The following is a 115343-nucleotide window of genomic DNA, read 5'->3' as shown; positions in this document are numbered from 1 at the left end:
AATTTCGGCTTTTGGTGTAAGAGCCGCCACAGAGTCCACAATAATGACATCAACCGCACCGGAACGCACTAGGGCATCACAAATTTCTAATGCTTGTTCACCGTTATCCGGCTGAGAAATTAATAAATCATCTGTATTTACTCCCAATTTGCGTGCGTAAATTGGGTCTAGTGCGTGTTCCGCATCAATAAAAGCACAAGTTTTACCTGTTTTTTGTGCTTGAGCCACAACAGATAAAGTCAAAGTAGTTTTACCTGAAGATTCAGGACCATAAATCTCAACAATACGCCCCATTGGTAAGCCACCAATACCTAATGCAGAATCTAACCCTAAAGAACCTGTTGAAACCGCCTCAATATCTAGCGTTTGTGTAGTACCCAATTTCATAATTGAGCCTTTACCGAACTGTTTCTCAATTTGAGCGAGAGCAGCTTCTAGTGCTTTCTCTTTTTGTGCGGGATCAACCTGCTTTACAGGTGTGCTTTTTTGACTTTTCTTCTCAGCCATATTTTATCCTTTATCAATTTGATACACGCTTACTGCGTAAAAATAACTGTATATTATTATAGTATATGCTTATCCAGTTGCAAGTGTTTTTTTAAACTTTTCGATCCAGCTCACAAAAATAAATTTGTGAGCAAGATAATGCCCTTGCTTCATCAAAGGGATTAAGAGCATTAATCAACATTATTTTTTCATATTGCCCTAAATCAGCTTGAGTGATTTTAGTTAAATGGACTTTTCCTTGATCTAATAATTGAGTTAATTGTGTGCCTTTTAGTAGATAATCTTGCGGACTGTACCAAACACCCCCTTTTAGAAAAAGCAAATTACCAATAGAGCAATCACTAAAATTTCCATTATTGATAATTATCACTTCTTCATTTTGCAAAATATTGAGTAAATCGAACCGCTTGCGGTCGCTAAATTTTAAGTGATAATCCCAATTTTCCACTTCCACACAACGAAAACGCTCGACTTGTTTTGGCGAATAAGGGAAAAATTTTATCTCACATTCAGTCGCATTATAATCCACTCGGCAGCGTACTTTGCCTTGTTGATAAGGCTCTGGTACAACTAAAATTTGTGCTAATGTGAAAGTTGGCTCACAACCAAAATATTCTCGCACCGCCTGTTCAAAACGTTGTTGATGATAAGGCAAATTCTTCACCTTGCCACCAATCACTGAAATGGTTTCAAAGAGTGGAAATTGGTACATAGACTTTCTCTAAAATTTCGTTATATTCATCTTCTAACACGCTTTGTGAGGTAATTCCTCCGCCGCTGTGGAACACAAGTCCGCTCAGGGTTTGGGCTATGTAGCGAATTGCCACCGCACTTTCTACACTTTCGCCATCAAAATAGCCAAAAATCCCTGTGTAATAACCACGCTTTCCTTGTTCTGCCTGCTGAATAATAGAAACCGTTTTCTCTTTAGGAGCACCGCTAATAGAACCAGCAGGTAATAAAGTGGCTAAAATAGATCCGATATTTTCCTGCCAATTTTCAGCCAGTTCGCCGCAGATCTCAGAACTTGTTTGCAAAATTGCTCCACGATGGGTTTGGACTTTTTCCACATAGCGATATTTTGTTACTTCGATATTTTTAGCCACTAAGGCGAGATCGTTTCGGATCAAATCTACAATAGTATTATGTTCGGTAAACTCTTTTTCAGAAGCTATTAATTTCTGCTCAGCATTTTCTTCGCTCGCATTAATCGTTCCTTTCATCGGGTAAGAAAAAATGCGGTTCTGCTCAATTCGCACAAAGCATTCGGGCGAAAAGCAGACAAATTGATCTTGCAGATAACATTTATATTTTGCCTTACTACTTGCAAAAATCTCCGCTAATGAATAATTGGTTTCAATGGCTGTTGGATAGCTTAAATTCAGCAAATAGCTATTACCGGCTTGAATTTCTTTCTTCACTAATTCAAAACCAGCTTGATATTCAGCAAAAGTAATTGGATTTGCTGAAAATTCAAAAGATTTAGCCACTTTTTCAAAGGTTCTTTTTGCATTCGATTTGCAAAAAAACTCAAAAAAAAGACCGCTTGTATGAGCCTCTTCGAGCGGAAAAATAAGCGGCTTTTCCTGCTCAAAATCAATTAAAAAGAAAAAAGGACGTTTGGCTCGCCCATATTGATTGGCTTTGTCTATAAAATCTTGCATAAAACTGAAATGCTTAATATTGGAAAGCTCTGTTATAATGCAAAGTAATAGTTTTGAAAAGCATTTTTTGAAAAAGGTTTTACCGATGAACGCCTCACTTAATATTGATGAAATTTGGCTCTATATTGCCCTTGCCGTTTGTGTGCTGATTGGCATTTATTTGTTTTTTCTGCAATCACGTTATCAGCGAGATGCTTATGAGTTAAGCCAAGATCTCAACAAAATCACGGCAGATTTTCACCAAATCAGCGAAAAATATGAGAATCTTAGCCAAGAGAAAAATCAACTTGAGCAATGGGCGGTGCAACAACAAACGAAATATGAAGCCGTAAGCGAACGCTTGAGTGAACGAGATGCTCAGCTACAACGTTTTCAACAAAAAATTGAGCTTGCCGAACAGCAGGAAAACGAACTAGAACGCTATATCAGTGAGCTGAAAGAAAGGGTGGGTTCTTCGCACGCTAAAGCCGAGAGTTTGGAAGAACAGCTGCAATTTAGCCAGAGTTCGCTTTCGCAAAAAGAGCGAGAAAATCAATCGCTTTTTAGTCGCTTAAATGAAGTGCAAAATGAGCTGACCGAGCTACGCACCACGCTTTCGGAAAAACAGGCGAATTTTGAGCAGCAGCAACGTAATTTTGTGGAAGTAAAACAACAGCTTAATGTGGAATTTCAACACCTCGCTCAACAGATTTTAGATGAAAAAAGCAAGCGATTTAGTGAAACCAATCAAAGCTCGCTTGAAGCTCTGCTTAAGCCTTTTAAAGAGCAAATTGAGGGCTTTCAAAAACGAGTGAATGAGGTACATAGCGAATCCCTTAAAGGTTCTGCGAATTTAGAAGCCGAAATTAAGCGTGTGCTACAAATTGGTGTTTCAATGTCGGAAGAGGCTCAAAACCTCACGAATGCGTTGAAAGGCAATAACAAAGTGGCGGGTAACTGGGGCGAGGTTCAGCTTGAAACCACATTGCAGTCAGCGGGTTTGTTAGCAGGCGAGCATTATCAAGCCCAAGAAAGTTTCCGTGATGAAGAAGGTAGACGTTTTGCCCCTGATTTTGTGGTGCATTTGCCCGATCAAAAACACCTGATTATTGACAGCAAAGTGTCGTTAGTAGCCTACGATCAAGCGGTCAGATCTGAGGAAAATTTTGCAATTTCACAGGCGTTGGACGAACATTGCCGTTCGCTCCGTTCCCATATCGAGGGTTTATCGAAGAAAAATTACAGTGCTTTGCTTGGTATCAAAAGCCCTGATTTTGTGCTGATGTTTGTACCGATTGAGCCTGCTTATATTGAAGCGATGAAGCACGATCCGCAGTTGTTTAACTTTGGCTATGAACGCAATGTGATTTTGGTTTCGCACACCACGCTAATGCCAATTTTACGCACCGTAGCGAATTTGTGGCGAATTGAACGAGGCAATTCTGAGGCTCGTGAAATCAGCGAGAAAGCAGGCGAAATTTATAACCAAGTTTGTGCTGTGGCGGATCGCTTGGCAAAATTAGGTAATACGCTCAATACGGCAAATAATCAATATAATCAAGCCGTTACTTCTCTTGTTGGACGACAAGGCTTGCTCGGAAAAGTGGAACGATTTCAACATCTTTCTAGCAAGGCAAGCCAACTTGTGCCACAAGTAGAGCTGATTGAAAACGAAGTGGATACGATTAAATTGGAAATGGTATCGAAGGAATTGTTAGAAGAGTAGGTCAAATCTCGTTATTTACCTAAAATTGTAGGGGCGGGTCCTGTGCCCACCCAAGAATATCATCTGAAATATCGGGCGGGTACAGGACCCGCCCCTACACAAAAATGCAAAAAAAGCTATTAATCATTGACAACCACGACTCTTTCACTTTCAACTTGGTGGATTTACTCCGTAAGCTCAATGTGCCTGCAAAGGTCGTATTAGTGGAAGAATTAAACCTAGACGAAGTGGAAAACTTCACGCATATTCTCATCTCGCCCGGCCCTGATGTGCCGAGCGCGTATCCACAAACTTTTGCGATGTTAGAGCGTTATTATCAAAGCAAATCTATTTTAGGGGTTTGTTTAGGGCATCAAACGATTTGCGAGTTTTTTGGTGGCACGTTATACAATTTAGAGAATGTTCGGCACGGTCAGCAACGCACGCTAACGCAAATTAAGCCAAATCCAATGTTTGACGGTTTACCGGAACAGTTGAAAGTGGGGCTGTATCACTCGTGGGGAATTTTGCAAAATTCGTTGGAAAATACACCGCTTGTAGCCACGGCTGTGTGTGAGCAAAATGTGCTGATGGCGTTCAAACACCAAAGTTTGCCGATTTTTGGGGTGCAGTTCCACCCTGAATCTTTTATCACCGAATACGGAAAAGAGATGCTGAAAAATTGGCTTACGATTGAGCAAGATTTTTAACGGAAAATCGGCTATAATCCGCTAGTTTATTTCCTTTTAAAATCTAATCAGTAAGGGTGAAAAATGTTTCGCCCCTACACAAATATTAAGAGATATTTTCAATGAAAGATTCTATTATCAATAAATTAGAAAGCTTGAGCGAACGCCACGAAGAACTCCAAGCATTACTTGGCGATGCGTCTGTGATTTCCGACCAAGAAAAATTCCGTGCCTATTCAAAAGAATATTCCCAATTAGAAGAAGTGGTTGGCACCTTTAACCGTTGGAAAAAATTAAACAACGATATTGAGGAAGCTCAATTACTGTTAGATGATCCTGATATGAAGGATATGGCAGCAGAAGAAATTGCGGAAAACAAAGCAGAAATTGAAAATTTAGAACAACATTTACAAATTCTATTATTGCCAAAAGATCCGAACGATGAATACAACGCATTCCTTGAAATTCGTGCAGGAACGGGCGGTGATGAAGCTGGTATTTTCGTAGGCGATTTATACCGTATGTACAGCCGTTATTGCGAAAGCAAACGCTGGCGAATTGAGGAAATGTCGGCGAATGAAAGTGAGCAAGGCGGATATAAAGAGATTATCGTGAAAATCAGCGGCGAAGGCGTTTACGGGCAACTGAAATTTGAATCAGGCGGACACCGCGTGCAACGTGTGCCGAAAACCGAATCACAAGGGCGTATTCACACCTCTGCCTGTACCGTTGCGGTAATGCCAGAGTTACCAGAAAGCGAAATGCCAGAAATCAATCCATCTGATTTGCGAATTGATACTTACCGTTCATCAGGTGCAGGCGGTCAGCACGTTAATACTACAGACTCTGCGGTGCGTATTACCCATATTCCAACAGGGATTGTGGTAGAGTGCCAAGACGAGCGTTCACAACACAAAAACAAAGCGAAAGCCTTAGCAGTACTTGCTTCTCGTATCGTGCAAGTTGAGCAAGAACGCCAAGCCGCAGAGCAGGCAGACACTCGCCGTAACTTATTAGGCTCGGGCGATCGTTCGGATAAAATCCGTACCTACAACTACCCACAAGGGCGTGTAACTGACCACCGTATCAACTTAACGGTTTACCGCTTAGATGAAGTAATGAACGGTAAAATTGATGAATTAATCCAGCCGATTATTACTGAATATCAAGCGGATCAGTTAGCGGCGTTATCTGAACAAGGCTAATTTATTGTAGAGACACACTGCGTGTGTCCGCAAAATATAAATTTGCAAAATTTTATAAAAAATACACCGCTTGTGGACGCATGCAGTGCGCCCCTACTAAATATATCAAGAGGAACTTCAGTATGAAAAAAGTATTATTAATCACAGCGACTACTTTTCTTGCTGCTTGTAACATTAAGTTTATCAACTCAAGCACAACGTTAAAAAACGAAGTTATTACGCCAACCACCGAACATTTTGTCGGCGAATGGGAATGTGCAATGAATGGCGTTGCGGCAACCACAAACAAAGTGAAGTTAGGCAAAGATGGTAAAGCGAACTATCTGGGTAATGTTACGCTCCCTGCTGAAAAGCCAATTTTTAATTATGCCCTAGAGCGTTCAGGCAGTTGGAAATTTGCAGATAACACCTTAACTTATAGCTTTACTCAGAGCAAAGTTTCTCGAGCTCACGCTGATGAAGTACAGGCTAATCTGCAAGCAAACCAAGAATTACAAAGTTTAGAACAACAATATTTCGATGCCCTAAACCAACAAACCAAAAAATCAGGTAAAACTAATGTAAACCTTGCCGTAAGTAACTTTACCACCAAAGCATTCAGTGTTGAGCAGAAAGTTGCCGAAACAGTGCGTTCAGGGAATTGTGTAAGGGTTTTATAATTTTTTCGGCTTATTAGAATAAACTTGAAGGATAATTTATGAATTCCATTGATATTCAGAGAATGATTAGCCAAGAATTGGTTAAAAAGATTTTTGGTAACCAGAAAAATGCAATGGCTTTTTTAGCTTTATTAGGTATCCAGATAAAGGTTAAAAATGCTAAAGAGGCATATAATCTAATTGTTGAGCATTGGGATTATCAAAAGGCATATCAAATTATCCGTCAATTATTTAAGCAGACAGATAAATATAAGAAAGGTTTAGCAGGAGAAAATAATGTAACTGTTCTTTTGCAAGAATGGAAACAACTTGGTTTTGGAAAAATAGAGTGGCCTTTCTCACAAGGTCAATTTGATAGTTTTGTTCAGCAAATTAATTCTTCTTATGAGCCTAGAGATGAAAAAGATCGAAAAGTTAGAGATGCAGCTGTCCGTTATAGAAGAATTAAAGAAATTAATACAGAAAGAAATGACTACTTAGAAACATTAATTTTTTTGAATAATGAAAATGTAATTCCAACTCTCTATCATTCAAAAGGACTAGATTTTTTCATTAATGGTGTAAGTTTTGATCAGAAAGTTGCTCGTAGTCCAACTAATGAATTTAAAAAAGAATTTGGAGAAAGTTGGAAAGAAATAGCGATTAAAAATCCTGAAAAAGTAGCTGAATATCTCTATACTTATCAAGATGAAGGAAGATTTGGAGCAGATCCTCGTCTTTTTATTGTTTATTTAGACGAGAATATTGAGCCTATAAAAATTAAAAAAACAATTGAAGAAAATAAATTAGATAAACCTTATAAGATAAATTTTAAATATCGCCATAAATCTACGGGTGAAACGGCATATCAAACTGAGGCATTTGTAATTTTATTAACAAATGATGATAGCTAATGAATTATATAGGGTCAAAAAATAAATTATCTAGTTTTGTTATCTCTACAATAAAAGAAACAGTAGGCTGTTTAGATGATAAAGTTTTTGCTGAACTTTTTGCAGGAACGGGAATTATTTCTCGTGCATTAAAAGACCAAGTAAAGAAAATCATTGTTAATGATTTAGAGTATTATAGTTATGTTTTATCTAAAAACTATATTAGTAATAATAGTTTTTTTGATTATTTTTCCCTATTTAATTTTTTAGAAGAAAATATCTCTTATTCAGAAAGAGATTTTATTTTTCAAGAATATAGTGAAAATGGAAAAGCAGAAAGACTTTATTTTTCGGAATATAATGGTAAATTAATTGATCGCATAAGGAAAAATATACAACTTCTTTATGAAAGCAGAGAAATAACAGAAGAACAATTTTTCTTTTGTCTAGCTTCATTATTAGAAAGTGCTGATAAACATGCTAATACAGCCTCTGTTTATGGGGCTTATTTAAAAACATTAAAAAAGACGGCTCAAAAAAATATGAAATTAGAAGCTGCCTTATTTGATATAGGAAAAGCAGAAACAGAAGTTTACCACCAAGATAGTAACTCTCTCATTACAAAAATTTATGGAGATATTCTTTATCTAGATCCTCCTTACAACGCTAGACAATATGGTGCAAACTATCATCTTTTAAATACAATTGCTTTATATGACGATTTTGTTCCTAAAGGTAAAACAGGATTAAGAGAATATAAAAAATCAAGCTACTGTCAAAAAGGAATTGTAAAAAATGTTTTTGAAGACTTAATTAAAAATGCAGAATTTAAATATATATTTATTAGCTATAATAATGAAGGGTTAATGTCTTTCACCGATATTAAAGAAATTTGTTCTAAGTATGGACATTATGATTTTGTAGGAAAAGAATATTCTCGCTTTAAAGCCGATAGTAATAGAAAATATAGTGATGATAAAACATTAGAATATCTCCATATTTTAGAAAAATATTAATTAAAATAAAGATGAACTACCAACAATGGCTCTCTTTCGCCGAACAGCAACTCAGCAAGAATGCTGAGAACGATCCGTACCTAAACGCAAAACTTGACGCAAACCTGTTACTACAAGCAGTTACAAAACGCTCAAAATCCTCTATTTTTGCGTTTTCGGAAACCGAGCTTTCAGAAAGTGAATTAGTGGAACTTGCGGAAAAATTGGCTCGCCGAGTAAAAGGCGAACCAATGGCATATATTTTAGGGCAACGGGAGTTTTGGTCGTTGCCGTTAAAGGTTTCAGCCGCAACGTTAATTCCTCGCCCTGATACAGAGCGATTAGTTGAATTAGCGTTAGATTTTGCTTACAAGCGGTTAGAAAATCAGAAAAATTTGCAAATTTTGGATTTAGGCACAGGCACAGGGGCGATTGCGTTAGCTCTTGCTAGTGAATTAGGAGAGAAAGCCCAAATTATCGGGGTGGATTTTCAACATAATGCGGTGCAACTCGCAAAAGAAAATCGCCAAAATCTTGGGTTTAGTAATGTTAGATTTCTACAAAGTGATTGGTTCGGCTCGCTTGAAAATAAACAATTTGACTTGATTGTCTCTAACCCACCCTATATTGACGAAAACGATGAAAATTTAATAGTTGGCGATGTGCGTTTTGAACCTTTAACCGCATTAGTTGCCGATAACAATGGGTTGAGCGATTTGCAAAAAATTATTGAAAATGCACCGCTTTACTTAAAGCCACAAGGGGCGTTAATGCTAGAACACGGCTGGCAGCAGGGCGAGCAGGTAAGAGATTTATTTGATTTAAATTTGTGGGAAGCTATCGAAACCGCTCAAGATTATGGTGGCAATGATAGAGTAACCCAAGCAATCCTAAAATAAAGGCAGGAAATGGACGATATTATTGAAGAATTATTGAAAGAGTTGGCAGAGCCGAAAGTTAAGATAAGCGATGCGGAGTTGAAAAAATTTCTCTATCGTGAAATCTTACGGCTCACTACGCTAATTGACGGTAGTGTAAACGAGCAACAAGTGTTTGGGCAGATGTCTGCACTAACCAAAAAGGCTCGCTATAACGTGAATGGCGAGGGCGATGAAGAACGTATTAATCAACTGCTCCACTTAGTTTATAAAGAGTGGGGCTTTCATTGTTATTATGAAGACTATTTCCACACGGAAAATTTATTGCTCAATCAAGTCATTAAAAAACGTCGTGGAATGCCTGTTTCATTAGGAGCGGTGGTGCTTTATTTGGCTGCAGTGCTAGATTTACCGCTTTACCCTGTAAACTTCCCAACCCAATTAGTGTTAAGAGCGGAAATGAAACAGCCAAACGGAGCAACTAAAGTTCGTTTTATTAACCCGTGGAATGGCGAGTTTATTGGAATCGAAATGCTTAACAAATGGCTTGAGGGCGAAATCGGTTTCGGCGTGGAAGTAACCCCTGATCTTCTAAGACGAGCTGAACCACAAGAATTGCTTGAGCGAATTGAAACCGTATTCAAGATGACCCTCACCCGTGAAGGGAAATATGAAGAAATTTTGCGTTTGATTGAATACCGTTTGGCAATGAGCCCAGAAGATCCGTATGAAATTCGTGATCGTGGAATGGTGTTAGCAAGTATGGATTGCTACCAAGCAGCGTTGGAAGATATTAATTATTTTATCGACCAATGCCCAGAAGATCCTTCCGCTGAAATTTTAAAAATGGAAGTCAAAGGCTTAGAACGAAAAAGCCAAGAGAGTTTGGTGCATTAAAATGAAATTAACTGAACAAGAACGTGAATTCCGTATAAGAGCGGTGCAAGCAGCTGTTGATAATAATCGCTTGGAAGGATTAAGCATTGATAAGGAAACAATGGCGTTATTTAATGCGTGGATCGATAATCAGATCAGTTTTGACGAAGTAAAGCGGAGCATATATGAAATATGCGGAGTTCGACCGTTACACTGATAAAAATGGTGTATTGCGTAATAAACTTGGGGCTAAATCTGACGAGGAATTAGATTTGTTAGAAAGCCGATTAGTTGCAATGAATACGCTTAGCCTAAGGTTAGAGCCTATAAAAGGGAATTTTGATTTAGCTCATTTGCAGAAAATACACCATCGGCTATTTTCTGAAATTTATGAATGGGCGGGAGAATTACGTGAAATTGGGATCACAAAAGGTAAAACTGTATTTGCTGCTCCAAATCGAATTCAGCCTGAATTTCATAAGTTACATCAGAAATTGATAAGTGAAGAGTTTGAAAAATATGATAAAGCTACTTTTGCAAAGAAATTAGCTTATTATCTCGGTGAAATAAACATTCTACATCCTTTTAGAGAGGGGAATGGACGTAGCCAGCGGGAATTCATTATTCAATTAGCGTTAAAATTTAATTATCGCTTACATTTTCAAAATGTAACTCCAGAAGAAATGATCGATGCTTCAGAACGCTCTTCACTTTATGTGGATAATAGATTATTTGAACAAATTATTTTTGAAAGATTAGAACTGATAAACAAGGAATCCCTATGACAGATAAAATCGTAAAAGTTGGTAACATTGAGGTGGCGAACAATAAGCCATTTACGCTATTTGGCGGTATGAATGTGCTAGAAAGCCGTGATATGGCACTTCGTGTATGTGAGCAATATGTTGAAGTAACGAAAAAGCTCAATGTACCTTATGTATTTAAAGCCTCATTCGATAAAGCAAACCGCTCGTCAATCCACTCTTATCGTGGGCCGGGTATGGAAGAGGGGTTAAAAATTTTCCAAGAGCTAAAACAGACTTTTGGTGTAAATATCATTACTGATGTACACGAAATTTACCAATGTAAGCCTGTGGCGGAAGTGGTTGATGTGATTCAACTTCCCGCATTCTTAGCTCGCCAAACAGATTTGGTTGAAGCGATGGCTCGCACCGGTGCGGTCATCAATGTGAAAAAGCCACAATTCTTAAGCCCGGGACAAATGGGAAATATTGTGGAAAAAATTGCTGAATGCGGTAATGAAAACGTGATTTTGTGTGATCGTGGTACAAACTTTGGTTATGACAACTTAGTTGTAGATATGCTCGGCTTCGGTATTATGAAAAAGGTGTCGAAAGGTTGTCCTGTGATTTTTGATGTAACCCACTCTTTACAATGTCGTGATCCCTTTGGTGCTGCTTCAGGTGGTCGCCGTTCACAAGTAACTGAACTTGCCCGTTCTGGTATGGCGATTGGGTTAGCAGGGCTTTTCTTAGAAGCTCACCCAGATCCAAACTCAGCAAAATGTGATGGCCCATCAGCATTACCGCTTTCAAAATTAGAAGCCTTTGTTTCACAAATGAAAGCGATTGATGAGTTGGTTAAGAGCTTTGAAGAAATTGATACTTCCAAATAAACTTTCTCCGCATTAAATCCTTTCCTACTTTCTTTGCTTCGCCAAAGAAAGTAGGCAAAGAAAGGCGACCCTACTTCGCTACTTTTCTTCGCTTAGTGTGAATAGACTTAACGAAAAATTTACATTCGCTTCGCTCAGAGTAAATTTTCCTACCCATTCAAACACGCTCAGGTAGCTCAGAAGGGAGTAGAAAGGTAAAAGACAGAATAGGAGAAAAAAATGCTAAATATTGTTTTTCTTGATCGTACAGGCATTCCTGCTACTCACGAAATTCCTCGCCCGAATTTTCCTCATACTTGGACGGAATATGACTCCACCATCGCCGAGCAAACGTTCGAGCGTGTGAAAGATGCCGATATTATTGTTACCAGCAAAGTATTACTACAGCATGATCTGCTGGCTAAATTACCAAAACTGAAATTAATTGCGATCACGGCAACAGGCACGAATAATGTGGATTTAGAGGCGGCAAAAGAACTTGGTATTGCGGTTAAAAACGTAACGGGCTATTCCACGGTTACTGTGGCAGAACACGTTATCGCTATAATCTATTCGCTTAAACATCGTTTAGCGGATTATCACCGTGATTTAATCACCTCAGACCGTTGGGCAACGTACGGGCAGTTCTGCTATGTCGATTATCCAATTCAAGATATTCAAGGCTCTACGTTAGGTATTATCGGCAAAGGAAATATTGGGGCTGAAGTGGCTCGCCTAGCACAAGCGGTCGGAATGGAGGTTATTTTTGCAGAACATCAAGGAGCAACGGAAATCCGTGAAGGCTATACCGCTTTTGAAGAGGTATTAAAACAAGCGGATATTATTTCTCTACACTGCCCTTTAACCGATAAAACGAAAAATCTAATTAACGCTGAAACCTTGGACTTAATGAAGCCAACGGCTTATATTATCAACACAGGGCGTGGTCCGTTAATTGATGAGCAAGCTCTTTTGAATGCTATTGAGCAGGGTAAAATTGCAGGTGCCGCACTTGATGTTTTAGTTAAAGAGCCACCAGAGAAAGATAATCCGTTAATCCTTGCAGCAAGACGCTTACCGAATCTACTGATTACCCCACACGTTGCGTGGGCGAGTGATTCTGCGGTTACTACATTAGTAAATAAAGTAACGCAAAATATGGAAGAGTTTGTCGCAACAGGCAAGTAAATACACAAGCGGTCGTTTTTTCAAGAAAATTTGCAAATTTTTATGCGGAATCGACCGCTTGTATTGATCTATTTTTAGAAGAACCAAATGAATTTAACCCCTTTTTTTATTGCTTTTCGTTATTTTAGGTCGAAAAGTGCAGACCGTTTCGGACGGCTTGTAACCAACCTTGCCAGTCTTGGCATTGTGCTGGGCGTGATGGCGTTGGTGATTGTGCTATCTATTATGAACGGCTTGGAAAATATGCAGAAAAATAACCTGCTTTCTACCTTACCGCACGCCATTATTACACCGCAGGAAGGGCATTTTTCCAAACAAGAAAAACTAAACTTACCCGCCTTTGCTACTCAAAGTGTAGTAATTAACCGTGCGAACGTCGTCATTCAAAGCTCGGAAGGGATTAATGCTGGGCAGCTAATTGGTGTTGAAAATGCCACAGATGATCCGCTATTAATGGATCAAAATGTGCCTCAATTATTACCAACAGGTGAATTTAAGGTGCTGGTTGGCTCTCGCTTAGCAGATAAACTAAACCTAAACGTGGGCGATAAACTCCGTTTAATGATTACCGAAAACAGCCAATACACTCCAATGGGGCGTGTGCCTGTGCAGCGGTTATTTGAAATCTCAGGCATTTATCATTCCAACCGTGAGGCAAGCGAATTTACTCTCTTTGCTAATTTAGCCGATGTAGGGCGGTTGTTGAGAATTACCGAAGATCAGGTACAAGGTGTGCGTTTGTATCTGCAAGATCCGTTCCAAGTTACCGAACTTAGCAACCATTTCGATGCAGAACGTTACCAAATCAGCGATTGGCGTGAGCAAAAAGGCGAATTTTTCCAAGCGGTAAAAATGGAAAAAAATATGATGGGCTTGCTAATTAGCTTGATTATTGTGGTCGCTATTTCAAACATTGTAACTTCCTTGAGCTTAATGGTGGTGGATAAACAGGGCGAAATTGCGATTTTGCAAACCCAAGGCTTAACCAAAAAACAAGTGATGCAGATTTTTGTGTTCCAAGGGGCGATTGTGGGCGTGATTGGCTCGATGATTGGTGGCTTGCTTGGAGTGCTAGTGGTGTCTAATTTGGATCAAATTATCCTCTTGCTCAACCCGAGCATTCATTTACCCACCTTGATTTCAGGCTCACAAATTACGGTGATTGTAGGTGTTTCAATTTTACTTTCACTACTTTGCACCCTTTACCCAGCATATCGAGCCTCAAAAATTGAGCCGGCTCAGGCATTGCGATATGAATAGTAATAATATTGAAAATTGTTCGACTAGATTAGCAATTCATTAAGGTAATAAAATGGCAAAAAAATCATCATTCAGTAAATCTATTCGACAAATCTCTCGAGCTATTGTTCAAATCAATAGAATAAATGAAAGAGAGAGAAAAGAAAGGGAACGTAGAATTAGATTAAATCAAAAAGCTCAAGAGCGTTCTATTAGAGAAGCTGAAAGAGAACAGAGAAGTTTAGAACGCCAATTAGCTATAGCAGAAAAAAATCGAGAGCGTTTAGAAAAACAAAAATTAAGAGAACAAAAAGAGTTTATAAAAACATTTATTTATGAAGCTAAATGCGATTATAACTTTCGTTGTTTAGAGAGAAAAGACTTAGTAAATAGCTTTATTAATGAAATAATCAAATAATTTGGGGGGTATTAATGGAACTGATTTTTTTAGCTATATCTTTCGTAATATGTATCTTTTTTTATTTCTATTTTAAGAAAAAGTTAGAGACATATACTAATTTCAAATCTGCAATTAATGAGAATAAAAAGATACTTGAGCAAACTTTATCTGAACTTAAGGAAGCACAAGAAAAATTAGATGAGAGTCTAATGTCATTCAATAAAATAAATGAAGAAACTCAAGAACTACAGGACTTAAAGAAAAATGCAAATATATTGAGTGAACAGGTAGTGGAAGATAATAAGTTAAAATTAAAAATTCAAGAAAAAATTGCTGAATTATCTTCACAAGAGCAAGATTATATAGATAGAGTTTATGCTATTCAAAGTAAGATTGATCTATATTCAACTTTAGAAGAGTTTTCAGATGTTGGTCATTTTGAAATTCCAGACTATTTATATCAAACATCTGAACGTTTTGCTGAAGAAATTAGAAGAGTTAGAGAAGCACAAAAAGACTTAATCAAAAGTAAAGAAGCTATTTTTTATAATGAAACTGCTTTAAATACTGTTTTAGGTACAACTTCAGATGCAAAAAGGGTATTAGATGGTCAGATAAAGCTGATGCTTTTAGCTTTCAATGAGGATTGCGACCTGCTCATCAGCAAAGTTAGACCAGGATATTACCCAAAAACATTAGAGCGAATAGAAAAATTAGCAAACGAATTAGAAAAATTATCTATTCATTTTCAGTGCCAATTTAATATTAGATATATAGAACTAAAGCTTACCGAATGTACTCTTCAATACCAATATAGATTGAAAAAGCAGGAAGAGGACGAGGAGCAACGTTTTATAAGAGAGCAAATCAAAGAAGAGCAGAAAGCAAGACGAGAGTACGAAAAAGCCATTGCAGATGCAGAAAGAGAAGAGAAAATGTATCAAGAGTTGCTCAATAAAGCTAGAGCAGAATTAGAATATAGTAACTCTGAAAAAATGATTGCTATTCAAGCTCAAATTGCATTACTAGAGCAGCAATTAGCAGAAGCACAAAGTAGAGAAGAACGAGCAAGAAGTTTAGCTGAACAAACTAGACGAGGCTATATTTATATCATTAGTAATATAGGTTCTTTCGGAGAGAATGTATATAAAATAGGTCTCACACGTCGTCTAGATCCTATGGAGAGGATAAAAGAATTAGGTGATGCAAGCGTACCATTTTTCTTTGATGTTCATGCATTTATCTATTCAGAAGATGCACCTACATTAGAATCTATGTTACATAAGCGTTTTGATTCTCAACGTGTAAATGCCGTAAATATAAGAAGAGAATTCTTTGAAGTAGATTTAGAAGAAATTAAACACGCTGTTGAAGAATTAACAGGAAATGAAGCTGAATTTCATATGACAGCTCTTGCAGAAGAATATTACGAAACTCGACGAATACGAGGAATATAAAATTTAGATGAATAAAATGACAGAATTACTTCGCTGTGAAAATATCAGCAAATTTTACGATGAAGGCGAACAGAAAGTTCCAGTGCTAAAAGAGGTTTCGTTTTCAATGAATGAAGGCGAGTTAGTGGCGATTGTTGGTAGCTCTGGTTCGGGTAAAAGTACCTTATTACATACACTTGGCGGTTTAGACCAGCCAAGTAGTGGCAAAGTGTGGGTACGTGGGCAATCATTACAACATTTAAGTTCTGATAAGTTAGCCTTACTTCGTAATCAAAACTTAGGCTTTGTTTATCAGTTTCATCACTTAATGGCAGATTTTTCCGCTCTTGAAAACGTGATGATGCCGATGTTAATTGGCAAACAGAACAAAACCGAAGCGGCAAATAGAGCCGAAAAAATGTTACAAGCGGTCGGATTAGCTCATCGAATTACACATCGCCCGTCTGCATTATCAGGTGGGGAACGCCAGCGTGTAGCGATTGCTCGGGCGTTGGTAAATAACCCTGCCTTAGTGCTTGCCGATGAGCCAACAGGGAATTTAGACCAAAAAACGACCGAAAGCATTTTTGAGTTAATTCAACAATTAAATCAAGAGCAAAATATTACGTTTTTATTAGTTACGCACGATTTAAACCTAGCGAATAAACTTTCACGTAGCCTTGTAATGCGAGATGGTGTGTTAAGCGAGGGGAGCTTATGAGTACGCCCTTTTTCATTAGCTGGCGTTACCAACGGGGCAAGCAGAAAAATCGGTTAGTTTCGCTGATTTCGCTATTTTCCAGCATTGGGATCGCACTTGGTGTCGCGGTGTTGATTATCGGCTTAAGTGCGATGAACGGCTTTGAGCGTGAGCTAAATAGCCGTGTGCTTTCGGTTGTGCCGCACACAGAGCTGGTGTCATTTCGTGGAAATCAGGCTCAACCGATTGCCGATAGCCAAAAACTAGAGGAATTGGTGAAAAAATCGGAAAATATCACCGCTAGTTCGCCCTTTGTAAGCTTTACTGCTTTAATTGAAAACGGTTCACAGCTTAAAATTGCACAGGTGCGAGGCGTTGATCCGCACAAACAAGATCAGGTAAGCAAACTCAGCCAATTTATTCCAGTGGAACAATGGCAGGCTTTTACCGCTCAATTCAACGCTGATGAAGATGGCTTAATTCTCGGGGCAGGCATTGCAAAAGCCCTAGAAGTTGAAGCTGGCGATGAAGTAACCTTACTGATTCCTCAACCAACAGAAGATGGCAAATTAGCCCAGCCATTGCGTTTTAATATGCCTGTTACAGGCGTGTTACGTTTAGATGGGCAGTTAGATCATAGCTATGCGTTAATTCCGCTCAATAAAGCCCAAGAGCTGATGGAATATCAGCCAAATCAAGTTTCAGGGATTGAAATGAGTTTAAGCAATCCATTTGCGGTGCAAAGTCTTGCGATGCCGCAGCTTAATGGTTATCCACAGCCACTTTACTTGAATACTTGGATCGAAAAATTTGGCTATATGTATAACGATATTCAGCTTGTTCGCACCGTAATGTATATCGCAATGGTTCTCGTCATTGGGGTGGCTTGTTTTAATATTATCTCTACGCTAATTATGGCGGTAAAAGATAAGCAAGGGGATATTGCGATTATGCGAACACTTGGCGCAAATAATGGTTTTATCCGCCGTATTTTCTTATGGTATGGCTTGCTTTCAGGTATGAAAGGGGCATTGTTTGGGATTATTTTAGGTGTAATTTTATCGCTAAATTTAACCGCTATCATTAAAGCGATTGAGGGTTTCTTCGATATAAAATTACTGTCAGACGGCGTTTATTTTGTTGATTTCTTACCAAGTGAATTACATTGGCAAGATATTGGCTATGTGCTGGTTGCAACTATTGTATTAAGCCTGTTTGCCAGCCTTTACCCGGCTAATCGAGCAACGAAATTAGAGCCGGCGAAAGTGTTAAGCGGACATTAAACAGAACAAAAAAAGTGGCTAACTAGTTAGCCACTTTTTTCATTTATTATGGATTAAACGGGAAGAATACAGGAATAAAAATAACCCCTAAAATCCAGAAGATAATATTGAGCGGTAAGCCAATCTTGATGAAATCTGTAAATTTATAACCGCCTGCACCATAAACCATCGTATTGGTTTGATAGCCTACTGGTGTCATAAAGCTGGTTGCGGCTGCAAGCATTACCGCAATAATAAACGGCGAGGCATCAACACCTAACACTTGAGCAGTTGAAATCGCAATTGGTGTTAATAATACTGCTGTTCCCGCGTTACTCATAAATTCGGTTAATACAGAAGTCAGTAAATAAAGTACCGCAAGCACCACTAAAGGCCCAAAATGTCCTACTTTACCAAGCGTATTATCTACAATAAACTGAGCAGCTCCACTGTTCGCCATTGCTTCACCAAGTGGGAGTAAACCTGCAATCACTAAAATAATTTTCCAGTCGATAGATTGATAGGCTTCATCTGCGGTTAAACAGCCTGCTAAACACATTGCAACCGCACCTACTAAGGCACTGATTGCAATCGGCATAATACCGATTGCGGCAGTAGCCACCACCCCAACCATTACCCAAAGTGCAAACTTAGCACGCCAAGACTCTTCGGTTTTTACTAAATCAGAAGAGAGCACGATAAAATCTTTATCTTTGCGTAAATCATCCATATCTTCTTTTGGAAGCGTTAATAATAGAATATCGCCCATTTTAAAGCTAATACCACGCAAGCGTTCTCTAATGATACGGCTACGACGTTGTAAACCTAATACAGTTGCATCTTTATTCCAACGTTGTTGCAAAATTGGGATAGTACCACCAACCCAACGAGAGGTTGGCGAAATCATCACTTCTACCACCATTAAGTCGTCAAAATCATCTTCATCAAGATCACGACGACCATAAACAACGTGATGTAAGCCATATTTTTCTCGAGCCCCAGCTAAATCTGCCGATTCACCACGTAATAATAAAATATCGTGTTTCTGTAATACTTGGTGGCTTGGGGTGGATAAACGCTCTCCATTGCGTAATAACCCCACAGCAAATAGGTTAAATTCTTCGGTTAACCCTGATTCTGCTAAACTCTTGCCAATTAAGACAGAATTTTTATTTACCTTTAATTCAGAGACATATTTACCAAATCCAATCCCTTCTTCAAGCTGTAAGCGCGATTCGGGTAATAAGAAGCGACTAGTAAGTAGCAAATATACAGTACCAACCAGGAAGAAAATTATCCCTAAAGGAGCAAATTCAAACATTCCGAAGCCTGAATGCCCTTGATTTTGTGCAATTGAGTTTACCAATAAGTTAGTTGATGTTCCAATAAGTGTACAGACCCCTGCCATTTGAGAAGCAAAGGATAACGGAATTAAGGATTTAGACGGTGCAAGATTAATATTTTGTGATGCTGCAATCACGATTGGGATTAATACCGCAACTACTGCGGTGTTATTCACAAAAGGGGAAATTGCAGCATTTATACCACATAAAACTAAAATAAATACCCAAGGCGTTTTAACCTTTGCCAGCAAGCTACCTATACTATCTAATGCACCACTATTTTGTAAGCCTGCCGCTAATACAAACATTGCGGTTACAGCAACTGTTGCTGAATTTGAAAATCCACTTAATGCCGACTTAGTATCAATTTGCCCTAATAAAACCAAAGACGATAATACTAAGATGGCAACTGCATCCATACGAATTTTTTCGGTTGCAAATAAAAACACTGCAAAAGCCGTTACTGCCAGTGTCGCCACAATATCCCAAGACATCCTTTTACTCCAATCTTAACTATAAATGGGGGCTGCAATAATAAATCAAGCTATTGTTTTTGTCTCTAAATTTTATTCACTTAAACATAACAAAAAGAGCTGATTACACGAATATAATCAGCTCTCTGTTTCTTATTGATTAACCACGATATTTCTGGTGTTGTTTAACCGCCTTACGAATTTGGCGAATATTGGTGCGGCGGCGATTTGCAGCCACCTCCACTTTCGTTTCCGTTTCAGCAGGTAAGCCCACTAGCTCACGCAAGTAGTTCACTTGCTCAAGCCCCATCTCTTCCCAACCACCACGTGGTAAACCTTTGTCTAATTTAATGTTACCGTAACGAATGCGAATTAAGCGGCTCACTTCCACCCCTTGCGATTCCCACAAACGGCGAACTTCACGATTACGCCCTTCAGTTAAGGTTACATCAAACCATTGGTTTAAACCTGTTCCGCCAACCACTTTGATTTGCTTGAAGTTAGCCGGGCCATCTTCTAACTGAACGCCTTTGCGTAAGCGTTGTAACATAGCATCATCAATATTACCAAACACACGCACCGAATACTCACGCTCCACCTCACGGCTTGGGTGCATTAAACGGTTCGCTAACTCGCCGTCTGTAGTAAAGAGTAATAAACCTGAAGTGTTAATATCTAAACGCCCAACCGCAATCCAACGAGCGCCTGTTAAGCGAGGTAAACGGTCAAATACCGTTGCTCGTCCTTCAGGATCTGAACGTGTACACAACTCCCCTTCTGGTTTGTAGTACATCAATACTCGGCAGATCTCTTTTTGTGCTGGCATTAAGTTTACTAAATGCCCATCAATACGGATTTTAGTTGAGGAGCTCACTTGCACACGGTCGCCTAAAGAGGCAATTTTGCCGTCCACACTCACACGCCCGCTGGCGATAATCTCTTCTAGCTCACGGCGAGAACCTTTCCCTGCTCGTGCTAAGATTTTTTGTAGCTTTTCACCCACTACTTTGGCTTTTTTCTCTTGTGAAACAGGCTCACTAGCGGTCGCTTTTTCCACTTTTTTTGCAGCTCGTGGGGTTAATGGTTTAGATGTTGGGCGTTGAGGTTTCTCTGAAGTCTTGCCAAATTTTCGTTCAGATTTCGCATTCGATTTCTGCTCGCCTTTTTTGAAAGATGGACGATTATCCGCATTTCTCTCTGAGCGGAAGTTGTGGCTTGGTTTCTTTTGAAAAGTTGTCATAAAGTTCCTTTTGTCGCTTTCACAAGCGTCTGAAGCATTGTAGAGACGGATACTGGACCCGTCCTAATAACAATATTAATACGGGCGGGCACAGGACCCGCCCCTACGTAAAATTTTGTGCATTTATCACACAATATCAATTTAATTAAACGGCGTCGGGTCGCCCGAACCTTCTCGAATAATGACGGGTGCATCTTCCGTCAAATCAATCACGGTCGTAGGCTGTTGTCCTAAATAACCGCCGTGAATGATGAGATCAACCCGATGTTCTAACTGTTCACGAATTTCATCGGGATCAGATTCGGTAATTTCCGTATCAGGCAGCATCAACGAGCAAGAAAGAATTGGCTCACCAAGTGCTGCAATGAGTGCCAATGCAATGGCATTATTCGGCACACGAATGCCCACCGTTTTACGCTTTGTCATTAATCTGCGAGGCAGCTCTTTGGTGGCTGGCAGAATAAAAGTGTAAGAATTCGGCGTATTATTTTTAATTAAGCGATAGGCTTGATTATTCACTAACGCATAAGTGGAAAGCTCTGATAAATCACTGCACACCAACGTGAAATTATGATTTTCCGGCAATTTACGAATTGCCACAATTCTATCCATTGCGTGCTTATCGCCCATCGCACAGCCTAAGGCATAGCCTGAATCGGTTGGGTAAACAATCACACCGCCGTTTTTAATAATTTCAACCGCTTGATTAATTAAGCGTTGCTGTGGATTATCGGGGTGAATATAAAAAAATTGTGTCATCGTTTCACGCCTTTCGCTCGATAAAAATTGGGCTAATTATACACCAATATGCCCGAAGCTCTATAAATATCTACAATAATTGCTTGACTTATTCCTTTTGTACTAGTTTAATAGTGCAAAATAATTTTTTATAGGAATTAGCAATGTCTTACTTAACCATTACTCAAACAGAGCTTCCTTACTTTTCAGACACTACAAGCATTTACTATGCGTTATGTGGCGAACGTCCGCATACCTTATTATTAGATTCTGCCGAAATTCAGAGCAAAAACAGCCTAAAAAGTTTGTTATTTGCAAAATCGGCTGTACATATTTTTTGTGAAGATCAAAGCGTAACCTTTCACGCCTTAACCAAAAATGGCGAGGCGGTATTGCCTTTAATTGAAAAAGCGTTAAACCAACTTTCCCCTGCTCCTATTTGCAAAATGTTGGAAAAAAATGACCGCTTGCAAGCCACTTTTCCAACCATCAGCAATCATTTAGATGAAGATAAAAAACTCCAAACCACTACCGTTTTTGATGGTTTACGCACCGTGAGCCAACTGTTTGCGAGTTCCACATCGCCAATCTATTTAGGTGGTTTATTTAGCTACGATTTAGTGGCGAACTTTATTCCGATGGAAAATATCAGCTTGCAAGATGATGGCTTAAGCTGCCCTGATTACAGTTTCTATTTGGCAGAACAGTTGGTTACTATCGATCATCAAACCGAAAAAGCGGTGTTAAATACGTTCTGTTTTGAGCCTAACGAGCAAGCTAATCTTCAACAACAAGCGGTCGAATTTGCCCAAAAACTTGCAAATGTTTCAGAAGCTGATCTTTCATTATCCATTAAAGCAGCGAGTGATGAAGCTATTGCCAATCTTGAAGATGAGGAGTTTAAAGAGATTATCCGCAAGCTCAAGCACCATATTAACATTGGCGATGTCTTCCAAATTGTGCCATCTCGCCGTTTTAGCCTGCCTTGCCCGAATACGCTTGCTAGTTATAAACAATTAAAAATTAGCAACCCAAGCCCTTATATGTTCTATATGCAAGGGGAAAATTTCACGCTATTTGGGGCTTCGCCTGAAAGTGCGTTGAAGTATTCGCAAGGCAACCGCCAGTTAGAGATCTACCCGATTGCAGGCTCTCGCCCTCGTGGTTTTGATGAACAAGGCAATATCGATCCTGAACTAGATAGCCGTTTAGAGCTGGAATTACGCCTCGATCAAAAAGAGCTTGCCGAGCATTTAATGTTGGTGGATTTAGCTCGAAACGATGTCGCCCGTGTAAGCGAATCAGGCACCCGCCGTGTGGTCGATTTAATGCAAATTGACCGCTATTCGCAAATTATGCACCTTGTTTCCCGTGTGATCGGCATACTTCGTGCTGACTTAGACGCTCTTCACGCCTACCAAGCTTGTATGAATATGGGCACATTAACTGGGGCTCCAAAAATCAAAGCAATGCAGCTTATTTACCAAGTGGAACAGCAAAAACGCCATAGCTACGGCGGTGCGGTGGGTTATTTAACCTCAGACGGTAATTTAGATACTTGTATCGTGATTCGCTCTGCTTTTGTGCAAAACGGTATCGCTTATGTGCAAGCAGGCTGCGGCGAGGTGTTAGATTCTGATCCTCAATTAGAAGCAGACGAAACCCGCCATAAAGCACGAGCGGTGTTAAAAGCGATTGGGCAAGTGAATAGACAGTAACTAAGTTCCCCTCTTTAGAAAAGATGGGATTACCAGGTTCTAAATAATGATTGTTTGTAGGGGCGGGTCCTGTGCCTGCCCGTAAATTAATATCGTTAGCGGACTGGCACAGAGACCCGTCCCTACGGATATAAGATAGAACCTGATAGCTCAGTTTTTCTAAAGAAGGGGAGAGAAAATAGGATAAAAAAACAATGGCAAATATTCTTTTTATTGATAACTTCGACTCTTTTACTTATAACTTGGTGGATCAATTCCGTGAGTTAGGGCATCAAGTTACGATTTTCCGTAATGACTACCCACTCGAGGATTTTTTAGCTAAAGCACAAAACACACCAAACTGTTTGGTAGCACTTTCTCCGGGGCCGGGAAATCCTGCTGAAGCTGGAAATATGCTGGAAATTATCCGACAGCTCAAAGATAAAGTGCCGATGATTGGCATCTGTTTAGGTCATCAAGCCCTGATTGAAGCCTTTGGTGGCAAAGTGGTGCATACTGGCACGGTATTACACGGCAAGGTCTCTCGCATTGAACACGACAACCAAGCGATGTTTGCCGATATTAACAACCCAATGCCTGTGGCACGTTATCACTCGTTAATGGGCGATGAATTGCCTGATGAATTTATCGTGAATGCAAAATTTGAACATATTGTGATGGCAATTCGCCATAAAACTCTGCCGATTTGTGGCTTCCAGTTCCACCCAGAATCGATTTTAACCGTCCAAGGCACAAAATTATTAAAACAATCGGTTGAATGGTTATTAGGAGAGAGAAAATGATTAGTATCTATGGTTTAAGACACGCCTTAGCTGACCGCCGAGCAAAAATCGCAGAAGCCATTTTTTACTGTATGGAAATGAGCTTAGGTGTACCAAAACAACGCCACGCTTTGCGTTTTGAGTTATTAGATCGAGAGGATTTCTATCCGCCAATTAACCGCAGCGAAAATTTCATCGTGATTGAAATTAACCTAATGCAAGGGCGGAGCGAGCAAATCAAAAAACGCCTGATCAAAGGGTTGTTTAGCACCCTACAATCGAAAGTCGGCATTATGCCAATGGACGTTGAAATTACTATTAAAGAGCAACCTGAGCATTGCTGGGGCTTTCGTGGAATGACCGGTAATGAAGCAACCGATTTGGAATATCAAGTACATCGCTAGAAATAACAAACTAAAAAGGAATCTCTATGCAAGCACTTTTAGATAAATTATTCGCAAACCAAGCCTTAAGCGAGGCGGAATCTAATGCGTTTTTCAGTGAAGTGATTAAAGGCAATGTCTCGAACGAACAACTTGCCGCAGCTTTAATCGCCCTAAAATTGCGTGGCGAAACCGTTGATGAAATTGCAGGGGCTGCAAAAGCCGCTCTGGAAAATGCCAATCCGTTCCCAACACCAGATTACTCTTTTGCCGATATTGTCGGCACAGGGGGTGATGGGCATAATACTATCAATATTTCTACCACCAGTGCGATTGTTGCCGCTACAATGGGCTATAAAATTGCTAAGCACGGCAACCGCAGCGTATCAAGCAAAACAGGCTCAAGCGATGTATTAAGCCATTTAGGCATTAATGTTGGCGTTACGCCTGAAACGGCTCGCCTTGCTTTAGATGAAACCAACATCTGCTTTTTATTCGCCCCAACTTACCACAGCGGTTTTAAATACGCAGCTCCCGTTCGCCAAGCCTTAAAAACTCGCACGTTATTTAATATTTTAGGGCCTTTAGTAAACCCTGCTCACGCTAAACGCCAGCTACTCGGTGTGTATTCGCCAGAGTTAGTGAAAGTGTATGCTGAAACAGTAAAAGCCTTAGGCTGTGAGCATACCATTGTGGTACACGGTGCAGGCTTAGATGAAGTGGCGGTTCACGGCGAAACTCAGGTGGCTGAAATCAAAAACGGGCAGATTGAATACTACACATTAACCTCTGAAGATTTTGGCATTAAACGCCACTTGTTAGAAGATCTCAAAGGCGGTGAACCTGCAGAAAATGCCGAAAAAGTTACCGCTATCTTACAAGGCAAAGGCGAACCTGCTCATATTGATGCAGTGGCGGCAAATGTCGCCTTATTAATGAAAACCTTTGGGGAAGATGATTTAAAAGCCAACGTGCAAAAAGTAAAAGAAACGCTTGAGAGTGGAAAAGCGTTTGAAACTTTGCGAAAATTATCGACTTATTAATCATATCGTAGCGGCGGGTTTTACTCCGCCTTATTTTATATTTGTTTAAAGGCTATTACGTGAAAAAAAGCATTTACGACACCCCTATTTTCTTCGAGCGTTACCAACAACTTCGCCAAAATCCAATCAGTATGAATGAAGTAGTGGAAAAGCCGACAATGTTTTCACTTCTGCCCGATTTGAAAGGAAAAAAAGTGCTAGATCTTGGCTGTGGCACAGGGGTTCATTTAGCTCATTATTTAACGCTTGGGGCGGAAAAAGTGGTAGGGCTGGACTTATCTGAATTAATGCTACAACAGGCGGAAACCGAGCTTTCTGCTCATTGGCAAAAAGGCAACGATTTTTCTCTCTACTGCTTGCCGATGGAAAGGCTAAATGAAATTGAGGAAAGCGATTTTGATGTGGTAACCAGCTCCTTTGCCTTTCACTACATTGCCGATTTTGCCGACTTACTTGCAAAAATTTCAGCAAAAATGACCGCTTGCGGTAGGTTAATTTTCTCTCAAGAACACCCGATTGTAACCTGTTATAAAGAGGGCTACCGTTGGGAGAAAAACGAAGCAAAACAGCAAGTTGCTTATAGGTTAAATTATTATCGAGATGAAGGCGAACGAGATAGAAGTTGGTTTCAGCAACCGTTTAAAACCTATCACCGCACAACGGCAACCATATTAAATAACTTAATCCAAGCAGGCTTTGAGATTATGCAAGTAGAAGAACCAATGCTTGCCGATCAACCCGAATGGCATAATGAATTTAAAGACTTACAACATCGCCCACCATTGCTGTTTGTAAAAGTACAAAAGCGAAAATAGTAAATGGTTCATTTTCGATGTGGTTATTTTACCATCAATCAAACGCTATTTTTTTAAAATTTGATTGCTCAATTTCTATGAACGCACTATTATTCAAATACCAGTACGGAGCGGTAGTTCAGCTGGTTAGAATACCTGCCTGTCACGCAGGGGGTCGCGGGTTCGAGTCCCGTCCGTTCCGCCAACAAATTTAAGCCTCTGAGAAATCAGAGGCTTTTTTGCTTTTAAAAATACTATTCTAGCTCCCCTCTTTAGAAAAGAGGGGCTGGGGGAGATTTGATACGATGTCCAAATTTCGTATGAGCGTAAAATAATTTCTGCCAAATCTCCCCTAACCCCTCTTTGCTAAAGAGGGGAAATTAAGAGTATTTATTAACATTACTTCCAAATTAACTGCTGAATTTGCCCCAACCCATTTAACCTTGTGCTGGTTAAATTCTGTGAAATTTTTAGCTCATCAAACATCGTTTTTAAGTCAAAGGCTTTCAGTCCTTCTGCCGTCTTTTCAGTTAAAGCTACACTCACAATAAATAAAAGCCCCTGCATTAAACGGGCATCGCTATATGCTACTACTTTTCGTGGCTCAGCTTGAAATTCAAACCATAAACGGCTTTCACAGCCCTCAATTTCCGCTATTTGTGCCAACTCTTGCTCACTTGGTTTTGGTAACAAACGACTTAGCTGAATTAACAAGCGGTATCTTTCTTCCCACGATTTGCAATGTTCAAATTTTTGGTAAATTTCTGTTAATGTCATAATTTCCTCATCATTTGCAAAAGATTTTAACAATCTGACCGCTTGTTGTTAATGATTTTCTGAAAATTTGCTAGAATAGCGAGATTTTGTATTACGACAGAGGAAAACAAAATGGCATTAGTCCCAATGGTGGTAGAACAGACCTCAAAAGGCGAACGTTCTTACGACATTTATTCACGTTTATTAAAAGAGCGTATTATTTTTTTAAACGGTCAGGTGGAAGACAATATGGCAAACCTGATTGTGGCACAACTTCTGTTTTTAGAAGCCGAAGATCCGGAAAAAGACATCTATTTATACATTAACTCACCGGGTGGTGTAGTAACGGCAGGCTTGGCAATTTATGATACAATGAATTTCATCAAGCCGGATGTAGCAACCCTTTGTACCGGGCAAGCTGCTTCAATGGGGGCATTTTTGCTTTCAGCCGGGGCAAAAGGCAAGCGTTTTGCACTCCCTCACGCACGCATTATGATTCATCAACCTTTAGGTGGTGCGAGAGGTCAAGCAACGGATATTCAAATTCAAGCGGAAGAAATTTTACGCTTAAAGGCAACCCTTACCCGCCGTATGGCAGAACATAGCGGGCAAGATTATGAAAAAGTGTTAGCCGATACTGAGCGTGATAATTTTATGTCTGCCGAAGAAGCGGCTGAATATGGCTTAATTGACAAAGTTTTAACCTCTCGTAGCGAGGTGGCATAATGGCGTTTGAAAAAGAACCACACTGCAGTTTTTGCGGTAAAAAACGCACTGAAGTCGATCAATTAGTAGAAGGTACTGAAGGCTATATTTGTAACGAATGTATTGAGGAATCTTACGCTCTATTAAATGGAGAAGAAGAACCATTAATTGATGAAAACCAAAACGATGAAGCGAGTTTCTTCACAAATGTGCCAACACCGCACGAGTTACACGCACATTTAGATGATTATGTTATCGGGCAAGAACACGCTAAAAAAGTGCTTTCTGTGGCAGTTTATAATCACTACAAACGTTTAAGAAGTGCATTATCGAACCACGAGGTAACCAATGGTGTTGAACTTGGTAAAAGTAATATTTTATTAATCGGCCCTACTGGTAGCGGTAAAACGTTACTTGCCGAAACCCTTGCTCGCCGTTTAAATGTGCCGTTTGCAGTAGCTGATGCAACCACCCTTACCCAAGCAGGTTATGTGGGCGAAGACGTTGAAAATGTGATTCAAAAATTATTGATGAAATGCGATTTTGAAGCCGAACAAGCCGAGCGAGGTATTGTGTTTATTGATGAAATTGACAAAATCACCCGTAAATCGGAAAGTGCCTCAATTACCCGTGATGTTTCAGGCGAAGGTGTGCAACAAGCGTTATTAAAACTGCTTGAAGGCACGGTGGCAAACATCAACCCACAAGGCGGACGCAAACACCCCAAAGGCGAAACTATTCCAGTTGATACGTCAAAAATCTTATTTATTTGTGGCGGTGCCTTTGCAGGCTTAGATAAAATTGTGGAATCTCGCACCAATACCCAAGGCGGAATTGGCTTCGGTGCAGCATTGAAGAAAGATAAAGCACGCCAAGATTTAACGGAATTATTTAAACAAGTGGAACCAGAAGATTTGGTGAAATTCGGCTTAATTCCTGAATTGATCGGTCGTTTACCTGTAGTGACGCCACTACAAGAGTTAGACGAAGAAGCCTTAATTCAAATTTTAACCGAACCGAAAAATGCGATCATCAAGCAATATCAAGCCTTATTCGAAATGGAAGGGGTTGAGTTGCACTTTACCAAAGAGGCATTAATCGCCATTGCAGGCAAAGCCATTGCTCGCAAAACAGGGGCTCGAGGCTTACGTTCAATCGTAGAAAACTTGCTGCTTGATACAATGTACGACCTACCAACCTTAAATGCGAAAAAGGTTACTATCGGCAAAGGCTGTGTTGAAAACGGTGATAAGCCGAAGGTGGAATAATCATTGATAAAAGGGTGCATTATGCACCTTTTTGTTAATAACTGATTAAGGAAGTTGAATGGAACCGAAATTTACCATTACGCATAAAATGTTAAATGATATTGTGGAAATTTCTTCCATTGTTGGACGTCTATCACTCGAAAAATGTGATTTGCAATTACGCAAAAAGCAACGTATTCGCTCCATTCAATCTTCTCTCGCTATTGAGAGTAATCCCCTAACACTTGAACAAGTTACAGGAATCATAAATGGTAAGCGTATATTAGCTCACCCTAAAGATATTAGAGAAGTTGAAAACGCTTACCAAGCCTATGATATTGCTTTTGGCTTAAATCCTTATCAGATCAAAGATTTGTTACTTGCACATAAATTACTTACCCAAGATCTCATCAAAGAATTAGGTAAATTTAGAACAAAAGAAGTGGGTATTTATAGTGGCTCAGATATTATCCATCTTGGTGCTAAAGCAGAATTTGTACCTAAATTAGTAAAAGATCTATTTAAATGGGCAGAAAAAAGTGAAATCCACGCTTTAATTAAAAGTTGCATTATTCACTTTGAATTAGAAATTATTCACCCTTTTGCAGATGGAAACGGGCGAATTGGCAGACTTTGGCAAAGTTTAATTTTAAGCAAATGGAACGCTCTTTTTGAATGGTTGCCTATTGAAACTATTGTTCACCAACATCAGCAACGTTACTATCAAGCACTTAACTCAAGCAATCGGAAAAATGATTCTACTGACTTTATCGAATTTATGCTTGAAGCGATTTTAGCCACAGTAAAATCCTATTCAACAATAGAAATGAGCGATAAATCAAGCGATAAACTGAGCGATAAAGAACAATTAATATACAAAAAAATTAAACAATATTTATCTGAGTATGCTTTCCTAACTAATCAAAAAGCAACAAAATTACTAGAACTCAGCCCATCAGCAACAAGAAGATACTTAGTGAAATTCGTTCAGCTTGGCTTACTTACTGCCGAAGGCGAGAAAAAAAGTAGAGTTTATTATATTGAGTAACAATAAATGAAAATCTGGCAACAAAAATCCCTTATTACTTGGCTGCTTTCGCCATTTTCGCTGATCTTTTGGTTGATTAGCCATGTTCGCAAGCGGTTATATTCTCTAAATATTTTGCAATCGTATCGTTCGCCTGTGCCTGTGTTGGTGGTGGGTAATATCTCGGTTGGGGGTAACGGTAAAACGCCTGTGGTAGTTTGGCTAGTAGAACAACTGCAACAACGTGGTGTGAAAGTAGGCGTGATTTCTCGAGGCTATGGCGGTAAAGTGAAAACTTTTCCACAATTAGTTACCAAAGAAAGCTCGGCTGAAATGGTGGGCGATGAACCTGTGTTGATTGTTCAGCGAACCAATGTGCCGCTGGCAATTTCGCCGAATCGCCAGCAAAGCATTGAATTACTGTTAAGCCAATTTGAGTTAGACGTCATTATTACCGATGATGGCTTGCAGCATTATGCCCTGCAGCGTGCTATGGAATGGGTGGTGGTTGATGGTGTAAGGCGTTTTGGTAACGGTTTTGTATTACCTGCAGGCGGTTTGCGTGAGCTGCCAAGTCGTTTGAAATCCGTTAATGCCATTATTTGCAATGGTGGAGAGCCAAAACCAAATGAACATTTGATGACGCTTGAACCTTCTGATGCCATTAATCTGCTTACTAATGAACGCAAGCCGTTAAGTGAATTTACACAACCTTGTATGGCGATCGCAGGAATCGGACATCCGCCTCGCTTTTTTACGATGTTAGAAAAATTAGGCATTAATCTTCGAAAAACAGAAGGGTTTGCTGATCATCAAGATTTCGATAAAACCCAACTTACCGCATTAGCCGATAACCAAACGCCACTATTAATGACGGAGAAAGATGCGGTAAAATGCAAAGTATTCGCCCAAGCAAATTGGTGGTATGTGCCTGTTTCTGCAAAATTTTCAGAAAATTCGACCGCTTGTTTGTTAGCCCCAATTCTACAAAAACTAGGAAAATAGTATGAACGAAAAACTACTCAACAACCTTGTCTGCCCTGTTTCAAATGAAAAATTAGAATGGGATAAAGAGAACAATCAATTAATCAATCGTAAGCTCAATATTGCTTACCCAATTAAAAATGGTATTCCTGAGTTACTGCCTGAAGCCGGGAAATCTTTATAAAAATAGGGCTGATTTATCTCAGCCCTATTTTTCAACATTTGCAAAAAATTGTACAATTTAAACCGCTTGTTAGCTTAACGAGCTAAAATCGCTCGCACTCTTTCCAAATCTTCCGGCGTATCTACCCCAACTTGTGGGGCTTCTTTTGCCAGTTCGATATGAATTTTTTCGCCGTACCATAAGGCTCTTAACTGCTCAAGGGATTCAAGCTGCTCTAATGCTGTTGGTTCCCAAGCCACATACTGTTTTATAAATCCTGCACGGTAAGCATAAATGCCGATGTGGCGTAAATAACCTTGAGCGGCAACAAAATTGTCATCACAATCCGGGAAGCTGTCTCTGGCAAACGGAATAGAAGCACGGGAGAAATATAATGCCATACCGTTTTTATCCGCCACCGCTTTCACCGCATTTGGGTTAAATAACTCTTCACGGTTTTCTAACTTCACGCCAAGCGTTGCCATATTCACTTGATAAGCATCTAAATTACGAGCCACTTGCTCCACAATCACAGGTGGAACTAATGGCTCATCACCTTGAATGTTTACGATGATTTCCTCATCTGCAATCTGCATCTTCTCGATCACTTCAGCTAAACGCTCTGTGCCTGAATTGTGTTTGTCTGAAGTCATACACACTTCTGCCCCAAAGGCTTTTGCTATTGCTTCAATTTCGGGGTGATCGGTGGCGATAATCACACGGCTTGCCCCTGCTTGTTGTGCTTTTTCCCAAACGTGTTGAATCATCGGTTTGCCTGCAATATCCAACAACGGCTTGCGAGGCAAACGGCTGGAGGCATAACGAGCCGGAATAATCACGGTGAAGTTCATCATTTATCCTTATGCTTCTTGAGCATCTAAGAAACGTTCTGCATCAAGTGCTGCCATACAGCCTGTACCTGCTGATGTGATTGCTTGGCGGTAGTTGTGATCCATTACATCACCTGCCGCAAATACACCTTCAACAGAAGTTGCCGTTGCATTACCGTCTAAGCCTGATTTCACTTTAATGTAACCATTTTCAAGCGCTAATTGACCATCAAACATCGCCGTATTCGGTGCGTGCCCGATTGCCACAAAGAAGCCATCAACTTTAATTTCTTCGGTTAGCTCTTCTTTGGTCGATTTTAAACGTAAACCTGTTACGCCCATATTATCGCCTAACACTTCTTCCACCGTGCGGTCTGTATGCAGAATGATTTTGCCTTCTTCGATACGTTTTTGTAAGCGACCAAGCAAAATTTTCTCAGCACGGAAGCTATCACGGCGGTGAATTAAATGCACTTCGCTTGCTAAATTCGCTAAATAAAGGGCTTCTTCAACTGCAGTATTACCACCCCCTACCACCGCAACAAGTTTATTACGATAGAAGAAACCATCACAGGTTGCACAAGCGGAAACGCCTCTGCCTTTAAATTGCTCTTCAGAGGGTAAACCTAAATATTTTGCTGAAGCCCCTGTAGCGATAATTAACGCATCACAAGTGAAGGTGTTTAAATCGCCTTTTAATGTGAATGGGCGTTTAGAAAGATCGACGCTGTGGATATGGTCAAACACAATTTCGGTACCAAATTTTTCAGCGTGTTTGAGCATTTTATTCATTAATTCTGTGCCGGTGATTTGTTCAAATTCGCCTGGCCAGTTTTCAATTTCATCGGTTGTAGTTAATTGTCCGCCTTGTTGCATACCTGTTACTAACACAGGGTTTAAGTTTGCACGAGCGGCATACACCGCTGCGGTATAACCGGCAGGACCTGAACCTAAAATTAAGAGTTTTGCGTGTTTAGTTGTCATCATAAATCCTTATTTTCTTCCGCTTTTATTATTACAAGCGGTCGTTTTTTGCAAAAATTTTGCAAATTAATATAAAAGTGAATAAAGTTGTCTTCTGAATTTTGGCACGATGGGATCAGTTCCCAATGCAGATAATATCGCTAAAAATTGTATTTTTACCTCGCCATTTGCAACATTTAAATCCGATTTTAACCAATCGAATAACAGCGTGAGTGCCTCTTCATTTTTGTGCGATTGATGTAATTGGTTGGCTAATTTTATCGCAATTTCAGGGGTTTTGTTTTGAGCATAATCGGCTTGAAGCTGTTGTAATTCAGGTGATTCACTTGCTTGCTCTAATAATTCAATTTGAGCTTGTAAACCGTGCCAGCGACTATCTCTGTCTTGAATTGGAATCGCTTTTAAGATTTCACGAGCTGGCTCAACATTTTTCATTGCAATGTAAGTTTCCGCATAGAGCAAGGCAAAATCGCTGTTTTTCTTATCCGTCATTTCCCAAGCAGATTTCAACAGCACTAATGCCTCTTCATAGCGTTCATCTTGCAAAAGCTCTAAGGCTTGGTTGAATTTCAGCTCTTCCTCTTTCGGTAAAATATTGGCAAGGCGAATTCGCAATTCTTGCTCACTTACTGCACCTTGAATCGCATCAATCGGCTGACCATCTGCAAAAAGGTAAAGCGTTGGCACTTGCTGAATACGAAATTGAGCAGCTAATGCTTGCTGTTCATCGCAATTTACCGTTGCAAGCAAAAATTGCCCCGGTTTTTCGTCTGAAATGCGGCGGAGTAATGCTTCCATTTCTAGCGAGGCAATTTCACGAGGTGAAATAAAATGGAACACTGTTGGCATTTGTCCAGCCGCACTCCATACTTCGCTAAAGTTTTGTTCGTTTACGTTTACAAAGTAGTCCATAAAACCTTCTTTAAGCTAAAAATTACATTCTATATTATAGCATTAATAAGAAGTTTCAATAGGTAGTCCGTTTCTCTCCCACGCTTCAAAACCACCTTTTACGCTGTACACGTTTTCAAAGCCTTGTTCAATCAAAAATTGAGCGGTACTCTGACTGCTTACCCCGTGATAACAAATCACTAAAACAGACTCATCATAATCGACTTCATCTAAAAATTTGCCGTAGCTTTGGTTGGTTAGATGAAACGCATCTTGTGGGTGGCTGTAAACATAACGGCGAGTATCACGAATATCAGCAAGCACCGCACCTTCGTTTTCCATTAGTTCCCACGCTTGCTGGGGGGTAATTTCTTTAAATGTGATTTCTGACATAATGAATTTTATCCTTCATAAAAATGGCGAAACTATATCATAAAATAGCGAAGAGAATGACTATTATTTCAAGTTGAAAATTCAATGCTTATTAGATATAATTGCGAACACTTTTCAAGTGCACAAATTTTATAAAACAGATACTTTTTGAGGACTTTATGGATCAACTTTTTCATTTTTTAGAGCGTTATACTGACTTCGTTATTTTAGGCTTATTAGGTTTATTAAGCGTTATTTGTGTGTGGAAAGCGATTGAACGTATTATGTTCTATTCAAAAGTCGATATTTCCAAATACAGCACCTTAGAAGACTTAGAAATCGACTTAACCCACAACCTAACTACTATTTCTACCATTGGTTCAAATGCACCTTATATCGGCTTATTAGGTACAGTTATCGGTATTCTTCTTACTTTCTACAATTTAGGGCAATCGGGCGGCGATATTAATGCTGCGGCAATTATGGTAAACCTTTCTTTAGCATTAAAAGCTACTGCCGCAGGTATTTTAGTGGCAATTATTGCAATGGTTTTCTATAACGGTTTTGGTCGTAAAGTAGAAGAAAACAAGTTGAAATGGTTAGCTCTACGAGCTAAAAATCATCAAGCGGTCTAATTTACTCCATTTTTGCACATTAAGAAGATATAAAGATGAAAAAATTTGATGAAATCAACATCATTCCATTTATTGATATAATGTTGGTATTGCTCGCTATTGTGTTAGTTACTGCCTCTTTTATCTCACAAGGTAAAATTCAAGTGAATGTACCAAAAGCGACAACAACACAGCCAATGCAAGCAGATGAACTTGCTAAACTTTTGACCATTACTGAAAACAATGAGTTTTTCTTTAATGATAAACCTATCACAAAAGAGCAGCTTGTGGCGGAAGTTTCCACTTGGGATAAAAGCCAGAAAGTATCGCTTAAAGTTGATGGTGCAGTTGCTTTTGAAAAATTTGTGGAATTAACCGATGTGTTATCAGCAAATGAGATCAAAAATGTGGCAATTATTACGAAAAAAGAAACCGCAGCCACACCTGTTCCCAATACACCGGATACACCAACTCAAGCACCGGTAACCCCTTAATAGGATAAGTGAGATGAAAAAACACCATTCTCGAATTGGATTAATTGCCTCATTAGCCATTCACGGTGCATTGATTGGTGGTAGCTTCGCTTTGCTTAATGAACAAAAAATCGAAAATGCAGCGGAGCAAAATTCGCTATCAATGGAAATGGTTGCGGCTTTATTAGAACAGCCGCAAGTGGCAGCTTCGCCTGATCCTATTGAGGAAGAAGTAAAGGAAATTGAGCCACAGCCTGAACCAGAGCCAGAGCCTCAACCTGAGCCAACACCTGAGCCTGAAGCTATTCCTGAGCCCGTTCTAAAGCCGAAGAAAGAAGAGCCGAAAAAGGAAAAACCAAAGCAAGAAAAGCCTAAAGAACGTCCAAAACAGAAAAAAGAGAAACCAAAAGAAAAGAAACGCAAAGAGAAGCCTCAGCAAAAACCAATCAAAGCCTTAGAGCGTGGACCTGAAGTCAAACAAGGTATTGTCGCAAAAGCTATTCCTAATGCGGTACAAGGCGAAAAAATGGTTGCTGGCGTTGTGGGCGGACAAAAAGGTGGCTCATTAAATTCAACCTCTACTACGGGAAGTAATGTAGCAGGAGGCAATGCGAGCGAGCTTTCAGCCTATAAAACCGCATTACAACGTGCATTACAACGCAAGGCGAATAACTCATATCCTCAGCGTGAAAAGATGATGCGTAAAACAGGTACAGTAACCATTAAATTTACTCTTACCTCATCTGGTGCAATCTCAAATGTTTCGGTGGTTAATTCATCAGGAAACAGCAATTTGGACAATGCCGCAGTAAGAAGTGCACAGGCAGTCAGTATGCCACCGCCGCCAGCGGGTTTCCCGTCTTCGGTAACTGTGCCAATTAGATTTTCTCTAGAGTAAAAAAACACCCTCAAAAGTCATACTTTTGAGGGTGTTTCATCTTTAACAATATTTACTCTTGGGCTTCGCCTAATAAAGCTAACTCACGAGCTTTGATTTGGTTTTTCAGAATTTCAACTAATTCTTCTACCTTATAAGTGCCTAAATCAGCCCCTTTACGAGTACGCACAGACACTTTGCCTTCTGCAATCTCTTTGTCGCCACAAACTAGCATATAAGGCACACGGCGTAGGGTGTGTTCACGCACCTTAAAGCCCACTTTCTCGTTACGAAGATCCGCTTTTACACGAATACCTGCATCTGAAAGCTGTTTGACCACTTGTTTCACATAGTCTGCTTGGCTATCGGTAATGTTCATCACTACCGCTTGGGTTGGTGCAAGCCAGGTTGGGAAGAAACCTGCGTATTCTTCAGTAATGATACCGATGAAACGCTCAATCGAACCTAAAATCGCACGGTGAATCATTACAGGTGTACGGCGATCATTGTCTTCCGCCACATAAGAGGCTTCTAAACGACCTGGTAATGCGAAGTCTAATTGAACTGTACCACATTGCCACTCACGACCTAAGCAGTCACGAAGAGCAAACTCAATTTTCGGGCCATAGAATGCTCCTTCGCCTTCTTGAATTTGGTACTCTAAGCCGTTATTGCGAAGTGCATTTGCTAAGCCTTCTTCCGCTCTATCCCACATTGCATCATCACCGATACGGTTTTCCGGGCGGGTTGAAAGTTTAACTGCAATGTTGGTAAAGCCGAACGTGCTGTAGATGTCATACACCATTTTGATACAGCTTGTTACTTCAGATTCAATTTGTTCTTCAGTACAGAAAATATGTGCATCGTCTTGGGTAAAGCCACGCACACGCATTAAACCGTGTAAAGAACCTGATGGTTCATTACGGTGGCAAGAACCAAATTCCGCCATACGAATTGGTAAATCACGGTAAGATTTCAAACCTTGATTGAAGATTTGAACGTGTCCCGGGCAGTTCATTGGCTTGATCGCATATTCACGGTTTTCAGATTGGGTGGTGAACATTAAATCTGCATAGTTTTGCCAATGCCCTGTTTTCTCCCAAAGCACACGATCCATCATAAATGGGCCTTTTACTTCTTGGTAATCGTACTCTTTTAATTTTGTACGAACGAAGGTTTCAAGCTCACGGAAAATTGTCCAGCCGTCATTGTGCCAAAACACCATACCCGGTGCTTCTTCTTGCATATGGTATAAATCTAATGCTTTGCCGATACGGCGATGGTCACGTTTTGCCGCTTCTTCTAAACGGGTTAAGTATTCGCTTAACTGTTTTTTATCCGCCCAAGCTGTACCATAAATACGTTGTAGCATTTTATTTTTGCTATCGCCACGCCAGTAAGCACCTGCTACTTTTTGCAGTTTGAAATGTTGGCAGAAACGCATATTTGGCACGTGTGGACCACGACACATATCAATATATTCTTCGTGGTGATATAACGCTGGCGTATCTGTGCGAGCGATGTTTTCATCTAAAATTGCCATTTTGTATGGCTCGCCACGTTGCTCGAAAGTATCACGAGCTTCTTGCCAGCTTACAGGGCATTTTACTACGTCATAGTTAGTTTTCGCCAGCTCTAACATACGTTTTTCAAGGGCATCAATATCTTCTTGCGTTAAAGAACGATCTAAATCCACATCGTAGTAGAAGCCGTTTTCGATGGTCGGACCGATCGCCATTTTGACATCTGGGAACAATTGTTTAATGGCGTGCCCTAATAAGTGTGCCGTTGAGTGGCGAATGATCTCTAAACCATCTTCATCTTTAGCAGTGATGATTTCAAGCGTACTGTCTTCACTGATAATATCGCACGCATCACGGCGTTCGCCATTTACACGGCCTGCAATGGTTGCTTTTGCTAAACCGGCACCGATAGATTGGGCAACTTCCATTACGGAAACCGGGTTGTCAAATGAACGTTGTGAACCGTCTGGTAAAGTAATAATTGGCATAATAAATCCTTACAGTGGTAATCCATACGAGAGATTACTTGTTGAGTTTGAGAATGAAAAAACCGCTTACAAGCGGTCTTTTTTGATTAAAATTTTGCAATTTGCTTATTATTTCCCTTACAAGTGGGGAATAAAAGCGCGGAAATTTTAGCATAAAACAACGGAAAATTAAACCTTACTGTTTTCCGTATCAGTTAAGCTATCTGCAGATTTTTCTTCATCAAGTTCACTATTTTCATTTTCGCTTTGTAGCTCTTCTTCAAGTGTTTCAAGTTGAGCTTGGTATTCTTGCACCGCTTCTTCATCAAATGGGATAAGCTCGTCTTCAATTATTTCGATTTCTTCAAGTGGGCTTGCTGTTGCAATAGGGGTAGCATATTGCATTTCTGCGCGTTCTGCTTTCGGAATTGGTTTAGTCAAGATAGCACAAACAAGTAGAATTAACGAACACAGCCCAAATAGAGAATAAAATCCATATTCAGCAGAAATCCCCATCGCAAAACCAATCAGTGGTGGAGCAATCAATGCCCCTAAACCATAACAGAATAGTAAGCCTCTACTTACCTCAACGGTATTCATATTATTCGGCAATTCATCATTGGCTCGGGCAATACTGAACGCATATAAACTAAACAGACTACAGCCCAATAAAAAGGCGATGATATATTGTATCCAAGCGGTTAAATTTTCTTGAAAAATTGCAAATAGCCCAACAAGTGCAGTAAGGGTCGCAACCACTGCACAAGCTAAAATGGCATTACGTCTACCAATGCGGTTAGATAATATCGCCATTGGCATTTGGCTGATAAAACCACCAATCATCGAGATCATCAAATAAAGCGAAATTTCGCTTAGTGAAAAACTAAATTTCAGCAGAAATACCGACACCATTGTGAAAAAACCATTGACCAACATTCCGCTAATAAAACTGGTAACTAAGGCTAATGGCGAAATCGCAAATAATTTAGGAATGCTAATGCGTTCACGAGCTGGAATATCGGGTTGCACCATTTTAGTTAAAGCAATGGGGATCATCGACATCACAACTAAAATGGTAGACAAGGTAAAAATGTTTTGGCTACTGAGTTCTAGGCTTAACAAACTCACCCCTAAAATAAAGGCAAGGTAGAAGATAATATTATAGGTAGCAAGCACTTTACCTCTGGTATCGACATTCGTTTTTTCACTTAACCAACTTTCTACTAAAAGCAGCAAACTGTAATGGCAGAAGCCTAAAATAATGCGTAATACGCCCCAAACCCATAAATTATCCACCATCATATGGCTGAGTGCTGCAATCGCGAAAACAGCACAGAATACACTAAAAGAGCGGATATGCCCGACACTGGAGACAATTCGGTGGGCAAAAATGGTGCTTAATGCAGCTCCAATAAAGAAAGCGGCATTAAGTAAACCGATGATAATATCCGTTATCCCCATTTCGGCAAGTTTAATCCCGGCTGAGTTTAGAAATAAACCATAGCCGAAAAACAGAAAAAAGATACCTGCATAAAGGGAGTAAAATTTAGTGCTATTCAATGATTTTTCCTTAATATGAGTTTTACAGAATGAATAGCATTGTAACGGCTAAATCTCTTTTAGGCAAAAAAGTTAGTATAAGTTAGGAGAAAATAACCTTTTGCTATTTTTCCAAATGGTTGCCGCAATCAGATCGGGCTGTTCGGTTCTTAATGAACATAGGCTATTGAATGTGGCAATAAGTCGTTCTGGACGATTAGGCTGCCCTTGAAAACCGAAAACAGGCATATCGGGCGAGTCAGTTTCCAACAATAAACTTTCGAGCGGTAATTTTCGGATTGCTTCACGGGTTTTGTTGGCTCGTTGGTAAGTAATTGTGCCACCCACACCAATTTTATAGCCGAGATCGACAAAGCGTTTTGCCTGCTCATAACTGCCTGCGAAGCCGTGAACAACACCGTTTTTCGGGAGCTGGGCTTTTTTCAAAAAGACGAAAAGCTGATCGTGGCTTTTGCGTGAATGGAGATTAACGGGTAAATCGAATTTTTTCGCAATAGCAAGCTGTGCCTCTAAAAACTCGCACTGTTTTTTCCATAATTCGGGAGAAGACACTTCGCTCACGGCTTTTTCCAACCCTATTTCACCAATTGCAGTACAAAGTGGATCTTTTTGACTTAATCTATTTTCTAATAAATCTAAATCAGAAAGTTGATGTTGTTGAATATAAAGTGGGTGTAAGCCTAAACCATAAACAATATTTTCTGGCTTCTCATTAGCACAAGCGGTTACTTTTTCAAAATTTTTTGCAAAAATAGAAACCACTAATATTTTTTTCACCCGATGTTTTCGAGCATTTTCTACCAGCGTAGAAATACTTAATTCAAGGCTTTCTGAAAGGTAATCAAGATGAGTGTGAGTATCAAAAAATCTCATAGTTAAAGCTACCTAACCAATAAAAATGGGGACTATTGTCCCCACTTTTGCATTTTTAATCAAGTTTAGCTAGTTGCTAACTCATCCTCATCACGCACATTATATGGTTTAAGTAATGTGAAGAAGCAGATGATACATACTACTGTAATCGCTAAACCGATGTACACCGATAATTGGTAATCTAAACCAAAGCCGATTTTGTTATAAGCTAAGTAAGTTGCACACACGGTTGTAATGAACCACGCTGGGATTGAACATACCCAGTGGAGTTTGTTGTAGCGATATAAGTAACCTGCTGCTGTCCATAACATTACCATTGCTGTCATTTGGTTTGCCCAAGTAAAGTAACGCCATAATACGCTGAAGTCCACTTTTGATACAAGGAAACCAATTACGAATAACGGTACAGCAATGTATAAACGTTTTACTAATGTACGTTGTTCGATACCAAAGATTTCCGCTAATTGTAAACGTGCAGCACGGAATGCAGTGTCGCCTGAAGTAATTGGTAATACAATCACACCTAATACTGCAAAGATACCACCGATAAAGCCTAAGAAGTGTAATGAGCTATCATAAACCACTTTAGACGGTGAACCTGCTGAGATTGCATCTTGTAATGCTTGTGGGTTTTCATAGAATGAAAGACCAACTGCACACCATACTAATGCGATCACACCTTCAGTGATCATTGCACCGTAGAAAATAAAGCGACCTTCTTTTTCATTTTCAGCACAACGAGCCATTAATGGAGTTTGGGTTGCGTGGAAGCCTGATAACGCACCACAAGAAATAGTTAAGAATAGTAAAGGCCAAATTGGTACATCACCTTTTACTTGGAAGTTTTGTGTGAATTTTTCCCAGGTTAAACCTTGACCATCAGCATTTACCGTACGGAAGAAATCAATCGGATCAGCCGCACTTAAATGTGCAGAGACTAAGCCGTAAACCATACCTACAGACATAAACAGCAATAATGCACCAAAGATTGGGTACACACGCCCGATGATTTTATCAACTGGTAATAAAGTCGCTAAAATGTAGTAACCGAAAATGATTAATGTCCAAACAGAGATAACCTGAGCTTTATCCATACCCCAAACGGTTACACCACCTGCTACAACAGCTTCTTTTACAGCTTCCACATCACCTAATTCCATTGCCCCTTGAGTTACACCTGCAATATCCATTGTAATGGTAGATAATAATTGAGCAGGGCTGGCAACGAATACTACGCCCACTAATAAAAGTAGAATTAATGCCATTACGTTGATAAATAATTTAACGGGGCGACCTAAGAATTTACCTGCAAGGTTTGGCATTGTTGCACCACCATTACGGATACTTAACATACCACAGAAATAGTCGTGTACTGCACCGGCAAAAATACAGCCTAATACAATCCAAAGCATCGCAACCGGCCCGTATAATGCCCCTAAAATTGGTCCAAAGATAGGACCTGTACCCGCAATATTTAATAATTGAATAAGCCAAATCTTGGTTTTAGACATTGGCATATAGTCCACACCATCTCTCATTGAGTTAGCGGGTGTTACCTTATTTGGATTAATCACGAAGATTTTTTCGATAATTTTTCCGTAGGTAAAGTAACCAAGAACAAGTATGGCTACGCAGAAGAAGAACCACAACATAGTAGAATTCCTATAATCTTAAATGAATGAAGAAATATTTTTAGTAGAAAATACTAAAAAGGCGTGTCATTTTAAGGAGGAGTATAGATAAAGTAAAATAAATTGTGAGGTTTGTGTGAAATATTTTGTCAAAAATGTGAACTATGTCAAAAATCCCCTACTAAAAGGGGATTTTATATGATTAAGAATAGAATTTTTGGATTTTTGCTTCAATACCTTTTGCATCTAAACCAAGTTCGGCATACGCCTCTGGTTGAGTAGACTGAGGCACGAAGAAATCAGGAATACCAAGCATTACAAGTGGTTTAATTTTGCCAATACTTTGCAAATATTCGTTTACAAAGCTACCTGCGCCGCCTTGAATCGCATTTTCTTCCAGTGTAACGAGCAGATCGTGAGAATCCGCCATTTTTTGGAGTAATGCTTCATCAAGAGGCTTGATGAAACGCATATCAACAAGAGTATAATCGTGCTTTTCTGCCACAATTTTTGCTTCGTCTAATAATGCCCCGAAGTTTAAAATAGCGACTTTTTTCCCTTCTCGGAGGACTTTAGCTTTGCCAATCTCTAAGGCTTGCATCGGTTGTAATTCCACACCTTTTGCATTACCACGAGGGTAACGAACTGCAGTTGGCGTATTCATCGTATAAGCAGTGTAAAGCATTTGACGCATTTCATTTTCATCGCTAGGTGCCATAATCGTCATATTAGGAATACAACGCATAAAACTTAAATCAAATGCCCCTTGATGGGTTTGACCATCAGCTCCCACAATGCCCGCTCTATCAATCGCAAAAATAACAGGTAAGTTTTGAATTGCTACATCGTGAATAAGCTGATCGTAAGCACGTTGTAAGAAGCTCGAATAAATTGCCACTATAGGCTTATAGCCTGCAATAGCTAAGCCTGCGCCAAAGGTAACGGCGTGTTGTTCGGCGATCGCCACATCAAAATATTGTTCTGGGAAACGTTTGGAAAAGTCCACCATACCAGAGCCTTCACGCATTGCAGGGGTAATGCCGATGACTTTTGGATCACGCTCCGCCATTTCACATAACCAATCTCCAAAGATATTAGAGTAGGTTGGTAATGCTTTTGATTTTGGTAGCTCATTTATTGTTGGGTCGAATTTAGGTACACCGTGGTAGCCAATCGGATCGTTTTCTGCTGGGCTGTAGCCTTTCCCTTTTTTCGTGCGGACGTGTAAGAACTGCGGGCCTTTCAGCTCACGCATATTACTTAGCGTTTTAACTAGCTCTTCAATATTATGCCCATCAATAGGCCCAATATAGTTAAAGCCCAATTCCTCAAACAATGTGCTTTCCGGCGAGAAGATAACACCTTTCATATGCTCTTCACTTTTCTTCATAAAGTTTTTAATCGTTGGCACTTTATCAAGAATTTTTTTACTGCCATCACGCACAGAGGTGTAAAACGAACCAGAGAAAATACGAGCAAGATGATTATTTAATGCCCCAACATTTTCCGAAATCGACATTTCGTTATCGTTTAAGATAACCAACATATCGGTATGCAACGCACCTGCGTGGTTCAACGCTTCAAACGCCATACCTGCGGTAATTGCACCATCGCCAATTACACAAACGGTTTTGCGTCCTGCATCTTCTTTTTCAGCCGCAACGGCAATACCTAACCCCGCACTAATGGAGGTTGAAGAATGCCCCACACTTAATACATCATAAGGACTTTCTTCACGCCAAGGGAAAGGGTGAATACCGTCTTTTTGACGGATGGTGTGCATTTGCTCACGGCGACCTGTTAAGATTTTGTGTGGATATGCTTGGTGACCTACGTCCCAAATCAGTTGGTCAAATGGGGTTTGATAAACATAATGCAATGCAACCGTAAGCTCCACCACGCCTAAACCAGAGGCTAAATGACCACTTGTTCGGCTCACAGACTCCAGCAAATAGGATCTCAATTCATCAACTACCTCTTGCAGTTTGTCGGTTGGCAGCAAACGCAAATCTTCGGGAGAGTTGATTTCATTTAACAGAGGATACTTATTTTCCATCATATTTATTACCCACAACAATCAATACTATTGTTATAAAATTAAGCTTTTAATTCTTCGGTTAAAGTTGGCTGAATGCTGTTTAAAATTTCTTTTACGACACGACCATTACCAACCACTAAGTTGCCTGATTTTAAGTAATCAGTTCCGCCAACAAAGTTCGTTACAATCGCACCTGCTTCACGAGCGATTAATTCACCTGCGGCACAATCCCAAGGTTTTAAACCAATTTCAAAGTAACCATCTAAACGAGCTGCTGCAACATAAGCTAAATCTAATGCTGCAGAACCTGTACGGCGGAAATCTGCCACACCGTTGTTCATTAACGCTTCAAGCATATTTAAATGTGCTTCACGATGTCTTAACACTTTGAAAGGGAAACCTGTTGCTAAAATAGTGCCTTTTAAATCACGGCGCTCAGCATCAATGCGTAAACGGAACTCATTTAATTTTGCACCTTCGCCACGCACAGCGGTGAAAAGCTCGTTACGGATAGGGTCATAAACTACCCCTACGGTTGTGCGACCATTCTCACGAATGGCAATTGAAACAGAGAAATGCGGTAAGCGTTTTACGAAGTTGGTGGTGCCATCTAATGGATCAATTACCCATTGCACGTTTTCATTGCTACCGCTTAATACGCCACTCTCTTCGGTTACGATTGAGTGATCAGGATAAGATTTACGGATCACATCAATAATCGCCGCTTCCGCCGCTTTATCAATTTCGGTTACATAATCGTTTGTATTTTTTTGTGAAACTTGAGTATCTTGAGGCGATTGCTCATAGCCTTTGGCAATAATATTGCCTGCTTTTCGTGCAGCACGAATAGCAATGTTTAACATTGGGTTCATATTTCCACCAGATTTTAAAGAACATAAAAGATAGGCGATTATAGAGAATATTGCGATAAAAAGATAGACAGGCGGTCGTTTTTGCGGATTTTTTTGCAAATTTCTAATGGAAAACGACCGCTTGAATTGCCCTTTACATATAATGATGTGTATATCATTGAAAATGCGGTTAAAAATAGGCTTGGCACCGGAATAAAAATACCGCCTAAATTTTCATTTAGACGGTATTTTGTTCTACTTTTTATAAACCAAACTCGTTTACCACTTTAACGTGCAAGCGACATTCTACATTGCCACGCACTGCATTGGAATATGGGCAAACTTCGTGGGCTTTTTCAATCAGCTTTTTCGCCTCTTCTAAACTTAATCCTTCCACTGTAATCGTGATATCAAGATCAAGACTAAATGCACCGCCTTCTTTCTGTCCGATACCCACACCAACAGTGGTAGAAGATTTGCTCGGTTTAATGCCAAGTGTTGGAGCAACGTGGTTCATTGCACTGTCAAAGCAAGCTGCATAGCCCATTGCGAAAAGCTGCTCAGGATTAGTGCCGACTTTGCCACTTTCATTTTGAAAACCAACTAAATCAAAGCCGATTGAGCCATCGTCCACACGAGTGTGTCCGTCACGTCCGCCTGTTGCCGTTGCTGAAGTATGGTAAAAAATTTTCATTGAGTTACTCCTAATTATTACAAAAAATCACAAATTCACTGTGGAATACGGAAACGATTTTTCCATCACAAACCAATTCACATTGCACGTTAATTTTGCCTTTGCCGCTTTTTTGAAGCATTACCAAGCAATTTCCCACTTCTTTGCTTTCTAACTTACCGCAAATTGCCGACACTCGACTTTTCGCAGGGGCAAGATAACGCATATCGCTTTGGCGGATCACGATATTCCCATTCGCTTGAGGGAAATTTAAATGCACCGCCAGCCAAGCACAAGTGGTGGCTAACAGCAATTGGCTACCGCCAAACATTGTGCCGTGATGATTGTGATTTTTGTCAAAATCACAACTGACTTTCACGCAATCGCTATCTGCTTGCTCCAACACTAGACCTAAACTTTCGCAAGCTGGAATATGTTGATTAAGCCAATGTTGCAAGGTGGAAATAGGGGTTGTGTGGTTCATATTGCATTCTTTAATGTTTGCTTTGAATAGGTATAGTATGCGGATTTTTCGACTTGCTGTCTTGCCAAATTCTCTATAATATTTGCCTAATTTTCTAAAATACTAAAAACAATGCAACATTCTCAGGATATTATTCATTCTATTTTTACACTTGCCCCGAAAAATGAGGTTTGGCGTACGTCAATTAAGGGGCTAACTATTCACGCTGCAGATCACGCCTTGGCATTTAGTGGTTATGTGCAAGAGCCAAGTTTGTGTGTGGTGCTGTTAGGGGAACGACAAATTTGTACTAATGGGCAATGTCAGATATTTTCTGGTCAAGAGATGATGTTCTGCCCAGTGAATTTACCGATTGTCACGCAAAGTATTTCCGCCAGCGAAAACCAGCCTTATCTTGCACTTTCATTACAGTTGGATTTTGAGTTGATTTCGCAAGTTATCAGGCAACTTCCCTCTAAAAAAATCAGTGAAGCTACATCATCTCGCCATAAATGGGGGTTAGAGAATGAGATTGAAGATTGCCTTATTCGGCTAATTAATCTGCTTCATTTTCCAAATTATATCGAGTTTCTTTCTCCCTTGATATTGCGTGAATTGTATTTCTATTTATTGCAGTCGGAACAAGGCGATTACCTACGTTCATTACTGTCCAAAGAGGGAAATATTGCCAAAATCGCCCAAGCGACAGAAATTTTGGCTCAGCAATTTGCAAAGCCTTTGAATATGACAGAGTTGGCACGACGAGTAGGAATGAGTGTGGCAGGGTTTTACGCCCATTTTAAAAATGTAACAGCAATGACGCCATTGCAATATCAAAAATCGCTGCGGTTGAATGTTGCTCGAGAGAAATTACAATCAGGTTTAGGGGTAAGTGAAACCGCTTACCAAATTGGTTATGAAAGCCCTAGCCAGTTCAGCAGAGAATATAAACGGCAGTTTGGGGAAAGCCCGAGTTCAATAGGGAAACAAGCGGTTGGATTTTCGTAAAATTTTGCAAATAAAACACCGCTTGTCGTGCTATACTTCGTTCAATTTTTAAGAGAGAAATTGCTATGAATACCAAATTTAACAAAGCTCCACGTTTCAAAACAGTGGAAGAGAAAAAATTCCAAGAACGCTCATCATTCAAATCTCAAGATAGAAAGCTACGCCAAGAAAGCGAGCGTAAGCCTGAACGTCGTGGCTTTCGTGAAGATAGAGCATTTGAAAAGCCACAAAATATCTACCCAACTGAAGGCAGAAAAGCGAGCGGCGAAGGCAGCGTACAAATTTGGGTAAAAGGCGGTGGTTCAGCAAAAGAGAAAAAAACAGGCCCACTTTCGCCTCGAGCGCCGGAAAAAATCAAGAAAAACCGTTTGGAAGAGATGAAAGTCTATGGCGAGAATGCGTGTATTACGTTATTCCAACAGCGTCCTGAAGCGATTGTTCGTTTATGGGCAACGGTTGAAGGGGCGAAGAAGCTAGGCGATGTAATGAGTTATTTAGCCGAAAATAAAAAGGCGTATCACGTTATCGATCGTGAAGAAATGGAACGTGTAACGGGTACAGAACATCACGGCGATATGTGTTTATTAGTGAAAAAATCGCCATCGTTTGTGTTAGAAGGCTACCTGCAAGTACCGAAAAAACAAGATTGTTTGGTCTTGCTAGATGGGGTAAATAATGCACAAAATGTGGGGGGAATTATCCGCACCTGTGCATTCTATGGTGTGACAGGGATCATCACGGAAAATGTGGATAGCTTAAATTCAAGTGCTTCGGCTCGTGTGGCAGAAGGTGGTTTGGAGTTTGTGCGTGCTTTAGAAACGAAGAATAAGCAAATTGCCTTAGTGCAGTTACGCCAAGCAGGTTATCAAATTGTGCATTTAACTCGCCACAAGCAAGCTCCTTCTTTAACTAAAACAAAATTGGCGGAGAAAGTGGTTTTTATATTAAGTGAAATTCCTGCAAGTGATATTGCCTATACAGAAGATACCACTATTCAGCTTTCATTTAGCAATCCGTTAAATAGTGGTTTAAATGTGGCTGTGAATACCGGTATTTTGCTTAACCAATGGTACCAAACCCATATTCTCTAATCTGAGTAGGAATAGACAATGAACCAACAAAAACCGTTTGAAGTGATTGCCATTGTTGGCACACCTCGTCATGATACTGCTTTTGAAACACATCTTGCTGTGTATAACTGGCTGAAAGACAGAGATTACACCATCTTGGTAGAAGCTGCTGTTGCTACTCAGTTGCAATTAACTGAAAGCTACAGCTTAGATGAAATCGGGCAACGTGCCGAACTTGTGATTGTAATTGGCGGCGATGGCAATATGTTAGGTGTTGCCCGTGCTTTAGCGAAATATCGTGTACCGCTGATTGGCATTAATCGTGGTAATTTAGGTTTTTTAACCGATATCGCCCCTCAAACGGCTTTTGAACAGCTTTATAACTGCTTAGTGAAAAATGAATATATCATTGAAGAGCGTTTCTTACTCGAAGCCTATATTGAGCGTAACGGCAAAATTATTTCTTCCAATAATGCGTTAAATGAAATTGTGGTTCACCCCACACAGGTGGCTCGAATTATTGAATTTGAAGTTTATATTGACGGCAAATTTGCCTTTTCACAACGAGCAGACGGCTTAATTGTGGCAACCCCAACAGGTTCAACGGCTTATTCACTTTCTGCTGGCGGCCCAATTCTTACCCCGAATATGAATGCGATTGCCCTTGTGCCAATGCACCCGCACACGCTTTCTTCCCGCCCGTTAGTTATTGATGGAGATAGCCAAATTTCATTGCGTTTTGCAAAATATAACACCCCTGATTTGGAAGTAATTTGCGATGGGCAAGAAAAAATGAGCTTTAGTCCTGAAGATCGTGTGCTAGTTAGAAAAAGCCTTGATAAATTGCAACTACTGCATTTAAAAGATTACAACTATTTTACCGTGCTAGGCTCAAAATTGGGCTGGGCGAGTAAGTTATTTTAGGAAAATACGATGAAAAAATTATTACTAGCTTCCGCTATTGCGATCGCTTACCCTACTTTTGCAGCTGATAGAGGCGAAGTGCTCTATCAACAATGCTTAGAACAAGCTGGCACATCTAGCGAAACAGCGAAAGCAACTTGTGCCGATAAAACCTCTGATTTCTATAAAAAATATATTACTGAATATTACCTTGAAATTTTTGAGCGCTTCCAAAAAACGAATCCTGTCATCGCATCAAATTTTGAAAATGCTCAAAAAGAGTGGATCGCTAATCGCAATAAAGAGTGTAAAACAAAAGATAATCCCTCGTTATGCTTAATGCAGCAAAATGAGCAAAGAGCTCACGAGTTAGAAACAATGAAAGACAATCTTTCTTTAGCAGATGAAACGGCTGAAAAGGAGAGTAACCCTACCGAAGTGATTACTCACGACAAGGTGAGGCGAGTCTATATTTTTGATAAACGTGAAATTGTAGAGGGTGATGGATATGGGCCTTATGCCGTAACATATTCATTCAGTACTGTTACAACGGGCATTCAATGGCTAGATGATTTTCTACTTGCACCTTATGGGGAAAAGAAAACAACTCGTGAAGAAATTAAAAAAGAAATGGAAGAAGATTTCCAAGAATATATAGCGAATATCGGGGGAATTTCTGAACATTGGAATAAATCAAGCATTACCTTTGATGAGCAAAAACATCATATCGCCGTTTTTACTAACCATATTGAACAGTATTTTGGTGGTAATTACATCATAGATGCTTATCACAAGTTATATATTGATTTAGAGAAAAAATTGCTCCTTTCATTAGACTCGCTATTTACGCCATCAAACTTGGCTCAAGCAAAAGAGCTATTGTGGAATACTTTTCAAAATTCTGAACAAGGGAAAGAATTCACTATTGAAAAAAGCGATTTTGAAATCAGTGGCGATTTTGAATTTACCCCTGATGGATTAGAATTCAAGTACGGACAAGGCAGCTTGTTGCCATCTGTGTTTGGGCCTGTTTCATACACTATACCTAATGAGAAAATAGAGCTGTTACTGAAACCTGAATACAGATTCTTGCTTATATATGATATTTAGCTTACAAGCGGTCACTTTTCTCTGACATTTTGTAATGTTGAATATGAAATATATTCATATTCAACTTCAAAACATATCATTTTTCTTCAACAATAATTTATGGTTCAATAAGTCATCTCAACAACAATAATAGCTCAAAAGGAGACGTTAGATGACAACCAATTTCCAATGCCGAGTGCATACCCTTGAATTTACCGAAGACTACGAACCAGCAGACAATACTCGTTTAACTACCAACTTTGCTAACCTTGCCCGTGGTGAAAACCGTAAGCAAAATCTGCAAAATGTGGTTGCGATGATCAACAACCGCTTCAATGATTTAGCCAACTGGGATAACCCGTCCGCGGATCGTTATGCAGTGAAATTAGACATTGTATCGATGGATATTGATGTGGAAGGCACAGGCGAGTTTTTCCCTGCGTTAGAGTGGTTAAAAACCTCCGTGGTGGATCACAAAACCGGCAAAACGATTGATGGTATTCTCGGCAACAGCTTCTCTTCTTTCGTGCGTGACTACGATTTCAGCGTGTTACTACTTGATTTCAATAAAGACAAACCAAGCTTTACCGTACCAGAAGGCTATGGCGATTTGCATGGTAAATTGTACAAGCACCTGTTAGCCTCCGCAGAGTTCAAGGCTCAATTTAATAAAGCACCGGTACTCTGTTTAAGTGTGGCAACCACACGTACTTACCACAAAACGACCAATGTTCACCCGATTTTAGGGGTGGAATATGTGCAAAACGACTATTCATTAACCGATGAATACTTTGCAAAAATGGGCTTAAAAGTGCGTTACTTTATGCCGCCGAAATCAGTTGCACCGTATGCGTTCTATTTTGAAGCCAATGCCGATCTGCTGAATGATTACAGTAACTTGGAACTGATTAGCACCATTGCAACAATGGAAGCCTTCCAGAAAATTTACCGCCCGGAAATTTATAATGCAAACTCAGTCGCAGGCGAAACCTACAAACCTAGCCTGACTTATGAAGATTACTCTTTAACCAAAGTGGAATATGACCGTGTGGAACGCACCCAATTAGCCATTCAGCAAGGTAAATATGCCGAAGAACATTTCATCAAGCCGTATAAAGCGATTTTAGAAGCTTGGGTGAATGAGAAATAATTTTTTGTAGGGGCGTATGTCATACGCCTATTTGAATTTTTTCGGGCGTGCGATGCACGCCCCTACATATACAGGAATATACATTATGAGCAAAATCCTTCTCCCAACCTCTACCGCAGGCAGCTTACCGAAACCAGCTTGGCTGGCGGAACCTGAAAAACTCTGGTCTGAATGGAAATTCAGCGGCCACGAACTGTTACAAGCGAAAAGAGATGCCCTGTTAGTGTCATTGGCAGAACAAACTGCCGCCGGCATTGATATTGTGAGTGATGGTGAACAGACCCGTCAGCACTTTGTAACCACTTTCATTGAACATTTAGAAGGAGTGGACTTCACCAAACGGGAAATCGTGCGTATCCGTAATCGCTATGATGCGAGCGTGCCGAGCGTGGTCGGTGAGGTTCGCCGCCCGAAATCGGTTTTCGTGGAAGATGCGAAATTCTTACGCAAACATACCGATAAACCAATCAAATGGGCGTTACCGGGGCCGATGACAATGATCGACACCCTTTATGATGGTCACTACAAAAGCCGTGAAAAATTAGCGTGGGAATTTGCCAAAATCCTCAACCAAGAAGCGAAAGAGTTAGAAGCGGCGGGTGTGGATATTATCCAGTTTGACGAGCCAGCGTTTAATGTGTTCTTTGATGAGTTAAACGACTGGGGTGTAGCCGCTCTTGAACGAGCAGCGGAAGGCTTAAAATGCGAAACGGCGGTGCATATTTGCTACGGCTATGGCATTAAAGCGAATACCGACTGGAAACAGACCCTCGGCAACGAATGGCGTCAATACGAAGAGAGCTTCCCGAAACTGCAACAATCAAGCATCGACATCATCTCGTTAGAGTGCCAAAACTCGAAAGTCCCGATGGATTTAATCGAGTTAGTGCGTGGCAAAAAAGTGATGTTAGGGGCGATTGATGTGGCGACCAATGTGATCGAAACACCAGAGCAAGTCGCTGACACTTTACGCAAAGCCTTACAATTTGTTGATGCAGATAAACTCTGGCCAAGCACTAACTGCGGTATGGCTCCGCTTTCTCGTGAAGTGGCTCGTGGCAAACTCAATGCGTTAAGTCAAGGGACAGCGATTTTACGAGCAGAACTAGAAGGTTAATTTTGCGATCTGCATCGAAAAAATAAATTTTGCCCTTTGCTGATTTTTCTTTTTCATCTCAAAATGGAGAAAAAGGGGCAATATGCTAAATTTATTTAAAAAGCCGATTAAGAAAAGCTCATTTGAAGCGTGGGCAAAATTAATGGACGATGTCGCAAAAGTTGCAATTCTAGCAATTCCTGTTATTCTTTATGGACAGTATTCATTGCTGATGAAATGCATACATTTATCTACATTACTTGTGGTTGTATATTCTTTACTTAGTTACAGCAAGAGAATTTAGAGAAACAGCAGAGGAGATGTAAAATGGATGGATTAACAGTTGGCTTGCTTATTTTGGCAGCTCTTGGTTTTGCTGCAATGCAATGAGCAAAACACCTAAAAGATCATAGTCATTAATTTATAGCTATGCAAGCGGTCATTTTTGGTAAATTTTTTACGAAATATGATCGCTTGTTGTTTTCTAGTCTAGAATCAGAGAGTACTATTAAAATTAACACTATCTATTCTATTAAAAAATGCGTAAAATATCGGTAAATCAACTTACGCAAACGTTTACTTAAGCTTATAGGAGTCCAAAATGTTAAAACGTGATATGAATATCGCCGATTACGATGCAGTATTATGGCAAGCAATTCAAGATGAAGATCGTCGTCAAGAAGAGCATATTGAATTAATTGCATCAGAAAACTATGCAAGCCCGCGTGTAATGCAGGCTCAAGGCTCACAATTAACAAATAAATATGCTGAGGGCTACCCAGGTAAACGTTATTATGGTGGTTGTGAATATGTGGATATTGTTGAACAATTAGCCATTGATCGTGCAAAAGAATTATTTGGTGCAGATTATGCGAACGTTCAACCACATTCAGGTTCACAAGCAAATGCTGCCGTGTATATGGCATTATTGAATCCGGGTGATACCATTTTAGGTATGAGCTTGGCACATGGCGGACATTTAACACATGGTGCTTCAGTAAGCTTCTCGGGTAAAATTTATAAAGCAGAACAATATGGTATTACTGCTGAAGGTTTAGTAGATTACGATGCGTTACGCAAACAAGCACTTGAAGTAAAACCAAAAATGATTGTTGGTGGCTTCTCTGCTTATTCACAAGTGATGGATTGGGCGAAAATGCGTGAAATCGCTGATGAAGTAGGCGCTTACTTATTTGTAGATATGGCTCACGTTGCAGGTTTAATTGCAGCAGGTGTTTATCCTAACCCGCTTCCGCACGCACACGTTGTGACTACCACAACCCATAAAACATTAGCCGGCCCTCGTGGTGGTTTAATTTTATCTTCATCGGGTGATGAAGAAATGTATAAAAAACTACAATCTGCAGTATTCCCAGCAGGTCAAGGTGGCCCATTAATGCACGTTATTGCGGCAAAAGCGGTATGTTTCAAAGAAGCATTAGAGCCAGAGTTTAAAACTTACCAACAACAAGTGGTGAAAAATGCAAAAGCGATGGTGGAAGTATTTAAACAACGTGGTTTTGAGGTAGTTTCAAATGGTACGGAAAATCACCTATTCCTTGTAAGCTTTGTAAAACAAGGTTTAACCGGTAAAGCAGCAGATGCAGCTTTAGGTGCAGCGAACATTACGGTAAATAAAAACTCCGTACCGAACGATCCACAAAAACCATTCATCACTTCAGGTATTCGTGTAGGTACCCCATCGGTAACTCGCCGTGGTTTCAAAGAAGATGATGTGGTTGCATTAGCAGGTTGGATGTGTGATGTGTTAGAAAGCATTGGTAAAGACAACCACGAACAAGTAATCGCAAAGACGAAGGCGAAAGTATTAGAAATCTGCAAACGTTTACCAGTTTATGCTTAAAATAAATACAATATTTTAGCAAAGCAAAGAAAAAGGCGAATTTAATTCGCCTTTTTTTCATCTTCTTTACTGAATTACCCAATAATACCAAACTGCTGTGCTAAGAATAGTAAGGCAAAAGCAGTTAGGTAAATTAGACCAACTACTGCTAACCAGAATAACCCGCCCGTTGCACGGTGTTCACCTTTCAGTACTAACGAGAAATTTAACCACGCAAAAATTGGTGTTGAAACAAATGAAGAGATCATTGCAAATTTCAACATAGTTGCTACATCGCTCATAGATACGGTAATAATGATGATTCCGATGATTGAAGTTGCTGTCATCCAAATGCTTAATTCAGCTTGTGAATGCTCTTTACGCCCCATTAAAAGACGTAATGATTCCGCATTCGCACGAGAATAGCCATCAATAACGGTAATAGTTGTACCAAACATACACATAAAGGCAATGAATGCAATTAACAGCTTAGCCCAATCGCCAATAGCGAAAGCGTACATTTTAATTAACTGACCAATGTAAGCCACGCCAGCCGCTTCTACTTTTTCACCAGAACCATATTGCACTAATGCACCTAAAGCTAAGAATACAATCGCAAGAATAGCAGTACCGATATAACCTACATTAAAATCAAAAATACCATCTTGGAAACTGATTTTTCTAAAACGTTTTTTTGCTACTACCCACATTGAATTTATTGCCGAAATTTCAATCGGAGCAGGCATCCAACCCATTAACGCTACAATAAAACCAAGTGCGGCTAAATTCCAAGGTGATGGTTCAATAAAATCGGGTGCAACCGGAATACCACCTTTTAATGCTGCAATAATTACTGCTGTAACAGTAGAAATAGTTAATGCAATCATAATCCATTTAGATAGTGAATCTAAGAAACGATAGCGCCCTAAAATCAATACTCCCCAAGTTACTGCAATTACAATCGCGCCTGCCATCGGTATGCTTAGATCAAAGGAAACACCTAATGCAGAGAAAATAAATTTTAAAATTGCAGCGCAAACAATCCCAACTGCAGCTGTATTAATCATTCCAGCAAGCACATTAAGAATGAAAAAAATAACAAGATAAATTCCACCTTTATCTTTATAACCTTCTAATAAACTTTTACCACTAGATAAAGTGTACTGCACACCAAAACGGAAAAATGGATATTTAAATAAATTCGCTAAAATAATAATAATAGCTAATTGCCAGCCATAAATTGCCCCTGCTTGGGTGGAAGCAACAATATGTGAGCCACCTACCGCCGCAGATGCCATTAAAATACCTGGCCCCATTGCAGCAAATTTGCTTTGCCAAGTAGATTGTTCTGCCTGTTGTGTCATATATTCTCCAAAATACGTGTAAGACCTTAAATGAACTTCCATTCTACCCATAAAATAAAGTGAAAAATAGACACCTCAAATCTTTGTTAAAAAAATGCTAAAATTATTATGCTACTTAATAAATTGAAACTATTTTACATAACGATAATAAAAACAATTTAACAACATTTAATGCTAAAAATATAATCGTAATCAGATAAAAATAAAATTTAATTTTTTTATTAAAAATATAGAAAAGATACAAAAAAGAGATAAATTTGCAAATTTTTAGCACAATTCAGCCACTTGCAGGCAATAAAAAAGTGCGTTACCGCACTTTTTATCATTAAGATGAGATTATTTTGAATAGCGTTGGAATACTAAACACGCATTCGTTCCACCGAAGCCGAAGCTGTTAGACATTACCGTGGTTAATTCTTTATCTTGGCGTTCGGTCACAATATTCATTCCTTCTGCTTGTTCATCAAGCGTTTCAATATTAATGCTTGGTGCGATAAAGTTGTTATCTAGCATTAATAATGAATAAATTGCTTCGTGGGCCCCTGCTGCACCAAGTGAATGCCCTGTCATGGATTTGGTGGAAGAAATAGCTGGAGTTTTATCGCCAAATACATTGCGGATTGCACCAAGTTCTTTGACATCACCTACTGGAGTTGATGTGCCGTGTACATTGATGTATTCAATGTCACCGTTTACGGTTGCCATTGCTTGCTTCATACAACGCTCTGCACCTTCACCGCTTGGAGCAACCATATCATAACCGTCAGACGTTGCACCATAGCCCACGATTTCAGCATAGATTTTCGCACCACGAGCAAGAGCGTGTTCTAACTCTTCCACCACTAATACCGCACCGCCACCTGAAATCACGAAGCCATCACGGTTTGCATCATAAGCACGGCTTGCTTTGGTTGGTGTGTCATTATATTTAGAAGAAACAGCTCCCATTGCATCAAACTGTGTTGCACCTTCCCAGCAAAGCTCTTCTGCTCCACCGGCAAAAACAACGTCTTGTTTGCCTAATTGGATTAACTCCATTGCGTGTCCTATTGCGTGAGCGGAGGTTGCACAAGCAGAGCTAATCGAATAGTTTACACCCTTGATTTTAAATGGTGTTGCTAAGCAAGCTGATACGCTTGATGCCATTGTTTTAGTTACCGCATAAGGCCCGATACCTTTTACTCCACGAGGTCCACGTACTGCATCTGTTGCCGCAACTTGACCACGAGCTGAACCGATACCAGAACCAATAACTAAACCAGTACGCTCGTGCGAGATATGCTCTTCGGCTAAGCCAGCATCTTCGATTGCTTCTTTCATACAAATATAAGCATAGGCTGCTGCATCCCCCATAAAACGATACACTTTACGGTCAATCAAATCAGCAGGATTTAATTTAATTGTACCTGCAACTTGGCTACGCATACCTACTTCAGCAAAACTAGGTACAAATTCAATGCCTGATTTACCTTCCTTTAATGAAGCTAACACTTCTTCTTTATTGTTACCAATACTTGAAACAACACCTACACCTGTAATAACAACTCTTTTCATTTTGTTTCCTTCATCATTTTGTTCTGAAAAAATAGTTAATTCAGCTTACACTTGTTCGCTCAAATTAGCTACTAAAACTTGCTTATTTTACACAAAATTATGACTGGTCTGAACTCTTTTCAGTCACAATAACCACAAGATGGTGTTTTTCAGGCAAAATGGATCTGCTCAATTTCTTAACTTTTTTAGTATATTTCATTACATAATCTAGACTTTTCAGCTAAAATGTTAAGCAGAACATATTTTTTGAAGGAAATTGACGTGAAAACACTCTCCCTTGAAGCTAATACAGCAACAATTGTAGAAGGAACTGCTATTAAAGCAAGTGAGGCGAATTTTTCCCAAAAATTAGCTTTGACGAAACAAAGAATCGATAAACTCAATGCTTATCGTATTGAGCGAGCAATTAGTGCCAACAATCAAAGTTTTGTTCACGTTTTTTCATTAGTTCCGTTACTTATTCATCTTAATCACCCAAGTCTTCCTGCCTATGTTGAAAATGCACCGCAAGGCATTTGGTATTTTGAATTATCTGATTATCAAAAAAATTCATTGATGTCTTATAGCTTCAATGAAGCAATCTCTGACTATCGTTTAAAAGATCAAACCCATTTTGATGCACTTTATTGTATGGGCAGCACAGGTTCTATTACCCAAACCAGCCTGTCAGATTTAGATTTATGGCTCTGCTATTCAAATACGCTCACTATTGAACAATATAAATTAATGGAGCTTAAAATTACTAAGCTACAAGAATGGGCAAAAACCTTTGATGTGGACATTAATATTTTCTTAATGAACCCAGAGCAATTTAAAACACAAACTTACAGCAGCGGTGTAACAGATGAACACAGTGGCTCTGCTCAGCACTTTTTCTTACTTGATGAATTTTACCGTTCAGCCATATTACTGGCGGGTAAACGCTTGCTGTGGCTACACTTGCATAAAGATGAATATCAAAATGCCCATAATAATCCTGAAATTGATTTAACTGAATGGGTGGATTTTGGCGACTTTTCGAGTCTTTCTGCCAGCGAATTTTTTGGGGCAAGCCTTTGGCAACTCTATAAAGGGATCAATAATCCTTATAAATCCGCTATTAAGATTTTGTTGTTAGAGTGCTACGCCCACACCTACCCGAAAACTAAATTAATTTCAAAAGAATTTAAGAAAAGAATTTTAAGTGATGAGGCAATCGAATATCATTTTGACCCTTATTTGGCAATGCTTGAGCTGGTTACCGAGCAACTTGTTATTCGCAAGGAATGGGTAAAATTAGACCGCTTGCGTGTCTGTTTTTATGCCAAAGCAATTGAAGGGGAAATCAGAAAAAATTGGCGTACAGAAGTATTACAATCTTTGGTTGAGCAATGGTCTTGGAACGAAGCACAAACTTTGTTGCTACAAAACCGCCAAAATTGGAAAATTAAGCAAGTGATGAATCACGAAAATATGCTGATCGATCATCTACTGCAAAGCTATCGTAACTTAATCCACTTTGCTCGGAAATTCCATCTTAATCCAAGTATTATGACTAATGATACCGATATTTTGATGCGAAGACTTTATTCGGTATTTGAAACCTTACCGGGTAAAGTGCAGCTAATTAATCCGAAAATATCATCAAATTTAGCAGAAAATGCGGTAACTTTTATTGAAGTGAAAGCAGGCAGTTCATCAATGCAAGCGGGCTGGTATTTGGTAAACCAAGCACCGAGAAGTCAGTATGATTCGAACCTTCGCTATGTTCACTACAACAAAAGCCCAATTAAACTGATTGCTTGGGGGCTTTTTAATGGCATTATAAATGCCAATACCCATTTACACACAGTAAGCGATAATCTGAATACGCAGAAATTACGTCAATTTATTACTGACTTACGCTTAACTTTCCCAATTCAAGCACCAGAAATAACAAATGAGGATATGCATCACCCGAATAAAATTCGCAATTTAGCGATTGCAATTAATTTAGTGCAAGATCCGACAGAAACCATTACTGATTTACCTAAAAAAGTTTCCCAAAGTGATTTATTCAACTTCGGTAAAACACAAAAAACTTTAGTAGGAAGTGTAAGTATTATTTATCGCAATGTTTGGAATGAAATCCGTACTCAGCATTTTGATGGCGAAGATGCAATTTTAAAAGCCCTTAAATTGGTCTCTAACCGTATTTATCAAGGTGCAGCATCACCAAATTCAGTGAATATTTTTTGCTATAGTAAATATCTACGTAGTAATTTGCGTGAGTTTGTTTGCGACTTAGTACATAAATGTATTACGATCCAAACAGGTTGTTTCTTACAAGCTGATGAACTCCGCCACTTAAAAATTGCAGGAAAAACCTGGCAGGTACTTTTCCGTAAACAAACGGTAGGCATTAAGCAGATTGACGAACAAGCGGTCGAAAATCGTGAAAATTTTGCAAATCTAGCTGCTAATACAGTAAAAGAAGTATTTCCTCAAAAAATCAGCGAATTTGCCAGCGAAGGCTTTTTACAATTCTTCTTTGAAGACAACCAAGACAGTAGTTTTAATGTATATGTGGTTGATGAAAAAAATAGTGTGGAAAGTTACTATAATTGTTCCGGTAATAAAGAAGAGAAAATAAGAAAAATCAATAAGTTACAGCACAATAAACGGCTAAAAACAGAAACTGAAGCCTCATTCGGTAGTTTTAATCACCCACAGTTTTACCAGCTAATTTCGCCTAATGGCGAGCTGTCTATTGTACCGTTTCAAAGTCGCCAACATTTGGATTATTTAGCACAACAAGAACAAAAATGTTAAACCTTATTCAAAAGGGCTACTTCTTAGAAGAAGTAGCCCTTTAATCATCTTTATAACTTCACTGGCTCAATAATTTCACTTGGGTAACAGCCTAATACTTTCACATAGCTCGTTACTTTTTTAAGCTCTGTCAATGCGTTCTGCGTATTTTCTGAATGAATATTCGCCTCAAGCTCCACATAGAACATCTCTTCCCAAGGCTTACCGTAAATTGGGCGAGATTCCAATTTCATCATTCGGATATTGTGATTCTTAAACACAATTAACGCATCAACCAATGCACCTGCTTGCTGACTCGTTGTCATCAAGAGCAAGGTTTTTGTTTGTACCTGTGGCGAAACTTGCACAGGCTCTTTTGATAACACAATAAAGCGAGTGATATTGTTTGGCTGATTTGCAATATCCGTTTTAACATTGGTCAAGCCATATAATTTTCCGCCATCTTCATTGCCTAGTGCCACAATATTTGGCTTATTTAAGCGAGCCACCATTTGCATTGCGTGCGAACTGCTTTCACAATATTTGATATGGACTTTATCAAGCGTTGCTAAAAATTGGCTACACTGCTGAGCTGGTTGTGGGTGGGTATAAACCGTATCAACTTCCGCTAAATCTACATTTCCGTTTGCTAATACACAATGTTTGATTGGATATGCTAATTCCCCCACCAGCGTTAAGTCTGTGTGTTGCAATAAATCATACACTTCATTGATTGAGCCTGAGGTAGTATTCTCTAATGGTAATACGCCAAACTCAGCTTCGCCGCTTTGAACTTTCTCAAATACCTCATCAAATGAGCCACAACTTAATTCAACTAATGCACCTTGATATTTTTTAGCAAATTGGCGAGAAGCCATATTCGAGTAAGAACCACGCATTCCTAAAAAAGCGATAGCAATCTGCTCTTCTTTTTGTGCATTTAGTTTATTTTGCAGATAATTTTGTTGGGTAAGAACGGAATCTTCAATAATACGTTGGAAAATTTGGGTCACATATTGTGGATCGAGCTGATAATTTTCAGCTTCGGCAAAATTCACCAGCTCTTGAAGTAAGACTTTCTCACGCTCTAAATCACGCAATGGCTTTTGTGTGATTTCTTTGCTTCTTACCACATCAAAAGCAAGGCGATGGCGTTCTGCAAGTAGTTTTAATAAGTTGCGATCAAGATTAGTAATTTGTGTTCGAATATCGGATAAATCTAAAGACATTAATATATTCTCTTATAATAACGAATGTCGGAATTATAACCTGTTCAAAAATAAAGAAAAGACAAGCGGTCGCTTTTGCCTAAAAATTTGCAAATATCTAATCAAATCAATAGAGAAAGCAACCTTTATTCCTTTACTTTTTTTGCTAGAATAGTTTATCTTTTAACCCAAAGATGATGAGTTCACAATGAAAAAACTGATTGCCCTTTCGTGTATAGCACTTTTAGCGGCTTGTACACAGCCCCATAAACACGAGAAACATAACCCTGATGTACACCATAAAAATCCTGCATTAATGCAAGCAATGAAAGAGTGCCACAGCACCCTGAAAGATAAAAAAGATATGCCTACTTTTGAGCAATGCTTAAAAGAGAAAGGGTTTGAAAAACCAGCCAATCACCCAAAAATGAAAGGCAAATATAAACATAAAAACCCTAAATTTGCGAAAGCCGTGAAAGAATGCCACAAAGGCGTTAAGAGCGTTGAAGATAGTGCAAAATTTGAAGCTTGCTTGAAAGAAAAAGGCTTTGAAAAACCAGCGAACCACCCGAAAGTAGGTTCATACCACTAAATATTAAATAAAAAAACGTAGGGGCGAAAAATTTTTCGCCCTTTCTATATTCGTAAAANAGTAGGTTCATACCACTAAATATTAAATAAAAAAACGTAGGGGCGAAAAATTTTTCGCCCTTTCTATATTCGTAAAAATTAGGGAGAACGCTGTTCTCCCTATGTTCAATTAAGAAACACACTCTACTCTTTCAGCATTCCCTAAAATTCCTTTGTGGCGTAATAATGCATCAAGGGTTGGTTTGCGTCCACGGAAACGTTCAAATAGCACCATTGGTTCTTCTGAACCACCACGCGTTAAGATGTTATCTAAGAACGACTGTCCTGTCTCTGCATTGAAAATACCTTCTTCCTCAAAGCGCGAATAAGCATCGGCAGAAAGCACTTCCGCCCATAAGTAGCTGTAATAACCTGCCGCATAACCACCTGCAAAAATATGGGAGAAGCTGTGTGGCGTTCTTGCCCAATCTACCCCTTTTGCAACAGCAACTTGATCTTTCACTTCTTTAAGTAATGCTAATACTTGTCCTTGTTTGTTCGGGTCATATTCTGTATGTAAGCGGAAATCAAATAAACCAAACTCTAATTGACGCAGTACGAACATTGCTGCTTGGAAGTTTTTCGCTGCAAGTAGTTGATCTAATTTTGCTTTCGGTAATGGCTCACCTGTTTCGTAATGCCCTGAAATGAAAGCTAACGCCTCTTCTTCCCAACACCAGTTTTCTAAGAATTGGCTTGGTAATTCAACCGCGTCCCACGGCACACCGTTAATACCTGCTACATCGCCCACATCAATTTCGGTCAGCATATGGTGAATACCGTGTCCGAACTCGTGGAATAAAGTGGTTACTTCATCGTGAGTGAATAACGCTGGTTTGTCGCCAATCGGTTTATTGAAGTTACAAGTTAAATAGGCAACCGGTTTTTGTAATGTGCCGTCTGCCAAGCGTTTTTGATTGATGCAATCGTCCATCCACGCACCGCCACGCTTATTTTCACGAGCGTATAAATCAAGGTAGAACGAACCACGCAAGCGGTCATTTTTATCAAAAATATTGAAAAAACGCACGGCTTTGTGCCAAACATCTACACCTTGTTGCTCTTCTACTCGCATACCGAAAACACGTTTCATCACTTCAAATAAGCCTGATAAAACACGGTTTTCTGGGAAATATGGGCGAAGCTCTTCGTCATTCACTGAATATAACGCTTGTTTTTGTTTTTCGCTGTAGAAGGTAATATCCCATAAATCCAGATGTTCTATGCCAAAATGCTCTTTCGCAAATTTTTTCAGCTCGCATAATTCATTTTTGCCTTGTGCTTTTGAGCGAGTGGCTAAATCATTTAAGAAATCCAGCACTTGCTGCGGATTTTCCGCCATTTTAGTGGCTAATGAGTAGTCAGAATAGGTTTTAAAGCCAAGCAGTTGCGATCTTTCGTGGCGAAGTTTAAGAATTTCATCAATAATCGCACTGTTATCCCACTTGCCTGCATTCGGGCCTTGATCAGAGGCACGGGTTACATAAGCACGGTACATTTCTTCACGCAAGGCTTTGTTTTCACAGTAAGTCATTACTGGCAAATAGCTTGGAATTTCAAGGGTAAAGCGATAGCCTTTTTTGCCTTTACTTTCTGCCGATAATTTTGCTGCCTCTAATGCAGATTCTGGTAAGCCTTTTAATTGTGCTTCGTCAGTAATCACAATATCCCAACCCATCGTTGCGTCTAGCACATTATTGCTAAATTGCGAATTGAGTTCAGATAAGCGTGCAGAAATTTCGCCATAGCGTTTTTGTTTATCTGCTGGCAGAGAAATACCCGATAATTCAAAATCTTGTAGGCTGTTTTCAATCGCTTTTTTCTGTGCAGTCGAATAAGTTTCAAATTCAGGGCTGTTTTTTAATTTTAAGTAGCCTTGATATAACCCCTGATGTTGCCCTGCCCAAGTGCTGTATTCCGATAATAACGGCAAGCACGCTTGGTAAGCCTCACGTAACTCCGGGGAATTTTTCACCGCATTCAAATGCCCTACCGGCGACCACGCACGGGAAAATTTATCCCCAGCCATTGCTTGTGGCATATAGAAATTTTCCCACGTCGGGTTTTCAATTTGTGCGACTTTTTCAACGGTTTCACGGCATTCTTTGATCACCGCTTCCACCGCAGGTTTAATGTGTTCAGGTTTGATTTGTGAGAACGCAGGCAAGCCTGTGTAATTTAAAAGAGGGTTAGACATTATTTTTTCCTTTTATGGTCAAAATGAAAATTCGTATCAAGATAATACACAAAGTTAGAGAGAAAAGAAAACAAGCGGTCATATTTCAATAATTTTTTGCAAAAAAATCACAAAATATGACCGCTTATTTTTAGAATTTGACTGTATGCCCGTAATTTTCAATGATTTTTTGGATACGCTCTAAATCCTCTTTAGGCGGTGGCATTACGCCTTCCAGCTCATATTTATAGCCTAAGGTTTCCCATTTATGTGCCCCTAAGCGATGGTAAGGCAGAAGCTCCACTTTCTCAATGTTATCCATTCCTTGAATAAACTGCCCTAAACGATGGGCAGAATCATCGTCATCGGTATAACCCGGCACGACCACATAGCGAACCCAAGTCGGTTTATTTAATTTGTGTAGATAACGGGCGAAATCAAGGGTACGCTTATTCGATACCCCGACTAAATCTTGGTGAACTTCATCATTGAGCTGTTTTAAATCCAGCAAAACCAAATCGGTCACTTCCAGCATTTCATCAACCACAGGGCTATAGTTACGCACAAAACCATTGGTGTCTAAACAGGTGTTAATGCCCTCTGTTTTACAGGCTCTGAACCAATCACGCACAAACTCCATCTGCAACACGGCTTCCCCGCCCGACGCAGTAACACCGCCGCCTGTTGCTTTCATAAAATGCTTGTAAGTAGTTACTTCTTTCATCAGCTCTTCAACAGTAATTTCTTTGCCACCGTCCAGATCCCAAGTATCACGATTATGGCAATATTTACAACGCATTAAACAGCCTTGTAAAAAGAGAATAAAACGAATGCCCGGCCCATCAACCGTCCCACAAGATTCATAAGAATGATAACGCCCTATCGACATAATTTTTCCTATTTGTAAATATTTATACAAAACAGACCGCTTGCAAGCGGTTATTTTTAAAGAACTTTTTGCCAAACACTTGGTGGCAATAAGTAAATCTCTTTTTCTGCTTTTTCGCCTTCGCCTACAATATGCCCAATGCCACTTGTCATTACCGCAAGGGTAACATCAAAGGCATTGATACTATCGCCATAACCAGCTGTAAGGTTAAACATCGAGCCATCGGCAAGCAAGTAAATCGTTTTATCGCCAACTTGGTAAGCATTCACATAGGGAATAGGCTCGCTCATTGGGTATTGCTTTAAGAAAAGCACATCAATTTCTTCTGCCACGTGCCCGACATTTAAAATAAACAAGCCTGATTTTGCTTGCTCAAGTAACTTGCCGCTTAATACATTTTTTGCACCTGTTGCGGTGGCAATCACATCGTCGATTATACGCTATTCTTCTATGTTTTTGGCGAGAAAATGCTATCTGTTGGCTTAGCAAAATTGTAAAATATGGTAAAAATTAAACCGCTTGTAGAATGTTTCCTACAAGCGGTTGATTTTTTTAAAAGTTTTGCAAATTGCTATTACATACTTTCAGTAAAGGTACGGGTAATTACGTCCATTTGTTGCTCTTTAGTTAAAGAGTTGAAACGTACCGCGTAACCTGATACACGAATGGTTAATTGTGGGTATTTCTCTGGGTGTTCTACCGCATCTAATAATGTATCGCGATTTAATACGTTCACATTTAAGTGCTGACCACCTTCTACTGTTGCTTCGTGGTGGAAGTAGCCATCCATTAAACCTGCAAGGTTACGTTTTTGTGCTTCGTAATCTTTACCTAACGCATTTGGTACGATTGAGAAGGTATAAGAGATACCATCTTTCGCATACGCAAATGGCAATTTAGCCACAGAAGTAAGTGAAGCAACCGCACCTTTTTGGTCACGTCCGTGCATTGGATTCGCACCTGGTCCAAATGGTGCACCGCTACGACGACCATCTGGGGTATTACCTGTTTTCTTACCATAAACCACATTAGATGTGATAGTAAGTACAGATTGAGTTGGCGTTGCATTGCGGTATGTGTTGAGTTTTTGAATTTTTTTCATAAAACGCTCAACTAAATCGACAGCAATTTCGTCTACACGGTTATCATTGTTACCAAATTGTGGATATTCGCCTTCAATTTCAAAGTCAGTCGCCACGTTTTTCGTCACACCAACAACTTCACCCGCTTTGTTTTTAATTTCAATATCACTACGAATTGGTTTTACTTTCGCATATTTAATGGCTGAAAGTGAGTCTGCTGCAACCGATAATCCAGCAATACCACACGCCATCGTACGGAATACATCACGATCGTGAAGAGCCATTAATGCTGCTTCGTATGCATATTTATCGTGCATAAAGTGAATGATATTTAACGCCGTCACATATTGGGTTGCTAACCAGTCCATAAAGCTGTCTAAGCGAGTCATTACATCATCGTAATCTAAGTATTCACTTGTGATTGCTTCAGATTTTGGCCCTACTTGATCGCCTGATTTCTCATCAATACCGCCATTGATTGCGTATAATAAGGTTTTCGCTAAGTTTGCACGAGCACCAAAGAATTGCATCATTTTACCAACAATCATTGGGCTTACACAGCACGCAATCGCATAGTCATCGTTTTGGAAATCAGGACGCATTAAGTCATCGTTTTCATATTGTACTGATGAGGTATCAATAGAAACTTTCGCACAATAACGTTTGAACGCATCTGGTAATTGCTCAGACCAAAGAATCGTTAAGTTTGGCTCTGGCGAAGGCCCCATTGTATAAAGCGTGTGTAAAATACGGAAACTGTTTTTCGTTACTAATGTACGACCATCTAAACCCATACCTGCTAAGGTTTCAGTTGCCCACATTGGGTCGCCTGAGAATAATTGATCGTATTCAGGTGTACGCAAGAAACGTACCATACGCAATTTCATTACTAAGTGGTCGATTAACTCTTGGGCTTCTTGCTCGGTAATTTTGCCCGCTTTTAAATCACGCTCGATATAAATATCTAAGAATGAAGATACACGACCGAATGACATTGCCGCACCGTTTTGTGATTTAACTGCTGCAAGATAAGCAAAATAAGTCCATTGCACCGCTTCTTGTGCGTTGGTTGCAGGGCCTGAAATATCAAAGCCATAGCTTGCCGCCATCTCTTTCATTTTGCCTAATGCACGGTGTTGCTCGGCAATTTCTTCACGCAATTGAATGGTTGCTTGAATATCTTCACCCGATTCTAAACGAGCCTGTAATGAAGCAAACTGACGTTGTTTGTCTTTCATTAAGAAATCTGCACCGTAAAGAGCCATACGGCGGTAGTCACCAATGATACGACCACGACCATAGGCATCTGGTAAGCCTGTAATTACGCCCGATTTACGGCAGCGTAAAATATCTGGAGTGTAAACATCAAATACACCTTGGTTGTGAGTTTTGCGGTATTCAGTAAAAATTTGCTCTACTTCAGGTTTTAATTCACGGCGATAAACTTTACAAGAACCTTTTACCATATTGATACCACCAAACGGCATAATGGCACGTTTTAATGGTGCATCAGTTTGAAGACCCACGATTTTCTCTAATGATTTATCAATATAACCCGGTGCGTGTGAAGTAATGGTTGATGGCGTGTCGCAATCAATATCGTACGGTTCGTGCGTTTTGTTTTCTACTTTGATCATTTCCATTACATCTGCCCACAATTTACTTGTTGCAGGTGTTACTTCAGCCAGAAAAGATTCATCGCCTTCATAAGGTGTGTAGTTTTTTTGGATAAAATCACGCACATTTACTTCAGTTTGCCAATCGCCACCGGCAAAACCTTCCCACGCTTTTTGTTGAGCGTCTGTTAATTGAGTCATTTTAAGTCCTCTATGTTAGTAAGTTAAAACGGGAAAGCGGTTAATTTTTGGTAAAATTTTGCAAAAATTTGACCGCTTGATTCTAAAATCTAGTGCTTTCTAATGTATAAGAACCACTGCATTAAACCAATAAAAAACACACCACCGGCAATATTGCCCAGTGTGGCTGGAATCAGGTTCTTAAAAACAAAGTGATACAAATCTAAATCCGCAAATTGTGCAGGATCAACATTAATTGCCGTCCAAAATTCAGGGCTGGCAAAGTGAGAAATTGTAATTCCCATTGGAATCATAAACATATTCGCCACACAGTGTTCAAAGCCTGAAGCAACGAACATTGCAATCGGCAACATCATAATAAAGGCTTTATCGGTTAGGCTTTTACCTGCGTAAGACATCCACACCGCAATACATACCATAATGTTACAAAAAACACCTAAGCAAAATGCCTCAAACCAAGCGTGATGAATTTTATGCTGTGCCGTATTTAAAATAACCAAGCCCCATTGCCCTTTCGCCGCCATAATCTGACCGCTAAACCAAATCAACAATACAATGGAGATTGCCCCCACAAAATTACCGAAATACACCACTACCCAGTTTTTAAACATCTGTAACCAGTTAATTCTTTGGCTCGCTCTGGCTACAATCGTAAGTGTTGATGAGGTAAAAAGTTCTGCCCCAAACACTACACACATAATCACGCCGAGTGAGAATACCAAACCGCCAATTAGTTTCGCCATACCCCAAGGCATTTCGCTCGCACCCACTTGGGTTGTAGTATAAAATACGAATGCTATTGCAATAAAACCGCCCGCAGTAATGGCAGAGAGAAAGGAATATAATTGATTTTTTGTTGCTTTATAAACCGCACCATCTTCTGCGATTTTTGCCATTTCAGCAGGAGAAAACATCAGACAACCTTAACAAGGAGAATTGAAAAACCGATATATTATGTAGAAATTATAGACCTCTTCAGTTCATCTTTAAATAAAATCTTACACAATCAGAGGTACTTCTACCCATTTTTTTGACATAGAACAAAATCCTCTAAAAACATAACATTTAATAAAATTTAAGCAAACAAAGTTTTAACAAATTAACAATAAATTTATGACAGAATATCTGGCTTCATTTTTCAGTTTGTTTTTCTCTGAACAAAATCAACTCATCACAATGTTTTTGAGTGGATTACTCAGCTCAACTCTATTGCCGGGAAATTCTGAAATTATTTTTACCACCCTTGCCAGCCAATACATCGTTACAAATGAAATACCAACTTCTTCGCTAACTGCTTTGGTCATTGTTGCTACCTTAGGAAATAGCTTGGGAAGCTTAATTACTTATGCAATGGGCTTATTACTGCCCCGTCCGAAAAAAGCAGACAATCGTTACACCAAATGGGCATTAGAAAAAAGTAAAAAATATGGCGTTTTAGTCTTGCTTTTTAGTTGGCTACCCATTGTTGGCGATATTTTCTGCGGTATTGCAGGCTGGCTCAGGTTTAGCCTTTGGCAAAGCATTATTTTGATTATGATTGGCAAGCTATTGCGATACCTCTTTCTACTGGCAACGCTCTACCCTGTTTTGAAATATTTTTTATAAAGAACAAAGCGGTTGTTTTTAGTAAATTTTTTACTAAAAACAACCGCTTGTATTTGGCTATAAAGCTCTTAACGCCTCGATACGTTTTTCTAACGGCGGGTGGCTCATAAATAATTCTTTACCACGTGTGCCGTTAATCATAAATGCGGCAAGAGAACCGTGTAATTCTTGTGGCTCGTGGATACGTTGTAAACGTTGTAAAGCTGCAATCATTTTCTCTTTACCCACTAATTGAGCTGAGCCTGCATCTGCACGGAATTCACGTTGGCGAGAGAACCACATTGCAATCATTGTAGCTAATACACCGAAGATCATCTGTAACGCAATATCCACCACCCAAAACACTAATGTGTTGGTGCTTGAGTTACCGTTTTCGTCACGAGAACTTGCCGCAGCGGTTGAAATAATACGAGCCAAGAAAATCACGAAGGTATTTAATACACCTTGTAACAATGTCATTGTTACCATATCGCCATTCGCAATGTGTGCTACTTCGTGTGCCACAACCGCTTCCGCTTCATCTTGGGTCATTGAGTTAAGTAAGCCTGTACTTACCGCAACTAATGAATTCTTTTTCGTTGCCCCTGTTGCGAATGCGTTTACGTCTGCTGAGTGGTAAATTGCAATGTCCGGCATCGGGATATTTGCTTGCTGTGCTTGGTGTTGAACGGTATTGAATAACCATTGCTCTGCTTCATTACGAGGCTGTTTAATGACCTCTGCACCAACAGAACGTAATGCCATTGATTTAGATAAGAACAATGAAATTAAAGAACCACTAAAACCAAACACTAAAGAAAGCACTAAAATCCCACCGATACTCTGCCCTTGAATACCGGTTGCGTTAAAAATAATATTTAGCACAATCCCTAAAACAAAGGTAATCGCTAGGTTAGTTAATAAAAATAGAATGACACGTTTTGCCATAATCTGTTAAGTCTCCAAAAAATAATAGATGCACTAATGTCTAATTAAGATAATGATTTTGTCAGCTAATTCAAGAGTTTGTTCACAATTATTCCCACAAATTTAACTGTTTATTTACTTTTTTCTCAGAGAAATGCACATTTAGCCCGATTAATCGGATTTTTCGCTCATTTCTACGCACAAATATTTGCTCTAATAATTCTTCAAACCGCTGGTAGGAAAAACCTTCTGTAGTCCGTTCAAGCGTGGTTTGAGTAAAGTCATCAAATTTAAGTTTTAAGCCTAATTTTTTAAATTCAGATAATGGAGTATCAGGAACATTTCGCTGAATCCTAAATGTTAATTTATCAAATAGTTCTGCAATAACAAACTTAGCTTGTTCAAGCGTCCAAATATCATCAAGTAGCGTTTTTTCCACCGCTAATGATTTTCTTGGGCGATAAGGCTCTACTGCTCTTTCGTCTATGCCGTGACTAAAATCCCATAGCCGTTGCCCAAATTTACCAAATTCACGGTAAATCATCGCTTTCTCTGTTTGCTGAATATCGCCACAAGTTTCAAAACCGAGCTGTTTTAGCTTTTCATTGGTTACTTTGCCCACGCCGGGAATTTTTGCAAGCGGTAGATTTTTCACAAAATTTTGCACATCATCAGGCTTTATTACAAATTGTCCGTTTGGTTTATTTTGATCGGAGGCGATCTTGGCTAAAAATTTGAGTGGAGCAACGCCAGCAGAGGCGGTTAATTTTAGTTCATTGAAAATATCGTTCCGAATCGCCTGTGCAATCCAAGTGGCAGAACCCAAATAGCGTTCACATTCACTTACATCTAAATAGGCTTCATCAAGCGACAAGGCCTCTATCACATCTGTATAACGATGAAAAATTTCGTGGATTTGTGCCGAAACCGCTTTATATAGCGGCATATTAACAGGCAGCAACACTAAATTCGGGCATTTTTTCAAGGCGGTTGCGGTTGCCATTGCACTGTGCAGACCAAATTTTCTCGCTTCATAATTGCAAGTGGCTAGCACGCCTCGCTGATTCGGACTTCCTCCTACCGCAATAGGTTTTCCTACCAACGAAGGATTTTTTCGCATTTCTACCGCAGCATAAAAGCAGTCCATATCAATGTGAATAATTTTCCGTTGAAATTGAGTTGCCATCTGCAAAATTTTCCCTAAAAATGACCGCTTACAGCCAAATAACTGTATATAAAAACAGTTTTATTTTATGCCCTTATTGCTACAATTTCAAGTTTTAAATCAATACAAATAATAAGGATAAAAAATGCTCTACGGTTTAGCCATTGTGCTGATTCCGCTTTTTCTCGGCTACTTAATTAGGGTTAAAAATCACCGCTATATGGCAATCGTCAATAAAGTGGTGAATATCTGCCTTTACCTGATTTTATTGGTAATGGGGATCTCACTGGGGCAAATTGATAATATCTTGACTGAGCTCCCACAAATCGGTGGAATGGCATTTAGCTTACTTGCTATTTTGCTCCTCGCCAATATTGTAGGATTAATCATTTATGACAAACTACAACCAATGAAAAGAGAGCTAGTCAGCCAAGACGAACTCCCTTCTCGCCTGCATCTATTGCTCGACTCTTTAAAATTAATCGGGGTAACATTACTCGGTGGCATTATCGGTTATTTCACAAAAGGTACGGTAGATTTTCCTTTACACTCAAGCACTTACATTTTAGAAGTAATGATTTTCGGTGTAGGGATTCAGCTTCGTAATAGTGGTATTCCCCTGCGTGAAGTATTTTTCAACAAACGAGGCATTTATACCTCTCTTGTGATGGTCGCAAGCTCACTGGTTGGCGGTGTGATCGCATCATTTGTACTGGATTTATCTCTTGCTAAAGGCTTAACCCTTGCTTCCGCATTTGGTTGGTATTCACTTTCGAGCGTGCTAGTTAATGATGCTTGGGGCCCAATTTACGGTAGTATCGCCTTTTTTAACGATATTTCCCGTGAAATTTTATGCCTATTTTTAATTCCTATTTTTATGAAAAGATTTCCCTCTACGGCTGTAGGGCTTGGTGGTGCAACTTCGCTAGATTGTATGCTCCCCATCATTCAAAAATCAGGCGGTATTCAAATTGTGCCATTGGCAATTAGTTTTGGGTTTATTGTTAATCTCGCTGCACCATTATTAATGGCAATTTTTATTGTGCTAGAGGGTTAAACTGCCGAAATTCCGCCCCCATTGGCTTGGGCTAATAAAATGTTTAGCTTTAAAATGTTGGCGGAAAGAAATAGCCGTTTGAAAGCCGATTTGTTCCGCAATTTGCTCTATATTCAAATCACTGCTTTCTAACAATTCCCGACCTTTTTGTAATCTTGTCTCAATTAGCCATTCTCCTACCGCCATACCTGTTGCTTTACGAAAATGGCGAGTAAATGTGCTGCGACTCATTGCTAAACGTTCAGCCAGTTCATCGATAGTATGGAGACTATCTAAATTTTCCCTTAGAAAATCCAGTAGTTGATTAATAGTTTGATTATTGGTTCGCATTGCAATCGGCTGCTCAATAAATTGTGCCTGCCCACCTTCTCGATGAGGAGCAGAAACCAGCATTCTGGCTAAACGATCACTTATTTTCACACCGTGAAATTTTCGTACAATCGCCAAGCAACAATCTAGACTAGCCATTGAACCAGCAGAGGTAATTAATCTGTCTTGCTCAACATAAAGGGTATTTAAATCTAATTTCACTTGTGGAAAACGCTGGCTAAAATCTGCCTCTACAAGCCAATGTGTTGCCGCCGTTTTGCCGTTTAATAAACCGCTATAAGCCAACGAATAAGTGCCATAGCACAGCCCTATAATTGTTGCACCACGCTGATAGTTTCGTTGTAAAGCATCTCTAAATAGAGAACTAGGTGGCGTATCCAGATCCGCCCAACCTGCAATAACAATCAGATCAGCTTCATCAAAGTAATTTAGATCCTCATCAGCAGAAATGGTAATTTTTCCACCATTTCCGACCGCTTGTAGCTCTCCCTCCGAAACCATTTTGCATTCAAAAAGTGGCAATCCGTCTATCTCCGACATAAAAATCATTTGTGGCGGCACAAGAACAATGGGATTGAAATTTGGGTAAAGTACGAAAGCAACTTTAGGTAAATACATCATTTTCCCCTAACAAATAAAATTGACCCAATTCTTTCGATTACTGCTCTAAGAGTCAATATTTCTTACTGCTATTTTTGCCGATAATAGCCTCTATCAACAAGCGGTCATTTTTTATTAAAATTTTACATACATAAAAGGAAACACAATGAAATTAAAAGCTACTCTTGCTTCCCTCACGTTAAGTTCAATGCTTATCAGCACAGCAAATGCTGAGATCAGTTATCAACATATTCGTAACGCTACGGCAAAAATAACTTATGGCGATGCCACTTTTTTAGTTGATCCTTACTTAGCTGAAAAAGGTAGATATGCAGGTTTTGCCGGCACTAAAAATAGTGAGCAACGCAACCCACTAATTGAGCTTGCAGAGCCTGTGGAATCAATATTAAAAGGTATTGATGCGGTTATAGTTACGCACACTCACGATGATCATTGGGACGAAGTGGCTCAAAAGCTGATTGATAAAAACTTACCAATTTTTGTGCAAGATGCGATGTATTCCAACCCAGCTTTAGCTGAATTATTAGGTAATGCAATGGGTGTTGTATTCAAATCTGAAAATGAGAAAACCCTTTATATTGTAGGCGATACTATTTGGAATGAGCAGGTAGAAACGGCATTAAATCAACATAAACCTGAGGTGATTGTAATGAATACGGGACACGCAGAATTAGCAGACTCTTCTAATAGCATTATTATGGGTACGAATGATGTAGCAAAAATGGCAGAAGTGATGCCAAATGCCTCAATTATTACCGTACATATGGATACTGTAAATCACGGCAAAACCAGCAAAGCCGATATGCTAGCTTTCATCAGCGGCAAAGCATTTGAAAAACGTGTTGCCGTACCAAATGAAAGTGAAGTATTAAAATACTAATATCATTTCTAGCCATAACAAGCGGTCATTTTTACTCAACTTTTTGCAAAGTTTTGCTAAAAAACGACCGCTTATTTTAGTGCTATTCTGCTTTCATTAGCTGACTCAAATTCAAGTTTTCCAATGCTAGGAACTGACTGCGAGCTAAATGACAAAGTTCTATCATTCTTTCTGCCTGCGGTATAGCTTTTTCAATGAGTACCGCATTATAGCTTTCCATATTCGCCAAAATCAGTAATTCATTTAAGCTGGCTTTATCACTTTTCAGCCGTTTATAATCTTGAATAATGTAAAGTTTAAATTCTGCTGAAATCCAAGAGGCAAATTCCAAAGCAATATCTGAATGAGCAAATGTACCGCCATATCTGCCTGATTTTGAGACAATACCAATCACATTAGTAGTAGAAATCCATTTTTGTGGTGAGAGTAAAGGCATTTGTTCCAGACTCTTTTCTACACCCATCGAATTCGATAGGTTTAGAATTAGAATTCTGTTAGATTTACCCCCTAACTACTCTTTGATAGAAACGGGCTCCCAAATCCATCACTTCCCTTCAAAATACGTCAATTTATCCCGATAAAACGAGCCTAAATAATAAGTGTTGCCAACTGGTAAAACGGTAGAAACGCCACTAAACTCCTGCGTATATTTGCCCTTAAATATCGGCTGAACCGCCAAATTATCAGGGTTGATGGTGGTGATGTGATAATCTTTTAAACAGTCAAACGACATCATCTCGCCACAAGTTACCGTCTGCGAACCTGCGGTAACGAGCTTATCGCCCGCCCAATGCAGATTGTCAAACACGCCATAATTAAGCCGTGTGGTGGCGACCACTTTGGCAGGATTGGTGCTTGTTAATTTGCTTAATCCACGCATATGGGCAACATAGATAAATTTGCCGTCTTTGGATAACTCAATGCCGTTATTGCCGTTAAATTCCGAGCCTTGCAATTTTTCAAAGGCTTGTGTGGCAGGATTGGGGTGCAAGCAACAGCAAGCGTGGCAAGGGTTAGGGCAAGGACGGTGGTGGTGAGTTTTTTCATCAATTTTCTCTTTTGTTTGAATAGGATAAGCGTATTATAAGGTTTAATTTTTTAAAATTTGAATGGCGAAAAATGGGAAGGTGGTTTTCGGATTTGGAAATTTTAATTTTCAGGCTGTTTGAAAATAATTTTGCAAAATTTAGATAAAAAACCACCGCTTTTAACCCAATAAAAACGGTGTTTAAAACCTATCTAAAATCCCCCATCAACTCATCAATCAATTCTTTCACGCTTTTGATTTTGTTAATTTGTGAAATGCCATTGCCCACCGACACATAACCATTATCAAAATCGCCTTCCAGCATACCCAAACGCATTCCTGTGCCAGCGTTCATCACTTTGGCGATTTCAGAGCGATTTTCCCCGTTTTCGCTCATTTCAAAGCATTTTTTGGCAAGTTCGGTTGGCAAAGAGCGGTAATAATACGGCTCGGTGCGGAACAATAACAAATCATTAGCCGTTGCACTGACAATCCATTCTTTGACTTTTTCGCTTGCTCGGCACTCTATCGTGGCTATAAACGCTGTGCCAACCCATACGCCTTCCGCCCCCAAGTTTAAGGCTGCCTGAACACTGCGTTTGTCGGCAATCCCACCCGCCAGCATTATCGGCAAATCCACCTTACCGACAAATTCCGCCAAAACGCTAAAACTGCCCACTTCTTTCATCGGCAAAGTACCGCCTTCATCAAAGCCTGTCAGAACCAAAATATCTGCTCCCAGCTCTTGTGCCTTTAAAGCGTCCGCCAAATTAGGGTTAGGCAGGCGGCAGATGATTTTAATCCCAGCTTGTTTGAATTTGGTATAAATCTCTTTATCAAGCCAACCATTATCCAGCACCACAGGTACACGCTCTTCAATCAGCAAATCTACCATTAACGGAATCAGCGAAAAATCGTAAGACAAAATAAACGGCACGCCAAACGGCTCATCGGTCAAGGCTTTGACTTTGCGGATTTCGTTACGCATACGCTCTAAAACTTCATTGCTTGAAGTGGGGTTGGTCGTCTGTCCTGCGTGTGGGGCTAAAAAGCCCAGTCCGCCAGCCTCCGCCACGCTTGCCACAAGTTTTGCATCGGTCAGCCACGACATTGGGGCTTGGATAATAGGGTGTTTGATATTTAAAATTTGGGTAATGCGGTTCATAACATTGCTCTTTTGGATAAATAGATAGAGGTATTATAGGGTTTTGGATAGGGAATGAGAATGGCTAAAAATGGGAAGATGGTTTTCAAATATGGAAATGATTTCGTAAAATGCTATAATTTTATGGTAAAATATACCTTAAATTTTCAAAATCCAAACCACCAATTTTTAATTATGGGATAACCATCTATGACACTTGAATATCAATTTGATGATAAGGAAAATCAAATTTTCTCCCCACTTCTGAATAAATGGCTAAAATACACACTGGAAGAAGAGGTTCGCCAAAAATTTATCTGCACTTTAGTTAATGATTATGGTTATTCACTCAATCAAATGGCACAAGAAGTCGCTGTTACTAATTCATCTCGTGGCACAGGGCGTTCTCGTGCGGATATTGTGATTTGGAAAACTGCCCAAGATAAAAATGAATGCAATCACGCCGGTATCGTTATTGAATGCAAATCTGACAATGTAACCATCGCCCCATCTGACTATTATCAGGGATTGAATTATGCGACTTGGGCAAGAGCCAAATTTTTTGTAACGCATAACAGCAAAGAAACTCGTTATTTTCAAGTAGCTGATAATAAGTTACCCGCTCACTTAGGTAAAGAAATTGCTGATATTCCTAATGCACGACAATTATTAGATGATGAAGAGGTAAAAAAGATACTAACCGAAGAAAAAGTTTTTGAAAAAGATGAATTTGCTAAACTGCTTCATCAATGTCATAACATTATTCGTAATAATGACAAATTATCACCAGAAGCCTGTTTTGATGAAATTAGTAAAATATTATTCACCAAAATTGTTTTTGAGAGAGAAAACAAAAATAATAATAATTCAACACAAATTTTCTCTAAACAAGAATTTGAAAAGCAAGAACAAAATTTTATCAAAAATATTCGCCCCTATTTGCAAGGTGAAGATAGAAATACCGATTATTTACAATTCATTTTTAGGCGAACCAAAGAAAATTATACTAAAGAAACATTATTTTCCGATGATGATGTTATTAAAATCCGCCGTGAAAGTTTCTTGGCAATTGTAGAAAAATTGCAAATTTATAATTTATCTAAAACTTCTGATGATGTCAAAGGTATCGCTTTTGAGCAATTTTTGGGTGCTACTTTTCGTGGTGAATTGGGCCAATATTTTACCCCACGCACCGTTGTAGAATTTATGACTGAGGTTTTAGACCCTGTTGAGGGAGAAAGGGTGTGCGACCCTTGTTGTGGCTCGGGCGGTTTTTTAATTAACGCATTTGAATTTATACGTGAAAAAATGATTGCTGATATTGAATTACAAAAGGCAAAAATTAAAGAACAATATTTTAATGAAGAATATGAAAATGCTGATGAAAATAAAAAAGTTGTCATAGAAAATCAAGTTGATGAATTATTTAAAGAGTTGAATGATGAATTAAATTTGGATAACAGCAATAGTCGTTTATATCATTTGTCGCATAACTGTATTTTTGGTACCGATGCTAACCCTAGAATGGCACGAGTATCAAAAATGAATATGATTATGCACGGCGATGGACACGGTGGTGTGCATCATAATGACGGTCTTTTAAATATCAATGGTATTTTTGAAGAACGCTTTGATGTGATTTTGACCAATCCACCTTTTGGTTCGAGTGTTTCCAAAAACTTAAAATTGACTTCCGAAGATGATTTGACAGCCAAAGCTCATTATCTAGATTGGCTTGATAAATACCCAAATTATCAACAGATCAGCGATGAACGCAAACAAGAAATTAAAAATGGCACAGCAATTATTGATAAATTTGATGTTGGACAATTTAGCGGTTTGACCGAAGTTTTGTTTATGGAACGCTGCTTAAGATTGCTCAAAAAAGGCGGAAGAATGGCCATTGTATTGCCAGAAGGTGTACTAAATAACGCTAATTTGCAAAAAGTGCGTGAATATTTTGAAGGTAAAGCAAAAATTCTACTGATTGCCTCTTTACCTGCTGATGTATTTAACTCTGCCAAAGCAACCGTTAAGACAAGTGTGTTGTTTATGAAACGATTTACCAAAAATGAAGAGATTCTATATCAGCAAATTGCTGAACAAGCTACACAAGAAGTGAAAAGAAAATACCAAGCAAAAATTGATGAATTAGCAGCAATTTTGGGTGAAAAAGTCTTAACATCAAAAGCATCAAAAAATGCCAGCGATGAAGAAAAAAGCCAAATCAAATCTGAAAATAAGCGATTGCAAGATGAATTAAAAGCCAAGAAAGTCCAAGCTAAATCTGACTTAAAGCAACTGGAAATTCAAATTCAATCCGAAGTTCGCCAAGGCATCAAAGAAAGATTTGATTATGAAATTGCTCTTGCTGAAATTTCTGATGCTGGCATTGATAGTACAGGAAAACCAACCAATGCTAATCAATTGCCAATTTTAAAAGTAGAGTTTGAAAAATATCGTAAGCGAAATCAGCTTTGGGAAAATGGGGGGGTGTGATGGAACTTTTGAAGTTTATTCGCTTTAAGAATTTGATTGATTTTTCAGTAAAAACTTATTTGTCCAATAGTATTCAATCTAAATTTGATATTGTAAGTTTGGGTAATCATATTGTTGAACAAAACAAGAGAATAAGACCATTTGACTTTCCTGAACAAGATTTTTCAATCTTAGGTGTGGATAATAAAGTGGGTATTTTTGATGCTTATATTCAGAAAGGAAAAGAAATTAATCAGCCTTATAAAATTGTTGAAAATGACTTTTTGGCTTATAACCCTTATCGTATTAATGTAGGTTCTATTGGTTTAAAAAGGGAAAATCATTTACATCAATATATTAGTCCTGCCTATGTGGTATTCAGTTGCAAAGAAAGTTTGTATTCTGAATTTCTGTTCTTAATATTTAAGATAAATGGTTTTAAGCAAATTATTAATGACAATACTACGGGTTCAGTACGACAAAATTTAAGTTTTGATAATTTATCGAATATTCATATTCCTTTACCTGATATTAAAATCCAAAAATCCCTAGTATCCGCCTACCAAGAAAAAATACAGAAGGCTGAAATTTTGGAAAATCAAGCTAAACAAATAGACATTGAAATTGAACAATATTTATTTGAAAGTTTAGGTATTCAAATAAATCAAAACAAAGAGGTAGAACATAAAGGAGTTTTACAATTTATTAGATTTAAAGATTTAGAAAAGTGGAATGTGGTTAATGCTGATATTATTACGGCAGAGACAGTATTTTTATCACAAAAATATAAAAATGAGCTTATTACTAATTACTTTTATATCAATCCAACAACAAAAATACCCAAAGATATAAATATCAGCTTTATTCCAATGGTAAATATATCTGATGAATATGGTGAAATAACAAGTAAAGAAAGCAATAAGCTGCAAAATAACTATACTCGCTTTCAAGAAGGTGATTTACTTTGGGCAAAGATAACACCTTGTATGCAAAATGGCAAATCAGCGATTGCAAATGATTTGGAAAATGGATTTGGTTTTGGCTCAACTGAATTTCATATTTTGCGTATCAAAAATAGTGGTTTTGATATTCGGCTTTTGCATTTGCTATTAAGAAGTCAAAGGCTATTAACGACAGCAATGAGCTATTTTACAGGGTCGGCAGGTCAGCAACGAGTACCAAAAACATTTTTAGAGCGTTTGACCTTGCCAATACTTACCAACAATGAACAGATTGCAATAATTAATCATATTTACAACCTAAAAAATACTCAAAAACAAGCAAAAATTCAAGCAAAAGAATTGCGCAATCAAGCCATTCTTGATTTTGAGCAAGCCATTTTTGTGTAGAGGCAAACCAATGAACCTAAATACCCTCCCCCTATTCACCCATATTATCCAAACAGGCTCACTTTCTAAAACTGCCGAGCAGACAGGCGTGCCGATTGCCACGATTAGCCGTCAGATTGTGGAGCTTGAAAAATCGCTGGGCGTACAACTGTTTGACCGCCACAAAACAGGGGTCAAGCCGACAATGGCGGGGCAACAGTTTTATGAACAAATTGCGTTAAGTGTGGATAACCTAACCCAAATCGCCCAACATTTTTCTGCCGAGAGTAGCGAGCTGACAGGCAAATTACGCATTTCTACGGTAACCGCGATGAGCGAAGTGTGGGATTTGCTTGATGAGTTTTGCGTGTTAAATCCAAAGGTTAGTGTGCATTTGGAAGTTACCGACCGTGTGCTGGATTTGGTGGAAGATGGCATAGATTTTGCCTTTCGGGTAGGCGATTTGCACACAGATAGCGTGGTTGCCAGACCCTTATTTACCACCCAAACCAAGTGGCTCTCCCATCCCAAACTTTTGGCGCAATTTGGCACGCCCAAGACTTTGGCGGATTTAGCCAAGTTTCCCCTTGTCGGCTATGCCAAATCCGACCAAAAATTGTTACGCATTCCCAATGGCAAAAAAACACTGGAACTGCCATACACTTTTGCCAGCAATGATGTTTATGCGATACAAAATGCGATAAAAAATGGTCGGGGGATTGGAATGCTTTCGCACACAATGGCAAATCGCTTGATTGAGGAGTATGGCTTGGTTGAGATTTTGGCGGATACGACAAAGCCTGATTTTACCGTGCATTTACTCTATGTTAAACACCGCCATCAGTCGGCTTTAATGCGGGCGTTTTTGGATTTTGTTAGTACTAAATTCTAAAAAATAAGGTGGGATAAACCCACCTTATTTTTTGTCATAATTTATTGCAAAATTACATAGAAATTCGCGCCATCACGCACAATGTTGAGTGCAACTACAGATGGTTTTGAATCTAAAATTTTGCGTAAATCAGCAATATTTTCTACCGAGTGGCGGTTTACGCCAATGATGATATCGCCTTTTTTGAGGCTTCTCATTTCTGCTATTGAGCCTTTTTCGATATTAGAAATTTCAACGCCTTTAATGCCTTTCGCATTGTAGTTATTGAATTCTGCTCCTTTTAATGCAGGAATAATGTTTGAAGCGGTAGTTTTAGCTTCCGAATCGGATTGTAACGTCACTTTCGCTTTGTCTTCTTTGCCATCACGCAAGTAGGTTAATTCAATCTCTTTACCCACACCAGAAGTAGCCACTTTCGCTCTTAATTCACTGAAACTGCGGATTTTTTGACCGTTGATTTCAGTAATCACATCGCCTGCTTTAAAGCCTGCTTTAGCAGCGGCAGAACCTGGTAATACTTCACTAATGAAAGCCCCTTGTTGGGTTGAAATGTTAAACTCTTTGGCAAGATCTGCATTTAGCTCACCGCCTTTAATGCCTAGCATTCCACGTTTTACTTCGCCAAATTCAATAATTTGAATTACAAGGCTGTTTGCCATATTACTTGGAATGGCAAAAGCGATACCTGCATTGCCACCACTAGGGGAAATGATTGCAGTATTGATACCGATTAATTCCCCTTTTAAGTTAATTAATGGGCCGCCTGAATTACCCTGATTTACCGCAGCATCAGTTTGGATATAGTTTTCATAGCCTTCATCTGATTTACCTGTTGAACGACCTAACGCAGAAACAATACCAGAGGTTACAGTTTGCCCTAAACCGAACGGATTACCGATAGCGACGGTAAAATCGCCCACTTGTAGTTTGTCTGAATCTGCAAATTTAATTTCAGTTAAGTTTTTCGGATTTTCAACTTGGATTAATGCAACATCTGAAAGCGGATCGCTTCCAACTAATTTTGCGTTAAATTCACGTCCATCTTCCAGTTTTACCGTCATCTTGTCTGCATTATCAATAACGTGGTTATTGGTGATGATATAGCCTTTTTCTGCATTAATGATTACACCTGAACCTACGCCACGAAAGTTGCGAGGGGCTGATTGACGATCACCGAAGAAATCGGCATTCGGACCGAAGAAAAATTCAAATTCAGGTGGAATATCACGGGTGCGGCGAGAATTGCCTTTTGTTTTACCTTCAACGGCAATGCTGACTACCGCAGGTTGTACTTTTTCTAACATTGGGGCAAGACTAGGCACGGCTTGACCATCAACTGCTGTTGGTAATGCAGCTTGTGCAATCATTGGCATTGCTGCAATGCTTGAGCCTAAAACTAATGCGGTTAAAAATGATTTTTTGAGTGTTTTATTCATATTGTGTATATTCCTCATATCCTATGTTTTTTATAATCTACGAGTGAAGTCGCTCGTGTTTACTAAGACAAGCCCTTTTTTTGTCAGTTCATCAATTTGCAAAATTTTTCTAAAATCATACCGCTAGCAAAGCAAAGTTTTGTCATCTTATTAAAAGTTTTTTGACATTCGCTGAAATTTGATAGACCATACATTACTTTTATTAATATGAGTCCTATATTTGATGTCTAGAGAAAATTTGGTTGAAGTAAAGCACTTAACCTTCAAACGAGGGGAGAGAGTGATTTATGACAATCTCAATTTGCAAGTGCAAAAAGGCAAAGTAACTGCCATTATGGGGCCGTCTGGAATCGGTAAAACCACCTTGTTACGTTTGATTGGCGGGCAAATTTTACCTGAATCGGGTGAGATCTTGTTTGATGGTAGAGATATTTGTAAAGCGAACAACAAAGAACTTTACGAAATTCGTCAGCGAATGGGAATGTTGTTCCAATCTGGGGCGTTGTTTACCGATCTTTCTACTTTTGACAATGTGGCTTTCCCGATTCGAGAGCATACCCGTTTACCCGAAGAACTTGTTAGAAAATTAGTGTTGCTGAAACTTGAAGCAGTAGGGCTTCGAGGTGCAGCAAATTTAATGCCATCTGAATTATCTGGTGGTATGGCACGTCGTGCGGCACTTGCTCGTGCGATTGCACTTGATCCTGATTTGATTATGTATGATGAGCCTTTCACTGGGCAAGATCCGATCAGTATGGGCGTGATCGTGGAATTGATCAAAGAACTAAATCAAGCCTTAAATCTCACCTCTATTGTGGTATCTCACGATGTGAAAGAGGTGTTAAGTATTGCTGATTATGCCTATATTGTGGCGGATAAACGTATTATTGCAGAAGGTACGCCAGAAATGTTGTTAGAAAGCCAAGATCCGCAAGTGGTACAATTCTTAGCGGGTAAAGCAGACGGGCCGGTACGTTTCCACTATCCTGCAAAAGATTACACGGAGGAGCTATTTAATGGTTAATTTTATTAGCTCTATTGGGGCTTTTGTGATTAATTTTATCCGTACACTCGGGCGTTCAGCCTTTATGTTGTGGGGAGCATTAATCGGTAAGCCTGAATTTAGAAAACATACTCCATTGCTGATTAAGCAACTTTATGTGCTAGGAGTGCAATCACTTTTAATTATTATGCTCTCAGGCTTATTTATTGGTATGGTATTAGGCTTGCAAGGCTATGTAGTATTAGTTGATTTTGCAGCGGAAAGTAGCTTAGGTACGTTGGTTTCCCTATCGTTATTGCGAGAACTTGGGCCAGTGGTTACTGCATTGTTATTTGCAGGGCGTGCAGGTTCGGCATTAACCGCAGAAATTGGCTTAATGAAAGCAACAGAACAACTTTCTAGCCTTGAGATGATGGCAGTTGATCCCTTAAGACGAATTATCGCACCACGCTTTTGGGCAGGTGTGATCTCAATGCCGATTTTAGCAGCCATTTTTACGGCGATTGGTATTTGGGGCGGCTCACTTGTTGGCGTAGATTGGAAAGGCGTTGATGGCGGTAGTTTCTGGTCGGTAATGCAAAACTCAGTTAATGCTAGTGATTTAATCAACGGCTTTATTAAAAGTGTGATTTTCGCTTTTGCTGTAGTTTGGATTGCATTATTTAACGGCTATGATTGTGTACCAACTTCAGAAGGTATTAGCCAATCAACAACAAAGACAGTGGTAAATGCTTCACTTGTGATTTTAGGATTAGATTTTATTTTAACTGCGATTATGTTCGGCGGTTGATTTTAGTAAAAGGAACAGACAATGCGTCAATCAATTAAATATGAATTCTGGGTAGGATTATTTGTACTACTAGGGTTAGCAGCTCTTGTCTTTTTAGGCTTAAGAGTGGCAAATGTACAAGGATTCTCAAGTGAGAAAACTTACACGCTTTATGCAACTTTTGACAATATCGGTGGACTAAAGGTTCGTGCACCTATTAAAGTTGGAGGTGTAGTAGTAGGTCGAGTAGCTGATATTTCACTCGATAACAAAACCTACACGCCAAAAGTAGCCTTAGCTGTGAATGAAAGTTTTAACCAAATTCCGGACACCAGCTCACTTTCAATTAAAACCTCTGGCTTATTAGGTGAACAATATGTTGCGTTAAATGTCGGCTTTATGATTGAAGGCGAAACCGCAATAATGAAAGAAGGCGATACTTTTGTAGATACAAACTCTGCAATGGTATTAGAAGATTTGATTGGTCAGTTCTTATATGGTGATAAAAAGCCAGATAAAACTGAAGATGAAAAAGCGATTGATTCTGCCCCCATCGCAGAATAATCAACTTAACAATAACCTCTAATTTAGAGTTTTTGGAGATTAGTAATAATGTTAAAAAACATTAAAAAAATTATCGTAACTGGTTTAGTCGCAGTTTCTGCATTATTCTCAACGACGGCATTTGCTGAAACTAGCCCTTATGTATTAATGCAACAAACAGCAGATAAATTATTTGGCAATATCAAAGCAAATCAAAGCAAAATTAAATCAAACCCTGAATACTTGCGTACCATTGTGCGTAACGACTTAATGCCGCACGTTCACGTTAAATATGCAGGTCAGTTAGTATTAGGTAAAAACTTATCTTCTGCTACAGATGCACAAAAAGAAGCGTTTTTTAACGCATTCGGGCAGTTTGTAGAACAATCTTACTCACAAGTATTAACCCAATACCAAGATCAAACATTCCAAATTGAAAGCCCGAAATCCGTTGAGGGTAAATCGATTGTAAGCATTCGTGTAAATGTATCTGGTAAAGGTGCTGCACAGCCAATTAAATTAGACTTTAAATGGCGTAAAAACAGCAGAACAGGAGAATGGCAAGCATACGATATGGCTGCTGAAGGTGTAAGTATGGTTGCAACTAAGCAAAATGAGTGGGCTGGTGTAATCCGTCAAAAAGGTATTGATGCACTAACCGCACAAGTTGCTCAATCAGCAAAACAACCAATTACCTTAAAATAAATAGTTTAGTTATGCCTCAAAAAACATTAAAATGGGACATTCAGCAAAACAATGAAAGTCTTTTTGTGAAACTGTCAGGCGAATTAACTCGTGACACGTTGCTTCCATTATGGAAGCAACGTGCTTCTTTTTTATCTCCGAAAGGTAATCAAAAGCTATATTGGGATTTAAAAGATATCACTCGTGTAGATTCTGCCGGTTTTACATTACTTGCTGAATTATTAAATCATTACCATAAAATCACACCAAGCAGTTTAATTAATACGCCGGATTCTGTTAAGGCATTATCAGAACTCTATGATTTAGACGGTTGGTTTGAGCAATTTATTATTTAAAAAAATTAGCAAAGCATTAGGATTTATAATGACCCCAACACAAATTGAAGACATCTTAAAACAAAGCCTAACCGATGTAGTCGAAGTTCACGCACAAGGCGAAAATGCCCATTTTGGGGTAATTGTAGTGAGTGATAGCATTGCTGCACTTTCAAAAGTAAAACAGCAACAAGCGGTTTACGCACCACTAGCAGACTATTTCACTACAAATGAAATTCACGCATTAACCATTAAAGTGTTCAGTACAGAAAAATGGAAAACTGAGCGTTTATTGAATATGGTTGGTTAATAGATGGGCGAAAAATATTTCGCCCCTACAAAAATTGAAACAAAATTATAATTCTTAATTTTAGGATCTCCCAAATGGAAAAATTCCGCGTATACGGTCCTTTCTCTTTGAACGGAACCGTTGATATTTCAGGTGCAAAAAATGCCGCCCTGCCTATTTTATTTGCCTCTATTTTAGCAGAAAAGCCGGTTACATTAAAAAATGTGCCTGATTTGAAAGATGTTGACACAACCTTTAAAATTTTACGTCAATTAGGTGTAGTGGTTGAAAAGGCAGAGGAAAAAGGTGTTGTACATATTGATGCAAGCAACATCAATAATTACGTTGCACCATACGAATTAGTTAAGATAATGAGAGCTTCTATTTGGGCATTAGCACCATTAGTGGCACGTTTCCAAGTTGGTCAAGTTTCATTACCAGGTGGCTGCACTATCGGTGCTAGACCGGTAGATATGCACATTTCAGGTCTTGAAAAAATGGGTGCTAACATTGAGTTAGATGAAGGCTATGTAAAAGCGACTTCTCAAGGTCGTCTAAATGGTGCAAGAATCTATATGGATAAAGTGAGCGTGGGTGCAACTTTATCGGTAATGATGGCTGGAACATTGGCAAAAGGGACTACCGTTATTGAAAACGCAGCTCGTGAACCTGAAATTGTGGATACCGCAGATTTCTTAAATGCAATGGGAGCTAAAATTTCAGGAGCCGGTACAGATATGATCACTATCGAAGGGGTTGAAAACTTAGGTGGCTGTGAGCATAGTGTTGTGCCAGATCGTATCGAAACAGGAACATTCTTAGTCGCTGCTGCTATTTCTGGTGGTCGTATTACCTGTCGTAACACCAAAGCAGATACACTTGATGCAGTTATTGAAAAATTGCGTGAAGCAGGTATGCAAGTTGATGTGACGGAAGATACCATTACCTTAGATTCACTTGGTCGCCGCCCGAAAGCGGTAAATATTCGTACAATGCCTCACCCCGGCTTCCCAACGGATATGCAAGCTCAATTTACCTTGTTAAATGCCGTTGCAGACGGTACGAGCCGCATTACGGAAACCATTTTTGAAAACCGCTTTATGCACATTCCAGAGTTAGTTCGTATGGGGGCTAAAGCTGAAATTGAAGGAAATACCGCAATTTGCTACGGCGTAAAACGCTTAAAATCAGCAGAAGTGATGGCAACGGATCTCCGTGCTTCAATTAGCTTAGTATTAGCAGGCTGTATTGCAAGTGGCGAAACTATCGTTGATCGTATTTATCATATCGATCGTGGTTACGAACACATCGAAGAAAAATTACGTGGTATTGGGGCGAGAATTGAACGTTTTTCAGCTCCATTTGAAGGCGAGTAATTGCAAAATTTTCTCCAAAAGTAACCGCTTGTTAGAAAGCTATCAAGCGGTTTTTTATTATCCTTTCAACCTAAATCGTCCTCGACTATATCGGGTTTTCATCAGGGCTAAAATCTGCTCTTTCTCACTACTTACGCTCTGTTGGCTCTGTTTTACTACAATTAAAGAATGTTGCATAGAATGAGCGTGAGTAATAGCAATAGCTAAGGCATCAGCTGCATCGGCTTGGGGCTTGGCGGAAAGGTTGAGCATGCGGGTAACCATATCTTGCACCTGAACTTTATCGGCAGAGCCAATGCCTGTAACGGTTTGTTTGACTAATCGAGCAGCGTATTCAAATACAGGTAAGTCGTGATTAACTGCGGCAACAATTGCGGTTCCTCGTGCTTGCCCAAGTTTTAAAGCAGAATCAGGGTTTTTCGCCATAAAGACTTGTTCAATTGCGAACATAGTGGGCTGAAATTGGGTGATAATTTCACTCACGCCTGCGTAAATGCGTTTTAGGCGAGTAGGCAAATCATCAGCAGTAGTACGGATAGCACCACTGCCAAGATATTCCAAATGTCGTCCGTTTTGGCGTATTACACCATAGCCTGTTACTCTTGAGCCGGGGTCAATTCCTAAAATAATAGACATTTTTGACAATAAAATAAGCGAGAAGACGGATATCTTCTCGCTTATTATGTTTTAAATCAAGGGATTATTTATTTAAACGTGATGTTAATGCTTTATCTACATCACAGGTTTTCGCTAAGATATTGCTTACCTTCGCTTCGTGTTTGAAAAGCATACCTGATTTTTCGGTTGAAGCTAAGTTAAAGCCGCTTTCTAATTCCCAAGAATATTTTTTCGATTTAAATACTGTTGAATCCTTATCTGAAGGATCGATAGCTAATGTTGGGATTTTTTGTGTTTTTTTACCGTTTTGTAACACGATGTTTACTGCTTTAGGCTCTTCGCCTTGGAATACATAGTTTGCCGTGACTAATTTACCGCTTTGGCAGCGATATACGATAGATTTTGAACCATCGGTTGCTTTCTCTACTTTTACTGCACCTGCACCACGAACAGCGTTGCCTGCAATCTCGTTTACTTGTTGGGCTGCCTGATCGGCTGCTTTCGCTACAGGATCTACTGTTGGTTGAGGGGCCGGCTGGTTATTTGCATTAGAACAAGCGGCTAATACTACAGTTGCTGCTAAAGCTGGAACGAATTTTACTAATTTCATAGTTTTCTCCTTAAGTAATTTCATAGAATTTAGAAGCAATTGCTCCTGTATGCTTAGAACGTACTATGTTGAAAAAGTTCATAAAAATAAGCATAACCGAAATTATGCTTATTTTTCTTGATGTTATTTAAAGAAGAGCTGCTACTTCATCACTAATTTCGCCGTTGTGATAAACATTTTGCACGTCATCACAATCTTCAAGGCGGTTGATTAAATCAAGTAATTTTGGTGCGGTTTCTGCATCAAGTTCAACAGTAGTTGATGGAATCATTGTGACTTCCGCAGATTCAATTTTAAAGCCTGCTTGCTCAATACCATCTCTGACATCGCCTAGATCTTCCCAAGCGGTGTAGATTTCAAATGAACCGTCTTCTTGTGATTGAATGTCATCAGCACCTGCTTCAATTGCCGCTTCGGTTAAAGCATCTTCATCGCCAGAAGCAATTAAAATTAAGCCTTTTTTACTGAATAAATAACCTACAGAGCCTTCCGTTCCTAAGTTACCACCACATTTTGTGAAACTTGGGCGAACTTGTGAAATTGTACGGTTAGCATTATCGCTTAAACACTCTACCATTACCGCCGTGCCACCCGGACCATAACCTTCGTAGATTTTGGTTTCCATATTAGTGTCATCGCCACCGCCCACACCACGCTCTATCGCACGGTTAATGGTATCACGCGTCATATTGCTGGATAATGCTTTATCAACAGCTGAACGTAAGCGTGGGTTTGCACTTACATCGCCACCACCTAATTTTGCTGCTGTAACTAACTCACGAATTAATTTTGTGAAAATTTTACCGCGTTGTGCATCTTGTGCTGCTTTACGGTGTTTAATATTTGCCCACTTACTATGGCCTGCCATTCTGTAGTTTCCTTATTTTGAAGTTATTAAATATTGTTTGATTGCTTGTGCGTTATTTGGCGATTTAGTCATTTGGATTGCCTCTGTAGGCTCAACCCAACGATACGCTAAATGTTCGGTTAAAATCGGCTCTTGTTCACTCTCAAGTGGTAACAAAAACCAATGCTCGACACAATGTGTGATATTAGGTGCGTATTTATACCGAAAATGTGGAAAAATTTCAAATTCTATCTGCTTTTGGCAATCAACAAGCGGTTGTTTTTCCCCTGAGATTTGCAAATTAGAAATGGATAAACCAATTTCCTCCAATACTTCGCGTTCGGCTGCTTCAATCGGTTTCTCACCAATCTCCAGAGAGCCTGTTACCGATTGCCAAAAATCGGGATCGTCTTTGCGTTGCAGCATTAATACTCGGTTGGTATCTTTAGCATAAATAACCACCAATACGCTATTCGGGTTTTTATAGTTCATCTTTTTATTTGCAAAATATTTGATTATTTTGACCGCTTGTGGCTTTAGCCAAGCACAACTAAAACGGCTGCGATTACGACCAAAATTAATCCCACAAAATCTTGAATTTTCAACCGTTCTTTAAAGATAAAATAGGATATACCAAGAATAAAGAAGATCTCAACCTGCCCGAGCGTTTTTACAAAGGCAACGTGGTTTAAACTCATTGCATTAAACCAGCCGAATGAGCCGAGAAAAGAGAACAAGCTCGTCAGCATTCCCAATTTCGGAAAACGGAAAAATTTTGTAAGCGTTGCTCGTTGGAACAGGGCTAAATAGACCACAAGCACAAACGCCCCAAAAGTAATCACTGCAAATAGTACCCAAGCGGCGGAAAGTAAATAATGGCTATTGAGTTGTAAGCTCGCTTCTCGCACCCAAAGGGAAGTTAGGGCAAAGCATAAGCCGCTACCAATGCCGAGAAATAACGTTTTCCACGAAACTTGTCGGAGATTGCCACTGCCTGTCATTAAAAAGATCGCTACACCACCGAGTATTACACCAAGCCAGCCAATGCCGCTAATGGTTACGCCGAAGAACATCACACCAAGTAATGCTGCCCATACAGCCTCGCTTTTTGCGAGCCCCACGCCGATTGCATAATTCTTTAAATGAAAGAGCTGAACCATCAGCGATGTTGCCATAATTTGAGCCAATCCTGCTCCAATCGCATAGACAAAAAATAATGGCGGAAAGTGAGGGATATTTAGTGTTTCATCATATTGATACAAAAAATACAAATAGACACTTGCCAGCGGCACGGCATAGAAAAAGCGGGCAAGCGTTACGCCTAGCACAGGCACATTGACGCTTAATTGCTTTTGAAAGGCATTGCGACCGGCTTGAGCCACGGCTGCCAGCAGAGTAAACCAAATCCACATAGTGATGATGAAATAAGAAAAAGTAACGAAATATTACTCTTTTATTGGCAGTTTGCAAGCGGTTAAAAAACTATTAAAATTTGCAAAAATTTTTTGACGAATAACACAATGCTCCCTCATATTTACATCGGCACAGGTGGCTATGCCGACACCGATCTAATCGGCACACTTTACCCTTTCGGCACAGCCAAAGAGGATTTTCTCTTTGTATATAGCCAACATTACGACACGCTGGAAATCAACAGCACTTTCCACGCACCCATCGGGCAGAAAGCCTTTGAAGGAATGGTGCAAAAGGCGGAAGGGCGGCTGAATTTTTCGGTGAAATTACACCAAGATTTCAGCCACCAACGCACAGCAACGGCAGAGCAAGCTCACGCCTTTTTAAATGCGTTACAACCTTTTATTGAGCAAAACCTGTTAGCCAATCTGTTTATTCAATTCCCTACGCAATTTGAACGCACGCCGCTTAATCGCTGTTATCTTGCTGAGCTTTGCCAATGGTTTGCGGATTACCTGCTCGCTATCGAGTTCCGCCACCCTACTTGGCATATTCCCGCAGTATTTGACACCTTTATGAAAAGCCAAAACCTGATTTGGTGCAATGTTGATTATCCGCAAAATATCGGCTTACCAGCCTTCCATTTCTTTGCCAATCAGCGCACAGCCTATTTACGCCTACACGGACGTAACCCCGATTGGTGGAAAGGACAAAGTGCGGCAGAACGCCACGATTATCGCTATTCCGATGAGGAATTAAAAGGATTAGCCGAATTGCTGTTTAACCGAAGCTCAGAATTTGACAGGCTTTATCTCTACTTTGAAAACACCACCAACAGCCACGCATTTTATAATATTGAAACGCTCAAAGGCTTTTTGGCAGAGAAAGGATTTCAGATAAAACCTATACCAGAAATGTTACTAGGACAGCAGAGTTTGTTTTGATAACGACAAGATAGTGCAAGCGTTCATTTTAAATTTGTAAATTATTTGGTATTTTCAACCGCTTGTTAATATAAAAGGGCGAAAATTTTTTCGCCCCTACAGTATTATTCTTGTGCAATCGTTTTAATCGCTAACTCTTCCAACGCTTTTGGATTTGCATAGCTTGGTGCTTCTGTCATCAAGCACGCTGCTGCGGTGGTTTTCGGGAAGGCAATTACATCACGAATGTTATCTGTACCAGTAATCAGCATTGTTAAGCGGTCTAAACCGAACGCTAAGCCTGCGTGTGGTGGTGTGCCAAATTTTAACGCATCTAATAAGAAACCGAATTTCTCTTTTTGCTCTTCTTCGTTAATGCCTAAAATGCTGAACACGGTTTGTTGCATATGTTGACTGAAAATACGCACTGAGCCGCCACCTACTTCGTAGCCGTTAATCACCATATCGTAAGCATTCGCAACTGCATTTTCCGGATCTTGAACTAATTCTTCTGGCGATAATTCTTTCGGTGAAGTGAACGGGTGGTGCATTGCTGATAAGTTGCCTTCATCATCACGTTCAAACATAGGGAAATCAACCACCCATAACGGTTTCCACGCTGTAGTGTCGGTTAAGCCTAAATCGTTACCTACTTTTAAGCGTAACGCACCGATAGCATTGGTTGCAACGTGCCAGTTGTCTGCCCCAAAGAACACGATATCATCTTTTTGTAAGTTTAAGCGTTCAACTAAGGCTTTTAGTACCTCTTCATTTAAGAATTTTGCAATTGGGCTTTGAATGCCTTCTAAGCCTGCGTTCACATCATTCACTTTTAACCAAGCCAAGCCTTTTGCTCCGTAAATACCGACAAATTGAGTGTAGTCATCAATATTTTTACGGGTTAGAGCCGCACCGTTTGGTACACGAAGTGCCACCACACGCCCTTTCGGGTCGTTTGCCGGACCGCTGAATACTTTGAAATCAACCGATTTTAAAATATCCGCCACGTCCACCATTTCTAACGGGTTACGCAAATCTGGTTTGTCTGAACCAAAGCGAGTCATTGCTTCATTCCACGTCATCATTGGGAATTTTCCTAAATCAACCCCTAAGGTTTCTTGCCATAAACTGTGAATCATCTCTTCCATTAAGGCACGCACTTCTTCCGAAGTTAAGAAAGAAGTTTCCACATCGATTTGGGTAAATTCAGGTTGGCGGTCTGCACGCAAATCTTCATCACGGAAGCATTTTACAATTTGATAATAGCGGTCAAAACCAGACATCATCAACAACTGCTTGAAAAGCTGTGGCGATTGCGGCAGAGCATAGAATTTGCCTTTATGTACACGGCTTGGCACAAGGTAGTCTCTCGCACCCTCAGGGGTTGCTTTGGTTAGCATTGGGGTTTCGATATCTAAGAAACCGTTGTCGTCCATAAAACGACGCACGAAACTGGTGATTTTGGCACGAGTTTTGAGCTTCTCCGCCATTTCTGGGCGACGTAAATCTAAATAGCGATATTTTAAACGTTGCTCTTCAGAGTTCGTTTGGTTGAAATCCAGTGGTAGCACTTCAGCGTTGTTGTACACCACTAAATTTTTCACTAACACTTCGATTTCGCCTGTTGTCATCTCTTTATTGATTTGCGATTCATCACGAGCGATCACTTCACCTTGAATCTGTACACAAGCTTCAGAACGTAAGGCAGATGCTTGTTTAAAAAGTGCTTCATCTTTCTCATCGAAAAACACCTGCACAATGCCTTCACGATCACGAATTTGCATAAAAATAAAACGACCAAGGTTACGAACACGATGAACCCAACCGCTTAAGGTAACTGCTTGTCCAACGTGTGAGCGGTTTAACTGACCGCAGTAGTGAGAACGCATCATATAAAATTTCCTTTTGAATTTTGAAAATGGTTGCCCGAATATCGGGATAAACTTGAAGATTATAGCGGAAATTTAGCTAGAAATGGATAAATAAAAACAAACAAGCGGTCATTTTTTGCAGAAAAAATGCACTTAGGAAACCAAGTTACGAAAATTTTGCAAATAAACTTTCAGGTAGCCCAAAAGCCTATTTTTACAATCATCTTTTCATTTTTAAAAATCAATCTCCCATTTTTAACCATTCAATTATCAATAATAAAACCCTATAATATCCCCATACTTTTTAATGGGAGAACCTAAAATGACCGATTATCTTGACAATTCAAACAAACAAATGAAACGGGCAATGATGTTTGTAACAGGCTATGGCAACGAATCTTATGCGTGGCGACTTGCCGAGAGCAACGAGAAAGCCTATACCGACATTGACAATTACATCAAACTGGCTCAAATTGCCGAACAAGGCAAAATTCACCCCCTATTTATTGCCGACACCTCTGCAATGATTGGGGCGGGCGTAAGTGGCGATTTTGCCCACAAATCCCCAATGTTTGTGTTAGAGCCGATGACGATTTTTTCAGCCGTTGCCACACATACCAAAAAAATTGGCTTGATGGCGACTTATTCTACAACCTATAACTTGACCTACAATTTGGCTCGCCAACTAAAAATACTGGACATCATCAGTGGTGGGCGTATTGGTTGGAATGCCGTTACCACAGGCACAAGAGAAGTGGCTTATAATTTTGGCGACAAGCCCCTACCCGGACACCGCCACACGCTATGAAATGGCACACGAAATGGTGGAGGCGGTGCAGACCTTTGGGGAACATTTGGCGAAAACGCCTACATTACCGACAAAGCGACAGGGCAATTTGCCGATATGAGCCAAATAAAGCAAGCCAATTACAAAGGCAAACATTATCAAGTCAAAGGGGCGTTGCCCATTCCTGCCACACCGCAAGGACAACCGCCGATTTTTCAGGCAGGTCCAAGTCCAGAAGGCATTGAGCTGGCTGGGCGTTTTGCCAGTGGCGTGTATGCCAATCCGTTTAGCATTGACGAGGCAAGAAATTATCGGAGTGTGTTAAAACAAAGTGCCATCGCTCACGGTAGAAACCCTGATGAGATTAATATGTTTTCAGGATTTATGTTTACCATTGGCGACACTTATGAAGACGCACTCGCTCGCAGAATGAAGCTCATTGACTTTATGAGTGATGATGAATTTTATGGGCAAATTCGCTATTTATCGGCGATGATTGGGGTCAATTTGCACGGTTTGGATTTGAATGAACCCTTGCCAATCGCCCTACAAAATCAGGCGACACCGCACCCACACGCCCCCGTTCGCCAAGAGCGGTGGAGCTGATTAAAAAAGGAATGTCGCCCCAAAGAAGTCTTGGCAAATGGCGTGATTAACTATCACCCTGTGGTGGTTGACACCGCTCACGATGTGGCGGATTTTATGGAAGAATGGTTTAAAGCAGGGGCGACAGACGGCTTTTCGCTGGCTCCTGACAGTCAAATGGGCGTGCTTGAATTTGTGGAAAAAGTCGTACCGATTTTGCAAGAGCGGGGAATTTATCATACCGATTATGAAGGCGATACGCTAAGGAGCATTTGGGCGTGCCATATCAGTATGGGCTTAAAAATTAAGGAAAGAAAAACACCGCTTGGATTGTGATTAAAACAGCCAAGCGGTGTTTTATCATTTAAATCAACCCAAAAGCTATGTTATAATTGCCGATTTTTGACAGTCTGGATAATTATTTTGACCGCATTATTTTCTGCTTTTTCTGCTAAACATTTCTCCCAAAACTGGCTTGCCAATCCACGAGCCGATATTTTATCAGGGCTTTCGGTGGCGTTGGCATTGATTCCAGAAGCCATCGCTTTTTCTATCATTGCTGGGGTCTCACCACAGGTGGGCTTGTATGCGTCTTTTTGTATTGCCATTGTGATTGCTTTTTTTGGCGGTCGTCCTGCAATGATTAGTGCCGCCACAGGGGCAATGGCGTTGGTACTCGCAAGTTTGGTCAAAAATCACGGCATGGATTATATGCTTGCCGCCACGCTTTTGACGGGTGTGATTCAGATTATCGCAGGCTGGCTGAAACTGGGCAGTTTGATGCGGTTTATTTCACAGGCGGTGATGATTGGTTTTATCAATGCGTTGGCGATTTTGATTTTTTTGGCACAGTTGCCCGAATTAAATCCCAATTTGGCAGGCGTGTCTTGGCAAACTTATGCCCTAACCACTTTGGGGCTTTTGGTGGTGTATGGCTTTGGTTATTTGCCCAAAATTGGCAAAGTCATACCATCGCCTTTGGCAACGGTGGTGCTGGTTACTTTGGTGGCGGTGGTGCTTGGCTTTGATGTTCGCACGGTGGGCGATATGGGGCAGTTGCCTGACAGTTTGCCTGCGTTTTTGTTGCCTGATGTACCGTTTAATTTAGAAACCTTGTGGATTATTTTGCCTTATTCGCTAAGCCTTGCGGCGGTCGGCTTGCTTGAATCGTTATTGACTGCCAATTTGCTTGACGAGATGACCGAAAGCGACAGCAACAAAAATCAAGAATGTCAAGGGCAAGGCATTGCCAACATTGTCAGCGGTCTGTTTGGTGGTATGGCAGGCTGTGCAATGATTGGGCAGTCGGTGATTAACATCAAATCAGGCGGACGCACACGGCTCTCTACGCTGGTGGCAGGCGTGTTTTTGTTGATTTTGGTGGTGTTTTTGGGCGATTGGATTAAAATCATTCCAATGCCTGCTCTGGTTGCCATTATGATTATGGTGGCTCTTAGCACTTTTAAATGGCAGTCTGTCAAAGAACTCAAAACGCACCCGTTGGGCTTTAATGTGGTGATGATAACCACCGTTGCCATTGTGGTGTACAGTCATAATCTGGCACTAGGTGTGTTTTTTGGGGTGTTGTTATCGGCGTTGTTTTTTGCCAATAAAATCGGGCGTTATATGAAGGTGCTACACCTGCCCACCGCAGACGAAAGCGCTTTAGCGTATGGGGTAACAGGTCAGGTGTTTTTTGCATCAACCGATGATTTTATCGCCAGTTTTGATTTTGATAACAAAGCCGTCAAAACGGTGAGCATTGATGTCAGCCACGCCCATTTTTGGGACATTTCGGCGGTCAGTGCTTTGGATAAAGTGGTGGCACGCTACAAAAAACAAGGGGCAAGCGTGCAAGTGTTTGGTTTAAACGAAGCCAGCAAAACTTTGGTGGATAATTTTGGCAAATCAGACAAAGACAATGTGGATATTTTAAATACGCATTGATGGTTAAAAAATACAAACACCGTTTGCCTTATATTTAAAAGGGGCAAGCGGTGTTTTTTTATTGGAATTTTGCAAAACACCTTTTCAGCCAGCCTAAAATTACACTTCTTTACAAACCCACGCTTTTAATTAGTCCAAATACTGACTACAACACCCCAAATTAGTCAGTATTTGGACTTTTTTAGTTTGGAGAAACGATGAGTAATGTCTTTTCAGCCCCAATGAGCCTAAACGAACGCCTGTTTCATTCGGTGTTTTTTGAAATGGGGGCGATTACGGTTGCCACCATTCTGGTGAAGCTGTTTTCAAATACCGACACCAGTTCTGCCATTGGCGTGGGCATTGTGATGGCAATGATGGCGATGGTGTGGAATTTTGTGTTTAATTTTGGTTTTGACAAGGCGTTTACCGCCCCACGAGAAACACGGGGCTTGGGACTGCGTGTGTTTCATACCATCAGTTTTGAAGCGGGGCTGTTGGTATTTACCATTCCTGTGCTTGCCTATTTGCTTGGGCTGTCGTTGTGGCACGCATTTTTGGCAGATGTCGGCTTGACGATTGTCATCACCGTGTATGCCTTGATTTTTAACTACCTTTATGACCACCTTCGCCTAAAAGTGATTTAATCAGGAGTTTGCTATGAATGACACAATGACCCAAGCGGACAAACTGGGGCAATCGATCAGCCATTTATTTAATCTTTATAATGCGTGGGCAAAGAAAAAGGGCTTAAATTACAATTATTTGGCGATTTTGCATACTTTGGTTCGCCTGCATACCTGCACCCAAAAACAGATTGGTACTTTGTGGGCATTGCCCAAACAGACCATTTCAATGGCGTGCCAAAAACTGCACGCAGACGGCTTGATTGACTATTTGCCAAGCGAAAACGACAAGCGGGAAAAAGTCTTGACCCTAACCGAACAGGGCAAAACGCTTGCCTATCCGTTGATTGATGAGCTTGATGCCTTGGAGCGTGTCGCCACAGAGCAGTTTGGCAATCAGCGATTGGCTCAAACTTTACAGAATTTGCAAGCGTATAACCAAATTTTGTCGCAAGTGATGAATATTGCCGACTGATTTTTAAACGATGTTTTATGGTAATTTGGCTAACCCAAACAAAAAAAGCCCCTAAAATCTGCTATAATAGCTAATTTAATTTTAACCACATATACCCAATCACAATCAATCTAATGCCAAACACCGCTTAATGAAAATTGGGCGGTGTTTTTAAACATTGCTTAAATTTATTTTCTCTGCTGCCCTTCCAACATCTGTCTCGCCATTTCCATACTTTGAATAATTGCTCGGCGGTTAATGGCATCATTGTTGCTATCTAGCACTTTTCGCCAGTAATCAAGGGCTTGTTGGTAGTTATTATTTAGAAAGCCGTCTGAGGCTCGTAGTAGCAAACTAGCACTTTCATTTTTATCTAAACTTAAGGCTTCATCAATAATTGCATTAATTTCTGCAGTCATTTTCTGTCCGTTGTCGTAATAACGAGCGGTGGCTACTGCACCTAAAATGGCGGCTTTTTTGCCGAGTAGTTTTTGGGCATTATCATAACAAACTAAGGCGGAGTCAAAATCATTGTTTAATACATAAGCCTGCCCTAGTTCATACCAGAGATCGCCATTATTCGGGTTTTCTCTTAGCTGATTTTGTAGGCTGATAATGTAGCGTTCATTTTTTGATGTGCCGTGAGCTTCGCTGACTTGTTGCTGGAAATTTTTATGAACTTTCAAGCCCTCTTGTACAACGTGGTAACGCCCTGAAAAAGCATAGTAAGCAATTCCTAACAATAAAATTGCAACAGCTGAAAGTGTTGCCATTTTAGCAAGCGGTCGATTTTTAGCGTTATTTTGCAACTCATTTTGTTCAAATTGAGCCTTCTCGAATTGGTAACGCTGTTCTGCTTCACGCTCATATTCTTGCCTCACATCATCTGCAAAATGTTGGGCAAATTTGACCGCTTGTTGATAATTTTCTCTGCTTAATTGATCACGAGTTTCCATTTTCTGTATCTTTCTTAGTCAGTTTACTCTTTATGAGTAGGAGCGAGTCCTGTGCCCGTCCGTAAATTAATATTGTTTTCAGACAGGCACAGGACCTGTCCCTACGAATATTGACATAGAACTCGTCCTCTATCCCTGTAGTCGAGAGTATACTATTTTCTTCTTTTTAGTTCGCCATAAAATAGCGATAAACAATACGCCAAACAACCCGAGCGGTAAGCCCCACAGCACCCACGTTTGTGGGGTAAGTGGTGGTTTATAATTGACAAAATGCCCGAAACGATCTGTCATAATGCGGATAATTTCCTCATTACTTTTGCCTGCATTGACCATTTCATATACTTCAATCCGCATATTGTAGGCGGCGGTTGCGTTTGATTCCACCAAGTTTTGGTTTTGGCATTGTAGGCAACGCAAGGAACGAGCAAGTGAAATCGCTCTGACTCGGTCTACTTCATTTTTAAATTGGAATGTATCCACCATATCTGCTTGAGCGGTATTAATAAAAACACTCATCGCAAATACAAGCGGTAAAATTTTGGCAATTTTTTGCAAAAGTGAAAATAGGTTATTTATCATTCGCTATTTTTCCTTTCTAAGTGCCTCTAATCGTGGCATAAAATCTTGGGCAAAATCGGGGTTGTAGCCTTTTTGTTGGTATCTCACTACGCCGTGTCGGTCAACCAAATAGCTTGATGGTGCTGATGATACTTTAAGTGTTTGAATTAAATAGCCTTTTTCATAGTCATCAATAATCAAGCTAAACGGATTTCCCCAGTTTTCCAATGCTTTAAGGGCATCATTCGGGCGGTCGCTGTAAGTTAAGCCCACAATCGGTACGCCTTGTTGCTTGAGTTCTAATAAAATCGGAAATTCTTTAATACACCAAGTACACCAACTCGCCCACACATTGAGAATATAAGGCTCTTGCGGCAAGCTGTTATTGTTTAAGTGAGCATTGCTATCAAGTAAGTTCTTGCCCACAAATTCAGGGAAAGGCTTGCCCTGCCAATCTTCGGTTGGGGAAAGTGCATCTTTATTCATTAACGGCACGGCAAGAAAGCCCACAATCATTACAAGTATCAGAATAGGAATAAGTAACAGTACTTTTTTCATTTTTTATGTTCTCTACGGTAACCGAATAGTGCCAAAATAGAGGCAATAATCATAATAATACCCCCCAACCACAGGGCTTGCACATAAGGTTTGTAATGGAGACGGAAAGCATATTCTAAATTGCCAAACTTATCACCCATTACAATATAAACATCATCTAAGTAGTGGTGGTATAGCCCCACTTCTGCCATTGTCATCGTACGAACATCATAATAGCGTCTTTCTGGCATTACGGTTGCCAATACTTTTTCATCTTTACTAATGGAGAACACGGCTTGTTCTGCGGTGTAATTTGGGCCAATGAGATCATTATAATCTTGATATTTGAAGGTAAAGCCCGCTAATTCTGCCTGTTCATTAGGCTTTAAACGCACGCCAATTTCATCTCCATAATAGCTGTTCATCATCGCCCCAATCACACAGATCGCAAAGCCAATGTGAGCCAGTCGCATTGCAAGCGGCTTTATTTTGAACATAAATGGCAAATAAGGGATATGAGTTAAAATAATCCACACCGCAAAGCTGATAAATACGATTGGCAGTAAAACGAAATCAAAATGCTCTCTTTGTGAAATAGAGAGATAAATTATGCCAAGAGCTAAGGTTATCGCCACAGGGAATAACCATAATTTCACCAAAATCTGTTTGATTGGGATCTGTTTCCAGCGTAGCACTACTGCAAACCCCATAATAACCATTAGTAATAATGTGAGAGGAGCAAATACACTATTGAAATAAGGAGCACCAACGGAAATTGATCCCCAATTCATGATGGTAAAGATCATTGGGTAAAACGTACCAAGTAATACCACGCAAGCCGCTACACTGAATAAGCCATTAATAATTAGAAAAGCCGTTTCTTTAGAAAGCAAATCAAAACGAACGTTGCCTTGCCATAAATTAGCTCTAAAGGCGAAAAGGGCTAAAGCAATAAAACTGAGGCTGAAAAAGAGGATAAGAATTGCCATTCCCCTATCAGGATCAACCGCAAAAGCGTGAACAGAGGTTAAAACCCCGGAGCGAACAATAAATGTACCTAATAAACTGAGGGCGAAAGCGAAGATCGCAAGTAGAATTGTCCAGTAATAAAATACGCCACGTTGTTGGCTTACAATCAAACTATGCACTAAGGCTGTGCCTAATAGCCAAGGCATTAAGGAGGCGTTTTCAACAGGATCCCAGAACCACCAGCCGCCCCAGCCGAGTTCATAATATGCCCACCACGCCCCTAAAATAATACCAGCGGTGAGAAAGCCCCAAGAAATCATCGTCCAAGGACGAATCCAACGCATTACAGCTGCGTCCATTCCCCCTGAAATAAGAGCTGCTACAATCATTGCAAAGCTAACCGCAAAGCCAACATAGCCTAAATAAAGTAATGGAGGGTGGAAGATCAACCCAATATCTTGCAACATTGGATTGAGATCTCGTCCTTCTGGTGGCGGTGGAAAGCTTCGCTCAAATGGACTAGAAACTAATAAAATAAAAAGTAGGAAACCAAGTGAAATCAACCCCAACATTACGAGCGTTCGATTAGCAAACAATCGGTCGAGATTTCTAGAAAATTTACAAAATACCGCAGACCAAAGCACAAGAGCCGTGAGCCAAAACAGCATTGAGCCTTCGTGACCGCCCCAAGATGCAGCAAATTTAAAGAAATCGGGGAGTTGGCTGTTGGAATGAGCTGCGACATAGATAACGGAGAAATCGTCCGTTAAGAAAGCATAGACTAACGCAGAAAAGGAAATGGTGGTAAAAGCAGCTTGTAAATAGGTAAATAGCGGCGATAACGCTAGCCAATGGTATTGCTTGCGGATCTCTCCCCATATTGCAAAACCAACTTGAAAAATCGCTGCAATAGCAGCCAATAAAAGTGAAAAATAGCCTATTTCCGATAGCATAAAAAAATCCCAAAGATGACTGCGTTTAGGGAATGTAGCGACAGCTCCTGTGCCTGTCCGCAATGCAAAAATATGAGGGAGGGCACAGGACCCTCCCCTACATATTTATCAGACTTACTTTAACTCGCAATCGTAAGTTGTCCTGCGTAAAGGATAAAGTATCGTAAGCAGAGTACACCAATTAAGTCGAAAATGGAAATTAAAATAATAAATTTCACATTATGTTTCAAACGGTGGCTACCAAAAATATTGGCAATAAGTGGAATTGCAATACCGATAAGCATTACTCCTATCCAGAACACCGTTCCCCAGAATCCTGAAAGGGCATTACTTAAAGCAAGTTGTTTATCTGCTCCACCGAAGTGTAAACCAACAAAGAATGCCACAATTAAGCCTAATTCTGTCACCATAATCGGTACTTCAAATTTGTGCATAAAGTGAACTTCATTGCTTTCACCTGATAGCTTACCTGCAAGCAATACCATTAGGAAGGTTGCAGCAATACCTGATGAAGCACCAGAGGCTAAGAACAACGCTGGTAATACAGGGTTATTCAACATTGGGTAACTCACTAACGCTGAAAGTAAGAAACCTGTATAAGCCCCTAGCACTGCTGCTAACACGAATAAGATAAACTCAATCGGCTTAATCAGTTTTGCCTCAATCGCATCAATCCAGCCTAATAGGAATTTTAATGCTGGCAGATAGCGGTTAATCAACAGAGCAACCCAATCTTTAAACATAATGGCAATCCAAACAACCAATACTGCCATATAAAGTTGGAATAGCATTACCCCCATCGACATCACCGATGTGCCACTGTAGTTAAACATTAACTTCCAGAACGTCCACGGTTTTGTTAAGTGGAAGATAAGTAGCGTTAAACCGATTAATGTCGGCACAGTGCCGAGAATAGCCGCACTACGAATAATCCAGTTTTGGCTTGGCTTTTCAATTTTTACGCCACTATTACGGTAAGCAATAGCTAACTGTACCGCACCTGATGAAATACCAAGTAGGAATAAGTAAATGGCGATTGTGCCGTCCCAAACAAGGTTTGGGGTTTGGAAAGGTACATATTCATTCATTATCTATGTTCTCCTTTACCAAATGGAATGTGATATAAATTCGGCTCTGTTCCTAATGAGGTTTTGGTACGATAAACTGGATTATTTCTCACTTTGTGGAAAATATCGCTGGTTGGATCGTTCATATCCCCGAAAGTTAATGCTTTAGTCGGGCAAGCCTCAACACAGGCAGGTTGTTTACCCTCTGCAAGATTCGTATCACGGCAGAAGTTACATTTATCTGCTGATTTTTTCTCAGGGTGAATGAAACGAACACGGTACGGACAAACCGCAATACAATATTGGCAACCCACACATAAATCCGCATTTACATCAACAATGCCTGTTTCAGGGTCAATGAATGAAGCACCTGTTGGGCAAACACTCACACAAGGGGCATTAGTACAATGTTGGCAAGATTGACGGAAGAATTCATATTGTACATTTGGGAATTCGCCAAACGGCTCACTACGGATAATTTCTAAACGAGAAACACCTTCAGGTACTTTATTGGTAGTACGGCAAGCATCCATACAAGCTGTACAACCAATACAAGCTGTTTCATCGTGTACCATCGCATAGCGGATTTTCTTTTTTTCTTTCTCAGTAGCAAGAGTGATAGAGGTGGCAAGACCTGTACTTGCCACTACTGCGATAGCACCTGCCCCTGAGACGAAATCTCTACGGGTGCAAGACATTATTTTGTTCCTTTTGCTTCTGTGGCTTTCATTTCAGGGTTTTTAAATTCGCCTGAGTGAATTTTGGTATGACAATCCGTACAAAGTTTGATGCGATCTTTTTCAGGAATGTCTTTCATCGGATCTTTTTCCGGGTGAATCTCGTGACAGTTCGTACAAGTAATTTTTGTTGCGTGCGTGTCGTGAGCCCAGAATGTTTCACGCAATTTCTCCGGAGTATGGCAAGCAACACAAACTTGGTTTTGCTCATTAATCGAACGCTCAAGATCTGGGTTACTTGCTTTACCGTGCGGGTTAAAACGCATTACATCTTTCACCCCTTTACGGTGGCTTTCAGAGATATTGCCGTGACAGCTCACACAAGTAAGTTGCTCACCTGTGTTCGGGCTTTTCACATCTTTTTGGAAATGTTTTCCTGCGTGATGGAAAGGTTTGCCCGTTGCATTTGCTGATTCGTGGCACTGGGTGCAATATTTGTTTGGATCACGACGTGCATCTTGAATAATTTGCGCATCATCTGCTTTTTCTGATTGCCAAAGAGGTTTTGGCTGCTCAGGCATTACTGCATTAGCGTTTGATATTGCAAAAAAAACTGCAAATATCACCGCTTGTAGGAGGGCGATTCCTCGCCCTGTTTTTAATATTACATTTTTCATAATCCACCTCAAGCTACATTATTTTGCATCTGCTTTTGGTGCTTCTTCTGCCGGCAATAAGCCTTTAGCACGCGCTTCTTTTTCCCATTGAGGAACTACTGTTTTTAAGAATTCATCTTTCGCAGCTTGATCTTTAGGAATATCTAAACCGATTGCTTTTTGTGCTTTCTCTTTAGTTGAGATATCAGGAATTGCGATAGGCGTTGCAACACCGTGTTTCGTCAATACAACACCTAACTCTGCACGAGCATCTGCTGCACGATCAATACCAGTTGCAATAGTGCGTAACATTACATCCGGTGCGTGGAAGTGGTTACCATGTCCTGCTGCAGAATAATCCCAACGCCATTGAGCGTGACGGATAGCTGTTAAGATGTTTTTCATCTCTTCTTCCGTTGCACCAGCGTCCCAAGCTGCTTTCGCTTCAAAGTGTGCTTTTACTAATTGATCTTCTAAACGAATCATTGCTTCTTTTACATCGTGTTTATATTGTTTCACACGTTTTTGTAAACTTTCTTTACTTTGCTCGTGACACGTTTTACAAGTTACATCAAAGTTATCAAACGGATTACCAATTTTATGATCAGTATACACTTTGCCATCTTTATCTCTCACTTTCGGCATATGGCAATCTATACAAGTTACACCATTTTTACCGTGAGTACCTTGAGACCATACTTCAAAGTCAGGGTGCTGTGCTTTTAACATAGGCGCTTTAGATAAACCGTGAGTCCAGTCTGTAAATTTGATTTCATCGTAATATTTTTCGATACTATCAACATCAACACCATTTTTCCAAGGGAAGGTAACGTCTGTTTTATTTTTGAAGTAGTATTCAACGTGGCAGTTTGCACAAACTGCAGGACGCTGACCATGTTTGTCTAAATCTTCAAACTTCCAGCCGATAGTATTTAATGCACGAAGAACGTGAGGACGAGCAACACGCAATGCAGGTTTACCTTCTTTAAACTCTTCTGAAGTAGTGTCATGACAGTCTGCACAACCGATAGAATTCACAATTTCTGAACCATATTTCGCCCATTTAGGGTCAAAATAACCACGTTCGCCTTTTTCTTCTATTAAACGGGCAACATCTGGACCTTTACAAGTCCAGCACGCCATTGGTTGTGGACCATCATTTTCATCTTTAGGTGCACCGGTACGCAAAATATCTCTCACATCGGTAACCGCATAATAGTGACCACGAGGTTTGTTATAATCTTTAGAGAATGCATAACCCGCCCATAAAATCACATAACGTGGATCTGCTTCTAACGCACTACCACGATCTGTCGATTCAGACGTTGCTTTCCAAGATTTGTATTGCAGAGGGTATTTTTCTTCAAATAAATGGTTAGCTGATTCAACCGTTACCCCTAATTTTTCGTGTTTAAGCGCTTTATCTGTTAAAGATTCTTTTTTTGCTTCTTCAGCTAAAGCTGGTTGTAAACACCCCAATATTGAAATTGTCGCCATTACGAGGCTTTTTGCTAGAAATTTCATTTTGGTTCTCCCACTCAGGTAAAAAAATCATTCAATCTAAATAAGAATTTTTCCTATTAAATTAATAAGATAATCCTAATAATTCATTAAGGAGAATATGCAATTTAAATCAAATCGACTATCTCAAAGTGAAGATTTATTGAAGTAAATCAATAAAATTAAGGAAAATACCTCTTAAGAGGTAAACAGCTATTTTGTTAAATAAAAACGACTTTTATTTAGCTAAAATAAAGTTTAAAAAAGACTGAATTTATGGTATTTATACAGCTTCTTTTTGCATAATAAAAATATCAAGGACACAACATTAATGAATGGGGCAAGATTAGTTACCGAGAGCCTTAAAGCTCAAGGCGTAACCACTATTTTCGGCTACCCGGGTGGGGCAATAATGCCAACCTATGATGACATTTACGATTCGGGCTTAGATCATCTTCTCTGCCGTAACGAACAGGGGGCGGCAATGGCGGCTATTGGCTATGCCCGCTCAACAGGCAAAGTAGGTGTTTGTATCGCAACTTCCGGCCCGGGTGCAACCAATTTAATTACCGGCTTAGGGGATGCAGCCCTAGATTCCATTCCTGTAGTTGCTATTACAGGGCAAGTTACCAGCCATTTAATCGGAACGGACGCATTCCAAGAAGCAGATGTACTGGGTTTATCTTTAGCTTGTACTAAGCACAGTTTTATCGTGCAAAATATTGAAGAATTACCTGAAATTTTAGCTCTTGCATTCCAAATTGCCCAAAGTGGCAGACCGGGCCCTGTGCTGGTTGATATCCCACGAGATGTACAATTAGCACTGACTAATGCCCAACCTATTGTTTATGCTAAAGAAGAAGCTCCTGCCCAAAATGCAGAAAAATTAGCACAAGCGAAGCAATTATTAGCGGAAGCTAAACGACCGGTGCTTTATGTCGGCGGTGGTGTAGGAATGGCAAACGGTGTGCAAGCGGTCAGAAATTTTGTAAAAATTGCAAATATTCCGTCTGTTTCCACCTTAAAAGGGTTAGGCACTATCGATCCAACCGATCCGCTTTATATGGGTATGATCGGTATGCACGGTACAAAAGCGGCTAACTATGCGGTACAGGAGTGCGATTTACTGATTGCCTGTGGAGCTCGTTTTGATGACCGTGTAACAGGCAAATTAGACACCTTTGCCCCTCACGCAAAAGTGATTCATATTGATATTGATAACGCGGAAATCAACAAACTTCGCCAAGCTCAAGTGGCATTAAAAGGCAGTCTCATTGAAGCTGTGGATTACTTAGCTCAACCGCTCAATATTGAGGCTTGGCGTGAAGATGTGCGTAATTTAAAACAGCAATTTGGCTTCCAATATCAAGAAAATAGCGGCAATGGCGATATTGATGCGGTAGCTCTCTTGCATACCTTATCTAACCGTAAAACGAAAAATAGCGTGGTAACCACCGATGTTGGGCAACACCAGATGTGGTCGGCACAACATTTAAGCTATTTTGACCCGAAAAATTACATTACCTCAGCAGGTTTTGGTTCAATGGGCTTTGGCTTACCTGCGGCAATCGGGGCTCAAGTGGCTCGCCCTGACGATCAAGTGATTGTGATTACAGGCGATGGCTCAATTCTAATGAATATTCAAGAGCTTGGCACAATCAAACGAGCCAATTTGCCTGTTAAAATTTTATTGCTCGATAACCAACGCTTAGGAATGGTTCGTCAATGGCAATCGCTATTCTTTCACGGTCGCTACAGCCATACAATTTTAGACGATAACCCAGACTTTGTAATGCTGGCAAAAGCCTTTGATATTCAAGGCGAGCGTATTGAAAAAGCGAATGAAGTCTCCGATGCGATCAACAGAATGCTCAATGCAAAAGGGGCTTACCTACTCCACGTTTGCATTCCACAAGAAGACAACGTATGGCCGCTTGTTCCACCGGGTGCTTGCAATGCCGATATGCTAGATGACGATGTATAGGAGAACGCAGATGGAACAGTATCAATTAAGCATTAAAGCGAACAAACGCCCTGAAACCTTAGAGCGTATTTTAAGAGTAATCCGCCATCGTGGTTTTGAAGTAAAAAGTTTGAACGTGGAATCAAATGATGCGACATTTGAACTAAAATTAATTTTAGTGAGCAACCGCCAGCTTTCACTTTTAACCCATCAATTAGAAAAACTGTTTGATGTTATTGAGATCAATTAATCAAACTTTTCAAGACCGTGTATTTTTTACACGGTCTTTTTTTCGCCAAAAATTTACAATTCACTATCTTTTTGATTTTATTCACATCTTCAAATTTCAACTGATTTTTCATATTTTTTGCTCTTTACTTTCTCAGCCTAACAGATCTAACATACTATATATAGTGTTAAAAATTATTAAAAAACACAATATATTGTGTTAATAAAGTAAAAATGGAAAATCTTCGATTCAGCTCAGAGCAAATTGTTTGGCAAGAAGTGCCGAATGAAACCTCACTCGCTTTTCTGATTACAGGCTGCCCGCTTGGCTGTAAAGGCTGCCATAGTGTAGAAAGCTGGAAAGCTAGCAAAGGAAAAGAACTGACGATTGATTATCTCGCTGAACGCCTCACACGCTATCAGGGTTTAATTAGTTGTGTGCTTTTTATGGGCGGAGAATGGCAGGTGGAAACATTACTCTCTTTACTAAAACTTTGCCGACAACAAGGGCTACAAACTTGCCTCTACACAGGCTTGGAACGGCACGACGTACCTCCTTATTTACTGGCTGAATTAACTTACTTAAAAACAGGTCGTTGGATTGCCGAACGAGGCGGATTAAACAGCCTAACCACTAACCAACGTTTTATTGATTTACGCACTAACGAAAATCTAAACCACTTATTTATCAAAGGAGCAACGCTATGATTCGATTAGAAGAGGAACAACTATCACGCAAATTAAAATTTATCGATCATTACATTCAAGCTAAAAATGCCGCTGATGGCTCAAAAATGGATGCTAACGCCAACGTAACACAAAAAAATATCGCTACAATGGAAAACGAGCTGATGAAAGATCTTTTTGTGCAAATTAATCGAGCAAAAGTTAGCAAAAAAATTGCAAAACTTTTTGGAAAAGAGACCGCTTGTGAATATCTCCGCCAAATTGAAACACACGAAATTTACGTTCACGATGAAACCAGCCTCAAGCCTTACTGTGTATCTGTTACGATGTATCCGTTTTTACGAGATGGCTTAACCAAACTGGGGGGTGAATCCAAAGCTCCAAAACATCTCGCTTCTTTCTGTGGCTCTTTTATTAATTTTGTTTTTGCCATCAGCTCACAATTTGCAGGGGCAGTTGCAACCGTTGAATTTCTAACCTACTTTGACTACTTTGCCCGTAAAGATTATGGCGATAACTATTTAGAAACGCACCGCTCAGACATTGAAAACCACCTTCAACAAGTCGTTTACAGTATCAACCAACCTGCGGCGGCACGGGGCTATCAAAGCGTGTTTTGGAATATTTCGGTTTACGATAAATTCTATTTCGAGGCAATGTTCGGCAACTTTGTGTTCCCTGATTTTGAAAAACCAAACTGGGAAACCACCGCTAAATTGCAGCTTTTCTTTATGCAATGGTTTAACAAAGAACGCAGCAAAGCCATTCTTACCTTCCCAGTTGTAACCGCCGCAATGCTAACTGAGCAAGGCAAATGCAAAGATGATGAATTTGTCAACCAAATGGCAAATGAATTGGCACAAGGTAATTCCTTTTTTATTTATCAGTCAGATAACCCTGATTCGCTCGCCTCTTGCTGCCGTTTACGCAATGAAATTAGCGATCACACTTTCTCTTACTCGCTCGGTGCAGGCGGTGTTGCAACAGGCTCAATAAATGTAATTACAATTAATATGAACCGTTTAGTGCAAGATAAGCGTGATTTGAGCCAAGAAGTCAGCAAGATCCATAAATATCAATACGCTTACCGAAAATTAATGGAAAAATATTTAGCCAACGGAATGCTCCCTGTTTATGAGGCTGGCTTTATTTCACTCGATAAACAATTCCTTACCATTGGTATTAACGGAATGGCGGAAGCGGCTGAATCGCAAGGCTTAAAAGTGGGTTATAACCCCGAATATATTGACTTTGTACAATCTCGCTTAAAAACTATTTTTGAGGCAAATCAAGCTGCCAGCCAGCAATATGGCGTGAAATTCAACACCGAATTTGTCCCTGCCGAAAATTTAGGGGTAAAAAATGCAAAATGGGATAAAACAGACGGCTACTTCGTGCCTCGTGATTGCTACAACTCTTATTTCTATGTGGTTGAAGATGAAGAAATTAATGCCCTTGATAAATTCTTGCTACACGGTAAAGAACTAATTGAATGGCTAGATGGCGGATCCGCTCTGCATTTAAACCTTGATGAAGCCTTAACCGCCAATGGCTACCGTTCATTATTAGACACCGCTGCCAAAACAGGCTGCAACTATTTCTGCATTAACGTTAAAATTACCATTTGCAATGAATGCAACCATATAGACAAACGTACTCTGCATAGTTGCTCCAAATGCGGCTCTAAAAACATTGACTATGGCACTCGTGTTATCGGTTACTTAAAACGGGTTTCCGCCTTTAGCTCCGCCCGCCAAAAAGAGCATAGTTTGCGGTTTTATCATCGAGAAGCGGCTTAAATCTTTACAACTATTTTCTAAAGTTTTATATTGAGCTCTCATTTAGTCGGGGTGCTTGTTTTATATCTCATAAAGCAAGCTGAGAAATACCCGTTGAACCTGATGCAGTTAGCACTGACGTAGGAAACTAAAGGCTTAAAACCGTTCTATTCCCGTTTGTGTTGGTGCATTGTTTTTTTCAATACAATGAGGAATAAACGATGACCACATCTACCCCATTTCAATCTATCTATTTGCAAAAAATTCGGCAAAATCGACCGCTTGTTCACAATATTACCAACATTGTTGCCGCTAACTTTTCCGCCAACGGCTTATTAGCTCTCGGAGCTTCGCCGATTATGGCAGCTGCCATTGAGGAAATGGAAACCGTGCCAGCCTTAAGCAAAGCAGTAGTAATTAATATCGGCACACTCATTGGCAAAGAGGTTGAAGCAATGGTGCTGGCAGGAAAAACAGCCAACCGTTTAGGCATCCCTGTGCTGCTTGACCCCGTTGGTGTGGGGGCAACGCCTTTTCGCCGTCAAACCGTTGAAACCTTATTGAATGAAATCCAATTTACCGCTATTCGAGGCAATGCTGGGGAATTTGCCACTCTCGCAGGCGTAAACTGGCAAGCCAAAGGGGTTGATGCTGGGGAAGGCTCGCACAGCGTTGTAGAAATCGCACAACAGGTTGCGAAACGTTATAAAACCTTAGTAGCTATTAGTGGCGAAACCGATGTGGTAAGCGATGGCTTACGCACAGCATTGCTGAAAAACGGCAGCCCAATGTTCCCACAAATTACCGCTTCAGGCTGTTTATTGAGTGCCATTTGCGGTGCATTTTTAGCGGTTGCCGAGAAAGAACACTATTTCAACGCCGTTGTTGAGGCTTGTACTGCCTATGCGATTGCAGGCGAAATAGCTGCAAAATCGCTTAAACCTACTCAATACGGGCAATTTGCCGTTAATCTGTTAGATGAGTTAGGTGCTTTAACGCCAGAAACAGTTGAGCAATATGCGGAGGTAGAATATGTCTAAACCAACGCAATCAAGCCCAACCAAAGTTGCCGTTGCCTCAATGGTTGGTACAGCCATTGAATATTTTGATAACTATATCTATACAATGGCGGCGGTGCTGGTATTTAATGTGCAGTTTTTTAATAGCGATGACCTTGTTTCTAACCAATTAATGTCGCTTTCTGTTCTTGCCCTTGCTTTTTTCACTCGCCCGATGGGGTCGATTATTTTCGGGCATTTTGGCGATAAATATGGACGTAAACAAACGCTGATTGCCTCGCTACTATTGATGGGCTTATCTACAGTCGCGATTGGTTTACTGCCGAACTATGCCGCCATTGGCATTTGGGCAACGGTGCTACTCTGCTTATGCCGAATTGGACAAGGTTTAGGCTTGGGCGGCGAATGGGGCGGAGCGGCATTAGTAGCAACCGAACACGCCCCAAAACACAAGCGGGCGTTTTATGGTATTTTTCCACAAATGGGAGCTCCCATCGGCTTACTATTGGCAAACGGAGCGTTCTACCTCGTAAACCTAATTTATGGTGAGCAAGCCTTTTTAGATTGGGCGTGGCGAATTCCCTTCGTGGCTTCTATTGTTATGATTTTTATCGGCTTATATATCCGCATTAAAATCAGCGAAAGCCCGATTTTCCTCAAAGCAGAACAGCAAGGTAAAAACCGCCACACCCCACTTAAAACACTTTTTATCAAGCATTTCAAGCCGTTTATGATTGGCGTGTTCATTGCTACCGCAGGCTATGTGCTATTCTATATTTTAGTTGCCTTTACCCCGATTTTTGTGAAAAGCCCAGTTGCGGTATCTGAAGCAGGTTACGCTACAGGTTTAGGACTACCAGCGAATATGTACACCCAATACTTACTGATTACCTCCGTAATTTTTGGCATTGCGATCTTCTTCTCTGGTTTATATTCCGACAAAATCGGACGCCGTTTATTGCTACTAATCGCCACAGGAGCAACTGTCATTTACGGCTTAACAATGCCGTTTTTCCTCGAAAACGGCACACCAACTTCAATATTCATTTTCTTAACCATTGGAATGATTTTAATCGGCTTAAGTTTCGGCCCGATGGCGGTTATTCTACCCGAACTCTTCCCAACGGAAGTACGTTATACTGGGGCTTCTCTTGCCTATACCGCAGCAGGCATTTTAGGGGCAAGTGTGTTTACCATCATCGCCGTTAAAATTAACGAAAACTTTGGCTTATTTGGCGTTGGAGGGTATTTATCAGCTGCCTCACTACTCAGCTTCTGGGCGTTATGGCAAGTGCACGAAACCAAAGATTTGGAATTGGCGGAGATTTAACTGAAACAAATTAGGCGGAGCTTACGTCCGCCTAAATTAGCCTTAACTACACATTTGCAAATTTTTCCAGATTTTCAACCGCTTGTTGCCAATCTTTTGCTTGGGTAATGGCACTCACCACCGCTGCACTACCTACGCCACATTTCATCACTTGCCCAATTCTTTCTCCACTAATTCCGCCAATCGCGACTGTTGGAATATGAAGTGGCTTAACAAGCTCAACATATTTGGCTAAATTGGTTAAACCTTGCGGTTGCGATGGCATTTCTTTCGTTTGTGTTGGGAAAACGTGTCCGAATGCGATATAAGAGGGCTGAATTGCTAATGCTCGCATAATTTCAAAATAGCCGTGTGTGGAAACGCCTAAGCGTAGCCCTGCTTGTTGAATTGCATTTAAATCGGCAGTGGCTAAATCTTCTTGCCCTAAATGCACACCGTAAGCCTGATACTTTACAGCTAACTGCCAATAATCATTTACAAACAAACGCACATTGTGCTGTTTCGCTAGTGCGACCGAGTGGGCAATTTCTTGCTCGATCTCTGCAAGCGGTCGATTTTTGATTCTAATTTGCAAGGTTTTTACCCCTCTCAAAATTAAGCGTTCAATCCATTCAACACTATCGACCACAGGGTAAAGCCCAAGTTGATATTCTGTTGGAGTAAAAGGGGCTGTCGGCAATTTAAAGGGAGCAGAAATCAGCTCGGTTTGCGGGAAGAACGTAATATCATCAGGGTAGCCGGTATGACAAAGTGAACTTAAAGCAGTTTGCCCTCTGCCTTGTTTTTCCGATAAGCCTTTTTGCAAATAAGCGGTCGCAACTGTAACGGCATCAGCTAAATCAAAGCCGGTTGCCAACATTGAGCCAACTGCTGAAGCGTAGGTGCAACCTGTGCCGTGTGTATTAACACTTTGCACTCTTTGATGGGTAAAAGAGAAAATCTCTTGGGCGGTAATTAAGTAATCACACACGCTTTCGCCTTGCCATTCAAAATGTCCGCCTTTCGCTAAAACGGCTTTCACGCCTTGTGCAAACAGCTTTTGAGAAGCAATTTTCACATCATCAAACGTATTGATTTCAGTTTCAGTCAGTAAAGCTAATTCCGTGCCATTTGGGGTAATTAAATCCACTAATGGGTAGAGTTTTTCCTGCACTACAGGCAATAAAATGCTGTCTGAAAGGGCTTGTCCGCTACTTGCCACCGCAACAGGGTCGTAAACTACAAAGCAATAATTTTCACTTTCTGAGCGAATTTTTTGGATATATTCGCATAAAATTTCGACTTGTGCCTGTGAGCAAAGTAAGCCAATTTTGATTGCATTTGGATAGCCTTGAATCAGTAATGCCTCGAACTGCTGGCGGAAAGTATGATCATCAACAGGCGTTACACAAAGCACACCGTGTGGATGTTGAGCGGTTACAGAAGTAACGACCGAGCAGCCGACTAGGTTAAAATCGTGGAAAGTATGTAAATCGGTTTGTAATCCAGCTCCGGCACAGGAATCTGAGCCTGCGACTGTCCAAATAACGTTAGGTTGATATTGAGAGTTTGAATAATTAGACATAGCAAAATCCTCATAAAAGTTGAAGGGTTTGCTTATCAGAAGTGTGGTGATGAGCCAAAATTTATAGATAATCTAAATTTTGGTAAAACTTGTTCCCTACGCAGGTACTAACCTACAGGTTCGACGGATCTCGCAGTTGCGATCTCAGCCCTATGGCACTCCGACAAGCGTTTTTAGTATAGCTTACAAGCGGTTATTTTTCACAAAAAATTTGCAAAATTTTCCACATATAAAAGGTAGCAACTGTATCTCCCCAACATTTTTGGCGAGATACAAATTCGTTAATTAAACCGCGTGAGCATTCCACTGTGAGCCATCACGGACGATGGCATTAATCACGGTTAAAAGCTTACGCATACAG

Annotated in this window: 112 protein-coding genes, 1 tRNA gene, 1 pseudogene and 2 riboswitches (1 of these 116 running past the window's edge); of the genes and pseudogenes, 65 read left to right on the top strand and 49 right to left on the bottom strand. The window is 40.0% G+C overall.

Features of this window, described 5'->3' with window-relative positions; genetic code table 11:
* From recA to ACERCF_RS02725, 3 genes are all read right to left on the bottom strand, one after another.
* Positions 1–507, bottom strand: the 5' portion of a protein-coding gene (recA, locus tag ACERCF_RS02735) for a recombinase RecA (RefSeq protein ID WP_373610636.1). Its footprint begins 603 nt before the window's first position; the window shows 507 of its 1110 coding nt (coding positions 1–507); the start codon lies at positions 505–507; its stop codon lies off the left edge, out of view.
* Positions 508–598: 91 nt separating this feature from the next.
* Positions 599–1219 (bottom strand): aminotransferase class IV family protein, encoded by a 621-nt coding sequence (locus ACERCF_RS02730; protein WP_373610635.1) that lies wholly within the window; start codon positions 1217–1219, stop codon positions 599–601.
* Positions 1197–2171, bottom strand: coding sequence for an aminodeoxychorismate synthase component I (locus ACERCF_RS02725; RefSeq protein WP_373624543.1), 975 nt, complete (start codon positions 2169–2171; stop codon positions 1197–1199). Before ACERCF_RS02725 ends, ACERCF_RS02730 begins: the two co-directional genes overlap by 23 nt.
* An 85-nt stretch (positions 2172–2256) precedes the next feature.
* On the opposite strand from ACERCF_RS02725, the gene ACERCF_RS02720 reads away from it, so the two are divergent.
* The 17 genes from ACERCF_RS02720 to lolE all read left to right on the top strand — a co-directional run bounded on the left by ACERCF_RS02720 (position 2257) and on the right by lolE (position 17890).
* Positions 2257–3876, top strand: coding sequence for a DNA recombination protein RmuC (locus ACERCF_RS02720; RefSeq protein ID WP_373624542.1), 1620 nt, complete (start codon positions 2257–2259; stop codon positions 3874–3876).
* 104 nt (positions 3877–3980) lie between these two features.
* The gene (locus ACERCF_RS02715) at positions 3981–4565 is read left to right on the top strand and encodes an anthranilate synthase component II (protein WP_373624541.1); all 585 of its coding nucleotides are present in this window, start codon (positions 3981–3983) and stop codon (positions 4563–4565) included.
* Between the two features lie 101 nt (positions 4566–4666).
* The gene (gene prfA / locus ACERCF_RS02710) at positions 4667–5749 is read left to right on the top strand and encodes a peptide chain release factor 1 (RefSeq protein WP_373624540.1); all 1083 of its coding nucleotides are present in this window, start codon (positions 4667–4669) and stop codon (positions 5747–5749) included.
* A gap of 122 nt (positions 5750–5871) precedes the next feature.
* On the top strand, positions 5872–6408 hold the full coding sequence (locus ACERCF_RS02705) for a hypothetical protein (protein WP_373624539.1): 537 nt from the start codon (positions 5872–5874) through the stop codon (positions 6406–6408).
* 38 nt (positions 6409–6446) lie between these two features.
* Complete coding sequence (locus ACERCF_RS02700) at positions 6447–7301, top strand: hypothetical protein (RefSeq protein WP_373624538.1); 855 nt, start codon at positions 6447–6449, stop codon at positions 7299–7301.
* On the top strand, positions 7301–8296 hold the full coding sequence (locus ACERCF_RS02695; RefSeq protein ID WP_373624537.1) for a DNA adenine methylase: 996 nt from the start codon (positions 7301–7303) through the stop codon (positions 8294–8296). The genes ACERCF_RS02700 and ACERCF_RS02695 overlap by 1 nt, the downstream gene beginning before the upstream one ends.
* Positions 8297–8307: 11 nt before the next feature.
* Positions 8308–9174, top strand: coding sequence for a peptide chain release factor N(5)-glutamine methyltransferase (gene prmC / locus ACERCF_RS02690; protein ID WP_373624536.1), 867 nt, complete (start codon positions 8308–8310; stop codon positions 9172–9174).
* A 9-nt stretch (positions 9175–9183) separates the two neighbouring features.
* Positions 9184–10050, top strand: coding sequence for a SirB1 family protein (locus ACERCF_RS02685; protein ID WP_373624535.1), 867 nt, complete (start codon positions 9184–9186; stop codon positions 10048–10050).
* Position 10051: 1 nt separating this feature from the next.
* Positions 10052–10246 (top strand): antitoxin VbhA family protein, encoded by a 195-nt coding sequence (locus ACERCF_RS02680; RefSeq protein WP_373610623.1) that lies wholly within the window; start codon positions 10052–10054, stop codon positions 10244–10246.
* Entirely contained in the window at positions 10215–10814 is a 600-nt protein-coding gene (locus ACERCF_RS02675; RefSeq protein WP_373624534.1) for a Fic/DOC family protein, read from the top strand. Before ACERCF_RS02680 ends, ACERCF_RS02675 begins: the two co-directional genes overlap by 32 nt.
* A complete protein-coding gene (kdsA, locus tag ACERCF_RS02670; protein ID WP_373624533.1) occupies positions 10811–11665 on the top strand; it encodes a 3-deoxy-8-phosphooctulonate synthase in 855 nt (284 codons plus the stop codon). Before ACERCF_RS02675 ends, kdsA begins: the two co-directional genes overlap by 4 nt.
* A 219-nt stretch (positions 11666–11884) precedes the next feature.
* Positions 11885–12832, top strand: coding sequence for a 2-hydroxyacid dehydrogenase (locus ACERCF_RS02665; RefSeq protein ID WP_373624532.1), 948 nt, complete (start codon positions 11885–11887; stop codon positions 12830–12832).
* 87 nt (positions 12833–12919) lie between these two features.
* Complete coding sequence (locus ACERCF_RS02660; RefSeq protein WP_373624531.1) at positions 12920–14092, top strand: lipoprotein-releasing ABC transporter permease subunit; 1173 nt, start codon at positions 12920–12922, stop codon at positions 14090–14092.
* Between the two features lie 52 nt (positions 14093–14144).
* A complete protein-coding gene (locus ACERCF_RS02655) occupies positions 14145–14489 on the top strand; it encodes a hypothetical protein (RefSeq protein WP_373610618.1) in 345 nt (114 codons plus the stop codon).
* A 14-nt stretch (positions 14490–14503) separates the two neighbouring features.
* On the top strand, positions 14504–15928 hold the full coding sequence (locus tag ACERCF_RS02650; protein ID WP_373624530.1) for an SNIPE associated domain-containing protein: 1425 nt from the start codon (positions 14504–14506) through the stop codon (positions 15926–15928).
* Between the two features lie 16 nt (positions 15929–15944).
* Positions 15945–16628, top strand: a complete 684-nt coding sequence (lolD, locus tag ACERCF_RS02645) for a lipoprotein-releasing ABC transporter ATP-binding protein LolD (RefSeq protein ID WP_373624582.1) — start codon at positions 15945–15947, stop codon at positions 16626–16628.
* Positions 16625–17890 (top strand): lipoprotein-releasing ABC transporter permease subunit LolE, encoded by a 1266-nt coding sequence (gene lolE / locus ACERCF_RS02640; RefSeq protein WP_373624529.1) that lies wholly within the window; start codon positions 16625–16627, stop codon positions 17888–17890. Before lolD ends, lolE begins: the two co-directional genes overlap by 4 nt.
* A gap of 46 nt (positions 17891–17936) precedes the next feature.
* Here lolE and ACERCF_RS02635 read toward each other — a convergent pair whose 3' ends face one another.
* The 3 genes from ACERCF_RS02635 to ACERCF_RS02625 all read right to left on the bottom strand — a co-directional run bounded on the left by ACERCF_RS02635 (position 17937) and on the right by ACERCF_RS02625 (position 21684).
* On the bottom strand, positions 17937–19706 hold the full coding sequence (locus tag ACERCF_RS02635; protein WP_373624528.1) for an SLC13 family permease: 1770 nt from the start codon (positions 19704–19706) through the stop codon (positions 17937–17939).
* 139 nt (positions 19707–19845) lie between these two features.
* Positions 19846–20925, bottom strand: a complete 1080-nt coding sequence (rluB, locus tag ACERCF_RS02630) for a 23S rRNA pseudouridine(2605) synthase RluB (protein WP_373624527.1) — start codon at positions 20923–20925, stop codon at positions 19846–19848.
* 141 nt (positions 20926–21066) lie between these two features.
* The gene (locus ACERCF_RS02625) at positions 21067–21684 is read right to left on the bottom strand and encodes an L-threonylcarbamoyladenylate synthase (RefSeq protein ID WP_373610612.1); all 618 of its coding nucleotides are present in this window, start codon (positions 21682–21684) and stop codon (positions 21067–21069) included.
* A gap of 143 nt (positions 21685–21827) precedes the next feature.
* Between ACERCF_RS02625 and trpE the strand changes: the two genes are divergently transcribed.
* The 6 genes from trpE (at position 21828) to ACERCF_RS02595 (ending at position 26567) form a co-directional block, all read left to right on the top strand.
* A complete protein-coding gene (gene trpE / locus ACERCF_RS02620) occupies positions 21828–23381 on the top strand; it encodes an anthranilate synthase component I (protein ID WP_373624526.1) in 1554 nt (517 codons plus the stop codon).
* Between the two features lie 194 nt (positions 23382–23575).
* Complete coding sequence (locus ACERCF_RS02615) at positions 23576–24163, top strand: aminodeoxychorismate/anthranilate synthase component II (protein WP_373624525.1); 588 nt, start codon at positions 23576–23578, stop codon at positions 24161–24163.
* Positions 24160–24546, top strand: coding sequence for a tautomerase family protein (locus ACERCF_RS02610; RefSeq protein ID WP_373624524.1), 387 nt, complete (start codon positions 24160–24162; stop codon positions 24544–24546). The genes ACERCF_RS02615 and ACERCF_RS02610 overlap by 4 nt, the downstream gene beginning before the upstream one ends.
* 26 nt (positions 24547–24572) lie before the next feature.
* Positions 24573–25568, top strand: coding sequence for an anthranilate phosphoribosyltransferase (gene trpD, locus ACERCF_RS02605; protein WP_373624523.1), 996 nt, complete (start codon positions 24573–24575; stop codon positions 25566–25568).
* 59 nt (positions 25569–25627) lie between these two features.
* Positions 25628–26383, top strand: coding sequence for a class I SAM-dependent DNA methyltransferase (locus tag ACERCF_RS02600; protein WP_373624522.1), 756 nt, complete (start codon positions 25628–25630; stop codon positions 26381–26383).
* Positions 26384–26490: 107 nt separating this feature from the next.
* Positions 26491–26567: transfer RNA gene (locus tag ACERCF_RS02595), tRNA-Asp, on the top strand.
* A gap of 194 nt (positions 26568–26761) precedes the next feature.
* Here the strand turns inward: ACERCF_RS02595 and ACERCF_RS02590 are convergent.
* Positions 26762–27139: a SufE family protein gene (locus ACERCF_RS02590; protein WP_373624521.1), complete on the bottom strand. Its 378-nt coding sequence runs from the start codon at positions 27137–27139 to the stop codon at positions 26762–26764.
* A 111-nt stretch (positions 27140–27250) separates the two neighbouring features.
* Between ACERCF_RS02590 and clpP the strand changes: the two genes are divergently transcribed.
* Genes clpP through ACERCF_RS02565 form a run of 5 tightly spaced genes read left to right on the top strand, consistent with a single transcriptional unit; the run spans position 27251 to position 31265 of the window.
* Positions 27251–27844 carry an ATP-dependent Clp endopeptidase proteolytic subunit ClpP gene (clpP, locus tag ACERCF_RS02585; protein WP_373610605.1) on the top strand — a complete coding sequence of 198 codons (594 nt, stop codon included), beginning with the start codon at positions 27251–27253 and terminating at the stop codon, positions 27842–27844.
* Positions 27844–29091, top strand: a complete 1248-nt coding sequence (gene clpX / locus ACERCF_RS02580; protein WP_373624520.1) for an ATP-dependent protease ATP-binding subunit ClpX — start codon at positions 27844–27846, stop codon at positions 29089–29091. Before clpP ends, clpX begins: the two co-directional genes overlap by 1 nt.
* Before the next feature lie 58 nt (positions 29092–29149).
* Positions 29150–30118, top strand: coding sequence for a Fic family protein (locus ACERCF_RS02575; protein WP_373624519.1), 969 nt, complete (start codon positions 29150–29152; stop codon positions 30116–30118).
* 6 nt (positions 30119–30124) lie between these two features.
* Entirely contained in the window at positions 30125–31102 is a 978-nt protein-coding gene (lpxK, locus tag ACERCF_RS02570; protein WP_373624518.1) for a tetraacyldisaccharide 4'-kinase, read from the top strand.
* A gap of 1 nt (position 31103) precedes the next feature.
* Positions 31104–31265, top strand: coding sequence for a Trm112 family protein (locus ACERCF_RS02565; protein ID WP_373610601.1), 162 nt, complete (start codon positions 31104–31106; stop codon positions 31263–31265).
* A 74-nt stretch (positions 31266–31339) separates the two neighbouring features.
* Here ACERCF_RS02565 and kdsB read toward each other — a convergent pair whose 3' ends face one another.
* From kdsB to glpE, 4 genes are all read right to left on the bottom strand, one after another.
* Positions 31340–32095 (bottom strand): 3-deoxy-manno-octulosonate cytidylyltransferase, encoded by a 756-nt coding sequence (gene kdsB / locus ACERCF_RS02560; RefSeq protein ID WP_373624517.1) that lies wholly within the window; start codon positions 32093–32095, stop codon positions 31340–31342.
* A gap of 9 nt (positions 32096–32104) precedes the next feature.
* Positions 32105–33058: a thioredoxin-disulfide reductase gene (gene trxB, locus ACERCF_RS02555; protein WP_373610600.1), complete on the bottom strand. Its 954-nt coding sequence runs from the start codon at positions 33056–33058 to the stop codon at positions 32105–32107.
* Between the two features lie 66 nt (positions 33059–33124).
* Positions 33125–33970 carry a co-chaperone YbbN gene (locus tag ACERCF_RS02550; protein ID WP_373610599.1) on the bottom strand — a complete coding sequence of 282 codons (846 nt, stop codon included), beginning with the start codon at positions 33968–33970 and terminating at the stop codon, positions 33125–33127.
* Positions 33971–34012: 42 nt separating this feature from the next.
* Positions 34013–34342, bottom strand: a complete 330-nt coding sequence (gene glpE / locus ACERCF_RS02545; protein WP_373610598.1) for a thiosulfate sulfurtransferase GlpE — start codon at positions 34340–34342, stop codon at positions 34013–34015.
* Between the two features lie 158 nt (positions 34343–34500).
* Between glpE and exbB the strand changes: the two genes are divergently transcribed.
* From exbB to ACERCF_RS02530, 3 genes are read left to right on the top strand one after another with little or no spacing between them, the layout of a single operon-like run.
* The gene (gene exbB / locus ACERCF_RS02540) at positions 34501–34956 is read left to right on the top strand and encodes a TonB-system energizer ExbB (RefSeq protein ID WP_373610597.1); all 456 of its coding nucleotides are present in this window, start codon (positions 34501–34503) and stop codon (positions 34954–34956) included.
* A gap of 35 nt (positions 34957–34991) precedes the next feature.
* Positions 34992–35429: a TonB system transport protein ExbD gene (exbD, locus tag ACERCF_RS02535; protein ID WP_373610596.1), complete on the top strand. Its 438-nt coding sequence runs from the start codon at positions 34992–34994 to the stop codon at positions 35427–35429.
* Positions 35430–35442: 13 nt separating this feature from the next.
* Positions 35443–36306: a TonB family protein gene (locus ACERCF_RS02530; RefSeq protein WP_373624516.1), complete on the top strand. Its 864-nt coding sequence runs from the start codon at positions 35443–35445 to the stop codon at positions 36304–36306.
* A 52-nt stretch (positions 36307–36358) separates the two neighbouring features.
* On the opposite strand, the gene thrS is transcribed toward ACERCF_RS02530, so the two are convergent.
* From thrS to ACERCF_RS02490, 8 genes are all read right to left on the bottom strand, one after another.
* Positions 36359–38296: a threonine--tRNA ligase gene (gene thrS / locus ACERCF_RS02525; protein WP_373624515.1), complete on the bottom strand. Its 1938-nt coding sequence runs from the start codon at positions 38294–38296 to the stop codon at positions 36359–36361.
* A 168-nt stretch (positions 38297–38464) separates the two neighbouring features.
* The gene (locus ACERCF_RS02520) at positions 38465–39835 is read right to left on the bottom strand and encodes an MFS transporter (protein ID WP_373624514.1); all 1371 of its coding nucleotides are present in this window, start codon (positions 39833–39835) and stop codon (positions 38465–38467) included.
* 72 nt (positions 39836–39907) lie between these two features.
* A complete protein-coding gene (locus ACERCF_RS02515) occupies positions 39908–40708 on the bottom strand; it encodes a TatD family hydrolase (protein WP_373624513.1) in 801 nt (266 codons plus the stop codon).
* A gap of 65 nt (positions 40709–40773) precedes the next feature.
* A complete protein-coding gene (locus ACERCF_RS02510) occupies positions 40774–42360 on the bottom strand; it encodes a carbon starvation CstA family protein (protein ID WP_373610590.1) in 1587 nt (528 codons plus the stop codon).
* 181 nt (positions 42361–42541) lie between these two features.
* Positions 42542–44395 (bottom strand): 1-deoxy-D-xylulose-5-phosphate synthase, encoded by a 1854-nt coding sequence (dxs, locus tag ACERCF_RS02505; protein ID WP_373624581.1) that lies wholly within the window; start codon positions 44393–44395, stop codon positions 42542–42544.
* 41 nt (positions 44396–44436) lie between these two features.
* Complete coding sequence (suhB, locus tag ACERCF_RS02500; RefSeq protein ID WP_373610589.1) at positions 44437–45249, bottom strand: inositol-1-monophosphatase; 813 nt, start codon at positions 45247–45249, stop codon at positions 44437–44439.
* 241 nt (positions 45250–45490) lie between these two features.
* Positions 45491–45922: an organic hydroperoxide resistance protein gene (locus ACERCF_RS02495; RefSeq protein WP_373624512.1), complete on the bottom strand. Its 432-nt coding sequence runs from the start codon at positions 45920–45922 to the stop codon at positions 45491–45493.
* Between the two features lie 10 nt (positions 45923–45932).
* Entirely contained in the window at positions 45933–46385 is a 453-nt protein-coding gene (locus ACERCF_RS02490; RefSeq protein WP_373624511.1) for a YiiD C-terminal domain-containing protein, read from the bottom strand.
* A gap of 111 nt (positions 46386–46496) precedes the next feature.
* On the opposite strand from ACERCF_RS02490, the gene ACERCF_RS02485 reads away from it, so the two are divergent.
* The 7 genes from ACERCF_RS02485 (at position 46497) to glyA (ending at position 54544) form a co-directional block, all read left to right on the top strand.
* A complete protein-coding gene (locus ACERCF_RS02485; RefSeq protein ID WP_373624510.1) occupies positions 46497–47372 on the top strand; it encodes an AraC family transcriptional regulator in 876 nt (291 codons plus the stop codon).
* A 65-nt stretch (positions 47373–47437) separates the two neighbouring features.
* Positions 47438–48463, top strand: a complete 1026-nt coding sequence (locus ACERCF_RS02480) for a TrmH family RNA methyltransferase (RefSeq protein ID WP_373610585.1) — start codon at positions 47438–47440, stop codon at positions 48461–48463.
* 18 nt (positions 48464–48481) lie between these two features.
* Positions 48482–49366 carry an NAD(+) kinase gene (locus ACERCF_RS02475; protein ID WP_373610584.1) on the top strand — a complete coding sequence of 295 codons (885 nt, stop codon included), beginning with the start codon at positions 48482–48484 and terminating at the stop codon, positions 49364–49366.
* A gap of 9 nt (positions 49367–49375) precedes the next feature.
* On the top strand, positions 49376–50455 hold the full coding sequence (locus ACERCF_RS02470; RefSeq protein ID WP_373624509.1) for a lysozyme inhibitor LprI family protein: 1080 nt from the start codon (positions 49376–49378) through the stop codon (positions 50453–50455).
* 151 nt (positions 50456–50606) lie between these two features.
* A complete protein-coding gene (locus tag ACERCF_RS02465) occupies positions 50607–51584 on the top strand; it encodes a DUF1852 domain-containing protein (RefSeq protein ID WP_373624508.1) in 978 nt (325 codons plus the stop codon).
* Positions 51585–51669: 85 nt separating this feature from the next.
* A complete protein-coding gene (locus ACERCF_RS02460) occupies positions 51670–52701 on the top strand; it encodes a methionine synthase (RefSeq protein ID WP_373624507.1) in 1032 nt (343 codons plus the stop codon).
* A 580-nt stretch (positions 52702–53281) separates the two neighbouring features.
* Complete coding sequence (gene glyA, locus ACERCF_RS02455; RefSeq protein ID WP_373624506.1) at positions 53282–54544, top strand: serine hydroxymethyltransferase; 1263 nt, start codon at positions 53282–53284, stop codon at positions 54542–54544.
* A 74-nt stretch (positions 54545–54618) separates the two neighbouring features.
* Here the strand turns inward: glyA and ACERCF_RS02450 are convergent, their stop codons facing one another.
* Complete coding sequence (locus ACERCF_RS02450) at positions 54619–55887, bottom strand: NRAMP family divalent metal transporter (RefSeq protein WP_373624505.1); 1269 nt, start codon at positions 55885–55887, stop codon at positions 54619–54621.
* Positions 55888–56223: 336 nt separating this feature from the next.
* The gene (fabB, locus tag ACERCF_RS02445; protein WP_373610578.1) at positions 56224–57441 is read right to left on the bottom strand and encodes a beta-ketoacyl-ACP synthase I; all 1218 of its coding nucleotides are present in this window, start codon (positions 57439–57441) and stop codon (positions 56224–56226) included.
* 261 nt (positions 57442–57702) lie between these two features.
* On the opposite strand from fabB, the gene ACERCF_RS02440 reads away from it, so the two are divergent.
* A complete protein-coding gene (locus ACERCF_RS02440) occupies positions 57703–60231 on the top strand; it encodes a class I adenylate cyclase (protein ID WP_373624504.1) in 2529 nt (842 codons plus the stop codon).
* Between the two features lie 50 nt (positions 60232–60281).
* On the opposite strand, the gene ACERCF_RS02435 is transcribed toward ACERCF_RS02440, so the two are convergent.
* The gene (locus ACERCF_RS02435) at positions 60282–61439 is read right to left on the bottom strand and encodes a chorismate mutase (RefSeq protein ID WP_373624503.1); all 1158 of its coding nucleotides are present in this window, start codon (positions 61437–61439) and stop codon (positions 60282–60284) included.
* A gap of 187 nt (positions 61440–61626) precedes the next feature.
* Here ACERCF_RS02435 and ACERCF_RS02430 point away from each other — a divergent pair, with 187 nt between their 5' ends.
* A complete protein-coding gene (locus ACERCF_RS02430) occupies positions 61627–62010 on the top strand; it encodes a hypothetical protein (protein WP_373624502.1) in 384 nt (127 codons plus the stop codon).
* 168 nt (positions 62011–62178) lie between these two features.
* On the opposite strand, the gene prlC is transcribed toward ACERCF_RS02430, so the two are convergent.
* The 5 genes from prlC to focA all read right to left on the bottom strand — a co-directional run bounded on the left by prlC (position 62179) and on the right by focA (position 68926).
* The gene (prlC, locus tag ACERCF_RS02425; RefSeq protein WP_373624501.1) at positions 62179–64245 is read right to left on the bottom strand and encodes an oligopeptidase A; all 2067 of its coding nucleotides are present in this window, start codon (positions 64243–64245) and stop codon (positions 62179–62181) included.
* A gap of 130 nt (positions 64246–64375) precedes the next feature.
* Positions 64376–65113 carry a pyruvate formate lyase 1-activating protein gene (gene pflA / locus ACERCF_RS02420; protein WP_373624500.1) on the bottom strand — a complete coding sequence of 246 codons (738 nt, stop codon included), beginning with the start codon at positions 65111–65113 and terminating at the stop codon, positions 64376–64378.
* Positions 65114–65169: 56 nt separating this feature from the next.
* Positions 65170–65538, bottom strand: coding sequence for a Rossmann-fold NAD(P)-binding domain-containing protein (locus tag ACERCF_RS02415; protein ID WP_373624499.1), 369 nt, complete (start codon positions 65536–65538; stop codon positions 65170–65172).
* 149 nt (positions 65539–65687) lie between these two features.
* Complete coding sequence (gene pflB, locus ACERCF_RS02410; RefSeq protein ID WP_373610567.1) at positions 65688–68012, bottom strand: formate C-acetyltransferase; 2325 nt, start codon at positions 68010–68012, stop codon at positions 65688–65690.
* Positions 68013–68101: 89 nt separating this feature from the next.
* A complete protein-coding gene (gene focA / locus ACERCF_RS02405; protein WP_373624498.1) occupies positions 68102–68926 on the bottom strand; it encodes a formate transporter FocA in 825 nt (274 codons plus the stop codon).
* Positions 68927–69125: 199 nt separating this feature from the next.
* Between focA and ACERCF_RS02400 the strand changes: the two genes are divergently transcribed.
* On the top strand, positions 69126–69617 hold the full coding sequence (locus tag ACERCF_RS02400; RefSeq protein ID WP_373610565.1) for a YqaA family protein: 492 nt from the start codon (positions 69126–69128) through the stop codon (positions 69615–69617).
* A 57-nt stretch (positions 69618–69674) separates the two neighbouring features.
* Here ACERCF_RS02400 and htpX read toward each other — a convergent pair whose 3' ends face one another.
* Positions 69675–70544 (bottom strand): protease HtpX, encoded by an 870-nt coding sequence (gene htpX / locus ACERCF_RS02395; RefSeq protein WP_373624497.1) that lies wholly within the window; start codon positions 70542–70544, stop codon positions 69675–69677.
* An 88-nt stretch (positions 70545–70632) separates the two neighbouring features.
* Complete coding sequence (gene dinB, locus ACERCF_RS02390) at positions 70633–71709, bottom strand: DNA polymerase IV (RefSeq protein WP_373624496.1); 1077 nt, start codon at positions 71707–71709, stop codon at positions 70633–70635.
* 124 nt (positions 71710–71833) lie between these two features.
* Here dinB and ACERCF_RS02385 point away from each other — a divergent pair, with 124 nt between their 5' ends.
* Positions 71834–72745 carry a LysO family transporter gene (locus ACERCF_RS02385; RefSeq protein WP_373610562.1) on the top strand — a complete coding sequence of 304 codons (912 nt, stop codon included), beginning with the start codon at positions 71834–71836 and terminating at the stop codon, positions 72743–72745.
* Here ACERCF_RS02385 and ACERCF_RS02380 read toward each other — a convergent pair.
* Complete coding sequence (locus tag ACERCF_RS02380) at positions 72734–73693, bottom strand: GlxA family transcriptional regulator (protein ID WP_373624495.1); 960 nt, start codon at positions 73691–73693, stop codon at positions 72734–72736. The two genes, ACERCF_RS02385 and ACERCF_RS02380, sit on opposite strands and share 12 nt — an antisense overlap.
* A 148-nt stretch (positions 73694–73841) precedes the next feature.
* Between ACERCF_RS02380 and ACERCF_RS02375 the strand changes: the two genes are divergently transcribed.
* Entirely contained in the window at positions 73842–74576 is a 735-nt protein-coding gene (locus tag ACERCF_RS02375; protein ID WP_373624494.1) for an MBL fold metallo-hydrolase, read from the top strand.
* Between the two features lie 82 nt (positions 74577–74658).
* On the opposite strand, the gene ACERCF_RS02370 is transcribed toward ACERCF_RS02375, so the two are convergent.
* From ACERCF_RS02370 to ACERCF_RS02360, 3 genes are all read right to left on the bottom strand, one after another.
* Positions 74659–75012, bottom strand: coding sequence for a KilA-N domain-containing protein (locus tag ACERCF_RS02370; protein WP_373624493.1), 354 nt, complete (start codon positions 75010–75012; stop codon positions 74659–74661).
* A 108-nt stretch (positions 75013–75120) separates the two neighbouring features.
* On the bottom strand, positions 75121–75567 hold the full coding sequence (locus ACERCF_RS02365; RefSeq protein WP_373624492.1) for a hypothetical protein: 447 nt from the start codon (positions 75565–75567) through the stop codon (positions 75121–75123).
* Positions 75568–75811: 244 nt separating this feature from the next.
* The gene (locus ACERCF_RS02360; RefSeq protein WP_373624491.1) at positions 75812–76768 is read right to left on the bottom strand and encodes an NAD(P)H-dependent flavin oxidoreductase; all 957 of its coding nucleotides are present in this window, start codon (positions 76766–76768) and stop codon (positions 75812–75814) included.
* 189 nt (positions 76769–76957) lie between these two features.
* Here ACERCF_RS02360 and ACERCF_RS02355 point away from each other — a divergent pair, with 189 nt between their 5' ends.
* The 3 genes from ACERCF_RS02355 to ACERCF_RS02345 are packed head-to-tail and all read left to right on the top strand — an operon-like array spanning position 76958 to position 81445.
* Positions 76958–79246 (top strand): N-6 DNA methylase, encoded by a 2289-nt coding sequence (locus ACERCF_RS02355; protein WP_373624490.1) that lies wholly within the window; start codon positions 76958–76960, stop codon positions 79244–79246.
* Positions 79246–80574: a restriction endonuclease subunit S gene (locus ACERCF_RS02350; protein ID WP_373624489.1), complete on the top strand. Its 1329-nt coding sequence runs from the start codon at positions 79246–79248 to the stop codon at positions 80572–80574. Before ACERCF_RS02355 ends, ACERCF_RS02350 begins: the two co-directional genes overlap by 1 nt.
* 10 nt (positions 80575–80584) lie before the next feature.
* Positions 80585–81445 (top strand): LysR family transcriptional regulator, encoded by an 861-nt coding sequence (locus ACERCF_RS02345; RefSeq protein WP_373610556.1) that lies wholly within the window; start codon positions 80585–80587, stop codon positions 81443–81445.
* A 41-nt stretch (positions 81446–81486) separates the two neighbouring features.
* On the opposite strand, the gene ACERCF_RS02340 is transcribed toward ACERCF_RS02345, so the two are convergent.
* Positions 81487–82881 carry a Do family serine endopeptidase gene (locus ACERCF_RS02340; RefSeq protein ID WP_373624488.1) on the bottom strand — a complete coding sequence of 465 codons (1395 nt, stop codon included), beginning with the start codon at positions 82879–82881 and terminating at the stop codon, positions 81487–81489.
* Positions 82882–83104: 223 nt separating this feature from the next.
* Between ACERCF_RS02340 and mlaF the strand changes: the two genes are divergently transcribed.
* The 7 genes from mlaF to murA all read left to right on the top strand — a co-directional run bounded on the left by mlaF (position 83105) and on the right by murA (position 87880).
* Positions 83105–83905, top strand: a complete 801-nt coding sequence (mlaF, locus tag ACERCF_RS02335; protein WP_373624487.1) for a phospholipid ABC transporter ATP-binding protein MlaF — start codon at positions 83105–83107, stop codon at positions 83903–83905.
* The gene (mlaE, locus tag ACERCF_RS02330) at positions 83898–84674 is read left to right on the top strand and encodes a lipid asymmetry maintenance ABC transporter permease subunit MlaE (protein WP_373610553.1); all 777 of its coding nucleotides are present in this window, start codon (positions 83898–83900) and stop codon (positions 84672–84674) included. The genes mlaF and mlaE overlap by 8 nt, the downstream gene beginning before the upstream one ends.
* A gap of 21 nt (positions 84675–84695) precedes the next feature.
* The gene (mlaD, locus tag ACERCF_RS02325; RefSeq protein WP_373624486.1) at positions 84696–85217 is read left to right on the top strand and encodes an outer membrane lipid asymmetry maintenance protein MlaD; all 522 of its coding nucleotides are present in this window, start codon (positions 84696–84698) and stop codon (positions 85215–85217) included.
* Between the two features lie 48 nt (positions 85218–85265).
* Positions 85266–85901 (top strand): phospholipid-binding protein MlaC, encoded by a 636-nt coding sequence (gene mlaC, locus ACERCF_RS02320; RefSeq protein ID WP_373624485.1) that lies wholly within the window; start codon positions 85266–85268, stop codon positions 85899–85901.
* Between the two features lie 11 nt (positions 85902–85912).
* Complete coding sequence (locus ACERCF_RS02315; RefSeq protein WP_373610550.1) at positions 85913–86236, top strand: STAS domain-containing protein; 324 nt, start codon at positions 85913–85915, stop codon at positions 86234–86236.
* Between the two features lie 28 nt (positions 86237–86264).
* A complete protein-coding gene (locus ACERCF_RS02310) occupies positions 86265–86525 on the top strand; it encodes a BolA family protein (RefSeq protein WP_373624484.1) in 261 nt (86 codons plus the stop codon).
* A gap of 74 nt (positions 86526–86599) precedes the next feature.
* A complete protein-coding gene (murA, locus tag ACERCF_RS02305) occupies positions 86600–87880 on the top strand; it encodes a UDP-N-acetylglucosamine 1-carboxyvinyltransferase (protein ID WP_373624483.1) in 1281 nt (426 codons plus the stop codon).
* 57 nt (positions 87881–87937) lie between these two features.
* On the opposite strand, the gene ruvC is transcribed toward murA, so the two are convergent.
* The 5 genes from ruvC to ACERCF_RS02280 all read right to left on the bottom strand — a co-directional run bounded on the left by ruvC (position 87938) and on the right by ACERCF_RS02280 (position 91367).
* Positions 87938–88516 carry a crossover junction endodeoxyribonuclease RuvC gene (ruvC, locus tag ACERCF_RS02300; RefSeq protein ID WP_373624482.1) on the bottom strand — a complete coding sequence of 193 codons (579 nt, stop codon included), beginning with the start codon at positions 88514–88516 and terminating at the stop codon, positions 87938–87940.
* A gap of 64 nt (positions 88517–88580) precedes the next feature.
* Positions 88581–89108: an ACP-like domain-containing protein gene (locus tag ACERCF_RS02295; RefSeq protein WP_373624481.1), complete on the bottom strand. Its 528-nt coding sequence runs from the start codon at positions 89106–89108 to the stop codon at positions 88581–88583.
* Between the two features lie 127 nt (positions 89109–89235).
* The gene (locus ACERCF_RS02290; protein WP_025247335.1) at positions 89236–89976 is read right to left on the bottom strand and encodes a YebC/PmpR family DNA-binding transcriptional regulator; all 741 of its coding nucleotides are present in this window, start codon (positions 89974–89976) and stop codon (positions 89236–89238) included.
* 12 nt (positions 89977–89988) lie between these two features.
* Positions 89989–90447, bottom strand: coding sequence for a dihydroneopterin triphosphate diphosphatase (gene nudB / locus ACERCF_RS02285; protein WP_373624480.1), 459 nt, complete (start codon positions 90445–90447; stop codon positions 89989–89991).
* A gap of 44 nt (positions 90448–90491) precedes the next feature.
* Positions 90492–91367: an EamA family transporter gene (locus tag ACERCF_RS02280; protein WP_373624479.1), complete on the bottom strand. Its 876-nt coding sequence runs from the start codon at positions 91365–91367 to the stop codon at positions 90492–90494.
* Between the two features lie 108 nt (positions 91368–91475).
* Here ACERCF_RS02280 and ACERCF_RS02275 point away from each other — a divergent pair, with 108 nt between their 5' ends.
* Positions 91476–92312 (top strand): DUF72 domain-containing protein, encoded by an 837-nt coding sequence (locus ACERCF_RS02275; protein WP_159629204.1) that lies wholly within the window; start codon positions 91476–91478, stop codon positions 92310–92312.
* Between the two features lie 104 nt (positions 92313–92416).
* Here ACERCF_RS02275 and aspS read toward each other — a convergent pair whose 3' ends face one another.
* Positions 92417–94183, bottom strand: coding sequence for an aspartate--tRNA ligase (gene aspS, locus ACERCF_RS02270; protein WP_373624478.1), 1767 nt, complete (start codon positions 94181–94183; stop codon positions 92417–92419).
* A 286-nt stretch (positions 94184–94469) separates the two neighbouring features.
* Here aspS and ACERCF_RS02265 point away from each other — a divergent pair.
* The 5 genes and pseudogenes from ACERCF_RS02265 (at position 94470) to ACERCF_RS02245 (ending at position 98561) form a co-directional block, all read left to right on the top strand.
* Positions 94470–95555, top strand: a pseudogene (locus ACERCF_RS02265) (LLM class flavin-dependent oxidoreductase).
* A 42-nt stretch (positions 95556–95597) separates the two neighbouring features.
* Positions 95598–95870 carry a hypothetical protein gene (locus ACERCF_RS02260; protein ID WP_373624477.1) on the top strand — a complete coding sequence of 91 codons (273 nt, stop codon included), beginning with the start codon at positions 95598–95600 and terminating at the stop codon, positions 95868–95870.
* An 87-nt stretch (positions 95871–95957) separates the two neighbouring features.
* Entirely contained in the window at positions 95958–97481 is a 1524-nt protein-coding gene (locus tag ACERCF_RS02255; RefSeq protein ID WP_373624476.1) for a SulP family inorganic anion transporter, read from the top strand.
* Positions 97482–97678: 197 nt separating this feature from the next.
* Entirely contained in the window at positions 97679–98107 is a 429-nt protein-coding gene (locus ACERCF_RS02250; protein ID WP_373610540.1) for a PACE efflux transporter, read from the top strand.
* A gap of 13 nt (positions 98108–98120) precedes the next feature.
* A complete protein-coding gene (locus ACERCF_RS02245; protein ID WP_373624475.1) occupies positions 98121–98561 on the top strand; it encodes a MarR family winged helix-turn-helix transcriptional regulator in 441 nt (146 codons plus the stop codon).
* 167 nt (positions 98562–98728) lie between these two features.
* Here the strand turns inward: ACERCF_RS02245 and ACERCF_RS02240 are convergent, their stop codons facing one another.
* The 8 genes from ACERCF_RS02240 to nrfA all read right to left on the bottom strand — a co-directional run bounded on the left by ACERCF_RS02240 (position 98729) and on the right by nrfA (position 106437).
* On the bottom strand, positions 98729–99496 hold the full coding sequence (locus tag ACERCF_RS02240) for a TPR domain-containing protein (RefSeq protein ID WP_373624474.1): 768 nt from the start codon (positions 99494–99496) through the stop codon (positions 98729–98731).
* 129 nt (positions 99497–99625) lie between these two features.
* Complete coding sequence (gene nrfF, locus ACERCF_RS02235) at positions 99626–100075, bottom strand: heme lyase NrfEFG subunit NrfF (protein ID WP_373624473.1); 450 nt, start codon at positions 100073–100075, stop codon at positions 99626–99628.
* Between the two features lie 3 nt (positions 100076–100078).
* Positions 100079–100612: a redoxin family protein gene (locus ACERCF_RS02230; RefSeq protein ID WP_373610536.1), complete on the bottom strand. Its 534-nt coding sequence runs from the start codon at positions 100610–100612 to the stop codon at positions 100079–100081.
* The gene (gene nrfE, locus ACERCF_RS02225; RefSeq protein WP_373624472.1) at positions 100609–102513 is read right to left on the bottom strand and encodes a heme lyase NrfEFG subunit NrfE; all 1905 of its coding nucleotides are present in this window, start codon (positions 102511–102513) and stop codon (positions 100609–100611) included. Before nrfE ends, ACERCF_RS02230 begins: the two co-directional genes overlap by 4 nt.
* 119 nt (positions 102514–102632) lie before the next feature.
* Positions 102633–103601: a cytochrome c nitrite reductase subunit NrfD gene (gene nrfD, locus ACERCF_RS02220; protein ID WP_373610534.1), complete on the bottom strand. Its 969-nt coding sequence runs from the start codon at positions 103599–103601 to the stop codon at positions 102633–102635.
* Positions 103601–104278, bottom strand: coding sequence for a cytochrome c nitrite reductase Fe-S protein (gene nrfC, locus ACERCF_RS02215; RefSeq protein WP_373610533.1), 678 nt, complete (start codon positions 104276–104278; stop codon positions 103601–103603). Before nrfC ends, nrfD begins: the two co-directional genes overlap by 1 nt.
* A complete protein-coding gene (gene nrfB / locus ACERCF_RS02210) occupies positions 104278–104934 on the bottom strand; it encodes a cytochrome c nitrite reductase pentaheme subunit (RefSeq protein ID WP_373624471.1) in 657 nt (218 codons plus the stop codon). Before nrfB ends, nrfC begins: the two co-directional genes overlap by 1 nt.
* Before the next feature lie 18 nt (positions 104935–104952).
* Positions 104953–106437, bottom strand: a complete 1485-nt coding sequence (nrfA, locus tag ACERCF_RS02205; protein WP_373624470.1) for an ammonia-forming nitrite reductase cytochrome c552 subunit — start codon at positions 106435–106437, stop codon at positions 104953–104955.
* Between the two features lie 307 nt (positions 106438–106744).
* On the opposite strand from nrfA, the gene ilvG reads away from it, so the two are divergent.
* From ilvG to ACERCF_RS02175, 6 genes are all read left to right on the top strand, one after another.
* A complete protein-coding gene (gene ilvG, locus ACERCF_RS02200; RefSeq protein WP_373624469.1) occupies positions 106745–108397 on the top strand; it encodes an acetolactate synthase 2 catalytic subunit in 1653 nt (550 codons plus the stop codon).
* Positions 108398–108407: 10 nt separating this feature from the next.
* Positions 108408–108626, top strand: coding sequence for an acetolactate synthase 2 small subunit (gene ilvM / locus ACERCF_RS02195; protein ID WP_373624468.1), 219 nt, complete (start codon positions 108408–108410; stop codon positions 108624–108626).
* A gap of 212 nt (positions 108627–108838) precedes the next feature.
* Positions 108839–109312 carry an anaerobic ribonucleoside-triphosphate reductase activating protein gene (gene nrdG, locus ACERCF_RS02190; protein ID WP_373624467.1) on the top strand — a complete coding sequence of 158 codons (474 nt, stop codon included), beginning with the start codon at positions 108839–108841 and terminating at the stop codon, positions 109310–109312.
* Positions 109309–111090: an anaerobic ribonucleoside-triphosphate reductase gene (gene nrdD / locus ACERCF_RS02185; RefSeq protein ID WP_373624466.1), complete on the top strand. Its 1782-nt coding sequence runs from the start codon at positions 109309–109311 to the stop codon at positions 111088–111090. Before nrdG ends, nrdD begins: the two co-directional genes overlap by 4 nt.
* 37 nt (positions 111091–111127) lie before the next feature.
* Positions 111128–111233: riboswitch (TPP riboswitch) on the top strand.
* A gap of 57 nt (positions 111234–111290) precedes the next feature.
* Positions 111291–112109 carry a hydroxyethylthiazole kinase gene (gene thiM, locus ACERCF_RS02180; RefSeq protein ID WP_373624465.1) on the top strand — a complete coding sequence of 273 codons (819 nt, stop codon included), beginning with the start codon at positions 111291–111293 and terminating at the stop codon, positions 112107–112109.
* Positions 112102–113418, top strand: a complete 1317-nt coding sequence (locus ACERCF_RS02175) for an MFS transporter (RefSeq protein ID WP_373624464.1) — start codon at positions 112102–112104, stop codon at positions 113416–113418. Before thiM ends, ACERCF_RS02175 begins: the two co-directional genes overlap by 8 nt.
* A gap of 46 nt (positions 113419–113464) precedes the next feature.
* On the opposite strand, the gene thiE is transcribed toward ACERCF_RS02175, so the two are convergent.
* Positions 113465–114982 carry a thiamine phosphate synthase gene (gene thiE / locus ACERCF_RS02170; protein WP_373624463.1) on the bottom strand — a complete coding sequence of 506 codons (1518 nt, stop codon included), beginning with the start codon at positions 114980–114982 and terminating at the stop codon, positions 113465–113467.
* A gap of 76 nt (positions 114983–115058) precedes the next feature.
* Positions 115059–115155, bottom strand: a riboswitch (TPP riboswitch).
* Positions 115156–115343 lie beyond the last annotated feature (188 nt).

Source organism: Mannheimia kashgarensis (genome assembly GCF_041807705.1).
Lineage (GTDB): Bacteria > Pseudomonadota > Gammaproteobacteria > Enterobacterales > Pasteurellaceae > Mannheimia.
Note: the sequence above shows the minus strand (reverse complement) of the source record. Positions and strands in the feature narration are given on the sequence as shown.

Excerpts from the sequence above, each read along its gene's own strand:
- ACERCF_RS02730 (WP_373610635.1), bottom strand. The coding sequence starts at position 1,219 with ATGTACCAATTTCCACTCTTTGAAACCATTTCAGTGATTGGTGGCAAG.
- ACERCF_RS02725 (WP_373624543.1), bottom strand. The coding sequence starts at position 2,171 with ATGCAAGATTTTATAGACAAAGCCAATCAATATGGGCGAGCCAAACGT.
- ACERCF_RS02720 (WP_373624542.1), top strand. The coding sequence starts at position 2,257 with ATGAACGCCTCACTTAATATTGATGAAATTTGGCTCTATATTGCCCTT.
- ACERCF_RS02715 (WP_373624541.1), top strand. The coding sequence starts at position 3,981 with ATGCAAAAAAAGCTATTAATCATTGACAACCACGACTCTTTCACTTTC.
- prfA (WP_373624540.1), top strand. The coding sequence starts at position 4,667 with ATGAAAGATTCTATTATCAATAAATTAGAAAGCTTGAGCGAACGCCAC.
- ACERCF_RS02705 (WP_373624539.1), top strand. The coding sequence starts at position 5,872 with ATGAAAAAAGTATTATTAATCACAGCGACTACTTTTCTTGCTGCTTGT.
- ACERCF_RS02700 (WP_373624538.1), top strand. The coding sequence starts at position 6,447 with ATGAATTCCATTGATATTCAGAGAATGATTAGCCAAGAATTGGTTAAA.
- ACERCF_RS02695 (WP_373624537.1), top strand. The coding sequence starts at position 7,301 with ATGAATTATATAGGGTCAAAAAATAAATTATCTAGTTTTGTTATCTCT.
- prmC (WP_373624536.1), top strand. The coding sequence starts at position 8,308 with ATGAACTACCAACAATGGCTCTCTTTCGCCGAACAGCAACTCAGCAAG.
- ACERCF_RS02685 (WP_373624535.1), top strand. The coding sequence starts at position 9,184 with ATGGACGATATTATTGAAGAATTATTGAAAGAGTTGGCAGAGCCGAAA.
- ACERCF_RS02680 (WP_373610623.1), top strand. The coding sequence starts at position 10,052 with ATGAAATTAACTGAACAAGAACGTGAATTCCGTATAAGAGCGGTGCAA.
- ACERCF_RS02675 (WP_373624534.1), top strand. The coding sequence starts at position 10,215 with ATGAAATATGCGGAGTTCGACCGTTACACTGATAAAAATGGTGTATTG.
- kdsA (WP_373624533.1), top strand. The coding sequence starts at position 10,811 with ATGACAGATAAAATCGTAAAAGTTGGTAACATTGAGGTGGCGAACAAT.
- ACERCF_RS02665 (WP_373624532.1), top strand. The coding sequence starts at position 11,885 with ATGCTAAATATTGTTTTTCTTGATCGTACAGGCATTCCTGCTACTCAC.
- ACERCF_RS02660 (WP_373624531.1), top strand. The coding sequence starts at position 12,920 with ATGAATTTAACCCCTTTTTTTATTGCTTTTCGTTATTTTAGGTCGAAA.
- ACERCF_RS02655 (WP_373610618.1), top strand. The coding sequence starts at position 14,145 with ATGGCAAAAAAATCATCATTCAGTAAATCTATTCGACAAATCTCTCGA.
- ACERCF_RS02650 (WP_373624530.1), top strand. The coding sequence starts at position 14,504 with ATGGAACTGATTTTTTTAGCTATATCTTTCGTAATATGTATCTTTTTT.
- lolD (WP_373624582.1), top strand. The coding sequence starts at position 15,945 with ATGACAGAATTACTTCGCTGTGAAAATATCAGCAAATTTTACGATGAA.
- lolE (WP_373624529.1), top strand. The coding sequence starts at position 16,625 with ATGAGTACGCCCTTTTTCATTAGCTGGCGTTACCAACGGGGCAAGCAG.
- ACERCF_RS02635 (WP_373624528.1), bottom strand. The coding sequence starts at position 19,706 with ATGTCTTGGGATATTGTGGCGACACTGGCAGTAACGGCTTTTGCAGTG.
- rluB (WP_373624527.1), bottom strand. The coding sequence starts at position 20,925 with ATGACAACTTTTCAAAAGAAACCAAGCCACAACTTCCGCTCAGAGAGA.
- ACERCF_RS02625 (WP_373610612.1), bottom strand. The coding sequence starts at position 21,684 with ATGACACAATTTTTTTATATTCACCCCGATAATCCACAGCAACGCTTA.
- trpE (WP_373624526.1), top strand. The coding sequence starts at position 21,828 with ATGTCTTACTTAACCATTACTCAAACAGAGCTTCCTTACTTTTCAGAC.
- ACERCF_RS02615 (WP_373624525.1), top strand. The coding sequence starts at position 23,576 with ATGGCAAATATTCTTTTTATTGATAACTTCGACTCTTTTACTTATAAC.
- ACERCF_RS02610 (WP_373624524.1), top strand. The coding sequence starts at position 24,160 with ATGATTAGTATCTATGGTTTAAGACACGCCTTAGCTGACCGCCGAGCA.
- trpD (WP_373624523.1), top strand. The coding sequence starts at position 24,573 with ATGCAAGCACTTTTAGATAAATTATTCGCAAACCAAGCCTTAAGCGAG.
- ACERCF_RS02590 (WP_373624521.1), bottom strand. The coding sequence starts at position 27,139 with ATGACATTAACAGAAATTTACCAAAAATTTGAACATTGCAAATCGTGG.
- clpP (WP_373610605.1), top strand. The coding sequence starts at position 27,251 with ATGGCATTAGTCCCAATGGTGGTAGAACAGACCTCAAAAGGCGAACGT.
- clpX (WP_373624520.1), top strand. The coding sequence starts at position 27,844 with ATGGCGTTTGAAAAAGAACCACACTGCAGTTTTTGCGGTAAAAAACGC.
- ACERCF_RS02575 (WP_373624519.1), top strand. The coding sequence starts at position 29,150 with ATGGAACCGAAATTTACCATTACGCATAAAATGTTAAATGATATTGTG.
- lpxK (WP_373624518.1), top strand. The coding sequence starts at position 30,125 with ATGAAAATCTGGCAACAAAAATCCCTTATTACTTGGCTGCTTTCGCCA.
- ACERCF_RS02565 (WP_373610601.1), top strand. The coding sequence starts at position 31,104 with ATGAACGAAAAACTACTCAACAACCTTGTCTGCCCTGTTTCAAATGAA.
- kdsB (WP_373624517.1), bottom strand. The coding sequence starts at position 32,095 with ATGAACTTCACCGTGATTATTCCGGCTCGTTATGCCTCCAGCCGTTTG.
- trxB (WP_373610600.1), bottom strand. The coding sequence starts at position 33,058 with ATGACAACTAAACACGCAAAACTCTTAATTTTAGGTTCAGGTCCTGCC.
- ACERCF_RS02550 (WP_373610599.1), bottom strand. The coding sequence starts at position 33,970 with ATGGACTACTTTGTAAACGTAAACGAACAAAACTTTAGCGAAGTATGG.
- glpE (WP_373610598.1), bottom strand. The coding sequence starts at position 34,342 with ATGTCAGAAATCACATTTAAAGAAATTACCCCCCAGCAAGCGTGGGAA.
- exbB (WP_373610597.1), top strand. The coding sequence starts at position 34,501 with ATGGATCAACTTTTTCATTTTTTAGAGCGTTATACTGACTTCGTTATT.
- exbD (WP_373610596.1), top strand. The coding sequence starts at position 34,992 with ATGAAAAAATTTGATGAAATCAACATCATTCCATTTATTGATATAATG.
- ACERCF_RS02530 (WP_373624516.1), top strand. The coding sequence starts at position 35,443 with ATGAAAAAACACCATTCTCGAATTGGATTAATTGCCTCATTAGCCATT.
- thrS (WP_373624515.1), bottom strand. The coding sequence starts at position 38,296 with ATGCCAATTATTACTTTACCAGACGGTTCACAACGTTCATTTGACAAC.
- ACERCF_RS02515 (WP_373624513.1), bottom strand. The coding sequence starts at position 40,708 with ATGAGATTTTTTGATACTCACACTCATCTTGATTACCTTTCAGAAAGC.
- ACERCF_RS02510 (WP_373610590.1), bottom strand. The coding sequence starts at position 42,360 with ATGTTGTGGTTCTTCTTCTGCGTAGCCATACTTGTTCTTGGTTACTTT.
- dxs (WP_373624581.1), bottom strand. The coding sequence starts at position 44,395 with ATGGAAAATAAGTATCCTCTGTTAAATGAAATCAACTCTCCCGAAGAT.
- suhB (WP_373610589.1), bottom strand. The coding sequence starts at position 45,249 with ATGAACCCAATGTTAAACATTGCTATTCGTGCTGCACGAAAAGCAGGC.
- ACERCF_RS02495 (WP_373624512.1), bottom strand. The coding sequence starts at position 45,922 with ATGAAAATTTTTTACCATACTTCAGCAACGGCAACAGGCGGACGTGAC.
- ACERCF_RS02490 (WP_373624511.1), bottom strand. The coding sequence starts at position 46,385 with ATGAACCACACAACCCCTATTTCCACCTTGCAACATTGGCTTAATCAA.
- ACERCF_RS02485 (WP_373624510.1), top strand. The coding sequence starts at position 46,497 with ATGCAACATTCTCAGGATATTATTCATTCTATTTTTACACTTGCCCCG.
- ACERCF_RS02480 (WP_373610585.1), top strand. The coding sequence starts at position 47,438 with ATGAATACCAAATTTAACAAAGCTCCACGTTTCAAAACAGTGGAAGAG.
- ACERCF_RS02475 (WP_373610584.1), top strand. The coding sequence starts at position 48,482 with ATGAACCAACAAAAACCGTTTGAAGTGATTGCCATTGTTGGCACACCT.
- ACERCF_RS02470 (WP_373624509.1), top strand. The coding sequence starts at position 49,376 with ATGAAAAAATTATTACTAGCTTCCGCTATTGCGATCGCTTACCCTACT.
- ACERCF_RS02465 (WP_373624508.1), top strand. The coding sequence starts at position 50,607 with ATGACAACCAATTTCCAATGCCGAGTGCATACCCTTGAATTTACCGAA.
- ACERCF_RS02460 (WP_373624507.1), top strand. The coding sequence starts at position 51,670 with ATGAGCAAAATCCTTCTCCCAACCTCTACCGCAGGCAGCTTACCGAAA.
- glyA (WP_373624506.1), top strand. The coding sequence starts at position 53,282 with ATGTTAAAACGTGATATGAATATCGCCGATTACGATGCAGTATTATGG.
- ACERCF_RS02450 (WP_373624505.1), bottom strand. The coding sequence starts at position 55,887 with ATGACACAACAGGCAGAACAATCTACTTGGCAAAGCAAATTTGCTGCA.
- fabB (WP_373610578.1), bottom strand. The coding sequence starts at position 57,441 with ATGAAAAGAGTTGTTATTACAGGTGTAGGTGTTGTTTCAAGTATTGGT.
- ACERCF_RS02435 (WP_373624503.1), bottom strand. The coding sequence starts at position 61,439 with ATGTCTTTAGATTTATCCGATATTCGAACACAAATTACTAATCTTGAT.
- ACERCF_RS02430 (WP_373624502.1), top strand. The coding sequence starts at position 61,627 with ATGAAAAAACTGATTGCCCTTTCGTGTATAGCACTTTTAGCGGCTTGT.
- prlC (WP_373624501.1), bottom strand. The coding sequence starts at position 64,245 with ATGTCTAACCCTCTTTTAAATTACACAGGCTTGCCTGCGTTCTCACAA.
- pflA (WP_373624500.1), bottom strand. The coding sequence starts at position 65,113 with ATGTCGATAGGGCGTTATCATTCTTATGAATCTTGTGGGACGGTTGAT.
- pflB (WP_373610567.1), bottom strand. The coding sequence starts at position 68,012 with ATGACTCAATTAACAGACGCTCAACAAAAAGCGTGGGAAGGTTTTGCC.
- focA (WP_373624498.1), bottom strand. The coding sequence starts at position 68,926 with ATGTTTTCTCCTGCTGAAATGGCAAAAATCGCAGAAGATGGTGCGGTT.
- ACERCF_RS02400 (WP_373610565.1), top strand. The coding sequence starts at position 69,126 with ATGACAGAATATCTGGCTTCATTTTTCAGTTTGTTTTTCTCTGAACAA.
- htpX (WP_373624497.1), bottom strand. The coding sequence starts at position 70,544 with ATGGCAAAACGTGTCATTCTATTTTTATTAACTAACCTAGCGATTACC.
- dinB (WP_373624496.1), bottom strand. The coding sequence starts at position 71,709 with ATGGCAACTCAATTTCAACGGAAAATTATTCACATTGATATGGACTGC.
- ACERCF_RS02385 (WP_373610562.1), top strand. The coding sequence starts at position 71,834 with ATGCTCTACGGTTTAGCCATTGTGCTGATTCCGCTTTTTCTCGGCTAC.
- ACERCF_RS02380 (WP_373624495.1), bottom strand. The coding sequence starts at position 73,693 with ATGTATTTACCTAAAGTTGCTTTCGTACTTTACCCAAATTTCAATCCC.
- ACERCF_RS02375 (WP_373624494.1), top strand. The coding sequence starts at position 73,842 with ATGAAATTAAAAGCTACTCTTGCTTCCCTCACGTTAAGTTCAATGCTT.
- ACERCF_RS02370 (WP_373624493.1), bottom strand. The coding sequence starts at position 75,012 with ATGCCTTTACTCTCACCACAAAAATGGATTTCTACTACTAATGTGATT.
- ACERCF_RS02360 (WP_373624491.1), bottom strand. The coding sequence starts at position 76,768 with ATGAACCGCATTACCCAAATTTTAAATATCAAACACCCTATTATCCAA.
- ACERCF_RS02355 (WP_373624490.1), top strand. The coding sequence starts at position 76,958 with ATGACACTTGAATATCAATTTGATGATAAGGAAAATCAAATTTTCTCC.
- ACERCF_RS02350 (WP_373624489.1), top strand. The coding sequence starts at position 79,246 with ATGGAACTTTTGAAGTTTATTCGCTTTAAGAATTTGATTGATTTTTCA.
- ACERCF_RS02345 (WP_373610556.1), top strand. The coding sequence starts at position 80,585 with ATGAACCTAAATACCCTCCCCCTATTCACCCATATTATCCAAACAGGC.
- ACERCF_RS02340 (WP_373624488.1), bottom strand. The coding sequence starts at position 82,881 with ATGAATAAAACACTCAAAAAATCATTTTTAACCGCATTAGTTTTAGGC.
- mlaF (WP_373624487.1), top strand. The coding sequence starts at position 83,105 with ATGTCTAGAGAAAATTTGGTTGAAGTAAAGCACTTAACCTTCAAACGA.
- mlaE (WP_373610553.1), top strand. The coding sequence starts at position 83,898 with ATGGTTAATTTTATTAGCTCTATTGGGGCTTTTGTGATTAATTTTATC.
- mlaD (WP_373624486.1), top strand. The coding sequence starts at position 84,696 with ATGCGTCAATCAATTAAATATGAATTCTGGGTAGGATTATTTGTACTA.
- mlaC (WP_373624485.1), top strand. The coding sequence starts at position 85,266 with ATGTTAAAAAACATTAAAAAAATTATCGTAACTGGTTTAGTCGCAGTT.
- ACERCF_RS02315 (WP_373610550.1), top strand. The coding sequence starts at position 85,913 with ATGCCTCAAAAAACATTAAAATGGGACATTCAGCAAAACAATGAAAGT.
- ACERCF_RS02310 (WP_373624484.1), top strand. The coding sequence starts at position 86,265 with ATGACCCCAACACAAATTGAAGACATCTTAAAACAAAGCCTAACCGAT.
- murA (WP_373624483.1), top strand. The coding sequence starts at position 86,600 with ATGGAAAAATTCCGCGTATACGGTCCTTTCTCTTTGAACGGAACCGTT.
- ruvC (WP_373624482.1), bottom strand. The coding sequence starts at position 88,516 with ATGTCTATTATTTTAGGAATTGACCCCGGCTCAAGAGTAACAGGCTAT.
- ACERCF_RS02295 (WP_373624481.1), bottom strand. The coding sequence starts at position 89,108 with ATGAAATTAGTAAAATTCGTTCCAGCTTTAGCAGCAACTGTAGTATTA.
- ACERCF_RS02290 (WP_025247335.1), bottom strand. The coding sequence starts at position 89,976 with ATGGCAGGCCATAGTAAGTGGGCAAATATTAAACACCGTAAAGCAGCA.
- nudB (WP_373624480.1), bottom strand. The coding sequence starts at position 90,447 with ATGAACTATAAAAACCCGAATAGCGTATTGGTGGTTATTTATGCTAAA.
- ACERCF_RS02280 (WP_373624479.1), bottom strand. The coding sequence starts at position 91,367 with ATGTGGATTTGGTTTACTCTGCTGGCAGCCGTGGCTCAAGCCGGTCGC.
- ACERCF_RS02275 (WP_159629204.1), top strand. The coding sequence starts at position 91,476 with ATGCTCCCTCATATTTACATCGGCACAGGTGGCTATGCCGACACCGAT.
- aspS (WP_373624478.1), bottom strand. The coding sequence starts at position 94,183 with ATGATGCGTTCTCACTACTGCGGTCAGTTAAACCGCTCACACGTTGGA.
- ACERCF_RS02250 (WP_373610540.1), top strand. The coding sequence starts at position 97,679 with ATGAGTAATGTCTTTTCAGCCCCAATGAGCCTAAACGAACGCCTGTTT.
- ACERCF_RS02245 (WP_373624475.1), top strand. The coding sequence starts at position 98,121 with ATGAATGACACAATGACCCAAGCGGACAAACTGGGGCAATCGATCAGC.
- ACERCF_RS02240 (WP_373624474.1), bottom strand. The coding sequence starts at position 99,496 with ATGGAAACTCGTGATCAATTAAGCAGAGAAAATTATCAACAAGCGGTC.
- nrfF (WP_373624473.1), bottom strand. The coding sequence starts at position 100,075 with ATGATAAATAACCTATTTTCACTTTTGCAAAAAATTGCCAAAATTTTA.
- ACERCF_RS02230 (WP_373610536.1), bottom strand. The coding sequence starts at position 100,612 with ATGAAAAAAGTACTGTTACTTATTCCTATTCTGATACTTGTAATGATT.
- nrfE (WP_373624472.1), bottom strand. The coding sequence starts at position 102,513 with ATGCTATCGGAAATAGGCTATTTTTCACTTTTATTGGCTGCTATTGCA.
- nrfD (WP_373610534.1), bottom strand. The coding sequence starts at position 103,601 with ATGAATGAATATGTACCTTTCCAAACCCCAAACCTTGTTTGGGACGGC.
- nrfC (WP_373610533.1), bottom strand. The coding sequence starts at position 104,278 with ATGTCTTGCACCCGTAGAGATTTCGTCTCAGGGGCAGGTGCTATCGCA.
- nrfB (WP_373624471.1), bottom strand. The coding sequence starts at position 104,934 with ATGAAAAATGTAATATTAAAAACAGGGCGAGGAATCGCCCTCCTACAA.
- nrfA (WP_373624470.1), bottom strand. The coding sequence starts at position 106,437 with ATGAAATTTCTAGCAAAAAGCCTCGTAATGGCGACAATTTCAATATTG.
- ilvG (WP_373624469.1), top strand. The coding sequence starts at position 106,745 with ATGAATGGGGCAAGATTAGTTACCGAGAGCCTTAAAGCTCAAGGCGTA.
- ilvM (WP_373624468.1), top strand. The coding sequence starts at position 108,408 with ATGGAACAGTATCAATTAAGCATTAAAGCGAACAAACGCCCTGAAACC.
- nrdG (WP_373624467.1), top strand. The coding sequence starts at position 108,839 with ATGGAAAATCTTCGATTCAGCTCAGAGCAAATTGTTTGGCAAGAAGTG.
- nrdD (WP_373624466.1), top strand. The coding sequence starts at position 109,309 with ATGATTCGATTAGAAGAGGAACAACTATCACGCAAATTAAAATTTATC.
- thiM (WP_373624465.1), top strand. The coding sequence starts at position 111,291 with ATGACCACATCTACCCCATTTCAATCTATCTATTTGCAAAAAATTCGG.
- ACERCF_RS02175 (WP_373624464.1), top strand. The coding sequence starts at position 112,102 with ATGTCTAAACCAACGCAATCAAGCCCAACCAAAGTTGCCGTTGCCTCA.
- thiE (WP_373624463.1), bottom strand. The coding sequence starts at position 114,982 with ATGTCTAATTATTCAAACTCTCAATATCAACCTAACGTTATTTGGACA.